This window comes from Methylobacterium sp. Leaf106, assembly GCF_001422895.1.
Classification (GTDB): domain Bacteria; phylum Pseudomonadota; class Alphaproteobacteria; order Rhizobiales; family Beijerinckiaceae; genus Methylobacterium; species Methylobacterium bullatum.
In genome coordinates this window covers 114,346-202,462 of record NZ_LMNB01000032.1, presented here as the reverse complement: position 1 = coordinate 202,462, position 88,117 = coordinate 114,346, and the positions used below count along the sequence as shown (strand labels likewise).

The window sequence follows — 88,117 nt, the reverse complement described above, 5'->3', positions numbered from 1 at the left end:
CGTTAAACACACCAGCGCCCATGGTACTGTGTCTCAAGACACGGGAGAGTCGGTCGCCGCCAGACCTGCACAGTACAGACAACATCCCCCTCAACGATGACACCAAAACACCCGCCTCCTCCGAGGCGGGTGTTTTGCGTTTCAAGGTCACTTTTCCTTACCGGATGGTCATGATCCGGCTAAAGCGAGGTAAGGCGAGGCCCGGCACACTCCCCTCCTGTCTCAGAAGAGGGGAGGGGGCTTCGTGCCGATCCATGCTCAAGCGGCTTTCCCGCGCATTCCCGACCACGTATCGTCCGGCCCCATGCGCCTTCTCATCATCGAGGACGACCGCGAGGCGGTCTCCTATCTCGTCAAGGCTTTCAAGGAAGCCGGTCACGTGCCGGACCATGCGGTCGACGGGCTGGATGGCTATGCGATAGCGCGGGAAGGCGATTACGATGTCCTCATCGTCGACCGCATGTTGCCGAAGCTCGACGGATTGTCGCTCATCCGCTCCCTGCGCGAGCAGGAGGTCACGACACCCATCCTGATCCTCTCCGCCCTCGGGCAGGTCGACGACCGGGTGAAAGGCCTGCGGGCCGGCGGCGACGACTATCTGCCGAAACCCTATGCCTTCTCCGAGCTCCTCGCCCGCGCCGAGGTGTTGGCGCGGCGCCGTGCATCCACGCCCGGCACCGCCGAGGCGACGTCCTATCATGTGGGCGACCTACATCTCGATCGCCTGTCGCACCGCGTCACCCGCGGCGGGCATGAGATCCCGCTCCAACCGCGCGAATTTCGTCTGCTCGAATATCTCATGCGTCATGCCGGGCAGGTCGTGACCCGCACGATGCTGCTCGAACACGTCTGGGACTACCATTTCGACCCGCAGACCAACGTCATCGATGTCCATGTCTCGCGCCTGCGGGCCAAGCTCGACAAGGATTTCGACACCGCCCTGATCCATACGATCCGCGGTGCCGGCTATATCCTGCGACCGGACGAAACCTCGCGCTCGTCCGACGCGCCGTGAGCGAGGCCGATGCTCTGCCCGCGCGCATCCGGAACCTGTTCCGGACGACCGCCTTCAAGCTGTCCTTCGCCTATCTGGTCGTCTTCGCCACCTTCGCCTTCCTGGCTTTGGGCTATGTCGCCTGGAATGCGAGCCGCGTGCTCGACGACCAGATGGTGTCGACCATCGAGGCCGAGATCAACGGCCTGTCGGAACAGTACAAGGCCGGAGGTTTGCGCCGGCTGATCTCCGTCGTCGAACGCCGGGCCGGCGAACCCGGAGCCTCCCTCTATCTGGTCACGACGGCAGCCGGAGAGCGGGTGGTCGGCAATGTCGGGGCGCTCGCCGATGGAACCTTGGCCCAACCGGGCCAGACCGAGGCCGCCTATGCCCGCAGCGGTCAGTCCGACGTGCTCGACCGCCACGCCATTCTGCAGGTCTTCGTTCTCCCCGGAGGGTTCCGCCTCGTCGTCGGACGCGACGTGGAGGAGCGTGACCGGCTGCGCTCCATCATCGCGACGACCTTCGGCTCTTCCGTGGCCCTGGTCGTCATCCTCGGCGTCGTCGGGGGATGGTTCGTGGCCAGCCGCGTCCTCCGGCGGGTCGACGCCATGACGGAGACGACGCGCCGGATCATGGCCGGCGACCTCGATGGGCGGCTCGCGGTGGCCGGAAACGGCGACGAACTCGATCGCCTGGCGAGTAATCTCAACGAGATGCTCGAGCGTATCGGCGAGTTGATGCGCGGCTTGCGCGAAGTCTCCGACAATATCGCCCATGATCTCAAGACGCCGCTGACCCGGCTGCGAAACCGTGCCGACGAAGCGCTTCACGGCGCCGATACGCCCGAGCAATTGCGTGCCGCCATGGAGGGCGTCATCGAGGAGAGCGACGGCCTGATCCGGGTTTTCAATGCCCTGCTGATGATCGCGCGGCTGGAGGCCGGAAACGCACAGGAGATCATGGCCCGGTTCGATCTCGGCCTCGTGGCGCAGGGGGTGGGCGAACTCTATGAGGCACTGGCGTCCGAGCGGGGGATGGAACTGGCCATTGAGGCGCCCGAAGGGCTCATGATCCGTGGCAATCGCGAACTCGTGGGCCAGGCCCTGGCCAACCTCATCGACAATGCGGTGAAATATGGCGGCACCGGCGGAACGGTGCGTGTCACCGCCGAAGAGCGCGGACCGGGCATTGCGGTCATCGTCTCCGACAATGGGCCGGGCATTCCCGAGGAGGCGCGCGGGCGCGTGCTCGGCCGGTTCGTCCGCTTGGAGGAAGCGCGGTCGCTCCCGGGATTCGGGCTCGGGCTCAGTCTCATCAATGCGGTGGTGCGCCTCCATCAGGGCACACTCGCGCTGGAAGACAACCGACCGGGACTCCGCGTCGTCATGACCCTCCCGGCCTGAGAGGGTTCGCAAAACTCCCGGTGACGGCCGGTTCTCGCTCACGGCACGACGGCGCAGCCGAGACGTTTTTTTAGAGATACGAAGCAGGTTCGCTTTGGCGAGCCCATGCTCCATCGGGTGGTCGACATCCGGCGGAGGGAAGCGACGGCTTGGCTCCGCTCTGGACTCTTAGCGGGTACTGGGAAGGTCCGCTTCGGGGCTACTTCGTGGATGCCAGCCTACGATCGAAGCGGGTGGATTTCAGCTGGTCTGCTTACGGGCAGTTCAAGCCTTACAGTGGACGTAGACGCCAGATAGATGGGCGATCCGTCGCAAAAGCACCTTCTTGGCAACGATAGAAGTCAAAAGCGTGCTGCGACACCGCCCATGATCGTGCGCGGCGTACCCGGTGTAGCGTAACGGTTCTGGAAGGCGCGGTCGTAGTAGTTCGTGTCGAGTAGGTTGTCGACATTAAGATAGACCCGCACCTGCGGAGTGATCCAGTAGTACGAGATTAGGTTGACGACCGTGTATTCCGGCAGGCGGAAGGTCGAGAGGGCGGTGCCGGCCACGCGCTGACCGACATAAGTCACGCCACCACCAAGACCAAGCCCCCGTAACTCTGCCCCTTGGAACTCGTAGACGCTCTGCAGGGCGAGCGTGTCGGCAGGGATGTTGGCGATCCGCGTGCCCACGGGCAGCGTGTTGTCGCGGCTCACGGCGGCATCCGCATGGGTGTAGGTACCGATCACCCGCCAGCCGGGTGCCAGATATCCAGCAACGGTCAGGTCGAAGCCCCGGCTGCGCACCTCGCCCGCCGCTACGCTGAAGTTTGGATCGACAGCATCGGCCGTGAGGACGTTGGTGCGCCGAATGTCGAACAGAGCCGCCGTGGCGCTCAGTTGTCCGTCAAGCAGGCTGAGCTTGGTGCCGACCTCGTAGCCCTCGCCTTGCTGGAAAGCGAAGGGGCGTCCCGAGCGATCCGTGCCGGTATTCGGCAGGAATGAACGACCGTAGCTGCCGTAGACCGAGACCTCATCGGTGAGATCGTAGGTGAGGCCGAAGCGCGGGGTCGCGACCGTGTCCTGCAGGCTCGTGGTGCGGCCGGTGCGGTAGTCGGTGGAAACGAGGCCTAGGTTCTCCACGCGCAAGCCCAGAAGGGCATGGAGGCGTGGGGTGAGGTCTATCTGATCCTGAACGTAGCCGCCGAAGCTCTCGGTGTTCTGCAGGAAGTTGGTGATCGAGGCGAGAGGAGGCCGGGCGGATTGCCCGTAGCGGGGCGTGAGGAGGTCGAGGGTAAAGGGGAAAAGGTTCGCGTTCGAGCGGTTGAAGACCTCTCGATAGCGGTACGTGTCGTACTCGAAGCCCATCAGCAGAGTATGGCGGAATGGGCCGGTCTCGAACTTGCCCGCGAGGTTGAGCTGCAGGTCGAGATCCGACCAGCTCAAGTCGCGATGCTCGAAAGTTCGGCGCAGGGTGCGCCCGTCGCTGAGGACGTTCATGGCGCCTACGCCGTCGCCGACAAGGCTCCCACCCAGCGCCTGGACCCCAGCAGTTACCACCCAGTCCTGATCGAGCTTGTGCTCGATGCGGAGCTGGCCGAGGGCGTTGTCGTTGCGCACCGGCGGGATGCCAGGCTCGCCGATGAAGCGGTTGCGTGGCAGGGCGCGGATGTTGCCGTTGATTGGTACGACGCCCCGGTCGAAGGTCGCGGCCGTGCTGACGAACTCGCCCTCCAAAGTGACCGTGGTGTCGGCGGTCGGCTTCCAGGCGATGACAGGAGCGAGGTAGAAACGATCGCTGCGCACGAAGTCGCGGAAGCTGCCGTTGTCCTCCACGGCTCCGGTAACGCGAGCGAGCACTCGGCCTTCCTCGTCGAGGGCGCCAGTGGCGTCGAAGGTGCTGCGCTTCTGGTTGAAGCTCCCGAACTGCGTGCCGATCGCGAGGGCGCGCTCGGCCAATGGCTGCTTGGTCACGATGTTGAAGGTGCCGCCGGGATCGCCGCGTCCGTATAGGAAGGCGGACGGGCCCTTAAGCACCTCGATCCGCTCAATGGCGACCACGTCCGGAGAGGGCGGGTAGCCCCGGTTGATCGGGAATCCGTTGCGGTAGTACTCGCCCGTGTTGAAGCCGCGGATGGTGAACTCCGTCAAGCCAAGGCCTGCAAAGTTGTTGGCCCGGCCGACGCCGGCAAGATCGAGGGCGGTGTCGACCCGCGTTGCGGCGGCGTCCTGCAGAACCCGATCCGGCACGACGACGATCGTCTGGGGCACCTCCCGTATCGGCGTGTCGGTGCGAGTCGCGCTGACGCTATCCCGTGCAAGGTAGCCATCGACATTGCGTGCTGTTCCGCCCGCAGGCCCTCCGGTGCCTACCACCGAAAGTTCGTCGAGCTGAACCTCTTGTGAGGCATCTGCGGCGAGCTGGGCTACGGCCGAACTGGGCCCAAAGCTGACCAACGAACCCGATTGCGCCACAAGCACGAAGGCAGCGGACGCGGCCAACGTAGTGCTTCTTTTAGTCATTTTTCTCGGCACGATCACGAACGCAAACCAACTTGAATCAATTCCGTCCGTTACGGTCCAGAAACACACGCGGTCAAGCTCGCGGGGATCCGAGCACACACGTCTAGCTTTGAGGTATTCGAATGTATCTCAGGCTAGGTCTAGAAGCGTTATAATCTGTCGCGTCTCGCAGGAAGTGTGTTGCATGCGCGTAACAGCGGTGAAGTTCGTTCGCGGGCCAGCAGTCCTGTTTGTCTTGCATTCGGTTTGTAGCGGCATCCCGTCTGCGTACCTCTAGCGAACAGCGCAACCGCTGGACGCCCTTACGGACGGATGGCTGCTTTTAGGAAGTGCTCATAGATGGCCGTATGACCGACTGGGGTCGGATGCGGAGCGTCCGGTCTCGGCCGCCCCCCACTGAAGCCCGCTTCCCACCCTGCACAGACGCTCAAGGCGGGTACCCTCCGTCAGATTTTCACCACGAGCTTGGGCTCTTGAGATGTCGCGCGTTGTCTGACGTAGAACCAGTGCCCGCTTTTGCTGAACCCGCTGAGCCGGGAAAGGACAGCCCGTGACCGAGGAAGCGCCGTTGACCCAGCGCCTGACGAGGGCGCCCGTCCTGATGGATCCCGAGCGTGCGGCGGCACGGCTCGGAGAGGTCGAGGCCGCGTTCGCCCATCTCGACGAGGCGGGACGAGCTTTGCTTCTCGGCCTCGCCGACCATTCCCCCTTTCTCTGGCAGCGTGTGGTGCGGGATCCCGGGCGCGTTGCCGCGATGCTGGATCGACCGCCTGAACGCGAGGTGGCCGATCTCATCGCCCGGCAGCGATCCGCCGCTCGTGGTGCCAACGGAGAGGTCCGCGATCTCGACGCCGTCGCCGCCGAGCTTCGGCGGAACCGTGGCGATCATGCCCTTCTAGTGGCCCTGGCCGATATCGGCGGCCTCTGGCCCCTGGCGACGGTGACCGAGGCGCTCTCCGATTTCGCCGATGCCTCCGTTCACGCGGCCGCCGAAGCACTTTTGTTGCAGGCAGCGGCGGCCGGGCGGTTTCATCCCCATGACGTCGCGAGCCCGCAGCTCAAATCCGGCCTCGTCATCCTCGGCCTCGGCAAGCTCGGGGCCGGCGAGCTCAATTATTCCAGCGACATCGACCTCGTCGTGTTCTTCGATCCCGATATCGCACGGTTGAAGGAAGGCCTGGCTCCGACGCCGTTCTTCTCCAAACTCGCGCAGGGGATCGCCAAGCTGCTGCAGGAGCGCACCGCCGAGGGTTACGTCCATCGCGTGGATTACCGCCTGCGCCCCGATCCCGGATCGACACCGACGGCCATCTCGCTGAACTCGGCCTATCTCTACTACGAGAATCTCGGCCAGAACTGGGAGCGCGCCGCCTATATCAAGGCGCGCGCGATCGCCGGCGACATCGAGGCGGGCGAACACTTCCTGGCGGGCTTGCGGCCCTTCGTCTGGCGCAAGTATTTCGACTTCGCCTCCATCGCCGACGTCCATGCGATGAAGCGCCAGATCCATGCCGTGCGCGGGCACGACACGATCGCGGTCGCCGGGCACGACATCAAGCTCGGGCGCGGCGGCATCCGCGAGATCGAGTTCTTCGTCCAGACCCAGCAACTCGTCTTCGGCGGGAGACGGCCGGACCTGCGCGGCCGCCGCACCATCGCGATGCTGGCGGCGCTCACCGAGGAAGGCTGGATCGACGCCACCGCGCGCGACGAGCTGGGGCAGGCCTACGATTTCCTGCGTACCGTCGAGCACCGCCTGCAGATGGTGAATGACGAGCAGACGCAACGATTGCCGATCGAAGAGGCCGGCCTCAAGAGCTTCGCCCGTTTCGCCGGCTTCGCCGACGCCAAGGCCTTCGAGACGGAACTGCTCCACCATGCCCGGCGGGTGCAGGCGCATTACGCCCTGTTGTTCGAGGCGGAACCGGACCTGTCGTCTTCCGTGGGGAATCTCGTCTTCAGCGGGACGGACAACGATCCCGCGACCCTCGCCACTTTGCGGACCCTCGGCTTTTCCGATCCCGAGCGCGTGGCCGAGACGGTGCGCGGCTGGCATTTCGGTCGTCGCCCCGCCGTCCGCACGGCGCGTGCCCGCGAGGTTCTCACCGAACTCGTCCCGTCCTTGATGCAGGCGCTCGGCGGCACGCCGAACCCCGATGTCGCCCTGGATACCCTCGACCGCGCCTTCGCGCGCATGCCGGCGGCGGTGGAACTCCTCACCATCCTGCGCTCGAACGACCGTCTGCGCCTGCTCTTCGCCGACCTGCTGGGAAGCGCGCCGCGCCTGGCAGAGACCGTCGCGTTCAGCCCCCATGTTCTCGACACGGTCATCGACCCGGCCTTCGTCGTGCCGAAAGTCGATGCCGAGGACATCGCCGCGCAGTATCACGGGCTGGTCGGCAAACCGGCGGCCTACGAGGATTTCCTCGACCGCAGCCGGGACGCGGCGCGGCAGTTGCGCTTCGTCACCGGGGCACGACTGCTCACGGGCATCCTGTCGCCGCAGGCGGCGGGGCGGGCCTATGCGGGCATCGCCGACGCCGTGGTGGCGGCGAGCCTCGAGGCGGTGTCGCGCCAGTTCTTCGCCGAACATGGGGAGGTGCCCGGCGGGCGCTGTGTCGTCCTCGGCCTCGGTCGGCTCGGGGCCAACCAGATGACGGCGGAATCCGACATCGACCTCGTCGTGCTCTACGATTTCGATGCGGAGAACCGGACGAGCCTCGGGCCGAAGTCGATCGACGCGGTGATGGCCTATAACCGGCTGACGCAACGCCTCGTCGCAGCGCTGACCGCGCTGACCCGGCGCGGCGGTCTCTACGAGGTCGATCTTCGCCTGCGTCCGGGCGGCGGGCAGGGGCCCGTGGCGGTGCAGGTCCGGAGTTTCCTCCCCTATCAGCAGGGGGAGGCCGATCTATGGGAGCACATGGCGCTCACCCGGGCCCGGGTCGTCGCCGGGGATCGGAGTCTCGGCGACGAGGTGATGGGGCAGATCCGGACCATCGTCGGGCTGAAGCGCGAGGCGGCGGAGGTCTATCGCGCGGTGTGCGACATGCGCCGGGTCGTGGCCAGCGAGAAAGGGTTTGCGGGACCGCTCGATCTCAAGCTGGCGCCCGGCGGATTGCTCGATCTCGACTTCATGGCCCAGGCCCTGACCCTGGCCCATGCCGAAAGCCATCCCGGTCTCATCGGCCTCGATGCATCCTCCGTCTTCGCCGAGGCTGGTAATCGGGGCCTTCTGCCGGTGAACGAGGCGCGACGGCTCGGCGAGGCCTATCGCCTCTTCGACGACGCGCTCCATTGGCAGCGTCTCATGGGCGAGGCGGACTCGAAGGCGGGCGCCTCGGTGGCGCTGACGCGGCTCGCCATCGCCATGGGCCTGCCCGATGCCGCGACCTTGGCGGCGGAACTCGATGAACGCCGCACCGAGGTCAGATCGCTGTTCGAGCGGCTGCTCGGTTGAGCCTCGCAGGCCCGCTTTCGCGGGTCATTTGCACCGGAATCGGACCCATCTACCGCTTCGCCGTAAATCGCGTCCGATGGCGGTCGAAAGGGGGGTGCTATGGCGGTGGATTCAGAGGAGTCCGCGCGCCTTGGCCAGGGCCACGAGGTCGTGCTGCGGCCGGGCGCCGATATGCTGGATCACCTCCGCCGCCGCCAGCGCTCCGAGCCGGGCGCTCGACACGTTGTCGAGGCCGCGGGCGTGGCCGGCGAGGAAACCCGCCGCGAACAGGTCCCCGGCGCCGGTCGTATCCATCACCTCATGCACCGGTGAGGCCTCGATGGAGCGGATCTCGCCGCCCTTCACCACCATCGCGCCCTCGGCGGAGCGGGTGACGAGACCGAGGAGATGCATGCCGCGCTGGTTGCGCTCGTCACGCAAAGCTTTGAGGGCCGCTTCTTCGTCGTCCGTCTCGTAGAGGCTCTTCAACTCGCCAATATTGGCGAACAGGATATCGATGCTTCCGTCACGGATGAGGCCCAGGAACTCCTCGCGGTAGCGGCCGACGCAGAACGCATCGGACAAAGTCAGTGCGACGGCGTTGCCGGCATTGTGGGCGATCTTGGCGGCCTTGCGGAACGCCTCCTTGGCCGCCGGCGGGTCCCAGAGATAACCTTCGAGATAGACGGTGCGGGCACTCGCCACGGTGGCCTCGTCGACATCGGCCGGCGACAGGCCCTGGCAGGCACCGAGATAGGTGTTCATGGTGCGCTCGCCGTCCGGCGTCACCAGGATGAAGCAGCGGGCGGTGGCGGCGCCTTCCGACGCGGCCGGCACAGCGAAGGAGACGCCCGTCGCCTTGAGATCATGGGCGAAAAGACCGCCGAGCTCGTCGTCGCGGACCTTGCCGATGAAGCCGGTCTTCGCGCCGAGGAGAGCCGCGCCCACCGCGGTGTTCGCGCCAGAGCCGCCGGAAACGATGGTGGCTGGTCCCATGACCGAGAACAGGCTCTCCGCCCGGTCCTCGTCGATGAGCTGCATGGCGCCCTTGGGGACGCCCTGCTGTTCGAGAAATTTTTCATCCGTCCGCGCGATCAGGTCGACGATGGCGTTGCCGAGGACGAGAAGGTCGAGGGGAGCGGACATCGGACATCCTGTCTGGCGCTGGCGATGCCGCAGGCTGTGGCATCGCACCCGGAGAGGGTCAAGCGAGGGAGGTCGTCACGGGTCCGCGAAGACGCCCCCTATTGCAGCGCCTTCACCTCGCACTGCGCGTAGTCGCTACTCGCCTTCACATAGGCGTTCAGCGCCTTCACATAGGCCTCGGCCAGGGGACGATAGGCCGCGATTTGCAGGTTGTAGGCTTTCACCGTGTCGTTGAACGTGTAGGCCTCCCAGCCGGGGCATCCGCCCTTGGCGTCGAGGCAGGCGGGCTTCGCGGGCGCGGTCGGCTTCGTCGGGCGTGTCGCCGGGTCCGGCGGCACGGCCTTCACGCATTCCGCCATGGCGAAGGACGGCAGAAGGGCTGTCAGGACGAGAGCCGCTCCAAGAAGCCTGACACGCATCGCTGGAATTCCCTCACGTTCGAAACGCCCGCTCACCGAGACGGTGCTGAGCTTGTGCGCGAGGGATTCGCCTGTCGCAAGCACTCAGCGCGCCTGGACCGCTTCCCGCCCGGACTGGTGGGAGACAGGCCTGCCCTTGCCGCCCCCACTCATGGCGGGCCGCATGAGGTTGAGCAGCGGCAGAGCGATGCCGCTGATGAGCACCCACCAGGCCGGGCGCAGGACATCGTAGAATTCGAGGTTGGCTCCGAGCACCGCGCTGGCAGGCACGCCGCTCTTGAACCCGTACCACGCCGCCTCCACCAGGGCGGTGACGAGGGAGGCCGCGATGGCGAGGCCGAGCAGGGTGATCGCGTTCATCGGCAGGCGGAAGCGCTGCATTTCCCGCCACCCCATGAGCAGAAGAAACAGGCCACTCCAGTAGACCGGCGCCGACACGTCGATCTTGGCCTGAAGGAAATAGTGGAACAGGCCGAGCACCGCGATGACGTAGACGGATTTATGCAAGCGCGGCCAGGCTTTGCCGAGACGGCGGATCATCCCGTCCGTGGAGGTGATCCCTAATACGGTGAGACCGACGAGGGCCACGAAGCCGATGGTAAGGTAGAACCGCGAGACGATCTCGCTCACGACCTTCGACAAAATGAAATTCTGGTCGACGATGTAGAGGCCGAGATGGACGATGCCATAGGCGAGGACGGTGAGGCCGAGCATGCGTCGCACCAGAATCAGCTTCGGATAGTTCGCGATCCGCCGCAGCGGCGTCACCGCCAGCGACAGCAACAGGAAGCGCACCGCCCATTCTCCTGTGCTGTGAATGAGGGCGGTGATCGGCTTCGGCCCGAGGGCGTCGAACCCATAGGCGGCGGCGAGCCAGATCCCCGGCGCCAGCGCGAACAGGAATGTCGCGAGTTTCAGGCCCGAGACGCGGCCAGCACGGTCATACCAGGGAGCGGAGAAAGCGGGTTTGGCAGGCATCAGGGTCCGTCAGCGAGTAAGTCTTCGCCCTCAGATAGGCGAGCGAGGGGACGAAATGGGGTGGCCCGGCCACACGTTCGTGCGAGACCGCCTTGTCCATTCGTATGACTACCGCCGAAGGTTACCTATCCGCCGTACCGTCGCGGCGCATCTCCGGGGCCTCCCGTCGCCCCGCCCGGATGTGGTAAAGCCCGCGGCGCCCCAGCCAAAGCCGTGAAACGCGTTCATGCCAGCTTCCGCCTTGCCCGACCCGATCGATGCCATGAGTGCCGAGGAGGCTCGCGCCGAGCACGCTGTCCTGTCGGAGCAGATCGCGGAGGCCGACCGGCTCTATCATGGAGAGGATGCGCCCGAGATCACGGATGCGGAATACGACGCCCTCCGGCGTCGCCTCGAGACGATCGAGACCCGCTTTTCGGATCTCGTCGGTACCGGACAGGCAAGCGCCTCCGTCGGCGCAAAGGCCTCGGAAAAATTCGCCAAGGTCCGGCACGCGGTGCCGATGTTGTCGCTGGGCAATGCCTTTGCGGACGAGGAGGTCCACGATTTCGTGGGCCGCGTCCGTCGCTTCCTCAACCTGCCCGATGAGCCGCTCGCCTTCACCGCCGAGCCGAAGATCGACGGCTTGTCCCTTTCTCTGCGCTACGTCGAAGGCAGGCTTGTTACGGCGGCCACGCGCGGCGACGGCGAGGTCGGAGAGGATGTGACCGCCAATGCGCGAACCGTCTCCGGCATTCCCGAGACGCTGGCGGGGACGGGCTGGCCGGAGATCTGCGAGGTGCGCGGCGAGGTCTATCTCTCGCACGCGGATTTCGCGGCCATCAACGCTCGCCAGGAAGCGGCAGGGAAGGCGCTTTTCGCCAATCCGCGCAATGCGGCGGCCGGGTCCCTTCGCCAACTCGATTCCCGGATCACCGCCTCGCGACCGTTGAAATTCTTCGCCTATGCCTGGGGTGAGATGTCGGAGATGCGGGAGACGACGCAGCACGGCATGATCGCGGCCTTCGCCTCCTGGGGATTCGCGGTGAACGACCGTACGGTGCTCTGTGCCGACGCGGATGCCATGCTGGCGCATTACCGCGCCATCGAGGAGGATCGCGCCGGTCTCGGCTACGACATCGACGGCATCGTCTACAAGGTCGACGATCTCGCGTTGCAGCGCCGGCTCGGCTTCGTCTCGCGCAGCCCGCGTTGGGCGCTGGCGCATAAGTTCGCGGCGCAGAAGGCCTTCACGATCCTGGAGGCCATCGAGATCAATGTCGGCCGGACCGGGTCGCTCAATCCGCTAGCGCGGTTGAAACCGGTGACGGTTGGTGGCGTCGTTGTCTCGAATGCAACCCTCCATAACGAAGGGTACGTCCAGGGCGTCGGCGGCGACGGTGAGCCGATCCGCGACGGGCGAGACATCCGCGTCGGCGATACGGTCGTCGTCCAGCGCGCCGGCGACGTGATCCCAAAGGTGATGGATGTCGATCTTGCGCGGCGACCGCCGGATGCGACGCCCTATGTCTTTCCGGAGACCTGTCCCGCTTGTGGCAGCCGCGCCGTCCGCGAGGTCAATCCGCGCACCGGACAGCGCGACGCGGTACGCCGCTGCACTAGTGGACTCATCTGCCCGGCGCAGGGACTCGAGCGCCTGAAGCATTTCGTCTCGCGCAACGCCTTCGATCTCGAAGGCTTCGGCCAGACTTATATCGAGGTGCTGTTCGAGACCGGGCTCATCAAGCAGCCCGCCGACTTGTTCCGCCTGGAATTCGCGCCGTTGAAGGAGGCCATCGTCGCCCGTCGCGAAGCGCTCTCGGCCGAACGCCGCGCCGAGGGCGAGCCACCGCCGAAAAAGGCGAAGAAGAAGGGTGACGACGAGGACAAGGCGATCAAGAACCTGCTCGCCTCCATCGACGAGCGCCGCAGCCTGGCCCTCAACCGGTTCCTGTTCGCCCTCGGGATTCGCCACATTGGGGAGTCCACCGCCAAGGCCTTGGCGAAACGCTTTCCGGATATGCCGAGCCTGATGCAGGCCCTCGCCGCCGCTGCCGCCGCTCAGGCCGGACCGGACTGGCTCGAACTCTCGGCGGTACCGAGGGTCGGCCCGACGACGCGGGACCGGTTGCTCGAATTCGGCTTCTCGAGCAAGGTGGAAGGCGGCGAGGTCGCGACGGGTCGGCGTCCAACTACGGCGCAGCGTGCGAACCTGATCGCCCATTACGGCGACGAGGCCGCCGTGGAAGCGGCTGTGAGCCGCGCCCGCGAGCAGCGTCCCGGCGATGCCTATCGTCTCTTCGCCGACGATGGCGAGATCGGTCCCGTCGCCACGGATTCCCTCATCGCGTTCTTTGCCGAGCCGCACAATGCCGATGCGGTCCATGCCCTGATCCAAGAGGTGAAGACCGAGCCGATGGCGGCGGCGGCAACCGCAACGGCCTTCGCCGGCAAGACCGTGGTCTTCACCGGCTCCCTGGAGCGCATGACCCGAAGCGAGGCCAAGGCGACGGCCGAGCGTCTCGGTGCCAAGGTTTCGGGCTCCGTCTCGGCCAAGACCGATCTCGTCGTCGCTGGGCCGGGGGCGGGCTCCAAGCTGAAGGACGCCGAGAAGCATGGGGTCAAGGTCGTGAGCGAAGAAGATTGGCTCGCCATGGTTGAGACGGCGTGACCACGCTCGCCATCGACTTCGAGACGGCCAATGAGAGGCGCGACAGCGCCTGCGCGGTTGGCCTCGCCTGGATCGAGGGCGGCGCGGTGGTGCGACGTGAATCACGCCTGATCCGCCCGCGCGAGATGCGGTTTTCTCCGGGCAACATCCGGGTCCACGGTATTCTGCCAGCGGATGTCCGGCAGAAACCGGAATTCCCGGACGTGATGGCGGAGTTCCTACCCGACCTCTCGTCCGGGCTGGTCCTCGCCCATAACGCCGGGTTCGACTTGGGCGTGCTACGCGCCTCGCTCCACACCTATGGCATGGCAGTTCCGGCCTTCGCTTCGCTCTGCACCCTTCAGATCGCGCGAAGAGTGTTTCCCGCATCGGAAGGTTGCGGCCTCGGCAAGGTGGCCGCCCGGCTCGGTATCCGCTTCGAGCACCACGATGCGGGCGAGGACGCCTATGCCTGCGCGGAGATCGCCCTGGCGGCGGCAAGGGAGCATGGCGCGCCCGATATCACCGCCCTAGCGAGGGCGATCCATCTCCCGATCACGCAACTGCCGGCCGGCTATGTCGAGCGGGAAACGCGATCGTTCGGCGCGCCCGGCCCGCAGATCGCGGCGATGCGGTTTTCCGTGCGGGGAAGTCGTGGCACACTCTACGCGGTGACACTGGAGGACCGCCCAAGCGGCCCGCGTCTGCGCTGCACTTGCATGGCTGGCCGCTACGGCGTCGCCTGCCGCCATACCAAAGCGCTACTCGTCGGCGACATCACCGATCTCGTATCTGGCAACCACGCGGACGTGGTCGCTCTCAGCCGGATGTTCGACGAGACTGCAATGCCGCGGCCCCGCGACATGTGACCGTTCAGATGACCTTGAGCAGGGCGTCGACGCCGGAAATCTCGGTCTTGGCCGGGGATTCCTCGACGTTCAGGACGCGCACCACGCCATCATCCACCAGCATAGAATAGCGCTTCGAGCGCGGGCCGAGCCCGAACCCCGCACCGTCCATGTCGAGGCCAATGGCCTTGGCGAACTCGGCATTGCCGTCGGCGAGGAACTCGATTCCCTCGGCGTTGCTGGCTTTCTGCCAGGCTTCGAGCACGAACACGTCGTTGACCGAAGTGACGGCGACGGCATCGACGCCGCGTGCCTTGATCTCTTCCTGCTTCTCGACGAAGCCGGGCAGATGATTGCGGTGGCAGCTCGGCGTGAATGCGCCGGGCACGCCGATCAGGACGATGCGGCGCCCCTTGAAGATGTCGTCGGTGGTCTTCGCCTCGGGCCCCCCGGCGCCGCTCACGCGAAAGGTCACCTGGGGAAGGTGGTCGCCAACCTGGATCGTCATCCGTCGTCGTCTCCTCAGATCGCCTGGAGCCCATGCCCGGTCTTGAGGACCGGTTCTCGTTACCGCGCGTGGCCCCATGGACCAACGGCGCCATGATGGCCCCCGGTGGGCGAGAAGGGTCTACCCCGAGCCCATGGGTGTGTCGAGGAGGGCCTCGTAGAAGCGGGCGCCGTCCACATTCCTTCTGCGGGTCGCGACCCGATCAAAGCAGAATGGAGAGTTGGCCACCCTCAGCCTCAACGAGTCCGCGCTGGACAAGCCAGCCCACCCAGGTAGCATGATGCAATGCGACAAGATCCGGATTCAGCCTATCTCGACGGCCAGTTCCTGGTGGCGATGCCCGGCCTCACGGACGAGCGCTTCGCAAGATCGGTGATCTATCTCTGTGCTCATTCGGCGGACGGCGCGATGGGGATCATCCTCAACAAGCCGGCCAACGATCTGAACATGCCGGATCTCCTGATTCAGCTCGATATCGCCAGCGAGGACGATGCGATCCGCTTGCGCGAGAGGGTCGGCCATATTCCCGTGCTTATGGGCGGTCCGGTGGATGCCAAGCGTGGTTTCGTGCTCCACACCGACGATTTTCACATCGACCAATCGACACTCATCATCGACGACGGGATCTGCCTCACCGCCACGGTGGAAATCCTGCGTGCCATCGCAAACGGTGCCGGACCCGCGAGCGCGGTGCTCGCCCTCGGCTATGCCGGATGGCAAGCCGGGCAGCTCGAGAACGAGATCCTCGCCAATGGCTGGCTCAACTGTCCGGCCGATCCGGCCGTGATCTTCAATTCTGCGCTCGACACTAAGTACGAGCGTACCTTGCGAAGCAATGGCATCGATCCAGCGATGTTATCCTTCAGCGCAGGCCGGGCCTGACGGACCGGCCTGAGGGGGTCATTCCCCGATTGGCGAGCCGTCGCTGTCCGGGTTCATCCCTTCGACCGCCGGCTTCGGCTTGCGCGGCCGAGGCGTCGTGCTCGCGGTCGGTGTTGCCGTGCTGGCACCGAGACGCGCGGCAAGGGAAAGGGCGCGGGCTTCGGTGAAACGCACGTTGCAGAAACCATGGGCGCCCTCACGGGCATAGGTCCGGCAGGTCTGCTCCCGGTCTGAGGAGAAAGCCGCCTGTTCGGTGACGATGGTGCGGACGTCCTGCCCGCGGGCGCGCTGGGTCATGACCTTGTAATTGTCCCGAACCGCCTTGTCGGCGACGCCTCGTCCGGAATCGAATTCCGCGGAGCGGGGAATCAGCGTCGCGGCAGCAGGCCCCCACAGGCCGACTGGCGTGGTGGCACAATCGGCGGCCGTGAAACTGCAGACCCGGTTGCTGCCCAGCGGCGTAACCAGCACGCTGCCTTCCAGGATCTCGAACCGGAGCGGGCATTCACCGCCCGCGATCTCGTAGCGCGCCACGCCCTGAGGACGACCCTCTGAGGAAAGGGAGATCGGCGATCCGCCCGAGAGCGGAACCTTGCAGGTCTCGTTCGGCTGCGAAACCTTGGTGCCGGGCAGCGTGATCCGTGCCGTTGCCGCGCCGCCGGCTCTGTCGATCTTGAGGCTGCCGGTCAGGCCGTTCAGCATGAGTTCCTGGCCGAGAATGTTGTCATCGCTCGGCGTCTTGAGAACGACGGGTCGCAGGGGAGCCGGAGCAGCCTTCGGAGCCTCCGGCGCAGGTTCTCCCGGCGCTCCCGGCGGCAGCAGCGTCCCAGGCTGAGGCGATCCGGTCGGAGGCACACCGCGAGGTGGCACCGGAGGCTTGGCCGCCTTGCCGATGCCGAACAGCTCCTCGAAAAAATTCTGCGCGTCTGCTTCGTTCGCCGGGAGGGCGACGAGGGGCAGGACGAGAAGGGCGGGGAGCAGGCGTAGGCCTCGGGACGGACGCATCAGGTCTTTCATGCCTCTGGAACTCGCAGCACCGGACCGGTGAACAGTGAACGTGCAGCGGGCTCTCGTTCTCGCATCAGCTTCTTCGAAAGCGGGTATCATATCTGGGGCTGAGGCTTCGTAAGGCGAGCCTGCCTTCGATCCGCGTTGACGGTCCGAAAGCTGGTCTGCCATCCTCGAACCTAGCATGTGATCGATGGCGCTGACGTGGCGTCCCTGCAACATTTTTGAGGTCCAAGGCGCCAGATACTAGCCATTCCAGACGCAAAGGTCTTGGTCGGCGAGGGAGATAGGATCGGCGTGGCCGTTCGCGGTGCTTCGCCTTGCGGCTCCGCATCACCCTTCTTATATCCGGCGGGACGCGGGATTAAGACCTGGATGAGCGCGTTTCAGGCGCTTCGGCTGGTTCGAATTCCGCTCTCACAATCTTTCGTTCTTCACCGCCATGGGCCGGGCCGCTTCGGGGCTCGGCGGTCTGCTTGACCAAATGACATGAGAGGGATCCCGCCATGGGTAAAGTAATCGGCATCGATCTGGGCACCACTAATTCCTGCGTGGCCGTCATGGAAGGCACGCAGCCCAAGGTCATCGAAAACGCGGAAGGCGCGCGCACCACGCCGTCCATCGTCGCTTTCCTCGACGACGGCGAGCGTCTCGTCGGCCAGCCGGCCAAGCGCCAGGCGGTCACCAATCCCGAACACACGTTCTTTGCCATCAAGCGTCTCGTGGGCCGCACCTACGACGATCCGATGACGCAAAAGGACAAGGGTCTCGTGCCCTATAAGATCGTTCGCGGCGACAACGGCGATGCCTGGGTCGAGGCCGACGGCAAGAAGTATTCCCCCTCGCAGATTTCGGCCTTCACGCTTCAGAAGATGAAGGAGACCGCCGAGGCGCATCTTGGCCAGCCGGTGACGCAGGCCGTCATCACGGTTCCCGCCTACTTCAATGACGCCCAGCGTCAAGCCACCAAGGACGCTGGTAAGATCGCCGGCCTCGAAGTGCTGCGCATCATCAACGAGCCGACGGCGGCTGCTCTAGCCTACGGCCTCGACAAGAAGAAGACCGGTACGATCGCGGTCTACGATCTCGGTGGCGGCACTTTCGACGTGTCGATCCTGGAAATCGGTGACGGTGTGTTCGAGGTGAAGTCCACCAATGGCGACACCTTCCTTGGTGGCGAGGACTTCGACAACCGCGTCGTCGAGTACCTGACCTCCGAGTTCAAGAAGGAACAGGGCATCGACCTGACGAAGGATAAGCTCGCCCTCCAGCGCCTCAAGGAGGCCGCCGAGAAGGCGAAGATCGAGCTGTCCTCGGCGACGCAGACCGAGATCAACCTGCCCTACATCACGGCCGATGCGACGGGGCCGAAGCATTTGGCGCTGAAGCTCTCTCGCGCCAAGTTCGAGAGCCTCGTGGACGACCTCGTCCAGCGCACAATCGAGCCCTGCCGCAAGGCGCTCAAGGATGCTGGCGTCTCGGCCTCCGAGATCGACGAGGTGGTTCTGGTCGGCGGCATGATCCGCATGCCGAAGATCCAGGAAGTCGTGAAGTCCTTCTTCGGCAAGGAGCCCCACAAGGGCGTCAATCCGGATGAGGTCGTGGCCATCGGCGCTGCGGTCCAGGCCGGTGTGCTCCAGGGCGACGTCAAGGACGTGTTGCTTCTCGACGTGACCCCGTTGTCGCTCGGCATCGAAACGCTGGGCGGCGTCTTCACCCGTTTGATCGACCGCAACACCACGATCCCGACGAAGAAGTCGCAGACCTTCTCTACGGCCGAAGACAACCAGAACGCTGTCACCATCCGCGTCTTCCAGGGTGAGCGTGAGATGGCGGCTGACAATAAGATGCTCGGCCAGTTCGATCTGATGGGCATCCCGCCGGCCCCGCGCGGCATGCCGCAGATCGAGGTGACCTTCGACATCGACGCCAACGGCATCGTCAACGTGACGGCCAAGGACAAGGCGACGAACAAGGAGCACCAGATCCGTATTCAGGCTTCAGGCGGTCTGTCGGATGCCGACATCGATCGGATGGTGAAGGACGCCGAGGCCAATGCCGAGGCGGACAAGAAGCGTCGCGAGTTGGTCGAGGTGAAGAACCAGGGCGAAAGCCTGATTCACGCCACCGAGAAGTCGGTGAAGGAGTATGGCGACAAGGTCTCGGCCGATGACAAGGCTGCAATCGAGACCGCCATGACCGCTCTTCGTACGGCTCTCGAGGGTGACGACGTCGAGGTCATCAAGTCCCGCACTACGGATTTGATGCAGTCGTCGATGAAGCTGGGCGAGGCTATGTACGCTGCGAGCAGCCAGACGCCCGAAGGCGGGGCTGAGGGTAGCGAGGGCCACGAGGCGAAGAAGGACGACGTCATCGATGCCGACTTCCAGGAAGTCGATGACAAGGACCAGAAGAAGCGGGCATAACGCTCGTCTTAGAGAAGGAGGGGGACCGGAGCGATCCGGTCCCTCGTCATGTCTGGTGGGATGACGGTGTGGCCCTCCGTAGAGGCGGGCGCGCCGGGGGACGTTGAGGGCGGGTATGTCGAAGCGGGACTATTACGAGGTTCTGGGCGTCTCCAAGACTGCGACAGACGGCGAGATGAAGGTCGCCTTCCGCAAGCTCGCCATGGCCTACCACCCGGATCGCAACCCCGGGAACGCCGAGGCCGAACTCAAGTTCAAGGAAGTCAACGAAGCCTACCAGACGCTCACCGACGGGCAGAAGCGTGCGGCCTATGACCGTTTTGGCCATGCCGCATTCCAGCAGGGCGGAGCCGGCGGCCCGGGATTCGGGAACGAGTTCGGCGACTTCATGTCGGACATTTTCGACAATTTCTTCGGCGACGGCCGTGGTGCGGGTGGCGCTGGCGGTGCGCGCGGTGGACGTGGTGGCTCGACACGCGAACGTGGTGCGGATTTGCGCTACAATCTCGAGATCTCCCTCGAGGATGCGTTCGCCGGTAAGACCGAGACGATCACGATGGCCACTGCCGTCACCTGTGAGGTCTGCTCCGGCAGCGGTGCGAAAGCCGGCTCCAAGCCCAAGCCGTGTCAGACTTGCGGCGGCTACGGTCGCGTGCGCGCGGCGCAAGGGTTTTTCGCCATCGAGCGTACGTGCCCGGCCTGTCACGGACGCGGTGAGATCATCGACAACCCGTGCGGCAATTGTTCCGGCGCAGGCCGTGTCACTCGGGAGCGCACGCTTTCCATCAACGTACCGGCCGGCGTCGATGACGGCTTGCGGATCCGTCTGGCCGGCGAGGGCGAGACCGGCCTGCGCGGTGGCCCCGCCGGCGACCTCTACGTCTTTCTCTCGATCAAGCCGCACACGTTCTTTCAGCGGGATGGTGCCGATTTGTTTTGCCGCGTCCCGATCTCGATGGTCACCGCTGCCCTGTCTGGGGAGATCACCGTGCCCGTGATCGACGGATCGCAGACCGAAGTCCGCATCCCGGCAGGCACGCAGACGGCCAAGCAGTTCCGGATCAAGGGCAAGGGCATGCCGGTTCTTCGGTCCCGCGATGTCGGCGATCTTTATATTCAGGTGTTCGTCGAGACGCCTCAGAACCTGTCGAAGCGTCAGCGTGAACTGCTTCAGGAGTTCACCAGCACGGCATCGGACGAAAACCACCCTGAAAGTGCGGGGTTTTTCTCGAAGGTCCGCGATTTCTTCGATGGGTTGAGCGGCGTTGCACGGTCGTGACGCTCCGCGATGTCACAGGCGGCGGATCGAAACGGCCTGGCTCCCGTTGTGGCTGTGGCGGCGCTGCATCGTCGCCAGTAGCACGACGCGTTGCTCCCGCCCTATGCTGAGCTTCGACCTTGACGGGCACTGGCTTTCGTCGTCTAGCCTTAACTCCCCATGCGTGATCTGAGGACATTGGATCTTGCCTCCGCTCCATCGACACAGTGCTAAAGCCTATGCCGCCACCGGATCGGTCCGTGAACGGCGGGAGCCGCTGGAAGATGAGGCGCGTTTTCTGCGATCTTGGTTCGAGCGGCCGCTTGTCACCGGCTCGGTAACGCCGTCGGGTAAGATGCTTGCCCGCATGATGGCGTCCTACGTCGACCCCCGCGTGCCCGGCCCCGTCATCGAGCTCGGTCCCGGTACCGGTCCCGTCACCGAGGCCCTGATACGTCGTGGCATCGAGCAGGAGCGGCTTGTCCTAGTCGAGTACAATCCGGATTTCTGCAAGCTGCTGCAGAAGCGCTTTCCACGCGCCACCATCCTGCGCGGTGACGCCTACAACATCCGCGAGACCATCGGCGACCTTCTCACCGAGAAGGCTGCGGCTACCGTTTCCAGCCTGCCTCTGTTCACCAAGCCTTTGGAACAGCGTCTCGATCTTCTGAACGCCACACATACGCTCATGCATGCGGGCTCGCCCTTCGTGCAGTTCACCTATGCGGTGGTGCCGCCGATCCCCGAGCGTTGCGATGCGGGCAGCTACACGGCCAGCCGGTCCAGCCGAGTTTGGCTCAACCTGCCGCCAGCGCGAGTCTGGGTCTACCGCCGTCCCTGAGGGACCGCCGCAGAACGTCGCCTGAAGACGTGGCTCATCCGCGGTTCAGCCCATCGCTCCTACCGTTCGATCACTGCGCCGGGATCGCCCCGGCGTCGCAATCGATGGAGACTGACATGGCGTTTCGCGCATTCGCACAGCGGACGAGGGGTTGGCTCGCAGCCGCAGCACTCGCCCTCGGCGTCATCGGCATCGCGCCGGGTATCGTTCAGGCGGCACCGCTTGCTCCGGCCGTTGCCTTGGCCGAGCCAGCGCAGACGGGCATTGTCCCAGTCCAGTATGGCTGGGGCGGTCACCACCACCACCATCGCAGACACCATGGCTGGGGTGGACATCACCGCCATGGCTGGGGCGGTCACCGGGGGTACGGCTGGGGCGGTCATGGCCATCACGGATGGCGTCCGCGTCACCATGGCTGGAGTCACCACCACCACCACCACCACCATCATGGGCATCGCCACGGCGGACACTACCGCTTCTAGTGGAAAGGCCCCGGCAGGCTCATCCGCCGGGGCCTCGCTCTTTGTTCTCCCATCGCGGCCGGTCGGATGGCGGATGGTTCGAGGGATCGATCTCACATCGGCTTTCCACGTTCGCAATTGGTCGGCAAAGCCAGTCGATCCCTGGAATGGACGCGCGCGGCGTCGTTTCACAGCGCGTGCCGGCTGCCGAGCTCTTCAGGCTATCCGCTCGATGATGGCCAGTCGCGGTAAAGGGGCGTTGGGTGTGATCCGGTAAGCAGCCCGCAAAGCTCTTTCGGCGGCATCGGCTTGGGTTTCGTTGCGGGCATGGACAATACCGAGAAGGTCGGCGGCATCTCCGGGACGGGCCAGAGATGAAAGACCTACCGCCGGGTCGATGCCGTCCTGGGGCCGAGTGCGCCCGCCGCCCAATGCAATGACGGCAAGCCCGATCTCGCGGGTCTCGATCCGCGAGACGACGCCAGTCGTGAGAGATCTCACCGCGCGGACCACAGGTGCGACGGGGCGATACCGGTCGGCCTTCTCGATGAAATCGGCAGGGCCACCCAACGCGGAAACCATGCGCCCGAAGATCTCGGCGGCCCGTCCGGAATCGCGGGCGTCTTCGACCTTTCGGGACGCCTCGGCGATGTCCGTGGCGAGCCCGCCGAGCACCAGCATCTCGGCGCAGAGCGCCACGGTGACGGCGTGGAACGCTGGTTCGCCGGAGCGACCGGTGAGGTAATCCACCGCATAGGCCACTTCGAGGGCGTTGCCTGCGCTGGAGGCCAGGGGCGCGTCCATATCTGTGATGAGCGCAACGGTCCTCAGGCCGGCACAGTTGGCGACGGCGACGATACTTTCGGCGAGAGCCCGTGCTTCATTGGTCTCCGCCATGAAGGCGCCGGAGCCAGTCTTCACATCCATCACGAGGCCGCCGAGACCCGCCGCGAGCTTCTTCGACAGGATAGACGCCGTGATCAGGTCGAGGGATTCCACCGTGCCGGTCACATCGCGGATGGCGTAGAGGCGCCGATCCGCCGGGGCGAGATCGGCCGTCTGTCCGATGATGGCGCAACCGATGGAACGGGTGACGCTGCGGAAACGGTCGAGACCAGGCGTGGCGTCGTAGCCGGGAATGCTTGCGAGCTTGTCGAGGGTGCCGCCGGTATGCCCGAGGCCCCGGCCGGAGATCATCGGCACGTAGCCACCGCAGGCGGCGACCATCGGGGCGAGGGCGAGACTCACCGTATCGCCGACGCCCCCGGTCGAATGCTTGTCGAGGACAGGGCCGGGCAAGTCCCAATCGAGCACCGTTCCCGAATGGGTCATCGCCCGGGTCAGGGCCACGCGCTCGGGCAGCGACAGGCCGCGGAAGAACACCGCCATCGCGAAGGCGGCGGCTTGTCCTTCTGTCACCCGCCCGTCAGTGAGACCCGAGATGAAGCCGGTGATCTCGCCATCTGTGAGTACGCGTCCGTCCCGCTTGGCCCGGATCAACTCCTGCGGCAGCATCAGGCGCGCTCCCGGAGGCTTTGGGTCAGCGCATCGTGCAGGCTGCTCGCCCCGATGCGGAAGGTCTTCGGTTCGACCCAGTCCGGTCCCATGATCCTGTCGGCTATGGCAAGATACAGGGCGGCATCGGCCACGGTCCGTAATCCGCCCGAGACCTTGAATCCGACAGGTCGCCCGCTGTCCCGGATGGCAGCGAGCATCGCTTCGGCGGCTTGCGGCGTTGCGGAGACGGCGCTTTTGCCCGTTGAGGTCTTGAGGAAATCCGCTCCCGCAGCGATGGCGAGTTGGCTTGCTTCGGTGATCTGCATGACGTCCGCCATCGCTCCGGATTCGAGGATCACCTTGAGGATCGCGCGACCGGAGACCTCGCGCACGGCGGCGATCATGTCAGTTGGCGTCCGCGCGTCGCCAGCAAGGAACGCCCGATAGGGTAGGACGATGTCGATTTCATGCGCTCCGTCATGCAGCGCCTCGGCGGTATCTTCCGCAGCGCGCTCGATATCCGTGCCGCCTGCGGGAAAGTTGATCACCGTGGCGATGCGGACGGGCGTACCGGCCAGTAATGCGACGCAGCGCCCGATATGCTGGGGCCAGACGCAAACCGCGGCGACGCAGCTCGCTCGGGCCTTTCCGCAGAGCGTCGCAATAGCCTGATCAGAGCAGGAATCGCCGAGATCGGTGAGATCGACGAGAGGAAGGGCGCGCCGGGCAATGGCGGAGTCCGGATGATGGGGATCGACGATCATGCTCCTTTCCTACAGCCGTGCGACGAACGCGTCGATGAGACGGGCGAGATCGAAAGCAGCGGCGGCCGCCGCGCGCTTGGTCTCGTCGTGATGCGGATCGCCGTCTCCGATTCCGGCGGCGAAGTTCGTGACGACGGAGATCGCCGCGACCTTCAAACCGAAGAACCGGGCGAGGATCGCCTCCGGCACTGTCGACATGCCCACGAGGTCGGCACCAAGGCGCCCCGTCATGCGGATCTCGGCCGGGGTCTCGAAGCTGGGGCCCGAGAACCATGCATAGACACCCTCGTGCAATGGGATCCCGCAATCCTGCGCCGCTTCGTGGAGGGTCTTGCGGGCCGCTGCATCGTAGGCGCCGACCATGGGGACGAAGCGGTCATCGCCCGTCTCGCCGATCAGAGGATTGAGGCCAGACAGATTGATGTGGTCGCTGAGGGCCACGAGGCTGCCTGGCCCCGCCTGCGCCACCAGCGATCCGGCCGCGTTGGTGAGGAGAAGGAGCGGGACTCCGAGCGCCTTGGCGACGCCCAGCGGCACCTTCATGACGGCGGCGTCGCCGGTCTCGTAGGCATGGCTCCGCCCTTCGAAGACCAGCACGCGGCGCCCGGAGAGGCGCCCAGCATGTAGGGTGCCGCCGTGACCCGTCACGCCGGGAGAGGGAAAGCCTGGAATGTCGGAATAGGCGAGGGAGAGGCGGTCTTCGAGCTTTCCGGCGACGAGTCCGAGGCCCGTGCCGGTGACGATGGCGGCATCGTAGGACCCGCCGAAACCGTGGCTCAGGACGGTGTCGGCTGCGAGCGAGATGGCTGCGTCAGGCATCGGCGAGCATGTTCTTGCGGTGCAGATTGTCTGGGCCGAAGGAATCCGGCAGCAGCGCCTCCAGGGTGAAGCTCTGGCGGATGCCCTCCGGACCGGCGATGTGGATCGGCGTTCCGGGTGCGGCGAACTCCCTGATCCGCTGGCGGCAGGCGCCGCATGGCGTCACCAGATTCGGGCCGTTTCCGATGATGAGAATGGCGGTTATGGCGCGTCCGCCGCCGGCGATCATGGCCGCGATGGCGCCTGCTTCGGCGCAGGTGCCGACGGGGTAGGCGGCGTTCTCGACGTTGCAGCCGGCATGCAGGCGGCCGTGCTCGTCCCTCAGGGCGGCGCCGACGGGGAAGTCGGAATAAGGCGCGTAGGCCAGGGACTTAGCAGCCGCGGCCGCCTCGAACAGAGCCGCGAGGTCCGCGCCGATCGTGTCCGTCATCGCATCGGATCCGGTGGGAGGGTTCACGTCCCGTTAGAACAGGAACGCCACCCCCCTGTCGAGCGCCATCGGACCCCCTGTTCGAGCGCCATCGGACGCCTTTTCGCGCGCCATCGAACATCATCGACATGGCGCCGCCACGATCCTAGAACGCTCCTTCGATGGTCTCAGTTGGGAAGCGGGCGAGACATGCTGGGTCGGTTCGAACGCAAGGCCTCCGGCGAGGCGACGGTGGAGTATGGCGACGGCACCATGCGCATCGTGAAGCCAGGCAGTTTCGTGCGCTGCGCGGTGACCGGCGAGCCGATCGCCCTCGACAGCCTTCGCTACTGGAGCGCCGAACTGCAGGAGGCCTACATCACGCCCGAGGCGGTGATGAAGCGTCTGGCCGAGCTGGGACGGTCGCCGGGCTGAACGCCTCGCCCGCGCGGCGCAGCTGGGCGAGGACGCTCCCCTCGTCGTCGAACCGAAGGGTGACGCCCAGTGCCGTCACCCTCGCGGCGAAATCCGCCGGCAGGCGCACCATGTCCTTCTCCGTCGTCACCAGCATCGCCCCCAGGGCGTCGGCCCATGCCGCGAGCGCGGCGAGGTCCGCGGCACGATAGGGATGGTGATCCGGAAAGGTCCGGGTCTCTATGACGCTCGCTCCGGCCTCGGCCAGGGTTTCGAAGAATTTTCGCGGTCGACCGATCCCGGCGAAAGCGAGCACGGGCTTTCCCGCGACGGCTGTCGGCGCTGTCGGAACCAGCTTGCCCCGATGGACCGGCAGCCCCCGCGACGCCGCCTCCACCGCCAATGCCTCGCCCTGGGCGCCCTCGCCGATGACGACGAGGCCGTGGACATGGCGCCATTGCCGCGCGAGCGGTGCCCGCAAAGGGCCGGCCGGGAAGGCCAGGCCGTTGCCGATGCCGCTACCCGCATCGACCACCGCGAGGGACAGGTCCTTGGTGAGGCTCGGATTCTGGAGCCCGTCATCCATCACCACCACATCGGCACCGAGAGCCCGGCAGAGCCTCGCCCCTTCGGGCCGGTCACGGGCGAGGATCGTGCGGGCACCACGGGCGAGGAGAAGCGGCTCGTCTCCCACGTCCAGAGAGGTGTGCCGGGTCGGATCCACCGCCACCGGGCCGGCGAGGCGCCCGCCATAGCCACGGGTCAGGAAGGCGGGCTCCGCCCCGATTTTCCTCAGCAATGCCGCCACAGCGAGAGCCGTGGGGGTCTTGCCCGCCCCGCCCAGGGTGAAGTTGCCGATGCAGATGACGGGGCATGCCGCCCGCTCGCCAGCGCGGTCCATGCGGGCGGCGACGCGCGAGCCATAGAAATGCCCAAGGGGTGCCAGGAACCGGCCGAGGGGATGACCGGGGGCATCCCAGAAGGCCGGGGGCCGCATCAGGAGCCGGCCATGGCCGCGAGCTTCATCTGGGCGATGAAGGGATCGAGAATCGCGAGGGTTCGCTCCACCGCCCCTTCGAACGGCCGCAGGGCGGCGTTGCCGGCCTCCGCCATGGCGCGGGATCGGGGCGTGTCGTGGAGGAGGTCGCCCACGGCGGCCGCCAGCTCCCCGGCATCCGCCACCATCATCGCCCCACCGGCCTCGTCGAGGGCGCGATAGACCTGGGCGAAGTTCTGGACGTTCGGCCCGTGCAGGATCGCCGCGTGGAGGCGGGTCGGCTCGATCGGGTTCTGGCCGCCACGCCGCGTCATCGAGCCACCGAGGAACACCAGAGGTGCGAGGCGATAGAACAGGCCCAGTTCCCCGAGCGTATCGGCGACGTAGAGATCGACGCCGCCATGGGGGCGGCCGCCACGCGAGCGCAGGGCGCTCCGCAGGCCGACGGCGGCGGCGCATTCCGCGACCTCCCCGCCACGGTGGGGATGGCGCGGCACGACGATGGTCAGGAGGTTCGGGAGTCGCGCCCTGAGGGTCGCATGGGCCTCGGCCACCATGGCATCCTCGCCAGGATGCGTGCTGGCCGCGACCCAGACCGGCCGGTCGCCGACGACGTCGCGCAGATAGGCGAGCTGCTGCTCGTCCGCCGGGGGCACGGCCGAATCGTATTTCAGGTTTCCGGCGACGCTCACGCGGGGCGCGCCGAGCCTTTCGAAGCGCTCGGCATCGTCCTTGGTCTGTGCGAGGCAGATGGCGATGCGCGAGAGCAGGGCTTCCGCCGTGCGCGGCGAGCGCGCCCAGCCCTTGAACGAGCGTTCCGACATCCGGCCGTTGACGAGGAGGAGGGGGATGCCGCGCTGATGCAGGGCGATGACCGTGTTCGGCCAGATCTCGGATTCCGCCACCAGCGCCAGATCCGGCTGCCAATGCTCGATGAAGCGCTCGATCCAGCGCGGCGCGTCGAGGGGCATGTATTGATGCACCGCGCCCGCCGGCAGGCGCCGGCCGATCAGTTCGGCGGCACTGCGTGTCCCCGTGGTGACGAGGACGCTGAACCCCCGGGCGATCATGCCGTCGATCAATCCGACGAGGGAGAGCACCTCGCCGACGCTGGCGCCGTGCATCCAGGCCAGGGGCCCGACGGGGCGGGCTCGTCCGGGAAGGCCACGTCGCTCGGACAGGCGGCCGGGGTCTTCCTTGCCCTTGCGCGAGCGCCAGGCCAGCAGGCCGGCCACCGCCGGCTCACCCACATAGAGCCCGTAGCGATAGGCCTGGAGGGCGATGGTGAGGGGAGGCGTCTTCACGCAAACGGCCCGAGGGCGAGGGAACCGGCCACCGGATCGACGACCCGGTCGAGGCGGCCGACGAGGGTGTAGGCCCGGTCGTGGACCCGGTTCATTTCGTTCTCCAGCCGCTGGCGCAAACGCTCCAGTTCCTCCGGTTCGACGTCGCGCGGGACGAGGAACGGCTCGCCGAAGACCATGGCGCCCCTGCCGAAGGGCAGCCCGAAACAGGCCTTGTCCCAGCTGTCGAAGCGCAGGTGCCGGCTCGTCACCACTGCGACGGGAATGATCGGCCGGCCGGAGAAGCGTGCCAGGGTGAGGATGCCGACGTCGCATCGGCGCGACACCTTGGGCACATCGGCGCTGAAGGCGACGCTCTCGCCGTCCTTCAGGGCGCGGATCATGGCGCGCAGGCCTTCCGCCCCACCCTTCGCCCGAATGTCCCGCACGGCGCGGCCACGGGCTCCGGAGGCCCGGATGACGCGAACCCCCATCCGGGTGAGGGCGATGGTGTTGATGTTGCCGTCCGCCGAGCGCGAAATGATCGTGGCGATCCGGTCCTGCGGCCGGCGCATGAACGAGATCATCGTATGCTGGCCGTGCCACATCCCGGCGATGAACGGCGACAGTCCGTCGAGCCACCGGTGCGGCTCGGCCGGCTCCACCGTGAAGCGGTTGGTGGCGCGCACGAGGCGCAGGTAGTGATAGGCGGCAAAGCCGAGGCTTTTCTGAACCGGTGGAGACCGGCCGATGCGTTTGAGAAGGCTCATTCACTCGGTTCCACGGGCCACCGGATCGGCCATCCGTCCAGTCAGTGACCGAGACGTCCACGCCCGGTTGCGCCGCCGGCGCATCCGTCGAACGTCGCCCGCTCGGGAGCCATACCGGTCCCGCAGGGTCTAACGCCGTTCGAATTGCCCGCGCAACCATGCCGGGACCGCTTCACCCCGTCCTTCCCCGCCGCTCGATCTTCACATGCGTGAGAGCGTCGCGGCGGGAGCGAGGCCGCTTCAAGCCGAGCGCGTCCCTCTCCCCCCTTATGGGCGGAGGTCAGGAGTGCGGGTGGTTTGGCCAGCCTCCGCACGTCGAGGGTCGCCCGACCACCCCCACCTCCAACTCCTCCCCACAAGCTCGACGGATCTCGGGCAGGCCCGAGATCCGCTGGGCAGGAGGGCAGGGCGGCGCATTCCGCGAGATGCGTGACTATCTGGGGAACGACGCTGTGGGTGTCGAAACCTGTATGATCGTTCCCCCGGATCAGATGGCGTCGGCCCGAAATCGAAGCGCCGGCCGAAAAGGGTCGAGGCTTGACGCGGTAGCCGGGAGTGACGAAGGCGGGCGCCTGTTTCGAAACGGAGACCGATGTTCCGCCTCGCTCACCTCACCGATCCGCATGTCGGCCCCATCGCCCGTCCGCGCCTGCGCCAGCTTCTGAGCAAGCGGGCCACCGGCTATGTGAACTGGCGGCGCGGGCGCAGCCGGCACCACGACATGGAGATTCTCGCGGCGCTCGTGGCCGATCTGCGGACGCAGCCCCACGATCACGTCGCCTGCACGGGGGACCTGTGCAACATCGGCCTGCCGAGCGAGTGGGCGACGGCCAGGGACTTCCTCCAAGCGCTCGGCACCCCGGACACGGTGAGTTTCGTTCCGGGCAATCACGACGCCTATGTGCGAGGCTCGCTCGAGGGGCTGTTGAAGGCCTGCAGTGCCTGGACCTCGGGCGACGACGGCACCGACGGGGTGTTTCCGTATCTCAGGCGGCGCGGTCCGCTCGCCCTCATCGGAGTGTCGTCGGCCATTCCGACGAAGCCCTTCGTCGCGAGCGGCCGGCTCGGCCCCCCTCAGATCGAGACCGTCGAGGCCATTTTGACACGCTTGGGCCGCGAGCCCGAACCGCCGTTTCGTGTGGTCATGATCCATCATCCGCCCCAGCCCGGGGGCGCCTCGCCGGGGCGCGAATTGAAGGATGCGGAGACGTTCACCGCGATGATCGGACGTGCCGGCGCGGACCTGATCCTGCACGGGCACAACCATGTGGGAAGCATCGGTTTCGTCCGCGGGCCGGACGGCACCGGCGTCCCCGTGGTCGGCGCTCCCTCGGCCTCGGCGGTGTCGCATGGCGGCGCGTTGCACCGTCGTGCGAGCTATCATGTCTATGCGGTGACGAGAGCGGACAACCGCTATGTCATCGAGGCCAAGGAACGCGGCCTGACGGAGGCCGGGACGATCGCCGACCTCCGGGTGTTGAAGCTGACGCGGCGATGATCGCTCATCCGCCGGCTGCGCCGGATCAGGCCGTCATTGCCACGAGGGGGCGTTGCGCCTGACGGGTGATGCTGGCTTGATACAGCTCGGCCTGGAGCCGGGTGAGGCCGCTCACGAGGGCCGTCGGCCCGCGATAGACCGTATAGGTGCCGTCATGGGTCGGTTTGACGTGAATCGTCTGGGACATGGCGTGTCTCCCGGCCTCAACGAATCGGTCGATTCGTTCTTTCGGAGTAGGCAGTGTTAATCGGGCGTTCATGAGTCGCAAGGCCGGCGGCCGCCTATCCCGGCGATATTCGTCATTGCGCCGCACTTTGACGATGTGGGGCGCCGGGCGGCTCGCGGCGTGAAATGCGCGCGCGTTCAACGGGTAACCGACGGGCGAGTGCAGCGCACAACGACGAGTGAGAGTCGTCTTCGCGATCAGCCTCGGGCGGGTCGGCGGGGCTCTTTCGGATGACGAGCCATGCCGGGACGCGCAGCTCCGATGTCGACGGGGAGGGCACCCCGAGTGTCCGCCGAAGGATCGGCGACCTTCAAGGACGTAGAAGCGCCTCGTTACGCCATCCTGCCGAAATATGGGGTCTGCGACGGAGAGCCGAGGACGGCGTTCATGGCGTGACCGGAGCGACCAGGGCGGACCCCGATGGCGGGCCACGAGCGATCGCCCGAGCGACCGGGGAGGCTCCTCGAACTCGACGCCTTGCGCGGGATCGCCGCAATCCTCGTCGTCGTCTTCCGCCCCCCCCAGAACATGCCCCAGAGGCCGGCATCCCACCCTTGTGTCATGGGATCCCCCACGAAGACGAGGCGGTGCGCGCTGAGATCCTGTCCGCTGAGCCGCGCGGAGCGCTACGCTCGCGCAATTCGGGCACCGCCAGCACTCGTGGCCTCGCCTCCTGCGGCATCGGCTGACGTGCCGGAAGCGCCGGAAAGCCGGGCGAAGCGATCACCGGTTTTGCAGCGCAGAAAGGGCGAGACCAAAGAGTGTTGAGAGCAGAGTGAGGTGCATCGCTAGCCTCGAGCCGCTCCGGGGGAGGGGGCGAGGCCGTGTCGTCAGGATGACTGAATTGCAAGAACCGCTGGCGCTCCCAAGGGGAATCGAACCCCTGTTTTCGCCGTGAGAGGGCGACGTCCTAGACCGCTAGACGATGGGAGCTTTCCGGCCGGTTGGCGATCGTATAGCGACGGTCGGGCGGGGGAGCAAGAGCTGCCGCGCGCTTAAATGTCATCGGCATCGAAAGAGATCACATCGTGCAAGAACCGCAGGACCGCCGCGTCGTCCTCGACCTGGACGCGCAGGCGGAGCGCATCGACAGGGCGCTCGCCCGCGCGCTGCCGGACGTGTCGCGCTCGCGGCTGCAGGACCTGATCCGCACCGGCCAGGTGAGCAAGGACGGAATCGTCGTCCTCGACCTGTCGCTGAAGGTCGGCGCGGGCGCCGTCCTCGACGTGACCATTCCCGCGCCGGTGGACGCGACGCCGGTGGCGGAGACCCTCGATCTCGTCATCGTGCACGAGGACGACGACCTGATCGTCATCGACAAGCCGGCGGGGCTGGTGGTCCACCCGGCCCCCGGCCACGATGCCGGAACCCTGGTGAACGGCCTCATCGCCCATTGCGGGGAAAGCCTGTCGGGCATCGGCGGTGTGCGCAGACCGGGGATCGTGCATCGCCTCGACAAGGACACGAGCGGTCTCCTCGTCGTCGCCAAGAACGATCTCGCCCACAAGGGGCTCACGGCGCAGTTCGCCGACCATGGCCGCAACGGACCCCTGGAGCGCGCCTATCTCGCCCTGACCTGGGGAGCGCCGGAGCCCCGGCTGGGCACCATCGACGTCGAACTCGGACGCAGCCAGCGCAACCGCGAGAAGATCGCCATCATGCGCCCGGGCGAGGGGCGCACGGCGATCACGCATTACGTCGTCGAGGAGATCCTGGATGCGGGAACCGACGTCGCCCTGGTGCGGTGCCGGCTCGAGACCGGGAGGACCCACCAGATCCGCGTCCATCTGAGCCATCGCGGCCATCCGCTTCTCGGCGATGCGGTCTATGGCAACGCCTTCAAGACCAAGGCCGCGCGGCTCGGGTCGGCGGCGCGGGCCGGGCTGGAAGCCTTGGGCCGGCAGGCTCTCCATGCCGCCATTCTCGGGTTCGAACATCCTCGCACCGGCGAGGTCCTGCGCTTCGAGAGCCCGATCCCGCCGGACATGGCCGCCCTCATCGCCGCACTGAGGGCGAACGACCGATCCTGAAAAGGCCGGTTGCGTCCGGCCTGGGGAACCCACGACCACCGGTCGTGTTGCAGGGGTGTCGCTGTCAAGGGTCGCCGGCAAACAGGTGTGCCGGCGCACCCCTGGGCGCGGCCTTTCGTGTCACCTTCGGGCGATCGGCTCGCTGGCGCGTTGATGGCGATGGTCGAGTCACGGACCGCTACCGCACCGTTTCCTTTCCGAGTAGTCTCGGGGAGTGGGACGGTCGGCTCGAAGAGCGGCGGTTCGTTTCTGGTCTGCCCGTTCGGGGGACCTTGCAAGGAGAGATGACTATGGCAGGCGCACTACCCGTGCTCGCCACCGAGGGTGGCCTTTCGCGCTACCTCGATGAAATCCGCAAGTTTCCGATGCTCGAGCCGAACGAGGAGTTCACGCTGGCCAAGAGCTGGCGTGAACAGGGCGACCGCGACGCGGCGCACCGCCTCGTCACCTCGCATCTTCGGCTCGTGGCGAAGATCGCCATGGGCTACCGTGGCTATGGCCTGCCGATCGGCGAGGTCGTGTCCGAGGGCAATGTGGGCCTGATGCAGGCCGTCAAGCGCTTCGAGCCGGACAAGGGCTTCCGCCTTGCCACCTACGCCATGTGGTGGATCAAGGCCGCGATCCAGGAATACATCCTGCGCTCGTGGTCGCTGGTGAAGATGGGCACCACGGCCAATCAGAAGAAGCTGTTCTTCAATCTCCGGAAGGCCAAGGGCAAGATTTCCGCCCTGGACGAGGGTGATCTCAAGCCGGATCAGGTGGCTCAGATCGCCGTCAAGCTCGGCGTACCCGAGCAGGACGTGATCGACATGAACCGCCGCCTCTCGGGCGATACCTCCCTCAACGCTCCGCTGCGCGAGGAAGGGGAGGGCGAGTGGCAGGATTGGCTGGTGGACAACAGTCCGAGCCAGGAGACCGTGCTCGCCCGCGAAGAGGAGGGCCAGAACCGTCTGACCGCCCTGCGCGACGCATTGTCGGTCCTCAATCCGCGCGAGCGCCGCATCTTCGAGGCGCGCCGTCTCGCCGATGACCCGATCACCCTCGAAGACCTGTCGGGCGAATTCGGGGTGTCACGCGAGCGCGTCCGCCAGATCGAGGTCCGGGCGTTCGAGAAGATTCAGGAAGCGGTCAAGCGCAACCTCGCCACTCGCGAGGCGCCACGGGCCGCTGCCCACGCCTGATATCAGGCCTCGGTGAGCCTGACTCAGCGAGGCCTGCCTGCGCGACTGCGCGGCGGTGGTCGTCCGCCGGACCTCATGGATACGGACCTGTGTTTCAGGGTCGTGAAAGGTGGACGAGACGCTGCAACGGGAGGCGATGACGAAAAAGCCGGTTCCGCTGCTGCGGGACCGGCTTTCTTTGTGTCGCCCCTATCGACGCCATTGCTCGAAGGCGGAGCGAATGACCTGATTGCCCGATGAACCCTTCTCGAAGGTCAGCACGCCGCGAGGCCCGGCGGCGAACTTCATCGGCAGGTCGAACCAGTTGCGGTGCTCCAGAAGGTCGGTGTTCCGGTCCACGTCGGCCTGCAGCGACGACAGGCCGATCAGGAACAGGTTCTCCTTCACGCGCACCGGCAGGCCCGAGACCGGAGACCCCCGGCCGCTCTCTTCTTCCTTCGCACTCAGCAGGCCGACATCCTGGACGGAATGCGTATCCCCGGCCGGACTCGTCGTGGTGAAGGCCAGTTCGATGGTGTGGGAGGCGGGGAAGGTGGCATCGAGGTTCCGCCGGATGGTCATGACCAGAGACAGGCCGGCCTCGGCGAAGGTCACACGCCCCCGGATGACGGTTTCCAGCGGCTGGCCCTGCTCACCGTTCATCGCCTCCAGGCGCCATACGACCATGCCCTGGAAGGTGATCGGCTGGGCGTTTCCGCCCGCCGTGTTTTCCTCGAAGAGAACGGCGCGCTGCGCGACGGCCACGTCGGGCTGGGCCGGCGGTTTGGTCGGATCGGCCGGCGTCGTGGCTGGCGGCCGGGCGAGCGTCTGGCGGGCGGAGGGGTCGCGTCGTTCCGTGGAGACGGGAGCATCCCCCCCGATCCGGTCGGCATACTTCGCGGCCCCGGACTCGGAAGTCTCTTCCTGAGCCTCGGTAGTGCCAGGCTGCAGGTCCGAGGGCTTGTCGCGCAGCATGAAGGCCGCCACCGCGATGAGCCCGACGACGATGAGCAGGACGCTTCCCACGAAGACGTTGCGGATCAGACGAGGGCGGCCCTTGCGCGGGGCGACGACGTCGATGCGCGGGCGATTGCGCGCATGGCCGCCATCCGCCGCTGCGGGCATCGTTGCGCTTTCGGCGACCGGCGGCTCGGGCGTCGGCTCGCCGCTCGGTACCGGCTCGGTCCCCTCGCTCGCGGCTTCCCCGGTCGATGCCTTCCGCGCGGCTTCCCGGGCGGCCTTCCTCTCGGCAACCCTGTCCACTGATTTCGCCTTGCGGGGCTTGATCGGCAGGACCGTCGCGGGCTCCTGGGAGACCGCAGCCGGTCCATCCCCCACCGGCGGCAGCGGCGCGGGCGCCGGCGCATCGGGCTGCGCGCTCGGCTGGCGATCCGGCCGGGAAGGGCGGATCCCGAGATTCGGCTCAGGGGCCGGCGGCAGGCCGGGCTCGGTGATGCGGCCTCTCTCGGTGTCGGCGGATCGCTCGGGCGCCGCCGCTTCCGGCAGCACGTCGCGCTCCTCCGGTACGGCGAAGACCGGTGGCGCGACATCGTTGGCGACGGTGGCGGGCGGCCCACCATGCTCGCTCTCGACCCGGCTGATCGCGGTTTCGAGGGCCTTGCTCTCGAGGTCGATATCGGCTTCGGACAGGGGCGGTTCGAGCGAGCGGAGTTGCCCGATCAGGGCGCCGCGTGCCCGGTCGTAGACCGCCTTGCGCAAGGCCGGAGAACGATCCGGCATCGCTTGGAGCGCTCGTGCCAGCAAGGGGTAATAGTCGGCCATCGAACCTCGGTCCGCCCTATACGGGCCGGCCGGCAGGCCGCCCTCTTCTCACTGCATGGATGGAACACCCTTGGGCGAGGCACGTCGGCATCATCCGCGATGTCCGCCCTTCGGACGAGGCTTCATCCACCCGCACGGCGCTTCATCCCCTGTCATTCGTCCACCGGTTGCCCTGGAGGAACCGGTGGGCCTCGCCTCGGCCGGACGCTCAATCCTCGAAGGGATTGTGCATCAGGATGGTGTCGTTGCGCTCCGGTGACGTGGAGAGCAGTGCCACCGGAGCGCCGATCAGTTCCTCGATCCGGCGCACGTACTTGATCGCCTGAGCGGGGAGGTCGGCCCAGGAGCGTGCTCCGGCGGTGGTGCCGGACCAGCCCTCGATGGTCTCGTAGATCGGCTCGACCTTCGCCTGCGCGGCCTGGTTGGCGGGGAGGTGGTCGAGCACCTGTCCGTCGAGGCGGTAGCCGGTACAGACCTTGATTGCGTCGAACCCGTCGAGGATGTCGAGCTTGGTCAGGGCGATCCCGTCGATGCCGGAGGTCCGCACGGTCTGGCGCACCAGCACGGCGTCGAACCAGCCGCAGCGGCGCTTGCGCCCGGTATTGACGCCGAACTCGCGGCCCTTGGCGCCGATCGTCTCGCCGATCTCGTCGAAGAGCTCCGTGGGGAACGGACCCTCGCCGACGCGGGTCGTATAGGCCTTGGCGATGCCGAGCACGTAGCCGATCGCCGAAGGCCCCATGCCGGAGCCGGTGGCGGCCTGGGCGGCGACGATGTTCGAGGAGGTGACGAACGGGTAGGTGCCGTGATCGACGTCGAGGAGGGCACCCTGCGCGCCCTCGAACAGAATGCGCTTGCCCGCCCGGCGCTCGTCGTCGAGGAGCTTCCATACGGTGGTGGCGTAGGGGAGGATCGTCGGCGCGATCGCCTTCAATTCGGCGAGGAGCGCGCCGGCATCAACCTCGTCGATCCCGAGGCCCCGTCGCAGGGCGTTGTGGTGGGTGAGGACCCGCTCGATCTTCGATTCCAGCGTGCTCTCGTCGGCCAGATCCACCACGCGGATGGCGCGGCGGCCGACCTTGTCCTCGTAGGCAGGGCCGATGCCACGCTTGGTCGTGCCGATCTTCAGGCCGGCATTCGAGGTCTCGCGAAAGTGGTCGAGCTCGCGGTGCAGCGGCAGGATCAGTGTCGCGTTGTCGGCGATGCGCAGGGTCTTGGGCGAGATCTCGACACCCTGCGCCTGGAGCCGGGCAATCTCATCCACGAGGTGCCACGGATCGACGACGACGCCGTTGCCGATCACCGACAGCTTTCCGCCCCGGACGACGCCGGACGGGAGCAGGGCGAGCTTGTAGGTCACGCCGTCGATGACGAGCGTGTGCCCGGCATTGTGGCCGCCCTGGAAGCGGACCACCACGTCGGCCTGCTCGGAGAGCCAGTCGACGATCTTACCCTTGCCTTCGTCGCCCCACTGGGCGCCCACGACGACGACGTTCGCCATTCACTTCAACCTGTCCGGTGCCCGCGTGGAAACGCCCCGCCGCGAGGGCGGGCCGACACGCATCTCCGGGGTCTTTCCGCGATCCCTCGCAGGAAATCAAGCAAACCGCGCCCGAACGCTTGGGGTGCGCCCAATTCCTAGCGCGCTTCCGTCCCCGGTTCGCTGCCCGGCAACTGGCCCGGCTTGATCACCGGCATGCCGCTGTTCCCGGTCTCGGGAGGCTTGACCACCAGGCCCGGGGCGGAATTACCGGGTGGCGTGATGACGCCGTCGTTCTTCTCGAGCTTGTCGCTCAAGGTCGAGCCGCCGGTCCCCTCCTCGGACGGACGAACCTTCTCCGGCACCGTCTCCGTGGAGGGCGGGATGTTCGGGGAGGTGTCGCGCCCTTTCAGCGGTGCATCGGGCGACTGGGCATAGGCGCCCGACGCCGTCAGGGCGAAAGCAAGCAGTGCGGCGTGACGAAACGGTGTCGGCATCGATGTCCCCCAGGAAGTTGGGAGACAAACCGCTCCGGCGGCGATGCAGTTCCTAAGGCGGCGCCGGATGACGGACGAGACCGGCCCGCCCTTATGCCCCGGCCATCTCCAGATAAAGCGCGCGCAGACGCTTCGTCAGCGCGCCCGGCTTGCCGTCGCCCAGTTCGTGCCCGTCGATGTCGATGACGGGCATCACGAAAGCCGAAGCGCTGGTGTAGAAGGCCTCCTGCGCCGCGAACGCCTCCTCCACGGAGAACAGCCGTTCTTCGATCGTCAGGCCTGCTTCCTCGGCAAGGCGCATGACGGCAAGGCGCGTGATGCCGGGCAGCAGGGCGGTGGAGAGCGGGCGGGTGACCACCTTTCCGCCGGTGATGATGAAGGCGGTCGAGGAGGAGCCCTCGGTGACGAAACCGTCCTCCACCATCCAGGCTTCCGCGACGCCGGCCTTGGCCGCTTCCTGCTTGGCCAGAACCTGGGCGAGGAGCGCCACCGACTTGATGTCGCGGCGCTTCCAGCGGATGTCGGGGACGGTGACGACCTTGGCGCCCCGCTCCGCCAGCGGGTTCCTGGCCACGGTCTTGGCCTGCGTGAACATCACCACGGTGGGTTCGGTCTCGGCCGGCGGGAAGGCGAAATCCCGCTCGTAGGCGCCCCGCGTCACCTGCATGTAGACAAGGCCCTCGTCGACGCCGTTGCGACGGACCAGTTCGGTCTCGAGCCGGATCCACTCTTCGGTCGGGTAGGGATTGCGGATGCCGATCTCGCCCAGCGACCGGTCGAGCCGGGCCAGATGCGCCTCGTTGTCCACGAGACGGCCGCCGAGGACGGCGGACACCTCGTAGATGCCGTCCGCGAACAGGAAGCCCCGGTCCATGATCGACACGGTCGCGGCCTCGAAGGGCACGAACTCGCCGTTGACGTAGACGATGCGCGACATCGAACTTCCTTTTCTCCGGATAGAAACGGCGACCTCGCCGCTACGCGATCCGCGAAGCATGAAGCGTGCTCCGCGGATCGCCGAGTCGGGGACAGTCCTGGCTCAGGCCGTACCGAAGACGCGCGAAAAAATCGTGTCCACGTGCTTGAAATGGTAGCCGAGGTCGAAGCACTCCTCGATCTGCTCCGGGCTCAGCGACGCGGTGACGTCCGCATCGGCCTTCAGCAGGGTGAGGAAGTCGCCTTCGCCGCGCCAGACCGGCATGGCGTTGCGCTGGACCAGGCGATAGGCGTCCTCGCGGGACACGCCCGCCTGCGTCAGGGCCAGAAGCACCCGCTGCGAGTGGACGAGGCCGCCGAGCTTGTCGAGGTTGCGCTGCATCTGCTCGGGGTAGATCAGCAGCTTGTCGATCACGCCGGTGAGACGCGCCAGGGCGAAGTCGAGGGTCACCGTCGCGTCGGGGCCGATCATGCGCTCCACCGAGGAATGCGAGATGTCGCGTTCGTGCCAGAGCGCCACGTTCTCCATGGCGGGCAGCGCGAAGGAGCGCACCATGCGGGCGAGGCCGGTGAGGTTCTCGGTGAGGACGGGGTTGCGCTTGTGCGGCATGGCCGACGAGCCCTTCTGGCCCTCGGAGAAGAACTCCTCCGCTTCCAGGACTTCCGTGCGCTGCAGGTGGCGCACCTCGACGGAGAGACGCTCCACCGAGCTCGCGACGACGCCCAGGGTGGCGAAGAACATGGCGTGGCGGTCGCGGGGGATGACCTGCGTCGAGACCGGCTCGGGCGTGAGGCCCATCGCCTTGGCGACATATTCCTCCACGCGCGGATCGATATTGGCGAAGGTGCCGACGGCGCCCGAAATCGCGCAGGTGGCGACCTCCTCGCGGGCGGCGACGAGACGGGCACGGGCGCGCTCGAACTCGGCATAGGCCTGGGCGAGCTTCAGGCCGAAGGTCACGGGCTCGGCATGGATGCCGTGCGAGCGACCGATGGTCGGGGTCAGCTTGTGCTCGAAGGCCCGGCGCTTGATCGCGGAAAGAAGCGCATCGACATCCTTGATCAGGATGTCGGCGGCCCGGACGAGCTGCACGTTGAAACAGGTGTCGAGGACGTCCGACGAGGTCATGCCCTGGTGCACGAACCGCGCATCGGGTCCGACGATCTCGGCGAGATGCGTCAGGAAGGCGATGACGTCGTGCTTGGTGACCGCTTCGATGGCGTCGATGCGGGCGACGTCGAACACCGCGTCGCGGCCCTTCTCCCAGATCGTGGCGGCGGCCTCCTTGGGCACCACGCCGATCTCGGCCAGCGCCGTGGTGGCGTGAGCCTCGATCTCGAACCAGATGCGGAAGCGGCTCTCGGGAGACCAGATCGCCGTCATCTCGGGGCGGCTATAGCGGGCAATCATACGGGCGCCTCGGGTCGGACGGATCGGGACAAGGAGGCTGGCGCCTAGCATGAGCGGGGCCTGCGCTCAACGCGCGGCCCCGGTGGCGCTCTGTACGAAGTGATACATTTCTGCATCGCTCCGGTGAAACCAGAGGTGCGCGTCTCGCAAAGCTGCTTGGCGGGCGAGGCATTTTTCGCCGCGCGTTCCGTCGCTTAGTCTGTATCTTAGAACGCTTATTAAATGAGCTATAAAATAGGAGTGGTGTCAATCCGACTATGACAGGTTGCCGATCAAATACGCGTGTCTATTACACGAATGTGTTCTGCAGATAAGGGTAATATTTCTCCATTTATGCAGAATAGTACCAATAGAACCGAGACGCGCCGATGCATCCCTTCGCCCGTATACGTCTGATCACGGTTCTCTCGGCCGTGCCTTTCCTATCGGACATGCGGGTCGCGGAAGCACAGGCCGTTGCCGCCGATCCCGGCAACCACACGGAAGTGACCCTCGACCAGCTCAGTGTGGACGGGGTGGGGGGCAATGCTGTGGGCTACCGCGCCAACCGCAGCCGGAGCGCGACGAAGACGGACACCCAGCTGATCGACACCCCGCAAGCGGTGACGGTCGTGACGCGCGAGCAGGTCCAGGATCAGGGCTTCCAGGGCGTCACGGAAGCGTTGCGCTACGTCCCCGGCGTGTTCCTGCACCAGGGCGCCGGCAACCGGGACGAGGTCGTGATCCGCGGGCAGCAATCCAGCGCCGACTTCTACGTGAACGGCATGCGCGACGACGCGATGTACTACCGTGATCTCTACAACGTCGAACGGATCGAAGTGCTCAAGGGGCCGAACGCGATGATCTTCGGTCGCGGCGGCGGCGGGGGCGTCGTCAACCGCGTGCTCAAGGACGCCACCGGAACTCCGGTCCGGGAAGTCATCCTTCAGGGTGGCCAGTATTTCAACAAGCGGGTGGCCGTGGATGTCGGCGACCGGGTCTCGGACAGCGTGTTCTTCCGCCTCAACGGCATGTTCGAGGACAGCGGTACCTTTCGTGACTACGTCGACCTGCGGCGCTGGGGCATCAATCCGACGGCGACGATCCTGCTCGGGCCCGAGACCACGCTGAAACTGTCCTACGAGTATTTCCACGACGACCGGACGGCGGATCGCGGCATCCCGTCCCAACTCGGACGGCCCTATCGCTATCGCGACAACATCAGAACGTTCTTCGGCAATCCCGACCTCAGCTACTCCCGTGTCGATGCGCATATCGCGACGGCGGTTCTCGATCACCGCTTCGACTCGGGCGTCGAGATGCGGAGCCAGTTCCGCTACGCCGATTACGCCAAGGCCTATCAGGTCGTGTATCCGAGCATCCGCTCCGGCGGCGCGGTGAACGCCGCCGGGACGGCCGTCGATCTCAGCGCGTTCAACAACGACACGCCGAGGACGAACTTCTTCAACCAGAACGATTTCACCTACAAATTCGCCACGGGGCCGCTGGCCCATACGCTGCTCGCGGGGTTCGAACTCGGCAAGCAGGACGGCATCACCTACCGGGAGGACGGCTTCTTCGCGACGACCGGAACGCAGACGCTGACCGTCAATCCGCTTTCGCCGGTCTCGCGAGTCCCCGTCACCTTCCGCAACCTGGCCTCGTCCTCCAACAGCCGCTACGACCTCGGACTGGCTGCGGTCTACGTCCAGGATCAGATCGAGATCGGTCCGCATGTCCAGGTGATCGGCGGCCTGCGCTACGATCACTTCGATTTCTCCTCGACGGACCGGCGCACCAACGTCACCAATTCCCGCATCGACGACCTGCTGTCGCCGAGGGTCGGGCTGGTGTTCAAGCCGGTGGACACCCTCGCCTTCTACGGCAACTACAGCGTTTCGTACTTGCCGTCCGCGGGCGACCAGTTCACCGCCTTGTCCGAAGGGCTCGCCATCGCCGAGCCGGAGCGGTTCGAGAACCGCGAGGTCGGCGTGAAATGGGACGTCTCGTCGACGCTCCAACTGACGGCCGCGCTCTACGATCTCGACCGGTTCAACCAGCGCCTCGCCGATCCGAACCGCCCCGGCTTCTTCCTGCTGAGCGGCCAGACCAACGCGAAGGGCGTCGAGATCGGCGCCAACGGCTATGTCACCGATTGGTGGCAGGTCGCGGGCGGCTATGCCTTCACCGATGCGCGCATCGTCAGCGGGTTCAGTTCCGCGGCCATCGTTCCGGGCAACCATGTCGGGTTGGTGCCGTTCAACGCGGTCACCGTGTGGAACAAGTTCGCGGTCACGCCGTCCTTCTCGTTCGGCGTCGGCGCGATCCACCAGACCCATACGTTCGCGGCTGCCGACAACACGGTCAGGCTCCCCGGCTACACCCGCTTCGACCTCGGCCTCTTCTATCAGGTCACGGATCTGGTGCGGGCGCAGATCAACATCGAGAACGTCTTCGACCGGGGCTACATCGCCACGGCGGACGGGAACAACAACATCAGCCCGGGCGCGCCGAGGATTATTCGTGCGCAGGTCATCGCCAAATTCTGACGCGTGGTTCGCGTCGACGCCGTTCCGGCGAATGATCGGGGCGGCGGACTATTCCACCCGCTGCCAGCCCGGTCCCATCAGGCGCTCCTGAGGCCGGAAGCGGGCCTTGTAGTCCATCTTGCGCGAGCCATCGACCCAATAGCCGAGATAGAGATACGGCAGGCCGAGGGAGGCGGCGCGGCGGATATGGTCGAGGATCATGAAGGTCCCGAGCGAACGCTGGGCCTCCGCCGGATCGTAGAACGAGTAGACCATCGACAATCCGTCGGAGAGTACGTCCGTCAGGCACAGGGCCACGGTCGGCCCGGTGCCCCTTCCGTTGATCGCCGTATCGGGACCGCGCCGACGATAGGCCACGAGATGGGTGTCCACATGGCTGTCCTCGATCATCATGGCGTAGTCGAGCACTGTCATGTCGACCATGCCGCCATCGCCATGGCGCGCATCGAGATAGCGGCGAAACAGGGCATATTGCTCCGAGGCCGGGCGGTTGGGCTCGGGATTGCCGATGAGATCGGCGTTTCGCTGGAGGATGCGGCGATGACTCGCCGAAGGCAGGAAATCCGCCACCACCACCCGCACCGAGATACAGGCCCGGCAGGTCTCGCAGGCCGGCCGATAGGCGATGGTCTGCGAGCGCCGGAAGCCGCCCTGGGTGAGGATCTCGTTGAGGTCGCGGGCGCGCCGCCCCACGAGATGGGTGAACACCTTCCGTTCCTCCTGCCCCGGCAGGTAAGGGCAGGGCGAAGGCGCCGTCAGATAGAATTGCGGTGTGTCGCGGGGATGGCTCGTCACGCTTGCAGCTGACCTCGGGGCCGGCGGGAGCGTTCCCCGCACGAGACGAGTGTACCCGCCCCGTGGCGGGGCTCAAGTGGGTGAGCGTTGCAGCGCCCCATTTTCGCGAAGGGTGGCTCGCATGGCAGGGCTGCTGCCCCTATCAATGGCGCCATAGGTAGACCGGCCGCGTTTCCGACCCAATTCGGGATGAATGCACCCGTTGTCGCGGGGTGGCCATCGGTGACGGGCGGAAACACGGTGGCAAAGTTCGCGCGCGCATGGTGCCTGCCGCCTTCCGGGGGTGGGCCGGAACACGTGAGGCGGCTTCACGGGATCGTCGGTCCCCGCCGCTGCCGAGCGTGACCCGATCTTTCAAGACCGGATAGGGAAATCGTCTCATCAACGCTCTCGCAACATCGATGCCGCGTTCCGACCGTTCGCGTGAAGCCTCGGCCGGTCCCTCGCGTGAGGAAGCCGGACCTGCGGATTACACCCGTCGTGTCGTCGCTGTCCTGATCGCCTCTTTCCTCGCCCGTCTCGTGGTGGTGCGGTTCCTCGACCTCACCTTCATGGAAACCTACGGTGCGGTCGTCGCGAGGCAGCCGTCGCTCTCGTTCTTCGACCAGCCGCCGCTGACATGGTGGACGATCGCGGGCGCCATGCGCCTGTTCGGCTCCGACGATGCCTTGATCGTGCGCCTGCCGTTCCTCGTCATGTCGGTGATCTCGGGCTGGCTGATCTATCGGATCACGACGCGTCTCTTCGATTCCCGTGCGGGATTCTACGCGGTCTGCGCCTATCTGCTGTCGCCGCTTCTGGGGCTTTCGGATGGGAGTCTCGCCCAGACGAACGGGCCGATGACCGTCTTCATTCTCGCGGCCCTGCTGACGTTTCTTCACATCGACTTTGCTGCGTCGCGCATCCGCGACAACGGGATCTGGTACACCTGCGCATTCCTGTTCGGATGCGCCCTCGCGTCCAAGTACCTCGCGATCCTCCTGGTCCCCGGACTGCTTGTCGCCGTGGCGAGCCGGGCGGAGGGGAGGCGCTGGCTCCTGCGTCCTGCCACCTATCTCGGCCTCCTTGTCCTGCTGGTGCCGCTTCTCCCGGTCATCGTCTGGAACGCCGAGCACGGCTGGGTCTCCTTCCTGTATCAAGGTGCCCGCGCCGGTGGGGACGGCAGCATCAACATGGCGCGGGCGTTCCGCTGGACACTGACACAGGTCTTGATCCTCCATCCCCTCGTGTTCGGCCCGGCGCTGTACATGCTGTATCGCGGCCTTCGAAACGGGCCGAGGCAGGAGGGGCCGTGGCTTCTGGCCTGCATGTCCGCGCCGGTCCTCCTGTTCATCTTCGGCGTCATGGTTTGGAGCAGCCACCCGCTGCGCGGCTATCACTGGGCATCCATGGGCTATCTTCCATTGCTGCCCCTCGTCGGCGCCTGGGCGGGTGGCCTCGCCGCCGATCGGCCGGACGCCGCACGGCGCTGGCTCGCCACCCTGGCCGCGACGACGATTCTGGTGATCGGTCTTCTCATGGCCCACGTCTTCACCGGCTGGGCCGAGCGGGTCGCCCCGGCCAAGGCTTTCCGGTCGCAGGACCCGATCCTGCTGGAACTCTACGATTGGGACGATCTTCCCGTCGCGCTGACGGCTCGCGGGTTCGATCCCTCGCGCACCTTCATCGCCGCGACCCGTTGGGAGGATTGCGCCAAGGCCTTCTATGCCGTCGGGGACAGATTCCGCAGTCTGTGCCTCGCGGGCGACAACATCCACTTCACGTATCTCGCCGATGCCGAGAAATTCCGCGGCATGGATGCCGTCATCGTAGACAGGTATGCCAATCTCGATGCGGTCAGATATAATCTCGACGGGCATTTCGAGACGTTCTCGGAAGATGTGCCCATCCGCCTGAATTTCCACGGGCGTAAGATGCATGATCTCAGGATCGTCCGGGCGACCCATTTCGATGGGACCTGGCCAAAGCCCAGGATCGGCGCGAAAGGCCGCCAGTGACGCTTCCCTCTACCCAGACATCGTCCGTTTCGCAGGCGGATCGGCCCCTCCTCACGATCGTCATCCCCACCTTCAACGAGCGGGACAACATCGCCGTCATCTGCGGCCGGATCGCCACCGCGCTCGCGCGGCACCGTTTCGAGGTGATCGTCGTCGACGACAATTCGCCCGATGGCACATCCGCCGTCGTCGAAGAACTGGCGAGGAGCGATCCGCGGATCAGGATCATCACCCGGACCGGCCGGCGGGGGCTCGCGGGAGCCTGTATCGAGGGGATGCTGGCGGCCCGTTCCGACCTCGTCGCCGTGATGGATGCGGACCTGCAGCACGAACCGGCGACGCTGACGCCGATGCTCGATCTGATGATGTCCACCGATTGCGACGTGGTCATCGCCAGCCGCTACCTCGACGATCCCGACGTGGCGGCCTTCTCGTCGGTCCGCAAGGCCCTGAGCAATGCCGGGAACCGGCTGGTGCGAGCCTTTCTCCGGGTTCAGACCAGCGATCCCATGAGCGGTTTCTTCCTCATGCGCCGGAGCATTCTGGTGGAGGCCGCGCCACGCCTGAGCCGCGACGGCTTCAAGCTCCTGGCGGATATCCTGGCCCAGGGCGGCCGGTCGCTGAAGATCGGGGAAGTCCCCTATGTCTTCGGCCCTCGACTGACCGGACAGAGCAAGCTCGACGAAAGGGTTCTCTTCGATTTCGCGGTCCTTCTCATCGCGAAATCGGCCTTCGGCGTGCTCCCGACCCGGTTCGTCTCCTTCGCCCTCGTCGGCGGCCTCGGCGTCCTCGTTCACCTGTCGCTGCTGGGGCTCATGCTCTTCGCCCTGAACGACAATTTTCTGATGTCCCAGACCATCGCCACGCTCGGCGCGATGACGGCCAACTTCTTCCTGAACAACATCCTGACGTATCGGGACCAGCGGATCGTCGGCGCCGACCTCCTGCGCGGGCTCGCGGTCTTCTGCCTGTCCTGCTCCTGCGGCGCGTTCAACAATATTCTCGTTGCCCACCTCATCTACACCGGGACCGGCATCTGGTGGCTGGCCACGGGAGCGGGCATTCTGGTGGGCGCAGCCTGCAATTACGTGCTGTCGGCCCTCACCGTATGGCGGCGCTTCGAAAAGCAGCCGGACCGGGAGACGCAGGTCCACCAGAGCGATGCCGCTCTGGCGAAGGGCGGCGGAGACCTCGGCATTCCCCAGCCTCCCTCCCTGTCGCGGTAGTGGCGAAGTCCCAGCTGGACTTCGCCCGGTAGGCTCAGATCCGCACCACCGCCAGGCCGACGAGCACGTCGTGGCCCAGGCGCCGGTCCGACCTCATGAGCCCGAACAGGATATCGACGAACCACAGCAGGAACGTCGAGATGGCGACGTAGAACAGCAGGGCGTGGATGGCGGCGGTGAGGAAATCCACCCGCAGGCCGCTGGCCGGAGTCACCACGCGCAAACCCATCATCCGCATGCCCCAGGTGCTCTGGGCGGCGCCGCCCACCGTCACCGCGCTGTAGAGGATGCCGCTGGCGGGAAGGATCGCGAACAGGGTCCAGCCGAGGCCGAAGGTCAGCACTCCGAGTACCGTGATCGCCAGGGTGAGGAGCGCGGTGAAGCCCAGGATGAAGAGGATGTCGAGGAGATAGGCGACGAAGCGCGCCCCGAGACTCGCCCTGACGAAGGGGACCGGGAGGGCGTTCGGGAAGCCGGTCCCGTAGCGCTCGGCGTAGCCGGCGGGGTCGTAGCCTGGGGGCGTATTGAGCATGGCCGATAGCCTTCGAGAGGGGAGACGATTCTCCCTCATGAAGAAGACATGGGAGGACCCATGCCTTCGCTCAAGGTCACACGGGCTTTGTCGGGTTCGAGGTCAGGCGGATTGCTCGATCACGCCACGCCATCCCAGTCCGCGATACGTCTCGTAGCCCGGGGTCTCGTGGAAGGCGACGAGGCGCCCCGCTGCATCGATGTAGCTTCCCTGGCTCCGTCCGTCCGTGCGGAGGGGATAGCGCTCGGTGAGGAGGCCATTGCCCTTGGAACAGGCGATGACGCGGTTCTCGGCATCGAGCAGCATGACACGGCTATGGGCCCGCTCCGCCGGCGCGAGGCGGACGCCCTCGACGATGGTGCGTGCCTGCGGCTCCCAATCGAAATGGATCGCGAGAAAGCCGATGGGCTTGCCGTTCGCCTCGCCGCCTTCCCGCACGGAGGCGACATAGGTGGCGCTCTGTGCGCCGTTGAGCGCGGCGACCCGTGCCACGTTGGCCACCGCGAACTCATCGCCGGAGGCCAGCGGCTTGGCGAGGGCGAACCACGGCTCCTGGCTCACATTCTGGCCGACGACATTGAACCGGTCGGGCCGGCCATTGGCGATGACTTTGCCGTCGAGGCTGCACAGCCAGAGATCGAGATAGACCGTGTAGGCGGAGAGGATGACTCCGAGTCGGTGGGAGGCGTGGTTTCTGACCGCTTCGGTCGGAGAGACGGCGCATGCGACCACCGCGGCATCGGTCGCCCACCACCTCACGTCGCAGGTCCGCTCGTAGAGATTGCGGTCGATGATCTCCACGGCATTGAGCGCGAGATCGATGCAGCGCGCGGAACGGCTCTCGCTGGCCAAGTGCTCCACGGCCTGGGTCAGGCTGTCGACGCCGTCGCCGAGAGCGCTGCCGAGGCCCGAGACGAGGCCCTCGATTTCGCCCGCGACGCTGCGAACCTCATTGGCGACGACGGAGAAACCGGCGCCGCGCTCGCCCGCATGCGCCGCTTCGATGAGGGCGTTCAGGGCCAGCAGATTCATGCGTCGTGTGATGGACTTGATCGATCCGACGCTACGATGGGTGAGAGACTTCAGCTGCTGGGTCGATGTCTCGACGAGCATCGAGAGACTGTCGGCCGGTTGATCTATCTCGTTCAGTTTTGTGGACATCGCATCCTCAAAATGGCCAGACCAAGCTCGACGCTTGGTATTTCGTATATCGATTCAAGATCGAGATTGGCCGACAGGCGACTGCGAACGTTTCGAGGTCTGCCGGTCAGAGACAATCCTGCCGCCTCCCCAAGCAAACCGAAGCAATAAGAATGCCAGGGCCGTGCGAATGCCTAGCGCGCCGGCGCGGGGTCGTTTGCTTCGGAATCTAATGTTTCGAGATAGTATTTCTTAAGCATGAAAAGCGCCCCGCCCGACACCGCCTTGTGGTCCATGCGGATGCCGATGAGACCCGCGCCGCCGTCGAACAGGCAGTCGATGCGGTGCTGGCGTTGGCCCAAGGCGTAATCGACGCGCACGCTGTCGGGCGCCGATCCACGGCCGACATGGAGCAGACGGGGCGAGAGGTCGGCTGCCACCAGCGCGGGAAGCGTCCGCCGGCAGGTGGTGATCCGCAGCCGGTCGACGGAGCTGTCGCAGGCCGTCAGGAATGCGACGACCGCGATCGGCAGGAGCGCGCCGGCGGGCCGAGCCGCCCGCGGGCGCATCTCAGATGCCGTCGCGCAGGCGTTCGGCCACGCGGGGCGCATAATAGGTCAGGATGCCGTCGGCGCCGGCGCGCTTGAAGGCGAGGAGGCTCTCCGTCATGGCGCGGGTGCCGTCGAGCCAGCCGTTGAGGGCGGCGGCCTCGATCATCGCGTACTCCCCCGAGACCTGATAGGCGAAGGTCGGAACGCCGAATTCGTCCTTCACCCGGCGGATGATGTCGAGATAGGGCAGGCCCGGTTTGACCATCACGGAATCCGCGCCCTCCTCGAGATCGAGGGCGACTTCCCGGAGGGCTTCGTCCGAATTGCCCGGATCCATCTGGTAGGTGCGCTTGTCGCCCACGAGGGCGGCCGAGGTGCCGATGGCGTCGCGGAACGGGCCGTAGAAGGCGCTGGCGTACTTCGCCGCGTAGGCCATGATCTGGACGTCGCGAAAACCGGCCTTGTCGAGGCCGGTGCGGATCGCGCCGACGCGGCCGTCCATCATGTCGGAGGGGGCGATGATGTCCGTGCCCGCCTCGGCCTGGATCAGGCTCTGCTCCACGAGGAGCGCCACCGTCTCGTCGTTGAGGATGGCCCCGTCCTCGATCAGGCCGTCATGGCCGTGGCTGGTATAGGGATCGAGGGCGACGTCGGTCATCACGCCGATTTCCGGCACCGCCTTCTTCACCGCCCGTACGGCGCGGCAGACGAGGTTGTTGGAATTGAGCGATTCCGATCCGGTCGGGTCGCGCAGGGACGCTTCGGTATAGGGAAAGAAGGAGATGGCCGGGATGCCGAGCCGCGCCGCGCGTTCCGCCTCGCGGACGATCTCGTCCACGCTGAGGCGCTCCACGCCGGGCATCGAGGCGATGGGCTCGCGCCGTCCGGTCCCCTCGATGACGAAGAGCGGCCAGATGAGGTCGTCCACCGTCAGGGTATTTTCGCGCACGAGGCGGCGCGACCACTCCGCCTTGCGGTTGCGCCGGGGGCGCTGGGTGATGCTCAGCGACGCGGCGGAACTCGCCTTGGCGCTCTCGATGGCGAGGGGACGCGGGGTCGGGGTCGCTTCGGTCATGGTCTCTACGTCTCGAAGGCCCGTCGCGGGCGCGTCGGGGCCGGCCTAACACATCCCCAAAACTCTTCGAAACCCGGGCCGATCGCCGCCCCCCGATTGACGGGTCTCGACAGAGTTCGTCTAAGCGACACGGTGAACGCGGCGTTTCCTCAACCCCGCACCGCCCGACGCGCGGAATCCCGCGAGTCCCCGAGGGTGAGGCAGCCGCCGACCGGAGACGATGGATGACAGGCGCAGACGAGCCGGAGATCCTGTTCGAGCGGCGCGGGCACGCCGGCCTGATCACCCTGAACCGGCCTAAAGCCTTGAACGCGCTCACTTTCTCCATGACGACGGCGATGTATCGCGTCCTGTCGGAATGGGAGCGCGACGACACGATCACCCGCGTGGTCGTCCGCGGCCGGGGCGGGAGGGCGTTCTGCGCCGGCGGTGACATCCGCCAGATCCACGACCTCGCCCGCCGGGGGCTGGACGACGAGGTGAGGCGGTTCTGGCTCGCGGAGTACCACCTCAACGCCTATGTGCAGCGCTATACGAAACCCTACATCGCCCTGATCGAGGGGATCGTCATGGGCGGCGGGGTGGGTTTGTCCCTGCACGGGAGCCACCGGGTGTCCTCGGAGCGCTACACCCTGGCGATGCCGGAAGTGGGAATTGGGTTTTTTCCCGATGTGGGAATGACCCATTCGCTTCCGCGCCTGGTCGGTCGCGCAGGGGTCTATCTGGCCCTGACCGGCGCACGGATCGGTGCCGGCGATGCCCTCGCTCTGGGGCTCGCCACCCACCATTCGGCGGCGGAGAATTTCGACGCCATCACGGACGAGCTGGCCGGAGGTGGCGCCATCGAACGGGCTTTCGACCGCCACGCGACGGCCTTTCCCGAGGTCGGCCCGATCACGGCGCATGGCGCCACGATCGAGGCCTGTTTCTCCGCCGACAGCGTCGCCGGGATCCTCGCGAGACTCGACGCGGACGGGTCGCCCTTCGCCACCGAGACCGCCGCGCTGATGCGCACGCGCTCTCCCCACTCCCTGTGCATCGCGCACGAGCAGATGAGGCGGGGCATCGGCATGGACTTCGCCGAGGCGATGCAGGCGGAGTATCGCCTCGCCATGCGGGCCATGCACTGGCACGACTTCCACGAAGGGGTCCGCGCCGTGCTGGTGGACAAGGACAACCGCCCGGACTGGCGACCCGCCGCCCTGGCCGACGTGGACCCGGCCGGGATCGCCGAGGCGTTCACCGACCTGCCCGATGGCGACGCGCCGAGATTCGATGGATCGGAAAGGATGCCGTCATGAGGGGACTGACCAAGGTCGGCGCGACGCGGGACGGGCGCGGGCGCGCCAACGACGTGGCCGGCGACCGCATCGAGCGGTCGCCGCGTGTGCCGCAGACGGGGTGGGACGTGGTCCTGGTTTGGTTCATGCGCGTCACGGCCGTGTTGTGGCTGGCGAAGGGCGTCTCGACCTGGGCGACGATCCTCGACATCTTTCCGGGCGCGCGCCCGTTCGAAGCCGAATCGCTCGGCCGCCAGACGGTCATCGTCTATTTCGCCGTGATCGACTTCATGGCGGCGATCGGGATGTGGCTCACCAGCGCCTGGGGCGGTGTGGTCTGGTTGCTGGCCGCCACGAGTGCCGTCACCCTGGCGATCCTCACGCCGCATCTGTTGCCGATGTCGATTCCGGTCCTCGGAAGCCTGGGAGCTATTGTTGTGATCTATTTCGCTTTGTCTTGGGCTGCGGCGCGCGAGGTCAGGTAAACAACACCTTACTGGATTACTTTCATTTTGCATTTACCGACAGAGGTAAATTGCAAATTCATCGTATCGCTTAAACCGTCTTTCACCCGTGACTCGTAGATTGGCTTCATAAGCGGTGCCGAACACAACGGCGCCCGACCCAAGAACCCTGACGAGGCACCCCGATGAAGTCCCAGTCCGCCAAGGTGATCGAGAGCAACACCTCCGCCGAGACCAGCCCGGCGCACGGTTCCTACCTCGAAGCGCTGCACCTCGTGGAGCGTCTTCACCGCCGCCTTCTCGACGTGATCAAGGACGAGTTCGAGCGTCGCGGCCGCGAGGACGTCAACAGCGTCCAGGCGCTGCTGCTCTACAACATCGGCGACAAGGAACTGACGGCCAGCGAGCTGCGGACGAAGGGCTACTATCTCGGCTCCAACGTCTCCTACAACGTCAAGAAGCTCGTGGAGGCCGGCTACCTCCACCACGCCCGGTCGAAGACCGACCGCCGCTCGGTGCGCATCAGCCTCACCGACAAGGGCCGCACGATCCACGACATCATCCAGGGCCTCTACGACAAGCACGCCCGCACCATCCAGCCGATCGGCGGCATCTCCGACGACGATTTCGGACGCCTCAACGTCGCCCTCGGCCGCCTCGAGCGCTTCTGGACCGACCAGATCCGCTACCGGCTCTAAGTACCTGTTCGAGCGGTTCGTCCAAGGTTTCACCTCATCCTGAAATGCCGCGGAGCGGCCTCGAGGGAGGCTTCCAGGGATCGCGCGACGACTGGAGGGCTCCCTCGAGGCCTCCGCTACGCTCCGGCACCTCAGGATGAGGGGGTTGGTTCGGACGATCGACTTTGGCAGCTGTTCGGCGCTGGCGCGAGCATCCGCGGAGAAATCCCATCGAGCGGGTTTTGAGAACCGCTCTGAGACGAGCGCGCACCGCCAACCCGCTCGTCATCGACGTCCCGGAACGTCCCGGATCCGTCTCGGGCCATTCCTCGTATCGACCCAGCCCTATGAGGGCTGCTCCTCGCCGACATGTTCTTCCTCCTCCGTGAGAGGGGGCTTTTCGTCGGCATCGTCTCCGACCAGCTCATCGAGTTCGTCGATGAGGTCGTTCACCTGATCTTCGGTGGCGAGGATGCGGAAGATCTCGCCGTCCACGGTTTCGATGGTCAGGCGATAGCCTCCGTCCGTCTCGTCGGTGAGGACGCGAGCCAGCTTCTTCGTCGGTGTCATGCGGTTTCCCTCTCGTGCGAACGGGTTCGGTTAGGGATCAGATCAGGTCGGAAAAGACGCGATCGGACCAGGCCGTGGAGGCGGCGGGGCGGGACGGGGCTTGCCCCGGTTCGGCGCGCGCGGGCTTCGTGCGCCTCGGGCCGGGCGTCGTCTTCGCCTGCCGCGCGGGCTTGTGAGGGCCGCCCACGGCGTCGTGCTCGAAGAGGAGGCAGGCTCCGTGCTCGTCCGAGATCCAGCCTCGGTCCGCCCAGCCGATGAAGCGGCCGTCATAGGCGTAGACCTTGTCGTCATGGATGAAGGCCGCGGCTCGGCCGTTCCAGAGGTAGAGGGAGTGCCCGTCGTGGCAGTACGCCGCCTCGCCGCCCTGTCTGTCGAAGAACTCGATCATGGACGACTCAAGCCCCGATCTGGCTGTTGTGCAGCGTGCGGAGCTCGACATAGCTCATGGTCTCGCTGCTCCAGGTCGGTCCGTCGGAATCGTGCAGGCGCTTTGCGAGCGGCTTGTGCTTGTCGCCCTGATAGAACCCCATGATGACGGTCTGGCCGTCGGTATCCTCGGCCTCGATCCGGTAGGCCGGCTGCGTGCCCGATCCGAGCCGGCTCAGGCGAACGCGCAGGGTCGGATTGCGGGTCTGGTCGGGGACCATGTTGAGATAGACGCCCTTCAGATATTCGAGGCGGTCCGCTTTCCGTCCGGCGAGATCCGCGATCGAGACGTTCTCGGCGAGCATGTCGGGCTTGTTCATGAAGGATCTGCTTTCTGGTGGATGTGATGGGGCGCGGGCCACTCGCATAGACAGGGCGCATCGACCTGCGATGTTCCATGCGGCGACCGGAGCGGTGTCGGGTATGGGCCGGGCCATCGTCGGCGTGTTCGCCCTCTGAGGCCGGCGAGAGGGGGACGACACCACCGCCATCCACCACATCGCTTGCTGCGTGGGGCGGAGGAGGGCCGATCCGGATCGTATCAGTGCAAGGTCGGCGGCGGTTCGAGGAACGCGCGCATGCCGTCACCGTCCTCGATGGCCTCCATGAAGGCGTCGAGGGCATCTTCGTCGGAGGCGAAGGTCGTATCCCAGACGGTGGACCAGCCGGTCTGATCGATGACTTCGAGCGTCCACGGATCCTGCGTGCCGGCGAAGCGATAGACGTTCACCGTCACCGTGATGCCGTTCTGGGTCGCCCGTCCGGTCAGGTCCGAGAATTCCATAATTGGCATCTCTTGGGTCATGGGGTGTTTCTCTCGAATGACGAGTTCACCGCAGGGACCCGAACGTGTCCCTATCTCATGAGCCGAAGTGCCAGTTCTAGCAGAGTTCTTGCCGGAACGGTTCCGAAAACTTTGAAACGGCCGGGCATCGAGCCCGGGCGATCACGAAAAAGGCGGCATCCCTGCTGGAACGCCGCCCTTTCATACCGCTCTTGTGAGCGATCGACTTAGTTGAAGGTGTCGATCTCAGCCGACTCGTAGCTGGTGACTTCCATGCCGACGCACACTTCCTGAACGATGGGGGCAGACCACGTCATGACGTTTCTCCTGGCTGGTGATGATGGGGCTTGGTGACACGGGCCCGTGAGGGCGCCGATCCCTTAGTTGAAGGGATCGATTTCCGCCGACTCGTAGCTGGTGACTTCCATGCCGACGCAAACTTCTTGAACAACGGGGGCAGACCAACTCATGGCGAAACTCCTTCGTGTCCGACGCCCTCAAGATAGGCGATACATTGGGCGCAATACAAGCGGGCGCGAGACTTATATTTTTCATATGATGGCTCGTCGTGGCCGGATTTTCCCCGATAAGCGGACGATCTTCCTCCCATAGAGAAATATGTTGCAGGATTGTGCTCCGTCGGCGCGCGATCCCGGTCGCGTCGCTGCCCGTTCCGAAGGCGGAAACGGCGGCTCCCACGGCCGTCCCGCGCGTTCCGCCGGCAGGTCCGAAAGACAGGAGGAAATTCATCTTGACGCGCCCCGTGGCGGAGCGCATGGGGGCGCCGCCGACGGCTTCCCCTCGGCGATCCGCATGTGCGGATCGCAGGTGGACGCCTTGGAGCCCGAATTCCCCATCCATGCCCAGCGACAGTCCCGTCGATCCAGCCCGCCCGGCCGCTATCGTTCTGACCGCCTGAGGCCCTGACGGGTTCACGCGCGGCTCACCGCGATCCGGCCGAACACGGCCCGATCGCACTCCTCCCCCGAGGTGAGCCCATGAACCAGATCGCCCCCTTCCCGACCAAGATCGATCCCTCCGTGCTGGCCGCCCGGTTGTCGGACGAACGCGCGCCCGACATCGTCGAGGCGCTGAACGAGGAGGCGCCCGAGGTCGCCGCCGCGATTCTGCTGGGGCTGCCCCACGACCGGGCGGTGGAGGTGCTCGACCAGCCCGAGCTCGACCTCGCCGCCGACATCATCGAGATGCTGCCGCGCGACCGGGTGGCGTCCTACCTGTCGGGCATGTCGGCGGACCGGGTGACGGACGTGTTCCGCGAGATCGAGGAGCCGGGCCGCTCCGATCTGAGGGCGCGGCTCGATGCGGAGACGCGCGGCACGATCGACCGGCTCAGCGCCTATGGCGAGGAGAGCGTGGGCTCGCTGATGACCACGGAATTCGTCACCGTGCCGGGCAACTGGACGGTGCAGCAGACCCTCGACCATGTCCGCACCGTCGAGAAGACCCGCGAGACGATCTACGCGATCTTCGTCCTCGACCCGCGCACCCAGGCGCTGACGAAGGCCGTGCCCCTGCGCCGGCTGATCTCCGGCAATCCCGACGACAACGTCCTCAGCGTCGCAGCCGGTCGGCGGCCGCTCGCCGTCTCGCCCACCGCCAGCCGCGAGGAGGCGGCGCGGCTGATCTCGAAATACGATCTGCTGGCCCTGCCGGTGGTGGATGCGGTGGGCCACCTCATCGGCATCGTCACGGTGGACGACATGATCGACGCCATGGTGGAGAAGCAGACGCAGGACGTGCAGCGCTTCGGCGGCATGGAGGCCCTGCCCGAGCCCTATATGGATATCGGCTTCGGCACGATGATCCGGAAGCGCGCCGGCTGGCTCTGCGCCCTGTTCCTCGGCGAGATGATGACCGCCACGGCGATGCAGGGGTTCGAGGGGCAGCTGGAGAAGGCCATCGTCCTCACCCTGTTCATCCCGCTCATCATGAGTTCGGGTGGCAATTCGGGCAGCCAGGCGACCTCGCTCCTCATCCGCGCGCTCGCGCTCCACGAGGTCCGCCTGCGCGACTGGTGGCGCGTCGCCCTGCGCGAGGTGCCCACCGGGTTGCTGCTGGGCGCCATCCTGGGGACGATCGGCATCGTCCGCATCGTCGTCTGGCAGAAGGCGGGGCTCTACGATTACGGCGAGCACTGGATGCTGGTGGCGGCGACGGTGGGAGCCGCCCTGGTCGGCATCGTCACCTTCGGCTCGCTGACGGGATCGATGCTGCCCTTCGTGCTCCAGCGCCTCGGCTTCGATCCGGCGACGGCCTCGGCGCCCTTCGTGGCGACCCTCGTCGACGTGACCGGCCTCGTCATCTACTTCTCGGTGGCGATGCTGATCCTGCGCGGCACACTGCTCTGACCCTTATCGATCCTCCCGGGCGGAGCACGCCCGGGAGGAGACGACGCGTCAGGCCGGCACGCGGCCGTCGGGGGTGTAGCGGTCGATGGCCTGCGGCAATTCCCGCGACAGGCGGGACAGCAATTCCTCGCGGGTCAGTCCCGTCTGCTGCGCGAGGGTCGCCAGGATGTCCGGGCCGATCGCCTTTTCGAGGTTCTGCGGCGCGATCTCCTGGTTCGGACCCTGGTTGACCCAGGAGGACGCCGTCTCGCCGTGGCCGTTCTGGGTGAAGCGCTCGACGAGCTCGCTCAAGCCCCCGCCGAGGAGGCCGCCGGCTCCCGCACCCCCGAGGGCGCCTCCCAGCTGGCCGAGGATGCCGCCAAGCCCGCTTTGATTAAGCCCGCCCTGGTTGTCGGTCGCGGCTCCCGGCGTTCCCGGAGCCGTCGTCTTGTTCGTAGCACCGCCCAGGAATTCGGCGATCTTGTCCCTGTTCTGGTAGCCCGCCACGGCGAGCAGACCCAGCAAGGCGGTCATGGACGGATATCCGCGGCTCATGCGCTGTCTCCCTTGAGGTTCGCCGCCGGCTCATCGGCGAGGCGACGCTCACTCAACGTGCCTATGGCGCGGCGGGATGCATCGGGCCGCCGGAATGCCCACGAGCGAGGCGCCATGATCGAGGCACCATGGCGCGCTGCACACAAAACTTGTCCGCCCGGCGGTTGTCGACCGTGACCCGCGCATTACGTCGCAAGCGAAGCCGTATGGCGAGGGAACCAGACCCTCGCGGACGGCCTTCTCCCCCGTGGCCGGTGCGACCCGGCCGCGAGGTTTCCCAATGAGCGAGATGGCGGTCTGATGCGGCGCACACACGACATGAACTTCGGTGCCGCGATCGCGGCGGACGGCGTGCGCTTCGCCCTCTGGGCACCCACGGCCAAGGACGTGGCCCTCGTGGTCGACGGGGCCGAGCATCCCATCCCAGAGGCCGGCGAAGGCTGGCGCCGCACCACCGTCCCGGACGTCCGTCCGGGCGCCCGCTACGGTTTTCGCATCGACGGCGACCTTGTCGTGCCGGATCCCGCTTCGCGCTTCCAGCCGGACGACGTGTCGGGCCTCAGCGAGGTGATCGATCCGAAGGCGTTCGACTGGAGCGACGGCGAATGGAGGGGTCGCCCCTGGGAAGAGGCCGTCCTCTACGAGCTGCATGTGGGCACCGCGACGCCGGAGGGGACCTATGCCGCCCTGGAGGCCAAGCTCGAAGACCTGACCCATCTCGGGGTCACCGCCATCGAGCTCCTGCCGCTCGCCGACTTCAAGGGCGCCCGCAACTGGGGCTATGACGGCGTGCTGCCCTACGCGCCGGATTCCGCCTACGGACGCCCGGACGAGCTCAAGCACCTGATCGACACAGCGCATTCGCTCGGGCTGATGGTCTTCCTCGACGCGGTCTACAACCATTTCGGCCCGGCCGGGAATTACCTCCACGCCTATGCCAAGACCTTCTTCACCGAGCGTCACCAGACGCCCTGGGGCGCCGGCATCAACTTCGACGGCGAGACCAGCGGCAAGGTCGTGCGCGACTATTTCATCGAGAACGCGCTCTACTGGCTGGAAGAATATCATTTCGACGGCATCCGCTTCGACGCGGTCCACGCCATCCTGGACGATTCGCCCAAGCACTTCATCGGCGAGCTCGCGGAGACGATCCGCACGCGCCTGCCCGGACGGCACATCCATCTCGTTCTCGAGAACGAGGCCAATCAGGCCCGCTGGCTCGAACGCGACAATCAGGCCCAGCCGCTCCAGCACACGGCGCAATGGGCCGACGATCTCCACCATTGCTGGCACGTGCTGCTGACCGGCGAGGATGCCGGCTATTACGTCAGCTTCGCCGACAAGCCGGTGGATCATCTCGCCCGCTGCCTCGCGGAAGGGTTCGCCTATCAGGGCGAGCCGTTCCCGAGCCTCGACAACCACCCGCGCGGCGAGCCCTCCGCCCATCTGCCGCCCTCGGCCTTCGTCACCTTCCTCCAGAACCACGATCAGGTGGGAAACCGTGCCCTCGGTGAGCGCCTGAGCGCGCTCAGCGACCCGGACAAGCTCAGCCTGGCCCGCGCCGGCCTGCTCCTTGCTCCGCAGATCCCGATGCTGTGGATGGGCGAGGAATGGTCGGCCACGGCGCCGTTCCTGTTCTTCGTCGATTTCGCGCCGGACGAGGAGCTGAACAAAGCGGTGCGCGAGGGGCGCCGGCGTGAATTCAAGAGCTTCGCGGCTTTCGCCGACGACACCTCGGTCATCCCCGATCCGACCGCCGAGCAGACCTTCGTCGATTCGAAGCTCGACTGGGCGGAGCCGGAGCGGCAGCCCCATCGCGGTGTCTGGGCCGACACCCGCAACCTGCTCCAGATCCGGCACCAATCCGTCGTGCCCCTGACGAAGACCCGCTATCTCGGGGCCGACGTGACCCGGCCGTCCCCGGATTCCCTCGACGTGACATGGCGCTATGCGGGCGGCACCCTGCGCTTCGTCGCCAATTTCGGCGAGGATCCCCTCGCCGTCGATTCCCATGGAGGTCAGGTGATCTGGTCGAACGGTCATACGGGCAGCGAGATCGAGCTTCCCACCTGGACGGGTATCGTGCTGATGGGAGCCGCCCGATGAGCCGCGACCTCGAACGGCTGGCCGACCTCCTCGGCATCGCATCCGGCTATACCGACGCCTTCGGCCAGCCCGTGGCGACCGACATCGAGACCCGGCGCGGCATGGTCGCCGCCCTGGGCTTCCCCGCGGGCAACGACGACGAGATCGCGACGAGCCTCGCGGAGGTGGAATCCGTGCGGCTCGGGCTCGTCCCGTCGCTGATTCCGGTCGAGGCGCGGCGCGCCTCGACGATCCCCGTTCAGGCCGCGGATGCGCATGGCGCCGTGTCGTGGCGCCTCGTCGACGAGCGCGGCCTCGCGCGGGAGGGGAGGGCGTCGATCACGGGGGCGGGCGAACCGCGTATCGAGTTGCCGCCCCTGACGCCCGGCTACCACCGGCTCACCGTGGCGCTCGGCGAGCGGAAATCGGAAGCCTGGGTCATCTCCGCCCCGCAGCGCTGCTGGCGCCCCGCCGCCTATGCCGACGAGGGCGCGCGGGATTGGGGCCTCGCGGCGCAGCTCTACGGCCTGCGCTCGCCGCACAATCTCGGCATCGGCAGTTACGCCGATGCGGGCCGCGCCGCGCGGGATGCCGGCATTCGCGGCGCCTCGTTCCTGGGCCTGAGCCCGGTCCATGCGCTGTTCGAATCGGACCGCAGCAAGATCTCGCCCTATTCGCCGTCTTCGCGCCTGTTCCTCGAGACCCTGTTCATCGAGCCCGGCGCGTTGCCCGGTTTCGCCGGCTCGCGCGCCGCTGCCCTTCTGGGGGAGAAGGCCACCGACATCGCCGGTCTTCAGGCCGCGACCCTTGTCGACCATCCCGGCATCTGGGGCGTTCTGTCTCCCGTGCTGGAAGCGTTCTGGCACGAATCCTCGGCGCGCGCGGGTGACGACGCCGCCTTCTCGGCCTTCCGCGAGGAGGGCGGCGCGGATCTCGAAGCCCATGGGACGTTCGAGGCGCTGTCCGCCCATTACAAGGCGCTCGGCGCCTATTGGTCCGGCGACTGGCCGGAGGAGATGCGCCGCGCCGGGACGCCGGCCGTGGAGGCGTTCGCGCTCGCCCATGCGGAGGCCGTCACCTACCATATCTGGCTGCAATACCTCGCCGATCGCCAATTGGCCGATGCGTCGAAGGCGGCCCTCGAGAGCGGCATGCGCCTCGGCCTCTACCGCGATCTCGCTGTCGGCGCCGATCGCGGCGGATCGGAAGTCTGGTCGCATCCCGAACGCTTCGCCAACGGCGTCTCCATCGGTGCGCCGCCCGATCTGCTGGCGCCCAAGGGCCAGGATTGGGGCCTGCCGGCCTTCCACCCCCTCGAAATGGAGCGCGACGGGCTCGCGGCGTTCCGCGCCCTGGTCCAGGCAAACATGCGCCATGCCGGCGCCATCCGCATCGACCACGCGTTCCAGCTCGCCCGGCTCTTCCTCATCCCTGTCACCGGATCGGCGAAGGACGGCGCCTACGTCGCCATGCCGTTCGAGCCCATGCTCGCGGTGCTTCGGCTGGAGAGCCACCGGGCGAAATGCCTCGTCATCGCCGAGGATCTCGGCACCGCGCCGGAGGGCTTCTCCGACGCGCTGATGCAGGCCGGCATCCTGAGCTACCGCATCCTCGCCTTCGAGCGCGAGCATGGCGGCCGCTTCAAGAGCCCCGGCGCCTATCCGCGCGACGCGCTGACCGCCATCACCACGCACGATCTGCCGACCTTCGTCGGCTGGTGGCGCGGGGTCGACACCGACACCCGCCAGGCGCTCGGCCTCTACGACGCCGAGCGGGCGGAAGCGGAGCGCCGGGAGCGCGTCACCGAACGCTCCCGCCTTACCGAGGCGCTGGCCTCCGAGCAGTTGCTGCCGAGCTACGACGTGCCCGAGGTGGCGCCGTTCGAGGCGGCGGCGCGCTACTTGGCGCGCGCACCGTCCATGCTCACGGCGGTGCAATACGAGGACGTCGTCTCGGAACTGAGCCAGGCCAACGTGCCGGGCTCGACGGAAGGCTATCCCAACTGGCGGCGCAAGCTCGACCGCAGCCTGGAGGCCATCGCCGCGCCGGGCGGTCCGCTGGCGAAGCTCGCCGCCGCGCTCTCGGCCGAGGAACGCGGCCCCCGTTCGGGTGCGGCGCGTCTCTCCTCGCCGCCGCCGCGCGCCACCTATCGGCTGCAGTTCCACAAGGACTTCACCTTTGCCGATGCCGAGCGGATCGTGCCGTATCTGGCCAAACTCGGCATCAGCCACGTCTATGCCTCGCCGATCCAGAAGGCGCGGCCGGGCTCGACCCATGGCTACGACATCGTCGACCATTCGACGATCAACCCGGAACTCGGCGGCGAGGAGGGCTTCGTCCGCTTCTCCGACGTGATGCACCGGCACGGCCTGAAGCTGCTCCTCGACATCGTGCCGAACCATATGGGCGTCGGCGGAGCCGACAATCCGTGGTGGCTCTCCGTGCTCGAATGGGGTGATCTCTCGCCGCTGGCGCACGCCTTCGACATCGACTGGCAGCGGCAGGGCGCCCGCAACAACCTCGTCATCCCGTTCCTGGGCGACCGCTACGGCGAGGCCCTCGAACACGGCACCCTCGACCTGAAATACGACGCGGCGGCCGGCGCCTTCAGCGTCTGGCATTACGAGCATCAGTTCCCGATCTGCCCGCTGCAATATCCCTCGATCCTCAACCGGGCGCTTGCGGCGCATGGCGAGATCGGCGACGACGCGGCGGCCGAAGTTCTGGCCGTCTCCGAGCGCCTGCGTCTCATGAGCGAGGAGACGAACGCGGAGCGCCGCCGGGGTTTCCCGGAAGAGGCCGACGGCCTCAAGCGCCGGCTCGCCGACGCGGTGGAGGCCTCGCCCGCCATCGCCAAGGCCATCGACCGGACTCTGACCCTGCTCAACGGTTTCGAGGGACGGCCCGACAGTTTCGGGCCGCTCCACCGGCTCCTCGAGCAGCAATCCTACCGCCTCGCCCATTGGCGCGTGGCGGCCAGCGACATCAACTACCGCCGCTTCTTCGACGTGAACGGCCTCGCGGGCCTGCGCGTGGAGAAATCAGATATCTTCCACCGCTCGCACGAGACGGTGTTCCGTCTCATCTCCGAGGGGCGGATCGACGGGCTGCGGATCGACCATATCGACGGTCTCGCCGACCCGCAGGGTTATGCGCGCGCCCTGCAGAGCGCCGTCGGGCCCGGCTTCTACGTCGTGGTCGAGAAGATTCTCGAACCCGGCGAGAAGCTGCGGCCCTGGCCCGTCGCCGGAACCACCGGCTACGACGTGCTGAACCAGCTCGACGGCATCCTTGTGGACCAGGAGAAGCACACCCGGATCACCCGGTTCTATCGCTGGGCCACCGGCATGGACGAGCCCTACAAGGCGCAACTCCGGGCGGCCAAGGCGGAGATCCTCGAGATCAGCTTCGCCAGCGAGCTCGAAGTGCTCACCGCCGACCTGAAGCGCATCGCCGATGCCGATCGGCGCACGCGCGACTTCTCGGTGAACGCCATCCGCCGGGCGCTGATCGAGATCATCGCGCGCTTTCCCACCTACCGCTCCTACCTGGCGAGCGACCTCGACGAGAGCGACGTCGAGGACGAGGACGTCCGCCTCATCGAGGGCGCGGTGGCCAAGGCCAAGCGATGGAGCGCTCTGCCGGACCGGTCGGTCCACGACTTCGCCTCGAAGGCCCTGCTCGGCCGGATCGATGCCGGGGGGCCGGGGCGTCCCGATCCGGCCGTCATCCTGCGGTTCCGCCGCCGGTTCCAGCAGCTGACCGGTCCGGTCATGGCGAAAAGCCTGGAAGACACGCTGTTCTACCGCTTCTCGGAACTCCTCGCCCTCAACGAGGTCGGCGGCGATCCGGGGGAATACGGCATCGACCTGGAGCATTTCCACGCGCTCCAGGCGGCGCGGGCGCGTGACTGGCCGAACGCCATGATCACCACGGCGACCCACGACACCAAGCGCGGCGAGGATGCCCGTTCGCGCCTCCTCGCCCTGTCGGAGATCCCGGAAGTCTGGGCCGAAGCCTGGACCATCCTCGGCCAGTCGGCCCGCACCCACCTCACCGCCATGGAGGAGGGGCCGGCGCCCGACGCCAACGACCAGTGGATGTTCCTGCAGGCCATCCTGGGCGCCTGGCCACTCGAATTGCTGGAGCGGGACGACGAGGCCGCCATCGCGGAGTTCCGCGACCGTCTCGACGCCTATTCCGAAAAGGCCCTGCGCGAGGGCAAGCGCCGGTCGAGCTGGGTCAATGTGGACGAGCGGTACGAGGCGGCGGTCAAGCGGCTCTTCGCCGGGCTGATCGCGCCGGGTGCGAAATTCATGACGCTGATGCGGCCGATCGCGCGGCGGCTCGCCCATCTCGGCATGATCGCCGGCCTCGGCCGGACGGTGCTGAAGGCGACGCTTCCGGGCTTGCCCGACGTGTACCAGGGCACCGAGTTCTGGGACTTCTCCTTCGTCGATCCCGACAACCGCCGCCCGGTGGATTACGCGGCGCGGGAGGAGGCCTTGAGCGACACGGCCGATCTGCCCGCCTTGCTCGACCATTGGCCGGACGGGCGGGTGAAGCAGGCGACGCTCGCGCGTCTCCTCGCCGACCGGGCGGAGCGACCCAGCTTCTATGCCGATGCCGACCATATCGCCGTGACCGCCGAGGGCAGGCTCGCCGCCCATGTCATCGCATTCACACGCTCGGATGCCACAAGCGGGGAGGGCGACCTTCTCGTCGCGGTGCCGCGCCTCGTCTCCGGCCTCGTCGGCGACGCGACGTGGTCGGGCGAGGCCTTTGCCGGCACCACCCTTCCGGTGGCGGCGGAGAGCCGCTGGATCGACCTCATGACGGGCGGCGACGTCCAGCCGGAGGGAACTTCGATCGATCTCGGCCGGTTGTTCGCGCGTTTGCCCTACGCGGTCCTGAAGCGGATCGCCTGAGTCCCGGATCCGGGACGGTCGCCGAACCTTTAAGGGTGGTCCTCGCCGAGGACCGCCCATCCCCACCCCACCCGCCGCCGCGCGGGAGGCTCCTGCGGGAGACGGGGATACGTCTTTACGAGAACGGAGTACGCATGAACGCGCCGAGCCCAGCCAAGATCTCCGCCGAGCGGACCGAAGCCGGAACCGTGGCGCTGCCTGCGGGCCTTGCCCCCCGCGCCGAGGGTCCGCGCATCTACAACCTGTTCCCCCTCCTCGTCGGACGGGTCTCGGCCTGGACGGCGGAGCTTCCGCGCATCGCCGGGATGGGGTTCGACTGGATCTACCTCAACCCGTTCCACCAGACCGGCGGCTCGCGCAGCCTCTATGCGGTCTCCGATCCGGACCGGCTCGACGAGCGGTTCCGCGACGATGACGGCACCTCGGACGACGAGCAGATCCGGCGCTTCTGCGCCGCCGCCGCCGCGCACGGCATCGGCGTGATGACCGACCTCGTCATCAACCACACGGCCAAGGACGGCCCCCTCGCGCGGGAGCGGCCGGACCTGTTCCTGCGCGACGAGGCCGGCAACATCGAGAGCCCGGCGGCCGTCGATCCGGACGATCCGTCGATCCGCACGGTCTGGGGCGACCTCGCCGAGTTGAACTACCATTCGGCCGGTGCGCGCGAGGAGCTGACCCGGCTCTGGGCCGGCTACATCAACCGGATGCAGGATCTCGGCGTCGGCGGGTTCCGCTGCGACGCCGCCTACAAGGTGCCGCCGGATGTCTGGCGCAGCCTCATCGGCGCCGCCAAGGCGCTGGAGCCCGATTGCCTGTTCGCCGCCGAGACCCTGGGCTGCACCTTCGAGGAGGCCCAGGCCACGGCCGGCGCCGGCTTCGACTACCTGTTCAATTCCTTCGCCTGGTGGGACCTGAAGGCGCCGTGGGCGCTCGAGCAATACGACCGCCTGCGCGTGATCGCCCCCTCCATCGCCTTCCCCGAGAACCACGACATGCCCCGCCTCGCCGCCGGCCTCGGCGGTAGCGCGGAGGCTGTGGCGCGGCACCTGAAGGCGCGCTACGCCCTGGCCGCGTTCTTCTCGGCCGGCGTGCTCCTGCCCATCGGCTACGAATGGGGCTACCGCCGCGCCCTGCACGTGGTCGAGACCACACCGGATTCCCGCGAGACCGACACCGGCATCGACATTTCCGGCTATGTCACGGCGATCAACACCCTGAAGGCCAGCCTCGCTTCCGCCAATGTGGAGGGCGCGCAGTCGCGGATCTCGGCGCCGGATGCGGATTACGTGGCGCTCCTCAAGTTCGATACCGGGCACGGCGCCTCGGCGCGCCACGCCACTCTCGTCCTGTTCAATCCCGGCCCCGTTGCGGTGGCGGTGGATGCCGGGCCGCTGGTGGCGCGGACGGGCGGCATGCTCGACCGCTTCAAGGACGTCACCCCCGAGGCGGAGCCCATCGAGTTCCTCCCCGGCACGAGCCTCGACCTCGCGCCCGGAGAGATCCGTATCCTCGCCGCCGAACGGCGGGTGGTGGCGAAGCCCCCGGCTCCCTCCACGCCGTCGGGCGAAGGCCGCGTCGTCATCGAGGCGGTCTCGCCCGAGATCGACGGGGGCCGTTCCCCGGTCAAGCGCGTGGTCGGCGAGCAGGTGGCGGTCTCCGCCGACATCTTCAGCGACGGCCACGAGATCATCGACGCCGCGATCCTGTCGCGCGTCGTCGGCGAGGAGGAATGGCGCCGAGACCGCATGGTGTTCGTGGACAACGACCGCTGGAGCGGCTCCTTCCCCCTCGAACACAATGCCCGCTACGAATTCACCATCGAGGCCTGGCGCGATGCCTTCTCGTCCTGGATCCGCGACACGCTGAAGAAGCGCGATGCGGGTGTGGACGTGCGCCTGGAGACCATCGAGGGCGTCACCTTCGTGCAGGGAGCGGCGGACCTCGCCACAGGGCCAGACCAGGCCCAGCTTCAGGCCATCGTCTCGGCGCTGGCGGCCGAAAAGACCGGATCGGCGGCGCAGCTCGACCTCATCCTGGCGCCCGAGACCGCATCCCTGATCCGCAAGCATGCCGAGCGGGTCAACCGCTCGCGCTACCCGGTGAACGTTCCGGTGATCGCCGACCGCCTCGCGGCCCGGTTCTCGGCCTGGTACGAGATCTTCCCGCGCTCGCAATCCATGGACGTCAACCGCCACGGCACGTTCGACGACGTGATCCGGCGCCTGCCCGAGATACGCGAACTCGGCTTCGACGTGCTCTATTTCACGCCGATCCACCCGATCGGGAAGACCAACCGCAAGGGCAAGAACAACACCCTCACGGCGCTCGAAGGCGATGTCGGCTCGGTCTACGCCGTCGGTTCGGAGGCGGGCGGGCACGAGGCGGTGCACCCTGAACTCGGCACCCTCGACGATTTCCGCCGTCTGGTCGCGGCCAGCCACGCCTACGGCATGGAGATCGCCCTCGATTTCGCGATCCAGTGCTCGCCCGACCACCCGTGGATCAAGAACCACCCGGAATGGTTCGAGTGGCGCCCCGACGGCACGCTGAAATTCGCCGAGAACCCGCCGAAGAAGTACGAGGACATCTCCAACGTCCACTTCTACGGCGGCGCGCTGCCCTCGCTCTGGATCGAGCTGCGCGACATCGTCATGGGCTGGGCCGAACTCGGCGCCCGCATCTTCCGCGTCGACAACCCCCACACCAAGCCGATCCCGTTCTGGGAATGGATGATCGGGCAGGTGAACGCGCGCTATCCCGACGTGATCTTCCTCGCCGAGGCCTTCACCCGGCCGAAGATGATGAAGAAGCTCGCCAAGGCCGGCTACCAGCAGAGCTACACCTACTTCACCTGGCGTAACACGAAGCAGGAGCTCATCGACTATTCCACCGAGCTCGCCGGCGAGATGGGGGAATATTACCGGCCGAACTTCTTTGCCAACACACCGGACATCAACCCGGTCTATCTCCAGACCAGCGGCCGCGCCGGATTCATCGTGCGGGCGACGCTCGCGGCCACCCTGTCCTCGGTCTACGGCATCTATAACGGCTTCGAGATGTGCGAGGCAGCGCCGTATCCGGGCAAGGAAGAGTATCTCAATTCTGAGAAATACGAGCTGAAGGCCTGGGACTATCACGCACCGGGCAACATCCGTGCGCACATCATCAAGCTCAACCGTATCCGCCAGGAGAACCCGGCGCTCTGGGACTTCCGCAACGTCACCTTCACGGGGGCCTATAACGACCAGATCGTCGCCTATGCCAAGACGACGCCCGAAGGCGACAACTGCATCTTCGTGATGGTCAATCTCGATCCGAAGAACCGTCAGGAATGCACCTACGAGGTGCCGCTCTGGCTCCTCGGAGAGCCCGATGACGGCGCCGTCGAGGTGGAGGACCTGCTGCTCGGCTACAAGTTCGAGCTGCGCGGCAAGTCCCACCGCATCGCCCTCGATCCGGCGGAGCGATCCGCGGTGATCTGGCGTCTGCGCGCGCCCCGCCGGGTTGCGGAGTAGCGGCCCGCGTGTCAGCACAAACCTTCGAGTTTTCAGCCGTCCGTCGCGTTGTCGCCCAGAAGCTGGTGCCAAAGCTGCGGCCGACGCGGCTGGCACCGTTCGCATCCGCGACCGGTGCCGCTGCGACGCCGAACACGCCCTTGAACCCGACGCATGAGGCAACGACGCGATGATCGATCGTAGCGATCCGCAATGGTACCGTGACGCCATCATCTATCAGATCCACGTCAAGTCGTTCTTCGACTCGAACAACGATGGGATCGGCGATTTCGAGGGCCTGACGCAGAAACTGGACTATGTGCGGGACCTCGGGGTCACCGCCATCTGGCTGATGCCGTTCTATCCGTCGCCCCTGCGCGACGATGGCTACGATATCGGCGACTACCGCGACGTGAACCCGTCCTACGGGACGATGGAGGAGTTCCGGAAGTTCGTGGAGGCCGCGCATGACCGTGGCCTGCGCGTCATCACCGAACTCGTCATCAACCACACCTCGGACCAGCATCCCTGGTTCCAGCGCGCCCGCGAGGCGCCGGCCGGGTCGCCGGAGCGCGACTTCTACGTCTGGTCGGACACCGACACGCCGTATTCCGACACGCGCATCATCTTCCTCGACACAGAGACCTCGAACTGGACCTGGGACCCGGTCGCCAAGCAGTATTTCTGGCACCGGTTCTACAGCCACCAGCCGGATCTCAACTTCGACAACCCCGCCGTGCTGGAGGGCGTGATCGAGGTCATGCGCTACTGGCTCGACATGGGTGTCGACGGCCTGCGCCTCGACGCGATCCCCTACCTGATCGAGCGCGACGGCACGAATTGCGAGAACCTGCCGGAGACCCACACGGTCATCAAGGCGATCCGCGCCGCCCTCGACGCGAGCTATCCCGACCGCATGCTGCTGGCGGAGGCCAACCAGTGGCCGGAGGAGACAGCGCAGTATTTCGGCGATGGCGACGAATGCCACATGGCGTTCCACTTCCCGCTGATGCCGCGCATGTACATGGCGATCGCCCGCGAGGACCGGCACCCGATCACCGACATCATGCGCCAGACCCCGGAAATCCCCGAGGGCTGCCAATGGGCGATCTTCCTGCGCAACCACGACGAGCTCACCCTCGAAATGGTGACGGCGGAAGAGCGTGACTACCTCTGGTCGTTCTATGCCGCCGAGCGCCGCGCCCGCATCAATCTCGGCATCCGCCGCCGTCTCGCTCCGCTGCTGGAGAACGACCGCCGCAAGATCGAGCTGATGAAGTCCCTCGTCCTGTCGATGCCCGGCACGCCGGTGCTCTACTACGGCGACGAGATCGGCATGGGCGACAACATCTATCTCGGCGACCGCGACGGCGTGCGCACCCCGATGCAATGGTCCCCGGACCGCAACGGCGGCTTCTCCCGCGCCAATCCGGCCAAGCTCTTCCTGCCCTCGGTGCAGGACCCGATCTACGGCTTCGACGCCATCAACGTCGAGGCGCAGACCCAGTCGCAGACGAGCCTGCTCAACTGGACGCGCCGCATGATCGCGATCCGCAACAATTCGGTCGCCCTCGGGCGCGGCGCCATGCAGTTCCTGTATCCGACCAACCGCAAGGTGCTGGCCTGGATCCGCGAGTTCGAGGGCGAGCGTGTCCTCTGCGTGGCCAACCTGTCTCGCGCGCCGCAGGCCGTGCAGCTGGACCTGTCCGAGTTCCGCAGCGCCGTGCCGATCGAGCTCACCGGCGGTTCGGAATTCCCGGCCATCGGCGAGTTGCCCTACCTGCTGACCCTGCCGTCCTACGGGTTCTACTGGTTCTCCCTCAACGCCGCGAATGCCGGCGAGATCGGCCCGCAGCCGGAGACGCCCGAACTGTTCACCCTCGTCCTCACCGGCGGGGTCGAGACCCTCATGGCCGGGCGCGAGCGCACCGCCTTCGAGCGGACCGTGGCGCCGCGCTTCATCGGCACCCGCCGTTGGTTCGGCGCCAAGGGCACCCGCATCAAGTCGGTCTCGGTGATCGACAGCGCCACCCTGAAGGATGCCGGCGGCGCCACCCGCTTCCTGCTGCCGCGCGTGGCGGTGCATCTCGCCAATGGCGAGCGCCAGGATTACTTCGTGCCCCTCGGTGTCGATGAGGGCCGCGAGGACGAGACGCTGCTGTCGCACGCGGTCGCCCGCGTCCGTCGCGGACCGCGCACGGGCCTCCTGTTCGGGGCGTCCGCCTCGCCCGCCTTCTCGGTCGCCCTGATCGACGGCATGCGCAACGGCGTCGAGTTGCCGACGGAGACCGGCAAGCTCGTCTTTTCCCATACCTCGGCCTTCGATCTCGACGTCGCCGTGGATCTGGCGGAAGTCCGCAGCCTGAACGCGGAGCAGAGCAACACCTCGATCGCCATCGGCTCGAAGATGATGCTCAAGCTCCTGCGCCGCATGCAGACGGGCGTCCATCCCGAGATCGAGGTCGGCCGGTTCCTCACCGAGCAGGCGGGCTTCGCCAACACCCCGGCTCTCCTCGGCGTCGTCGAGCACGTGGCCGAGGACGGGACGCGGACGGCGCTCGCCGTGCTCCAGGCCTTCGTGCCGAACCAGGGCGATGCCTGGACGCTGATGCTGGAGGGCTTGCGCCGCGACTTCGACACCGTCGTGCTCGCGCCCGAAAGCGAGGCGCCGGACCCGACCGAAGCCTTCGCCCCGCATCTGCGCTGGGCCGAGCTCCTCGGCCGCCGCACCGCCGAGCTGCACAACGCCTTCGCCATCGAGACCGACGACCCGGCCTTCGCGCCCGAGCCGTTCACGCATGACGACCTGCGCGACCTCGGGGAGGACGCGCGCCGTCTCGGCGAGCGGGCGTTCCGCGCCCTCGACGCCCTGGCGGGACGCACCTCCAGCACGGCGATCACCGAGTTGGCCGGTCGCCGCCGCGAGGTCGAGCTTCTGATCGAGGACATGACGGCGCGTGCGCCGGTGGGGGCGACCAAGACCCGCATCCACGGCGATTTCCACCTCGGTCAGGTCCTCGCCTCCGAGAGCGACCTCATCATCATCGACTTCGAGGGCGAGCCCGCTCGCCCCGCCGACGAGCGCCGCGCCAAGTCGACGCCGCTGCGCGACGTCGCCGGGATGCTGCGCTCCTTCGCCTACGGTGCCGAGACCGTCACCCGCGAGATCGCGAGCCGGTTCGCGGATTCGGAAGGCCGCGCCCGCAGCGCGTCCATCGCCTGGCGCGGCATGATCGATGCCGCGTTCCTCGACGCCTACCGTGCCGTGGCCTCCACCAGCCGCGCCGCAGTGACGGACCCGGAGACCGAGACGCGGCTGCTGTCGCTCTCGCTTCTGGCGAAGGCCCTCTACGAAGTCGATTACGAAGCCAATAACCGGCCGGATTGGATCGAAATCCCAGCCCGTGGGGTTCTCACAATTCTGGACGACACCAAGAGAGGCGTTTGAATGACGGATATCGACGAGAGCCTGGCGAAGACGTCCGAGCAGGAGCGGAAGCGGTCCGAACGGATCGCGGACCGCTCGGCCGCGTCGGGGAGTTCCCGCCAGGCCGATGCCGATACGTCGACCGTTCAGGGCGTCCATCCGGACGCGGTCGCCGCTGTGATGAGGGCGGATCACGGCGATCCGTTCTCCGTGCTCGGCCCTCACCAGATCGGCCCCGGCCTCTGGGAAGTGCGGGTCATCCTGCCCGAGGCGAAGTCGGCGACCCTTCTCACCGCCGGCAAGCGCATCCCGTTCGAGCGGCGCCACCAGGACGGGTTCTACGTCGCCCGCGTGCAGAGCGAGGGGCGTCCGCTCTACGAACTCGCGGTGGAGGGCTGGGACGGCACCGAGCGCACGCGCCACGACCCCTATAGCTTCGGCTCGTCGCTGCATCAGCAGGACATCGACAACCTGCGCGAGATCGGCAGCGACGTGACCTATCGGGTGCTCGGCTCCCAATCCATGGTGCTCGACGGCATCGACGGCTTCCGCTTCGCGGTCTGGGCGCCCAATGCCCGCCGGGTGAGCATCGTCGGCGATTTCAACGAGTGGGACGGCCGTCGCCACCCCATGCGGCTTTGGCAGACCGGCGGCATCTGGGAACTGTTCGTCCCGGGCCTGCGCGCCGGCGTCCACTACAAGTTCGAGATCCGCGGACCCGACGGGTCGCTCCTGCCGCTCAAGGCCGATCCCGTCGCCTTCGCGGCGCAGAAGCCGCCCGAGACCGCCTCCGTGCTCCAGGGCACGAACGCGCCCGTCTGGAACGACGGCAAGTGGATGGCGACGCGGGGGGAGAAAGATCCGCGCCACACCGCCATCTCGATCTACGAGGTGCATCTCGGCTCCTGGGCGCGCGTCGCCGAGGAGGGCAACCGCTACCTGACCTACAAGGAGTTGGGCGAGCGCCTGATCCCCTACGTCAAGGAGATGGGCTTCACCCATATCGAGATGCTGCCGATCACGGAATATCCGTTCGACGGCTCATGGGGTTACCAGCCGGTCTCGCTGTTCGCGCCGACGAGCCGCTTCGGCACGCCGGACGATTTCGCGGCCTTCGTCGATACGGCCCATGAGGCCGGCATCGGCGTGATGCTGGATTGGGTGCCGGGACACTTCCCCCTCGACGCCCACGGTCTCGGCCAGTTCGACGGGACGCATCTCTACGAGCATGCCGACCCGCGCCAGGGATTCCACCAGGATTGGGGGACCTACATCTACAATTTCGGCCGCACGGAAGTGTCGAGCTTCCTCGCCGCCAATGCCCGGTTCTGGCTCGAGCATTATCATCTCGACGGTCTGCGCGTGGATGCCGTCGCCTCCATGCTCTACCTCGACTATTCGCGCCGGCAGGGCGAGTGGATTCCCAACCAATACGGCGGCAACGAGAATCTCGACGCCATCAACTTCCTGCGCAAGACCAACGAGGCGACCTACAGCCACGCGCCGGGCACGATGACGATCGCCGAGGAATCCACCTCCTGGCCGGGCGTCTCCCACCCGACCTATACGGGCGGCCTCGGCTTCGGCTTCAAGTGGAACATGGGGTGGATGCACGACACCCTGGAATTCATGTCGAAGCAGACGATCCATCGCCGCTATCACCACCACGACCTGACCTTCGGCCTGCTCTACGCCTTCTCCGAGAACTTCATCCTGCCGCTCTCGCACGATGAAGTCGTTCACGGAAAGGGCTCGTTGCTGGACAAGATGCCGGGCGACCGCTGGCAGAAATTCGCAAATCTGCGCGCCTATTTCGGCTACATGTGGGGCCATCCGGGCAAGAAGCTGCTCTTCATGGGCGGCGAGTTCGGCCAGCAGAAAGAGTGGAACCACAACCAGAGTCTAGACTGGCACCTGCTCGACGATCCTCTGCATCGCGGCGTGAAGGATCTCATCCGCGACCTGAACCGCCTCTACACCTCGACGCCCGCCCTCCACGTGAGGGATTGCGAGGCAGCCGGCTTCCAGTGGCTGGTCTCCGACGACCAGGACAACAGCGTCATCGCCTGGGCGCGCAAGGGCACCAATCCGGGTGAGGTCGCCGTCGTCGTCTCCAATTTCACGCCGATTCCGCGTGACGGATACCGGATCGGCGTGCCGGAGGCCGGGTTCTACCGCGAGGCGATCAACTCTGATTCCGAGCGCTATGGCGGTTCGAATGTCGGCAACATGGGCGGCGTCCAGGCGGAGCCGGTGGAGAGCCACGGCCAGCCCTATTCGCTGGTTCTCGCGGCACCGCCTTTGGGAACGATGATCTTCGTGCGCGAGGGCTGAGATCGGCTCGTGCTTTAAGATGCCATGAGAAAAGGCGCCGGTTCGATGAACCGGCGCTTTTTTTGTTTGAGGCTGTTTGATCGGATCGCTTAACCGGTGCTTTCGCCAAAGTAGAGCATCCCACCAGACCACCTCATCCTGAGGTGCCGGAGCGCAGCGGAGGCCTCGAAGGAGCCTTCCAGATAACAAAGCGATCCCTGGAGGGCTCCTTCGAGGCCGCTACGCGGCACCTCAGGATGAGGTAAAGCACTGGAATAGAAAGCAAATCGGCTCCTCGGACGAAAGATTTGTCCGAGGCAGGCGCTCAGACCGTGCGGGCGCGAAGTCCGCCGCCATTGCCCAGCGCGCGGGCGTAGAGCGCCGAGTAGTCCATGGCCGCGCCGTCCCAGGTGAAGGAGCGAGACATGGCGCGGCGGCGCATGGCGTTGAGGCGCTTCTTCTCGCCGAACGTGTCGAGGGCGCGGCGGACGGCGCCGAGGAACCCCTTCTGCGAGGCTTCGCCGAAGGTGAAGCCGGTCACGCCGTCCTCCACCGTGTCGGCGAGGCCGCCGGTGCGGCGCACGATCGGCAGCGAGCCGAAACGCTGGGCGTACATCTGCGCGAGGCCGCAGGGCTCGAAGCGCGAGGGCATCAGCAGGAAGTCGCTTCCGGCGAACATCCGCCGCGCTTCCTTCTCCTCGAACCCCACATGGACCCCGACGGCATCCGGATGGCGGCGGGCGAGATCGCTGAGCGCGGTCTCGAAGCGGCGCTCGCCCTCGCCGATGACGACGATCTGACCGCCCTCGGCCACGATGGTCTCAGCGGCGCTGAGGCTGAGGTCGATGCCCTTCTGGTGGACGAGGCGCGAGACGATGGCGAAGAGCGGGCCGCGCGACACGGCGAGGCCGAACTTCCGGCGCACCGTCTCGGCATTGGCGCGCTTGCCCTTCCAGTCGTCCGCCTCGAACCGCGTGGCGAGATGAGGATCGGTGCGCGGGTCCCAGCTTTCGTCGATCCCGTTGAGGATGCCGGCCAGCCGCCCCTGTGCGGCGCGGGTGCGCAGCAATCCGTCGAGGCCGCAGCCGGATTCCGGCATCATGATCTCGCGGGCATAGGTCTCGCTCACCGTGGTGACGTGCGAGGCGTAATAGATGCCGGCCTTGAGGAAGGAGAGATGCCCGTAGAACTCGCAGCCATCCATCTGGAAGGCCCCGTCCGGGATGCCGAGGCGACCGAGGGAATCGCTCGGGAACAGGCCCTGATAGGCGAGGTTGTGGATCGTCAGGACGCTGGGGACGCGCTGCCCGGTCCATTCGAGATAGGCGGGGGCGAGCGCCGTCTGCCAGTCGTTGAGGTGAAGCAGGTCGGCCGACCAGGACGGGTCGACCCCGCCGGTCAGTTCCGCCGCCGCGAGGCTGAGGCGCGCGAAGCGCAGGTCGTTGTCGCGGAAATCCCCCTGCGCGTCGCCATAGGGCGTGCCGTCGCGCTGGTAGAGGTCCGCGCTGAGGATGATGTAGACCTTGAGGCCGTCACCCGTCTCGATGAGCCCGAGATCGCAGGGCGGGATGCCGGCATGGCCGCGCAGATGGGCGACGACGGGGATGTGATCGAACCTGTCCACCACCTGGCGGTAGCCGGGAATGAGCACGCGGACGTCGTAATGGCGGCGCAGCGACCGGGGCAGGGCGCCGGCGACTTCGCCCAGACCGCCGGTCTTGACGAAATCCGCCATCTCCGGGGTCGCGTAGAGGATGCGCGGCTGGAGCGAAAGGCCCCGAATTACCTCGGCGTCGGCCGCGCCGGAGGCGAAAATCGGCGAGGCGAGGTCGGCACTGGAGGTGGTCGTCGCCGGCATATGATGGAGACCTCTAGGGCAGATCGTGCTCTTCGCGATGCACAACTCAAGCCACTGGGTCGGTTAATACTACGTTCAGTTTGCTGCGGCGCGGGGAAAATGTCGCGCCGCGATAGTTTTTTCGGCCTCCCTCGGCTCCGCCGCCTTCAGTCAGGGTGCCGGAGCAGGATCACGCCCTCGTTTCCGGCCATGTCGAGCACCTCCGAGGCGCCGATATCGGCTCGTCCGGGATGGGTTGAGAGGAGAACGCTCCAGCCTGATTCGCCTGCCAGGGGGAACCGGACCGGCCAGCCCAAGAAGTTCAGCACGATCCGCACGGTCTCGCCGGCCTCCACCCTCTCATAGGCGAGGACGTGGTCGAGCCCGTCCGTGTCGAGCCGGCGGTAGCTTCCCACTGCCAGGGCCGGATAGGCGCGGCGGAGATGCAGGAGCCTCCGGTAGAGTGTGAGGATCGAGGTGGAATCGTCGCGCAGGGCCTCGACATGCCGCCTGTCCCGGTCGGCGCTCAAGGGCAACCAGGGTTCGGCCTCGCTGAAGCCGGCATGCTCGGTGTCGTCCCACTGCATCGGGGTCCGTTCCGGGTCGCGGCCATGGCCCGGCTCGTTGAAGCCCCAGGGGTCGCGCATCCGCTCCGGCGGGATCTCCACATGGGCGAGGCCGATCTCGTCGCCGTAATAGACCGTGGGCGTGCCCCGCAGGGTGAGGAGAAGGATCGCCGCGATCCGCGCCTGCGCCTCGCCGATCCGTGCGGCGATACGGGGCTGGTCGTGGTTGCCCAGCACCCAGTTCGGCCAGCCGCCGGGGGGCAACGCCTCCTCGTACTCGTCCACCAGGGCCGCCACGGCATCGGCCTGCCACGGGGTCTGGATCAGCTGGAAGTTGAACGGCAGGTCGACGCCGGTCAGACCGGGGCCGTAATAAGCCACCAGCCGCTCGATCGGCAGGTAGATCTCGCCGATCAGGACCCGGTCGTCGTAACCGTCGAGCACGCGGCGCATGCCGGCGATGATGTCGAACACTTCCGGGCGGTCGGCGGAATAGACCTGATCGAACCGGTTGATCTCCGGCTGTTCGGGGTGGAAGGCGGGGTTCGCCGGATTGTCGCGAAAGCCCTCGTCCTTCATCAGGTGCCAGATCACGTCGACGCGGAACCCGTCGATCCCCCGGTCGAGCCAGAAACGCAGGACGTCGTGCATCGCCTCCCGCACGGCCGGGTTGCGCCAGTTCAGGTCCGGCTGCTGGCTCAGGAAGGCGTGGTAGTAATATTGGCCGCTGGCCTCGTCGAAGGTCCAGGCCGGGCCGCCGAAATTGCTCAGCCAGTTGTTGGGCGGCCCGCCATCCGGCGCCGGATCGCGCCAGATGTACCAGTCCCGCCGCGGATTCTCGCGCGAGGCGCGGCTCTCGGTGAACCACGGATGCGCGATGGAGGAGTGGTTCGGCACGAAGTCGAGGATGACCCTGAGCCGGCGGGCATGGGCCTCCGCGATCAACTCGTCAAGGTCGGCCAGGCTGCCGAAGAGCGGGTCGACGCCGCAATAATCGGCGACGTCGTAGCCGTAATCCGCCATGGGCGAGGGATAGATCGGCGAGATCCAGACGGCGTCGACACCGAGCCAGGCGAGATAGTCGAGCCGGCGCGTGATGCCGGGAAGGTCGCCGACACCGTCGCCATTGGTGTCCTGAAACGAACGCGGATAGACCTGATAGACGGTCCCCCGCTTCCACCAGACGGCTTTCGCCAGATCCGGAACAGTCGTCTCGCCTGACGTCATCCGTCCCCCGATTCACACCCCGATGCCGGTCACAGCCTAGCCTGTGGCGGAGCACCAAGCGACCCCGCCTCGGGCCTCCTTCCCGCTGCCGCACCAGCGCGCTTCCGCCGCATTCATGAAACCTTCAGCGCTAAATGGTCTCATTCCCGCACGGTTTGGATGGGAGACAGGCGAATCGCGGAGACCGGTCACCGCCAGCGGGATCGGTCGATCCCGGAAGTCCGACCTGTCCATAGCGCCGCCGCACGGTCACCGCCGGAAGAAGCGGGTGCCGAACAGCGCTCTGCGGCAGCGACACTGAGGGGGAATGAGACCATGCTGAACGAAATCCTGGCCGCCACCGCTCGGAGCGAGGACATCGGCACGCGTACCGCCGCCGGAGACGCCCCGGCCCGGCCGGGCTGGACCGCTCCGGCCAAGCCCGCCTCCGGCGACCCCGTGGCGGACCTGCGCGAAGCCATCCTCGCCAAGCTCGCCTATGCCATCGGCAAGACCCCCGAGACCGCCCGCGAGCGCGACTGGTTCGCCGCCACCGCCCTGGCCCTGCGCGACCGGATCGTCGATGCCTGCATGGACGGCAGGTCCACCAGCATTCCCAACAAGCGGGTCTATTACCTCTCCCTCGAATTCCTCATCGGCCGGCTTTTGTCCGACGCCATGAACAATCTCGGCCTCGTCGACACGACCCGCCGGGCCTTGCGCGATCTCGGCATCGATCTCGGCGACGTCGAGGCGGCCGAACCGGATGCGGCGCTGGGCAATGGCGGCCTCGGGCGTCTCGCCGCCTGTTTCATGGAGAGCATGGCGAGCCTGTCGATCCCCGCCATCGGCTACGGCATCCGCTACGATCACGGCCTGTTCAAGCAATCCCTGGAGGATGGCTGGCAGAAGGAGGCGCCGGAAACCTGGCTCGCCGAGGGCAATCCCTGGGAATTCGTGCGGCCCGAGGCGACCTACACGATCGGCTTCGGCGGCCATGTCACCATGTCGGCGATCTCGGACGGCGTGATCCGCCGCCACTGGCACCCGGCCGAGACCGTTCGGGCCGTGGCCCATGACGTCCCCGTGGTCGGCTGGCGCGGTAAGCACGTCAACACCCTGCGGCTCTGGAAGGCGGAGGCGAACTCGCCCCTCGAACTCGCGCAGTTCAATGGCGGCGACCATGTGGGCGCGGTGGCGGCCCGGTCCAAGGTCGAGGCGATCTCGCGGGTGCTCTATCCGAGCGATTCCTCGGAGAGCGGCCAGGAACTTCGACTGCGCCAGGAATACTTCTTCACCTCGGCCTCGCTGCAGGACCTCGTCTCCCGGCACGTGGCCGAGCGCGGCGATCTCCGCTCGCTGCCCGACCATGCCGCGATCCAGCTCAACGACACCCACCCGGCCATTGCCGTGCCGGAGCTGATGCGCATCCTCCTCGAGGATCACGGCCTCGCCTGGGAGGATGCCTGGCACATCACCACCCATACCCTGAGCTATACCAACCACACCCTCCTGCCCGAGGCGCTGGAGACCTGGCCGGTGGAGCTCATGGAGCGGCTGCTGCCGCGCCACATGCAGATCATCTACCTGATCAACTGGATGCATCTCGAAGAGCAGGGACGCCACGGCAGGGCCGATGCGGCGCAACTCGCCTCGGTCTCGCTCATCGACGAGGCCAACGGTAAGCGCGTGCGGATGGGGCATCTCGCCTTCCTCGGCGCCCGCCGGGTGAACGGCGTCTCGGCGCTCCACACCGACCTGATGCGCTCCACGGTGTTCAAGGACCTCCACGCCCTCGACACCGACAAGATCGTCAACAAGACCAACGGGATCACCTTCCGGCGCTGGTTCCACAACTGCAACCCGGAGCTGACGAAGCTCGCCGTGGAGGTGGTGGGCGAGCGCGTCCTCGACGATCCCGAGGCGCTGCTGGGGCTGGCCGATTACGCCGCCGATTCCGCCTTCCAGGCCCGCTACGCCGCCATGCGCACCTCCCGCAAGGAGGCGCTGGCCAAGGTGGTGGCCGAGAATACCGGCATCGTCGTCGATCCCTCGGCTCTGTTCGACACCCAGATCAAGCGCATTCACGAATACAAGCGCCAACTCCTCAACGTGATCGAGACCGTGGCTTTGTATCAGGCGATCAAGGCCGAGCCGCACAAGGACTGGACGCCGCGCGTCAAGATCTTCGGCGGAAAGGCGGCGCCGAGCTACGTCCAGGCCAAGCTCATCATCAAGCTCGCCTGCGATGTGGCCAAGCTCGTGAACAGCGACCCGGATATCGCCGGGCGCCTCAAGGTGGTGTTCCTGCCGAATTACCGCGTCAGCCTCGCCGAGGCGATCATCCCCGGCTCCGACCTGTCGGAGCAGATCTCCACCGCCGGCATGGAGGCGTCGGGCACCGGCAACATGAAGCTGGCGCTGAACGGCGCCCTCACCGTGGGCACGCTCGACGGCGCCAATATCGAGATCCGCGACCATGTGGGGGCGGACAACATCTTCATCTTCGGCCTCGATGCGGCCGGGGTTCAGAAGCGCGCGGCCGAGCCGGATTACGCCGCCCGGGCCATCGCGGCCTCGCCGCGCCTTTCCGCCGCCCTCGACTTCATCGAGGCGGGCGGTTTCTCGCCGGAGGAGCGCGGCCGCTTCCAGCCGATCGTGGACGACCTGCGCCACAACGACCGCTACCTGCTCACGGTCGATTTCGACGATTACTGGCGCGTCCAGCGCGAGATCGACGCCGCCTGGATCGACAAGGCGAGCTGGTGGAAGAAGGCCATCCTCAACACCGCCCGGATGGCCTGGTTCTCCTCCGACCGCTCCATGCGCGAATATGCCGACGACATCTGGCGGGTGAAGGTGGGGTGAGGCGAGAGGCCCTTCTTTTTCTTCCGCAAGGCGGTCGAGAACCGACGATCCGGCACCCCCTGCCGGCGCATCAGGGATGGGGAGCGGTGGTTCGGCGAACGCCGGTTGCGCGTTCGCAGACGGACTGGACTCGGCTCCAGGCTCGGCCCCCGTTATCTCGTGCCGTCCCTTACCGGAGAGACGCGATGTTCACGCACGTCATGATCGGCAGCAACGATCTGGACCGCGCTCGGGCCTTCTACGACGCGACATTCGCCGCTCTGGGAGGCGAGTCTGGCGAGATGGATGCCAGAGGCAGGCTGATCTATTGCCATGAAGGCGGGCGGCTGATGATTACGACGCCCATCGACGGTGAGCCGGCAACCGCCGCCAACGGCGGAACGATCGGTATCGCCGCGGAGAGCCACGACCATGTTCTCGCCTGGCATCGGGCCGGCACCGAGCACGGGGGCAGCGCAATCGAGAGCCCGCCCTCTGAGCGTCCGAACGGCGCCTTCGTCGCCTACCTTCGTGATCCCGATGGCAACAAGCTCACCGCACGGACCGTGCCGGCGAGGTGAAGACAGTCGCGGCCCCGTGGGTGGTGCGTGGGCGCATGCCGGGCGTCGGCGCATGGCGATTTCGACCGTGCGAGACAGCTATCGCACATCTCCGGTCAGGACCAATCGTGGGCGCTGCGTGCGGATCAGATCCGGCACGCCCCTTCGAGCGCCGTGTTCTCCGCCTCGGTGAAAATCCGCGAGCGGATGAGGAAGCGCCGGTCGCGGCCGTTCTCCAGGGAGAACATGCCGCCTCGGCCGGGTACCACGTCGAGGATCAGGTGGGTGTGCTTCCAGACCTGGAATTGCGGGCGGCTGATCCAGAAATCGGCGCCGGCGACCTGGCCGAGATGGACGTCGCTGTCCCCGGTGAGGAAATCGCCCACCGGGTAGCACATGGGCGAGGACCCGTCGCAGCACCCGCCCGATTGGTGGAACATCACCGGCCCGTGCTCGGCGCGCAATTCCTCGATCAACGCGATGGCGGCCGGTGTCGCCGTGACCCGCAGGGGCGTTCCGTCGGCGCCGACCTGATCGGCCGTGGTCGCTTCGGTCGTGCTCATGGAACGCTCCCTCCCGTCATGTGAACCCGGCCGGGGGATGTCCCGAGCCGGGATGTTCGTTCATGCCGCCTTCTTGGCCGCGGCCTCGCCGTAGAAAGTGCCGCCGGCCTCCGCCATGCGCAGGAGGTTCTCCGGCACCGCGAAGCGCGACCCGTGCCTGGCTTCCAGTCCCTGGGCCAGGGCCACGAACGCTTTCGCACCCATGAAGTCGATGTAGGACAGGGCGCCGCCGGTGAAAGGGGCGAAGCCGAAGCCGAGGATGGAGCCCACATCGGCCTCGCGCGGGTCGGTGATGACGCCTTCTCCCACGGTGCGGGCGGCCTCCAGGGCCTGAACCACCAGGAGCCGCTGTTTCAGCTCGGTGAAATCGACGTCGTCGGGGTCGATTCGGGTCGCCTGGAGATCCGACAATCCGGGCCAGAGCTTCTTCGAGGCGCCGTCCGGATAGTCGTAGAAGCCTTTCCGGTTCTTGCGCCCGAGCCGGCCCTCGCCCTCCACCAGGGTGGTGAGCAGAGCCTTCTGGGCGGGGTCGATCGCCTCGGCGCCGAGCTGCGCTTCGGTGGCCTTGACGATCTTCAGGGCGAGGTCGACGGCCACCTCGTCGGTGAGGGAGAGGGGCCCCACCGGCATCCCGGCCTGGCGGCCGGCATTCTCGATCATGGCGGCGGGGATGCCCTCGATGAGCATCTTGTGACCCTCGTAGAGATAGGCGCCGACGCAGCGATTGGCGAAGAATCCCCGGCTGTCGTTGACGACGATGGGCGTCTTCTTGATCGCACGGACGTAGTCGAGCGCGGTGGCGAGCGCCGCGTCCCCGGTCTCCTCGCCCTTGATGATCTCCACGAGCATCATCTTCTCCACCGGCGAGAAGAAGTGGATGCCCACGAAATTGCCCGCGCGCCGGGACGCCTTGGCGAGGCCCGAGATCGGCAGGGTCGAGGTGTTGGAGGCGAAGATCACGTTCTCGCCGATTACCGCCTCCACCTTGGCGATGACCTCGGCCTTCACCTTGGGATCTTCGAACACCGCCTCGATCACGAGATCACAGGATGACAGGTCGGCGTAATCGGCGCTGGTGGTGATGCGCGCGAGAAGCGCCTCGCGGTCGGCGGTCTTGGCCCGGCCCTTGTTGATCTGGTCGGTGACGAGCTTGTGGGCGTAGGCCTTGCCCTTCTCGGCGGCTTCCGTGGACTGGTCGAGGAGGATCACCTCCATCCCCGCATTGGCGGTGACGTAGGCGACCCCGGCCCCCATGAAGCCGGCGCCGACGACGCCCACCCGCTTCACGCTGGTCTTGGCGATCTCCTTGGGCCGGCGCGCGCCCTTGTTCAGCTCGCCCATGGAGATGAACAGCGTGCGGATCATCGCCGCCGCCTCCTTGGAGCGCAGGATCTTGGCGAAGTACCTGCTCTCGACCCGCAGCGCGAGATCCATCGGCAGCTGCAGGCCCTCGTAGACCGAGGCGAGGATGGCCTTGGCCGCCGGATAATTGTCGTGTGTCTCGCGGCGGTAGATCGCGTTGGCCGGCGGCCAGATCATCATGCCGGCAGGCGAATAGACCTTACCCGAGGGGGCCTTGAACTTCGGCTGGTCCCAGGGAGCCACGGGCGAGCCGCCGGCCTTGATCCAGGCCTTGGCCTTCTCGACGATCTCGTCCTTGCCCGCCACCTCGTGGACGAGGCCCATGTTCTTGGCCATGAGCGGACGGATCTGCTCGCCCTTGAACAACATCTGCAGGGCGTCACCGGTCTGCATCAGGCGGGGGACGCGCTGGGTCCCGCCCGCGCCGGGGAACAGCCCGACCTTGATCTCGGGCAGGCCGACGCGGGTCTTCGGATCGTCGGACAGCACCCGGTGGTGACAGGAAAGCGAAAGTTCGAAGGCGCCGCCGAGGCAGATGCCGTTCACCGCCGCCGCGAAGGGCTTGCCGCAGGTCTCCAACTTGCGGAAGACCAGGGTGAGCTTGCGCGATTCCTCGAAGAAGTGGCGCATGGCCTCTTCTTCGCCCTTCTCGGCTTTCAGCGTCTCGTAGGCTTGGCCGAGGCCCTGGAGCATGGTGAGGTCGGCGCCGCCGGAAAAGTTGTCCTTGCCCGAGGTGATGACGCAGCCCTTCACGGCCGGATCGGCCACCACGGCGTCGATGACCTGATGCAGGTCGCTCATCACCCCTTCGGTGAAGACGTTCATCGAGCGGCCGGGCATGTCCCAGGTCGCGAGCGCGATACCGTCGGAATCGACCTCGAAGCTGAAGTTCGTGAGATTCATGTCTGATCCTTGTGGGGTCGGCTTGAGGCGTGAGGCTATTAAGACGTTTTAAAAATTTGGGCTGGATAAAGAATTCCAGGATCGAAAAGGTGGAACAGGGAAAGTTATCGAATGTTGGCGCGAAACGTCTGCCAGGGATGCCGCGACGGCGCCGATCTCGACTTTACGTTTACCATGGCGTTCCAACCCATCCTCGATCTCGACGCTCAGCGCGTGTGGGGATACGAGGCGCTGGTGCGCGGCCCCGAAGGCCAGTCCGCCGCCTCCATCCTCGATCGCGTCACCGAGACGACGGTCTATCGCTTCGATCAGGCCGCGCGGGTACGTGCCATCGAGCTGGCCGGCCGGCTGTTCCCCGTCGACGACGAGACCAAGCTGTCCATCAACTTCATGCCGAACGCGGTCTACGAGCCGGCGGCCTGCATCCGCTCCTCGCTGGAGGCGGCGCGCCGGGCCGGATTCGCCCATGACCGGATCATGTTCGAGTTCACCGAGAACGAGAAGTTCCGCGACATCAACCATGTGAAGCGCATCGTCGCCGAGTATCGCAAGCAGGGCTTTCTCACCGCGCTGGACGATTTCGGCGCGGGCTTCGCCGGCCTCAACCTCCTGGCGAACTTCCGTCCCGACCTGATCAAGATCGACATGGAGCTCCTGCGCGGCATCGACACGGACAAGGGCCGTCAGATCATCACGGCGGGGATCATCTCCATGGCGCGGCAGCTCGGCGTCTCGGTCATCGCGGAAGGTGTCGAGACGCGGGGCGAACTCGAGACCCTGCGCGGACTCGGGGCGACGCTGTTCCAAGGCTATCATTTCGCCCGCCCCCAACTCGAAGCCCTCCCGAGTGTCGCCGGATTCGAGGCACGGGAGCCGCGCCTCGCCGCCCTGGCGTCATAGCGCTCTTCCCGGAACGCCCGTCGCGTCGCTGCGCCTGCATGTTCGCGTCGTCGGTCTCATGCAGGGCCGCCCCAGGCGGTGCGGCCCTGCCGTCGATCCTCCGCTGGATCGACCTCAATCGGGTTTTACTTGGCCGGTGCCGTTCCGGGCAGCGGCGGTGCGCCCGCCGGCCGGTCGCCGGCCGAGGCGATGGCCAGCATGTTCAGGATCTTGGTGACCGCTCCCTGCGAGATCACCGTGACCGTCGAGGCCGGGTCCGAATTGATCGCCTGGAATTTCTGGTAGATCTTGTCGTCGTAGATGCCGCTGAGGTGCTTGAGCTCGTCGAGATTGAACTTCTCGGCATAGGCCTTCGACAATCCCTCGACCATCACCTCGCGCTGCTTGTCGAACTCGGCGCGGACCTCCTTGCGGATGGCCTCTGCCTTGTCCTCGGGCATCGGCTGCACGGTCTTTTCCAGGGCGCCGGTGAAGCCGGTTTCGAGGTTCTTGATCAGGGTCTTCTGAACCAGATCCTTGGCGACCGCGACGCGGTCGGCGGCGTCGTCCGCGTGGGCGGCGAACGGCGCGCAGAGCGCGGTCGTCAGCATCAGGGTCGCGAGAAGGCGTGTCATCGTGGCGTGTCTCCCGGTGTGTTTATGATTGCGCCGCCGGCATCGGCGGCGGGAGTGCGCCGTTTAGCAGCGTTCCGAAGGGTTTGGGAGGGATAGCGCCCCATCACACCCGCTCGATGATCGTGGCGGTGCCCATGCCGGCGCCGATGCAGAGGGTGACGAGGGCGCGCTCCTTGCCGGTGCGCTCCAGCTCGTCGAGCACCGTGCCGAGGATCATCGCGCCGGTGGCGCCCAGCGGATGGCCCATGGCGATGGCGCCGCCATTGACGTTCACCTCGGACGGGTTGAGCCCGAAGGCCTGGCAGAAGCGCAGGACCACGGCGGCGAAGGCCTCGTTGACCTCGAACAGGTCGATATCGGCGACGGTCATGCCGGCACGCGCCAGCACCTTCTTCGTCACGTCCACCGGGCCGGTGAGCATCAGCGCCGGGTCCGAGCCGATATTGGCGAAGGCGCGGATGCGGGCGCGCGGCTTGAGGCCGGCCTTCTCGCCCGCCTCTTTCGAGCCCACCAGCACGGCGGCGGCGCCGTCGACGATGCCGGACGAATTGCCGGCGTGATGGACGTGGTTCACCGTCTCCACGTCGGGATGCGCGTCGATCGCCACGGCGTCGAACCCGCCCATCTGGCCCATCTGGACGAAGGAGGCCTTCAGCCTGGCCAGCGACTGCATGTCGGTGGAGGGACGCATGTGCTCGTCGGTGTCGAGCAAGGTGATGCCGTTGACGTCGCGCACCGGCACGACGGACTTGCCGAACAGCCCGTCGGCCCAGGATTTCGCCGAGCGCTTCTGCGACTCCACCGCATAGGCGTCGCAATCGTCGCGGGAGAAGCCGTATTTCGTGGCGATGAGGTCGGCCGAGACGCCCTGCGGCATGAACCACGACTTGATCGCGATGGCCGGGTCCACCGGCCAGGCCCCGCCCGAGGCGCCCAGACCGACGCGGCTCATGGATTCGACGCCGCCGCCGATGGTGAGGTCGTGCTGGCCGGCCATGACTTGGGCCGCGGCGAAATTCACAGCGTCGAGTCCGGAGGCGCAGAACCGGTTGATCTGCACGCCGGGCACGTGGTCGCCGTAATCGGCCACCAGGGCCGCCGCACGGGCGATGTCGCCGCCGGCCTCGCCGACGGGATCGACGCAGCCGAGAATGACGTCGTCCACCTGCCGCGTGTCGAGCCCGTTGCGTTCCTTGAGGGCGCGCAGGGCCGTCTCGGCGAGGCGCAGGGCCGTCACCTCGTGCAGCGCGCCATCCGGCTTGCCGCGGCCCCGCGGGGTGCGGACGTGATCGTAGATGAAGGCCTCGGGCATATGCGTTTCCCTGTTGTCCGCTCCTGCGGAGCGACGGCTTTCAAAGTCTGCTCTCGGTCTCGCCGTCATTCCGGGGCCGCGAAGCGGAGCCCGGAATCCAGATCCGCGAACACATCCAAGATTTATCGCGTCGGCGGTTCTGGATTCCGGGCTCGCTCTGCGAGCGCCCCGGAATGACGTGGTGAACCGAAAGTCTGTCGTCCGCTCTAAAACGCCTCGGCGCCGAGCGCCATGGTCGTCTCGGCTCCGGCCTTGATCCGCACCAGCCGGAGAGCGGTCTCGGGCAGCGTCCGCTCCATGTAGAACCGGCCGGTGACGAGCTTGTCGTCCATCTCCGGCGACGGGCCTTGCGCGATGCGGGCCAGCGCCGCCTTGGCGATCCGGGCCCACATGTAGCCCATGGCGACGAGGCCGAGGAGGTGCATGTAGTCGGTGGCGCCGGCCCCGGCATTGTCGGGCTTGGAGAAGGCGTTCTGCATGAACCACATCGTGGCGCCCTGAAGGTCGTTCAGGCCGGCCTGGAGCGGTGCGGTGAACGGGGCCATGCCCTCTACCTCGGCATGGTCCTTGATGAAGGTCTGGACCTCGGCGAGGAAGCCCATCATCGCCCGGCCGCCATCCTTGGGCAGCTTGCGGCCGATGAGGTCCATGGCCTGGATGCCGTTGGCGCCCTCGTAGATCATGGCGATGCGGGCATCGCGCACGAATTGCGACATGCCCCATTCCTCGATGTAGCCGTGGCCGCCGAAGAGCTGCTGGGCCGCCACCGCGTTGTCGAACCCCTTGTCCGTGAGCACGCCTTTCACCACCGGGGTCATCAGGCCCATATGGTCCTCGGCCTTCTGGCGCTCGGCCGCGTCGTCGGAGCGGTGGCCGATATCGGCCTGTAGCGCGGTCCACAGCACGAGAGCGCGGGCGGCCTCGTTGAAGGCGCGGATGCCCATGAGGGTCCGGCGCACGTCCGGGTGGACGATGATCGGGTCGGCGACCTTGTCGGGTGCCTTCGCCCCCGTCAGCGAGCGGCCCTGGAGCCGGTCCTTCGCGTAGGCCACGGCGTTCTGGTAGGCGACCTCCGACTGGGCGAGACCCTGGACGCCCACCGCGAGGCGCGCCTCGTTCATCATCACGAACATCGCGTTGAGACCGCGGTTCTCCTGGCCGACGAGCCAGCCCTTCGCGCCGTCATAGTTCATGACGCAGGTGGAATTGCCGTGGATGCCCATCTTGTGCTCGAGGGAACCGCAGGAGACGCCGTTCCGCTCTCCCACCGAGCCATCCGCGTTGACGAGGAATTTCGGCACCACGAACAGGGAGATGCCCTTGGTGCCGGCCGGCGCACCCTCGATCCGGGCGATGACGAGATGGACGATGTTCTCCGACAGGTCGTGCTCGCCGGCCGAGATGAAGATCTTGGTGCCGGTGAGGCTGTAGGAGCCGTCGCCGTTCGGCACCGCCTTGGTCTTGAGGAGTCCGAGATCCGTGCCGCAATGGGGCTCGGTGAGGTTCATCGTGCCGGTCCAGGCACCCTCGACCATCTTCGGCAGGTAGGTCGCCTTCTGCTCCTCCGAGCCATGGACGAGGAGGGCGGCCATCGCCCCCTGCGTCAGGCCGGGATACATCGTCAGCGCCAGATTGGCCGACGACGCGAATTCGGAGATCGCGGTGTTGATCGTGTGCGGCAGGCCCTGGCCGCCATATTCCTCCGGCACGGAAATGCCCATCCAGCCGGCCGCCGCATAAGCGGCGTAGCCGGCCTTGAACCCGTCCGGCGTGGTGACGCTGCCGTCGGCGTGCCGGGTACAGCCCTGCCTGTCGCCGATGGCGTTGAGGGGGGTCAGCACCTCTTCGGCGAGCTTGGCGCCCTCGGTGAGCACGGCCTGGATCAGGTCGGGCGGCGCATCTGAGAACCCGCGCAGGTTGTTGCGGCCGTGGAACGCGAAGACGTCGTCGAGGAGAAACCGAACGTTCTCCACAGGTGCCCGGTACGTCGGCATGTCGTCTGTCCTCCACCCGTTCGACCGCGTGCTCGATTCGGCCCGGAGGCCACGGCGCGCTTAATGGTTCACATATAAACTATCGAGCCCGAGAGGGGAAGGGGGGGCGCCTTCCGGCGCCTTTCCCGAGAGATATGGTCAGTTTGGTACAGGGCTTAACCCGCTGTTTACCAAGAGTATCAAATGTCGTGGGCAATCGATCCGTTTGCCTGCCGCTGCGACACCCCCACGTTGCACAACGACACGTCGGATTGGGTCACGGACCTCGCTGCCCCGGGTTTGACGATGAAACGCAACGCGACGCTGAACCTGGAAGAGTTCGACCCGGAAGTCCTCGACGCCGCGCGCGACGTGGCGCGCCGCGCCGGCGTGCCGGTGGAAGCCTGGATCGCGTCCATCGTCTCGCCGGATCAGAAGCCCAAGGCGCGCCGTTCCCGCACCTCCTCGTCCACGCACCATCAGGCCCGGCCCCGCCCGGAGGGGCAGGTCCCGTCGCCGGTGCCGCCCGCCCCGGTGGAGACCGCCGCCGTTCCCG

Annotated in this window: 68 protein-coding genes and 1 tRNA gene (1 of these 69 cut by a window edge); 29 read left to right on the top strand and 40 right to left on the bottom strand. The window is 66.7% G+C overall.

Features of this window, described 5'->3' with window-relative positions; translation table 11 throughout:
• Positions 1 to 304 precede the first annotated feature (304 nt).
• Positions 305 to 1,015 carry a response regulator transcription factor gene (locus ASF34_RS17675; RefSeq protein WP_056162983.1) on the top strand — a complete coding sequence of 237 codons (711 nt, stop codon included), beginning with the start codon at positions 305 to 307 and terminating at the stop codon, positions 1,013 to 1,015.
• On the top strand, positions 1,012 to 2,400 hold the full coding sequence (locus ASF34_RS17670) for a sensor histidine kinase (RefSeq protein WP_056162979.1): 1,389 nt from the start codon (positions 1,012 to 1,014) through the stop codon (positions 2,398 to 2,400). The genes ASF34_RS17675 and ASF34_RS17670 overlap by 4 nt, the downstream gene beginning before the upstream one ends.
• Positions 2,401 to 2,741: 341 nt before the next feature.
• On the opposite strand, the gene ASF34_RS17665 is transcribed toward ASF34_RS17670, so the two are convergent.
• Complete coding sequence (locus ASF34_RS17665; RefSeq protein WP_200913317.1) at positions 2,742 to 4,904, bottom strand: TonB-dependent siderophore receptor; 2,163 nt, start codon at positions 4,902 to 4,904, stop codon at positions 2,742 to 2,744.
• A gap of 601 nt (positions 4,905 to 5,505) precedes the next feature.
• On the opposite strand from ASF34_RS17665, the gene ASF34_RS17660 reads away from it, so the two are divergent.
• Positions 5,506 to 8,364, top strand: a complete 2,859-nt coding sequence (locus ASF34_RS17660; RefSeq protein WP_056163007.1) for a bifunctional [glutamine synthetase] adenylyltransferase/[glutamine synthetase]-adenylyl-L-tyrosine phosphorylase — start codon at positions 5,506 to 5,508, stop codon at positions 8,362 to 8,364.
• 111 nt (positions 8,365 to 8,475) lie between these two features.
• Here the strand turns inward: ASF34_RS17660 and ASF34_RS17655 are convergent, their stop codons facing one another.
• The 3 genes from ASF34_RS17655 to ASF34_RS17645 all read right to left on the bottom strand — a co-directional run bounded on the left by ASF34_RS17655 (position 8,476) and on the right by ASF34_RS17645 (position 10,886).
• Positions 8,476 to 9,489, bottom strand: a complete 1,014-nt coding sequence (locus ASF34_RS17655; protein WP_056162973.1) for an adenosine kinase — start codon at positions 9,487 to 9,489, stop codon at positions 8,476 to 8,478.
• Between the two features lie 98 nt (positions 9,490 to 9,587).
• The gene (locus tag ASF34_RS17650; RefSeq protein WP_056163004.1) at positions 9,588 to 9,908 is read right to left on the bottom strand and encodes a hypothetical protein; all 321 of its coding nucleotides are present in this window, start codon (positions 9,906 to 9,908) and stop codon (positions 9,588 to 9,590) included.
• Between the two features lie 84 nt (positions 9,909 to 9,992).
• Positions 9,993 to 10,886, bottom strand: coding sequence for a sulfite oxidase heme-binding subunit YedZ (locus ASF34_RS17645; protein ID WP_056162969.1), 894 nt, complete (start codon positions 10,884 to 10,886; stop codon positions 9,993 to 9,995).
• A gap of 226 nt (positions 10,887 to 11,112) precedes the next feature.
• On the opposite strand from ASF34_RS17645, the gene ligA reads away from it, so the two are divergent.
• Both ligA and ASF34_RS17635 read left to right on the top strand, forming a co-directional pair.
• Positions 11,113 to 13,536 (top strand): NAD-dependent DNA ligase LigA, encoded by a 2,424-nt coding sequence (ligA, locus tag ASF34_RS17640; RefSeq protein WP_056162966.1) that lies wholly within the window; start codon positions 11,113 to 11,115, stop codon positions 13,534 to 13,536.
• A complete protein-coding gene (locus ASF34_RS17635) occupies positions 13,533 to 14,384 on the top strand; it encodes a 3'-5' exonuclease (RefSeq protein ID WP_056162962.1) in 852 nt (283 codons plus the stop codon). The genes ligA and ASF34_RS17635 overlap by 4 nt, the downstream gene beginning before the upstream one ends.
• A 4-nt stretch (positions 14,385 to 14,388) precedes the next feature.
• Here the strand turns inward: ASF34_RS17635 and ASF34_RS17630 are convergent, their stop codons facing one another.
• Complete coding sequence (locus tag ASF34_RS17630; RefSeq protein WP_018042128.1) at positions 14,389 to 14,871, bottom strand: peroxiredoxin; 483 nt, start codon at positions 14,869 to 14,871, stop codon at positions 14,389 to 14,391.
• Between the two features lie 285 nt (positions 14,872 to 15,156).
• Between ASF34_RS17630 and ASF34_RS17625 the strand changes: the two genes are divergently transcribed.
• A complete protein-coding gene (locus tag ASF34_RS17625) occupies positions 15,157 to 15,753 on the top strand; it encodes a YqgE/AlgH family protein (protein WP_056162960.1) in 597 nt (198 codons plus the stop codon).
• 18 nt (positions 15,754 to 15,771) lie between these two features.
• Here the strand turns inward: ASF34_RS17625 and ASF34_RS17620 are convergent, their stop codons facing one another.
• Positions 15,772 to 16,758, bottom strand: coding sequence for a hypothetical protein (locus ASF34_RS17620; protein WP_026175642.1), 987 nt, complete (start codon positions 16,756 to 16,758; stop codon positions 15,772 to 15,774).
• A 509-nt stretch (positions 16,759 to 17,267) separates the two neighbouring features.
• On the opposite strand from ASF34_RS17620, the gene dnaK reads away from it, so the two are divergent.
• From dnaK to ASF34_RS17605, 3 genes are all read left to right on the top strand, one after another.
• Positions 17,268 to 19,187 (top strand): molecular chaperone DnaK, encoded by a 1,920-nt coding sequence (gene dnaK / locus ASF34_RS17615; RefSeq protein ID WP_056150146.1) that lies wholly within the window; start codon positions 17,268 to 17,270, stop codon positions 19,185 to 19,187.
• A 115-nt stretch (positions 19,188 to 19,302) separates the two neighbouring features.
• Positions 19,303 to 20,466, top strand: a complete 1,164-nt coding sequence (gene dnaJ / locus ASF34_RS17610) for a molecular chaperone DnaJ (RefSeq protein ID WP_018042133.1) — start codon at positions 19,303 to 19,305, stop codon at positions 20,464 to 20,466.
• A 184-nt stretch (positions 20,467 to 20,650) separates the two neighbouring features.
• Positions 20,651 to 21,286: a class I SAM-dependent methyltransferase gene (locus tag ASF34_RS17605; protein ID WP_056162957.1), complete on the top strand. Its 636-nt coding sequence runs from the start codon at positions 20,651 to 20,653 to the stop codon at positions 21,284 to 21,286.
• Positions 21,287 to 21,345: 59 nt separating this feature from the next.
• On the opposite strand, the gene ASF34_RS22890 is transcribed toward ASF34_RS17605, so the two are convergent.
• The 5 genes from ASF34_RS22890 to ASF34_RS17580 form a co-directional block, all read right to left on the bottom strand.
• Positions 21,346 to 21,735 (bottom strand): hypothetical protein, encoded by a 390-nt coding sequence (locus ASF34_RS22890; RefSeq protein ID WP_156465758.1) that lies wholly within the window; start codon positions 21,733 to 21,735, stop codon positions 21,346 to 21,348.
• A gap of 228 nt (positions 21,736 to 21,963) precedes the next feature.
• Positions 21,964 to 23,265 (bottom strand): thymidine phosphorylase, encoded by a 1,302-nt coding sequence (gene deoA, locus ASF34_RS17595; RefSeq protein ID WP_056162945.1) that lies wholly within the window; start codon positions 23,263 to 23,265, stop codon positions 21,964 to 21,966.
• A complete protein-coding gene (gene deoC, locus ASF34_RS17590; RefSeq protein WP_056162943.1) occupies positions 23,262 to 24,008 on the bottom strand; it encodes a deoxyribose-phosphate aldolase in 747 nt (248 codons plus the stop codon). The genes deoA and deoC overlap by 4 nt, the downstream gene beginning before the upstream one ends.
• Before the next feature lie 9 nt (positions 24,009 to 24,017).
• The gene (locus ASF34_RS17585; protein ID WP_056162938.1) at positions 24,018 to 24,827 is read right to left on the bottom strand and encodes a purine-nucleoside phosphorylase; all 810 of its coding nucleotides are present in this window, start codon (positions 24,825 to 24,827) and stop codon (positions 24,018 to 24,020) included.
• Positions 24,820 to 25,257 carry a cytidine deaminase gene (locus ASF34_RS17580; RefSeq protein WP_018042139.1) on the bottom strand — a complete coding sequence of 146 codons (438 nt, stop codon included), beginning with the start codon at positions 25,255 to 25,257 and terminating at the stop codon, positions 24,820 to 24,822. The genes ASF34_RS17585 and ASF34_RS17580 overlap by 8 nt, the downstream gene beginning before the upstream one ends.
• 189 nt (positions 25,258 to 25,446) lie before the next feature.
• Here ASF34_RS17580 and ASF34_RS17575 point away from each other — a divergent pair, with 189 nt between their 5' ends.
• Positions 25,447 to 25,671 carry a DUF2093 domain-containing protein gene (locus ASF34_RS17575; RefSeq protein WP_018042140.1) on the top strand — a complete coding sequence of 75 codons (225 nt, stop codon included), beginning with the start codon at positions 25,447 to 25,449 and terminating at the stop codon, positions 25,669 to 25,671.
• On the opposite strand, the gene lpxK is transcribed toward ASF34_RS17575, so the two are convergent.
• Genes lpxK through ASF34_RS17560 form a run of 3 tightly spaced genes read right to left on the bottom strand, consistent with a single transcriptional unit; the run spans position 25,616 to position 28,700 of the window.
• The gene (gene lpxK, locus ASF34_RS17570) at positions 25,616 to 26,647 is read right to left on the bottom strand and encodes a tetraacyldisaccharide 4'-kinase (protein WP_056150124.1); all 1,032 of its coding nucleotides are present in this window, start codon (positions 26,645 to 26,647) and stop codon (positions 25,616 to 25,618) included. The two genes, ASF34_RS17575 and lpxK, sit on opposite strands and share 56 nt — an antisense overlap.
• The gene (locus ASF34_RS17565) at positions 26,647 to 27,951 is read right to left on the bottom strand and encodes a 3-deoxy-D-manno-octulosonic acid transferase (RefSeq protein WP_056162931.1); all 1,305 of its coding nucleotides are present in this window, start codon (positions 27,949 to 27,951) and stop codon (positions 26,647 to 26,649) included. Before ASF34_RS17565 ends, lpxK begins: the two co-directional genes overlap by 1 nt.
• On the bottom strand, positions 27,948 to 28,700 hold the full coding sequence (locus ASF34_RS17560) for a lysophospholipid acyltransferase family protein (protein WP_056162926.1): 753 nt from the start codon (positions 28,698 to 28,700) through the stop codon (positions 27,948 to 27,950). The genes ASF34_RS17565 and ASF34_RS17560 overlap by 4 nt, the downstream gene beginning before the upstream one ends.
• A gap of 592 nt (positions 28,701 to 29,292) precedes the next feature.
• Here ASF34_RS17560 and ASF34_RS17555 point away from each other — a divergent pair.
• Positions 29,293 to 30,198, top strand: coding sequence for a metallophosphoesterase family protein (locus ASF34_RS17555; RefSeq protein ID WP_056162922.1), 906 nt, complete (start codon positions 29,293 to 29,295; stop codon positions 30,196 to 30,198).
• 25 nt (positions 30,199 to 30,223) lie between these two features.
• Here ASF34_RS17555 and ASF34_RS23170 read toward each other — a convergent pair whose 3' ends face one another.
• On the bottom strand, positions 30,224 to 30,385 hold the full coding sequence (locus ASF34_RS23170) for a hypothetical protein (protein ID WP_018042146.1): 162 nt from the start codon (positions 30,383 to 30,385) through the stop codon (positions 30,224 to 30,226).
• An 896-nt stretch (positions 30,386 to 31,281) separates the two neighbouring features.
• Positions 31,282 to 31,357: transfer RNA gene (locus ASF34_RS17545), tRNA-Glu, on the bottom strand.
• 95 nt (positions 31,358 to 31,452) lie between these two features.
• Between ASF34_RS17545 and ASF34_RS17540 the strand changes: the two genes are divergently transcribed.
• Positions 31,453 to 32,454 carry an RluA family pseudouridine synthase gene (locus tag ASF34_RS17540; RefSeq protein WP_056162916.1) on the top strand — a complete coding sequence of 334 codons (1,002 nt, stop codon included), beginning with the start codon at positions 31,453 to 31,455 and terminating at the stop codon, positions 32,452 to 32,454.
• Between the two features lie 290 nt (positions 32,455 to 32,744).
• A complete protein-coding gene (gene rpoH, locus ASF34_RS17535; protein ID WP_026175648.1) occupies positions 32,745 to 33,635 on the top strand; it encodes an RNA polymerase sigma factor RpoH in 891 nt (296 codons plus the stop codon).
• A gap of 189 nt (positions 33,636 to 33,824) precedes the next feature.
• Here the strand turns inward: rpoH and ASF34_RS17530 are convergent, their stop codons facing one another.
• From ASF34_RS17530 to purB, 5 genes are all read right to left on the bottom strand, one after another.
• Positions 33,825 to 35,354 carry a histidine kinase gene (locus tag ASF34_RS17530; protein WP_443136546.1) on the bottom strand — a complete coding sequence of 510 codons (1,530 nt, stop codon included), beginning with the start codon at positions 35,352 to 35,354 and terminating at the stop codon, positions 33,825 to 33,827.
• A gap of 250 nt (positions 35,355 to 35,604) precedes the next feature.
• On the bottom strand, positions 35,605 to 36,897 hold the full coding sequence (locus ASF34_RS17525; protein WP_018042151.1) for an adenylosuccinate synthase: 1,293 nt from the start codon (positions 36,895 to 36,897) through the stop codon (positions 35,605 to 35,607).
• A 137-nt stretch (positions 36,898 to 37,034) separates the two neighbouring features.
• Positions 37,035 to 37,373 carry a hypothetical protein gene (locus tag ASF34_RS17520; RefSeq protein ID WP_018042152.1) on the bottom strand — a complete coding sequence of 113 codons (339 nt, stop codon included), beginning with the start codon at positions 37,371 to 37,373 and terminating at the stop codon, positions 37,035 to 37,037.
• Positions 37,374 to 37,464: 91 nt separating this feature from the next.
• On the bottom strand, positions 37,465 to 38,310 hold the full coding sequence (locus ASF34_RS17515; RefSeq protein ID WP_056162911.1) for a D-amino-acid transaminase: 846 nt from the start codon (positions 38,308 to 38,310) through the stop codon (positions 37,465 to 37,467).
• Positions 38,311 to 38,412: 102 nt separating this feature from the next.
• Positions 38,413 to 39,720 (bottom strand): adenylosuccinate lyase, encoded by a 1,308-nt coding sequence (purB, locus tag ASF34_RS17510; RefSeq protein WP_056162909.1) that lies wholly within the window; start codon positions 39,718 to 39,720, stop codon positions 38,413 to 38,415.
• A gap of 431 nt (positions 39,721 to 40,151) precedes the next feature.
• Between purB and ASF34_RS17505 the strand changes: the two genes are divergently transcribed.
• Positions 40,152 to 42,248, top strand: coding sequence for a TonB-dependent receptor (locus ASF34_RS17505; protein ID WP_443136548.1), 2,097 nt, complete (start codon positions 40,152 to 40,154; stop codon positions 42,246 to 42,248).
• Positions 42,249 to 42,296: 48 nt separating this feature from the next.
• Here the strand turns inward: ASF34_RS17505 and ASF34_RS17500 are convergent, their stop codons facing one another.
• Positions 42,297 to 43,043, bottom strand: coding sequence for an arginyltransferase (locus ASF34_RS17500; RefSeq protein WP_018042156.1), 747 nt, complete (start codon positions 43,041 to 43,043; stop codon positions 42,297 to 42,299).
• A gap of 401 nt (positions 43,044 to 43,444) precedes the next feature.
• Between ASF34_RS17500 and ASF34_RS17495 the strand changes: the two genes are divergently transcribed.
• Positions 43,445 to 45,040, top strand: coding sequence for a glycosyltransferase family 39 protein (locus ASF34_RS17495; RefSeq protein ID WP_056162906.1), 1,596 nt, complete (start codon positions 43,445 to 43,447; stop codon positions 45,038 to 45,040).
• Positions 45,037 to 46,266: a glycosyltransferase gene (locus tag ASF34_RS17490; RefSeq protein WP_082494217.1), complete on the top strand. Its 1,230-nt coding sequence runs from the start codon at positions 45,037 to 45,039 to the stop codon at positions 46,264 to 46,266. The genes ASF34_RS17495 and ASF34_RS17490 overlap by 4 nt, the downstream gene beginning before the upstream one ends.
• A 34-nt stretch (positions 46,267 to 46,300) precedes the next feature.
• On the opposite strand, the gene ASF34_RS17485 is transcribed toward ASF34_RS17490, so the two are convergent.
• The 4 genes from ASF34_RS17485 to hemB all read right to left on the bottom strand — a co-directional run bounded on the left by ASF34_RS17485 (position 46,301) and on the right by hemB (position 49,564).
• Positions 46,301 to 46,798 carry an RDD family protein gene (locus tag ASF34_RS17485; protein WP_018042159.1) on the bottom strand — a complete coding sequence of 166 codons (498 nt, stop codon included), beginning with the start codon at positions 46,796 to 46,798 and terminating at the stop codon, positions 46,301 to 46,303.
• Between the two features lie 102 nt (positions 46,799 to 46,900).
• Positions 46,901 to 47,959, bottom strand: a complete 1,059-nt coding sequence (locus tag ASF34_RS17480; RefSeq protein ID WP_056162904.1) for a methyl-accepting chemotaxis protein — start codon at positions 47,957 to 47,959, stop codon at positions 46,901 to 46,903.
• A 173-nt stretch (positions 47,960 to 48,132) separates the two neighbouring features.
• Positions 48,133 to 48,507 (bottom strand): hypothetical protein, encoded by a 375-nt coding sequence (locus tag ASF34_RS17475; protein WP_056150091.1) that lies wholly within the window; start codon positions 48,505 to 48,507, stop codon positions 48,133 to 48,135.
• A 1-nt stretch (position 48,508) separates the two neighbouring features.
• Positions 48,509 to 49,564 (bottom strand): porphobilinogen synthase, encoded by a 1,056-nt coding sequence (gene hemB, locus ASF34_RS17470; protein ID WP_018042162.1) that lies wholly within the window; start codon positions 49,562 to 49,564, stop codon positions 48,509 to 48,511.
• Between the two features lie 224 nt (positions 49,565 to 49,788).
• On the opposite strand from hemB, the gene ASF34_RS17465 reads away from it, so the two are divergent.
• The 3 genes from ASF34_RS17465 to ldtR all read left to right on the top strand — a co-directional run bounded on the left by ASF34_RS17465 (position 49,789) and on the right by ldtR (position 52,006).
• On the top strand, positions 49,789 to 50,865 hold the full coding sequence (locus ASF34_RS17465; RefSeq protein WP_056162902.1) for an enoyl-CoA hydratase/isomerase family protein: 1,077 nt from the start codon (positions 49,789 to 49,791) through the stop codon (positions 50,863 to 50,865).
• On the top strand, positions 50,862 to 51,329 hold the full coding sequence (locus tag ASF34_RS17460; RefSeq protein WP_018042164.1) for a DUF6163 family protein: 468 nt from the start codon (positions 50,862 to 50,864) through the stop codon (positions 51,327 to 51,329). The genes ASF34_RS17465 and ASF34_RS17460 overlap by 4 nt, the downstream gene beginning before the upstream one ends.
• A gap of 164 nt (positions 51,330 to 51,493) precedes the next feature.
• Positions 51,494 to 52,006 (top strand): transcriptional regulator LdtR, encoded by a 513-nt coding sequence (ldtR, locus tag ASF34_RS17455; RefSeq protein ID WP_018042165.1) that lies wholly within the window; start codon positions 51,494 to 51,496, stop codon positions 52,004 to 52,006.
• Between the two features lie 324 nt (positions 52,007 to 52,330).
• Here the strand turns inward: ldtR and ASF34_RS17450 are convergent, their stop codons facing one another.
• The 6 genes from ASF34_RS17450 to pqqA (ASF34_RS22425) all read right to left on the bottom strand — a co-directional run bounded on the left by ASF34_RS17450 (position 52,331) and on the right by pqqA (ASF34_RS22425) (position 54,235).
• Positions 52,331 to 52,555, bottom strand: a complete 225-nt coding sequence (locus ASF34_RS17450; protein ID WP_018042166.1) for a hypothetical protein — start codon at positions 52,553 to 52,555, stop codon at positions 52,331 to 52,333.
• 37 nt (positions 52,556 to 52,592) lie between these two features.
• Positions 52,593 to 52,943 carry a 4-fold beta flower protein gene (locus ASF34_RS17445; RefSeq protein WP_056162900.1) on the bottom strand — a complete coding sequence of 117 codons (351 nt, stop codon included), beginning with the start codon at positions 52,941 to 52,943 and terminating at the stop codon, positions 52,593 to 52,595.
• 7 nt (positions 52,944 to 52,950) lie between these two features.
• The gene (locus ASF34_RS17440) at positions 52,951 to 53,301 is read right to left on the bottom strand and encodes a hypothetical protein (protein WP_238254130.1); all 351 of its coding nucleotides are present in this window, start codon (positions 53,299 to 53,301) and stop codon (positions 52,951 to 52,953) included.
• A 221-nt stretch (positions 53,302 to 53,522) separates the two neighbouring features.
• Positions 53,523 to 53,765 carry a hypothetical protein gene (locus tag ASF34_RS17435; RefSeq protein WP_018042170.1) on the bottom strand — a complete coding sequence of 81 codons (243 nt, stop codon included), beginning with the start codon at positions 53,763 to 53,765 and terminating at the stop codon, positions 53,523 to 53,525.
• Between the two features lie 227 nt (positions 53,766 to 53,992).
• Positions 53,993 to 54,082 carry a pyrroloquinoline quinone precursor peptide PqqA gene (pqqA, locus tag ASF34_RS17430; RefSeq protein ID WP_018042171.1) on the bottom strand — a complete coding sequence of 30 codons (90 nt, stop codon included), beginning with the start codon at positions 54,080 to 54,082 and terminating at the stop codon, positions 53,993 to 53,995.
• Between the two features lie 63 nt (positions 54,083 to 54,145).
• A complete protein-coding gene (pqqA, locus tag ASF34_RS22425; RefSeq protein WP_081612606.1) occupies positions 54,146 to 54,235 on the bottom strand; it encodes a pyrroloquinoline quinone precursor peptide PqqA in 90 nt (29 codons plus the stop codon).
• Positions 54,236 to 54,763: 528 nt separating this feature from the next.
• Between pqqA (ASF34_RS22425) and mgtE the strand changes: the two genes are divergently transcribed.
• The gene (mgtE, locus tag ASF34_RS17425; RefSeq protein ID WP_018042172.1) at positions 54,764 to 56,134 is read left to right on the top strand and encodes a magnesium transporter; all 1,371 of its coding nucleotides are present in this window, start codon (positions 54,764 to 54,766) and stop codon (positions 56,132 to 56,134) included.
• A 48-nt stretch (positions 56,135 to 56,182) separates the two neighbouring features.
• On the opposite strand, the gene ASF34_RS17420 is transcribed toward mgtE, so the two are convergent.
• Positions 56,183 to 56,668, bottom strand: a complete 486-nt coding sequence (locus tag ASF34_RS17420) for a YidB family protein (RefSeq protein ID WP_056162894.1) — start codon at positions 56,666 to 56,668, stop codon at positions 56,183 to 56,185.
• 300 nt (positions 56,669 to 56,968) lie between these two features.
• On the opposite strand from ASF34_RS17420, the gene treZ reads away from it, so the two are divergent.
• The 5 genes from treZ (at position 56,969) to glgB (ending at position 72,939) form a co-directional block, all read left to right on the top strand.
• Positions 56,969 to 58,774, top strand: coding sequence for a malto-oligosyltrehalose trehalohydrolase (treZ, locus tag ASF34_RS17415; protein ID WP_056162891.1), 1,806 nt, complete (start codon positions 56,969 to 56,971; stop codon positions 58,772 to 58,774).
• A complete protein-coding gene (locus ASF34_RS17410; protein ID WP_056162888.1) occupies positions 58,771 to 63,681 on the top strand; it encodes a malto-oligosyltrehalose synthase in 4,911 nt (1,636 codons plus the stop codon). The genes treZ and ASF34_RS17410 overlap by 4 nt, the downstream gene beginning before the upstream one ends.
• A 134-nt stretch (positions 63,682 to 63,815) precedes the next feature.
• Positions 63,816 to 67,199, top strand: coding sequence for a maltotransferase domain-containing protein (locus tag ASF34_RS17405; RefSeq protein ID WP_056162885.1), 3,384 nt, complete (start codon positions 63,816 to 63,818; stop codon positions 67,197 to 67,199).
• Positions 67,200 to 67,368: 169 nt separating this feature from the next.
• On the top strand, positions 67,369 to 70,626 hold the full coding sequence (treS, locus tag ASF34_RS17400; protein ID WP_056162882.1) for a maltose alpha-D-glucosyltransferase: 3,258 nt from the start codon (positions 67,369 to 67,371) through the stop codon (positions 70,624 to 70,626).
• A complete protein-coding gene (glgB, locus tag ASF34_RS17395; RefSeq protein ID WP_056162880.1) occupies positions 70,627 to 72,939 on the top strand; it encodes a 1,4-alpha-glucan branching protein GlgB in 2,313 nt (770 codons plus the stop codon).
• A gap of 304 nt (positions 72,940 to 73,243) precedes the next feature.
• Here the strand turns inward: glgB and glgA are convergent, their stop codons facing one another.
• Together glgA and ASF34_RS17385 are read right to left on the bottom strand one after the other, a co-directional pair.
• Entirely contained in the window at positions 73,244 to 74,776 is a 1,533-nt protein-coding gene (glgA, locus tag ASF34_RS17390; RefSeq protein WP_056162877.1) for a glycogen synthase GlgA, read from the bottom strand.
• 146 nt (positions 74,777 to 74,922) lie between these two features.
• The gene (locus ASF34_RS17385) at positions 74,923 to 76,548 is read right to left on the bottom strand and encodes an alpha-amylase family glycosyl hydrolase (RefSeq protein WP_056162875.1); all 1,626 of its coding nucleotides are present in this window, start codon (positions 76,546 to 76,548) and stop codon (positions 74,923 to 74,925) included.
• 315 nt (positions 76,549 to 76,863) lie between these two features.
• Here ASF34_RS17385 and ASF34_RS17380 point away from each other — a divergent pair, with 315 nt between their 5' ends.
• Complete coding sequence (locus ASF34_RS17380) at positions 76,864 to 79,395, top strand: glycogen/starch/alpha-glucan phosphorylase (RefSeq protein WP_056162872.1); 2,532 nt, start codon at positions 76,864 to 76,866, stop codon at positions 79,393 to 79,395.
• A 185-nt stretch (positions 79,396 to 79,580) separates the two neighbouring features.
• Complete coding sequence (locus ASF34_RS17375) at positions 79,581 to 79,955, top strand: VOC family protein (RefSeq protein WP_056162870.1); 375 nt, start codon at positions 79,581 to 79,583, stop codon at positions 79,953 to 79,955.
• 125 nt (positions 79,956 to 80,080) lie between these two features.
• Here ASF34_RS17375 and ASF34_RS17370 read toward each other — a convergent pair whose 3' ends face one another.
• Together ASF34_RS17370 and ASF34_RS17365 are read right to left on the bottom strand one after the other, a co-directional pair.
• Positions 80,081 to 80,497: a DUF779 domain-containing protein gene (locus tag ASF34_RS17370; RefSeq protein ID WP_018042183.1), complete on the bottom strand. Its 417-nt coding sequence runs from the start codon at positions 80,495 to 80,497 to the stop codon at positions 80,081 to 80,083.
• A 60-nt stretch (positions 80,498 to 80,557) separates the two neighbouring features.
• The gene (locus tag ASF34_RS17365) at positions 80,558 to 82,762 is read right to left on the bottom strand and encodes a 3-hydroxyacyl-CoA dehydrogenase NAD-binding domain-containing protein (protein WP_056162865.1); all 2,205 of its coding nucleotides are present in this window, start codon (positions 82,760 to 82,762) and stop codon (positions 80,558 to 80,560) included.
• Between the two features lie 111 nt (positions 82,763 to 82,873).
• On the opposite strand from ASF34_RS17365, the gene ASF34_RS17360 reads away from it, so the two are divergent.
• On the top strand, positions 82,874 to 83,662 hold the full coding sequence (locus ASF34_RS17360) for an EAL domain-containing protein (protein ID WP_056162860.1): 789 nt from the start codon (positions 82,874 to 82,876) through the stop codon (positions 83,660 to 83,662).
• 125 nt (positions 83,663 to 83,787) lie between these two features.
• On the opposite strand, the gene ASF34_RS17355 is transcribed toward ASF34_RS17360, so the two are convergent.
• From ASF34_RS17355 to ASF34_RS17345, 3 genes are all read right to left on the bottom strand, one after another.
• Positions 83,788 to 84,276: a hypothetical protein gene (locus ASF34_RS17355; protein ID WP_056162857.1), complete on the bottom strand. Its 489-nt coding sequence runs from the start codon at positions 84,274 to 84,276 to the stop codon at positions 83,788 to 83,790.
• Positions 84,277 to 84,379: 103 nt separating this feature from the next.
• On the bottom strand, positions 84,380 to 85,588 hold the full coding sequence (locus ASF34_RS17350; protein WP_056162854.1) for an acetyl-CoA C-acetyltransferase: 1,209 nt from the start codon (positions 85,586 to 85,588) through the stop codon (positions 84,380 to 84,382).
• Positions 85,589 to 85,794: 206 nt separating this feature from the next.
• Positions 85,795 to 87,582 (bottom strand): acyl-CoA dehydrogenase C-terminal domain-containing protein, encoded by a 1,788-nt coding sequence (locus ASF34_RS17345; protein WP_056162851.1) that lies wholly within the window; start codon positions 87,580 to 87,582, stop codon positions 85,795 to 85,797.
• A 285-nt stretch (positions 87,583 to 87,867) separates the two neighbouring features.
• Here ASF34_RS17345 and ASF34_RS17340 point away from each other — a divergent pair, with 285 nt between their 5' ends.
• Positions 87,868 to 88,117, top strand: the 5' end (the start) of a protein-coding gene (locus ASF34_RS17340) for an SEL1-like repeat protein (RefSeq protein WP_244479033.1). Its footprint extends 3,248 nt past the window's final position; the window shows 250 of its 3,498 coding nt (coding positions 1-250); its start codon is at positions 87,868 to 87,870; its stop codon lies off the right edge, out of view.

Coding starts and splice junctions, on each gene's coding strand:
- lpxK (WP_056150124.1), bottom strand. CDS start 26,647: ATGCGGCCCCCGGCCTTCTGGGATGCCCCCGGTCATCCCCTCGGCCGG.
- ASF34_RS17355 (WP_056162857.1), bottom strand. CDS start 84,276: ATGACACGCCTTCTCGCGACCCTGATGCTGACGACCGCGCTCTGCGCG.
- ASF34_RS17450 (WP_018042166.1), bottom strand. CDS start 52,555: ATGACACCGACGAAGAAGCTGGCTCGCGTCCTCACCGACGAGACGGAC.
- treS (WP_056162882.1), top strand. CDS start 67,369: ATGATCGATCGTAGCGATCCGCAATGGTACCGTGACGCCATCATCTAT.
- ASF34_RS17475 (WP_056150091.1), bottom strand. CDS start 48,507: ATGCGCCCGCGGGCGGCTCGGCCCGCCGGCGCGCTCCTGCCGATCGCG.
- ASF34_RS17665 (WP_200913317.1), bottom strand. CDS start 4,904: ATGACTAAAAGAAGCACTACGTTGGCCGCGTCCGCTGCCTTCGTGCTT.
- treZ (WP_056162891.1), top strand. CDS start 56,969: ATGCGGCGCACACACGACATGAACTTCGGTGCCGCGATCGCGGCGGAC.
- ASF34_RS17520 (WP_018042152.1), bottom strand. CDS start 37,373: ATGCCGACACCGTTTCGTCACGCCGCACTGCTTGCTTTCGCCCTGACG.
- ASF34_RS17345 (WP_056162851.1), bottom strand. CDS start 87,582: ATGCCGACGTACCGGGCACCTGTGGAGAACGTTCGGTTTCTCCTCGAC.
- ASF34_RS17480 (WP_056162904.1), bottom strand. CDS start 47,959: ATGTCCACAAAACTGAACGAGATAGATCAACCGGCCGACAGTCTCTCG.
- ldtR (WP_018042165.1), top strand. CDS start 51,494: ATGAAGTCCCAGTCCGCCAAGGTGATCGAGAGCAACACCTCCGCCGAG.
- ASF34_RS17515 (WP_056162911.1), bottom strand. CDS start 38,310: ATGTCGCGCATCGTCTACGTCAACGGCGAGTTCGTGCCCTTCGAGGCC.
- ASF34_RS17420 (WP_056162894.1), bottom strand. CDS start 56,668: ATGAGCCGCGGATATCCGTCCATGACCGCCTTGCTGGGTCTGCTCGCC.
- dnaJ (WP_018042133.1), top strand. CDS start 19,303: ATGTCGAAGCGGGACTATTACGAGGTTCTGGGCGTCTCCAAGACTGCG.
- ASF34_RS17580 (WP_018042139.1), bottom strand. CDS start 25,257: ATGACGGACACGATCGGCGCGGACCTCGCGGCTCTGTTCGAGGCGGCC.
- rpoH (WP_026175648.1), top strand. CDS start 32,745: ATGGCAGGCGCACTACCCGTGCTCGCCACCGAGGGTGGCCTTTCGCGC.
- pqqA (WP_018042171.1), bottom strand. CDS start 54,082: ATGACGTGGTCTGCCCCCATCGTTCAGGAAGTGTGCGTCGGCATGGAA.
- ASF34_RS17530 (WP_443136546.1), bottom strand. CDS start 35,354: ATGCCGGATCGTTCTCCGGCCTTGCGCAAGGCGGTCTACGACCGGGCA.
- ASF34_RS17460 (WP_018042164.1), top strand. CDS start 50,862: ATGAGGGGACTGACCAAGGTCGGCGCGACGCGGGACGGGCGCGGGCGC.
- deoC (WP_056162943.1), bottom strand. CDS start 24,008: ATGATCGTCGATCCCCATCATCCGGACTCCGCCATTGCCCGGCGCGCC.
- pqqA (WP_081612606.1), bottom strand. CDS start 54,235: ATGAGTTGGTCTGCCCCCGTTGTTCAAGAAGTTTGCGTCGGCATGGAA.
- ASF34_RS17380 (WP_056162872.1), top strand. CDS start 76,864: ATGCTGAACGAAATCCTGGCCGCCACCGCTCGGAGCGAGGACATCGGC.
- ASF34_RS17405 (WP_056162885.1), top strand. CDS start 63,816: ATGAACGCGCCGAGCCCAGCCAAGATCTCCGCCGAGCGGACCGAAGCC.
- ASF34_RS17660 (WP_056163007.1), top strand. CDS start 5,506: ATGGATCCCGAGCGTGCGGCGGCACGGCTCGGAGAGGTCGAGGCCGCG.
- ASF34_RS17375 (WP_056162870.1), top strand. CDS start 79,581: ATGTTCACGCACGTCATGATCGGCAGCAACGATCTGGACCGCGCTCGG.
- ASF34_RS17560 (WP_056162926.1), bottom strand. CDS start 28,700: ATGAGCCTTCTCAAACGCATCGGCCGGTCTCCACCGGTTCAGAAAAGC.
- ASF34_RS17555 (WP_056162922.1), top strand. CDS start 29,293: ATGTTCCGCCTCGCTCACCTCACCGATCCGCATGTCGGCCCCATCGCC.
- ASF34_RS17575 (WP_018042140.1), top strand. CDS start 25,447: ATGCTGGGTCGGTTCGAACGCAAGGCCTCCGGCGAGGCGACGGTGGAG.
- glgA (WP_056162877.1), bottom strand. CDS start 74,776: ATGCCGGCGACGACCACCTCCAGTGCCGACCTCGCCTCGCCGATTTTC.
- ASF34_RS17465 (WP_056162902.1), top strand. CDS start 49,789: ATGACAGGCGCAGACGAGCCGGAGATCCTGTTCGAGCGGCGCGGGCAC.
- ASF34_RS17495 (WP_056162906.1), top strand. CDS start 43,445: ATGCCGCGTTCCGACCGTTCGCGTGAAGCCTCGGCCGGTCCCTCGCGT.
- ASF34_RS22890 (WP_156465758.1), bottom strand. CDS start 21,735: ATGATGGTGGTGGTGGTGGTGGTGGTGACTCCAGCCATGGTGACGCGG.
- ASF34_RS17625 (WP_056162960.1), top strand. CDS start 15,157: ATGCGACAAGATCCGGATTCAGCCTATCTCGACGGCCAGTTCCTGGTG.
- ASF34_RS17485 (WP_018042159.1), bottom strand. CDS start 46,798: ATGCTCAATACGCCCCCAGGCTACGACCCCGCCGGCTACGCCGAGCGC.
- ASF34_RS17435 (WP_018042170.1), bottom strand. CDS start 53,765: ATGGAATTCTCGGACCTGACCGGACGGGCGACCCAGAACGGCATCACG.
- dnaK (WP_056150146.1), top strand. CDS start 17,268: ATGGGTAAAGTAATCGGCATCGATCTGGGCACCACTAATTCCTGCGTG.
- ligA (WP_056162966.1), top strand. CDS start 11,113: ATGCCAGCTTCCGCCTTGCCCGACCCGATCGATGCCATGAGTGCCGAG.
- ASF34_RS17620 (WP_026175642.1), bottom strand. CDS start 16,758: ATGCGTCCGTCCCGAGGCCTACGCCTGCTCCCCGCCCTTCTCGTCCTG.
- ASF34_RS17630 (WP_018042128.1), bottom strand. CDS start 14,871: ATGACGATCCAGGTTGGCGACCACCTTCCCCAGGTGACCTTTCGCGTG.
- ASF34_RS17655 (WP_056162973.1), bottom strand. CDS start 9,489: ATGTCCGCTCCCCTCGACCTTCTCGTCCTCGGCAACGCCATCGTCGAC.
- hemB (WP_018042162.1), bottom strand. CDS start 49,564: ATGACCGAAGCGACCCCGACCCCGCGTCCCCTCGCCATCGAGAGCGCC.
- ASF34_RS17585 (WP_056162938.1), bottom strand. CDS start 24,827: ATGCCTGACGCAGCCATCTCGCTCGCAGCCGACACCGTCCTGAGCCAC.
- ASF34_RS17410 (WP_056162888.1), top strand. CDS start 58,771: ATGAGCCGCGACCTCGAACGGCTGGCCGACCTCCTCGGCATCGCATCC.
- purB (WP_056162909.1), bottom strand. CDS start 39,720: ATGATTGCCCGCTATAGCCGCCCCGAGATGACGGCGATCTGGTCTCCC.
- ASF34_RS17440 (WP_238254130.1), bottom strand. CDS start 53,301: ATGAACAAGCCCGACATGCTCGCCGAGAACGTCTCGATCGCGGATCTC.
- ASF34_RS17445 (WP_056162900.1), bottom strand. CDS start 52,943: ATGATCGAGTTCTTCGACAGACAGGGCGGCGAGGCGGCGTACTGCCAC.
- ASF34_RS17505 (WP_443136548.1), top strand. CDS start 40,152: ATGCGGGTCGCGGAAGCACAGGCCGTTGCCGCCGATCCCGGCAACCAC.
- ASF34_RS17525 (WP_018042151.1), bottom strand. CDS start 36,897: ATGGCGAACGTCGTCGTCGTGGGCGCCCAGTGGGGCGACGAAGGCAAG.
- ASF34_RS17360 (WP_056162860.1), top strand. CDS start 82,874: ATGTTGGCGCGAAACGTCTGCCAGGGATGCCGCGACGGCGCCGATCTC.
- ASF34_RS17350 (WP_056162854.1), bottom strand. CDS start 85,588: ATGCCCGAGGCCTTCATCTACGATCACGTCCGCACCCCGCGGGGCCGC.
- ASF34_RS17365 (WP_056162865.1), bottom strand. CDS start 82,762: ATGAATCTCACGAACTTCAGCTTCGAGGTCGATTCCGACGGTATCGCG.
- ASF34_RS17385 (WP_056162875.1), bottom strand. CDS start 76,548: ATGACGTCAGGCGAGACGACTGTTCCGGATCTGGCGAAAGCCGTCTGG.
- ASF34_RS17675 (WP_056162983.1), top strand. CDS start 305: ATGCGCCTTCTCATCATCGAGGACGACCGCGAGGCGGTCTCCTATCTC.
- glgB (WP_056162880.1), top strand. CDS start 70,627: ATGACGGATATCGACGAGAGCCTGGCGAAGACGTCCGAGCAGGAGCGG.
- ASF34_RS17370 (WP_018042183.1), bottom strand. CDS start 80,497: ATGAGCACGACCGAAGCGACCACGGCCGATCAGGTCGGCGCCGACGGA.
- ASF34_RS17650 (WP_056163004.1), bottom strand. CDS start 9,908: ATGCGTGTCAGGCTTCTTGGAGCGGCTCTCGTCCTGACAGCCCTTCTG.
- ASF34_RS23170 (WP_018042146.1), bottom strand. CDS start 30,385: ATGTCCCAGACGATTCACGTCAAACCGACCCATGACGGCACCTATACG.
- mgtE (WP_018042172.1), top strand. CDS start 54,764: ATGAACCAGATCGCCCCCTTCCCGACCAAGATCGATCCCTCCGTGCTG.
- ASF34_RS17645 (WP_056162969.1), bottom strand. CDS start 10,886: ATGCCTGCCAAACCCGCTTTCTCCGCTCCCTGGTATGACCGTGCTGGC.